The organism is Streptomyces sp. NPDC036822 (genome assembly GCF_055609145.1).
Genome location: NZ_JBVJPY010000001.1, coordinates 722,134 through 834,980 on the forward strand (window position 1 = coordinate 722,134; position 112,847 = coordinate 834,980).

103 protein-coding genes and 2 tRNA genes (2 of these 105 only partly in view) are annotated in these 112,847 nt (G+C 72.0%); 39 read left to right on the forward strand and 66 right to left on the reverse strand.

Translation table 11 applies throughout. From position 1 onward, the window contains the following. The 3 genes from ACZ68P_RS03355 to ACZ68P_RS03365 all read left to right on the forward strand — a co-directional run. Positions 1-57 carry the 3' portion of a hypothetical protein gene (locus ACZ68P_RS03355; protein ID WP_471001819.1) on the forward strand. It extends 360 nt beyond the left edge of the window, so 57 of the gene's 417 nt are visible here — the last part of the coding sequence; its start codon lies beyond the left edge, outside the window; it ends in the stop codon at positions 55-57. 411 nt (positions 58-468) lie between these two features. Next, positions 469-975 (forward strand): hypothetical protein, encoded by a 507-nt coding sequence (locus tag ACZ68P_RS03360; RefSeq protein WP_365719296.1) that lies wholly within the window; start codon positions 469-471, stop codon positions 973-975. 143 nt (positions 976-1,118) lie between these two features. Then, positions 1,119-1,748 (forward strand): class F sortase, encoded by a 630-nt coding sequence (locus ACZ68P_RS03365; RefSeq protein WP_471001824.1) that lies wholly within the window; start codon positions 1,119-1,121, stop codon positions 1,746-1,748. A gap of 43 nt (positions 1,749-1,791) precedes the next feature. Here the strand turns inward: ACZ68P_RS03365 and ACZ68P_RS03370 are convergent, their stop codons facing one another. Then, the gene (locus tag ACZ68P_RS03370) at positions 1,792-2,571 is read right to left on the reverse strand and encodes a sulfite exporter TauE/SafE family protein (protein ID WP_471001827.1); all 780 of its coding nucleotides are present in this window, start codon (positions 2,569-2,571) and stop codon (positions 1,792-1,794) included. Positions 2,572-2,919: 348 nt separating this feature from the next. On the opposite strand from ACZ68P_RS03370, the gene ACZ68P_RS03375 reads away from it, so the two are divergent. The 5 genes from ACZ68P_RS03375 to ACZ68P_RS03395 all read left to right on the forward strand — a co-directional run bounded on the left by ACZ68P_RS03375 (position 2,920) and on the right by ACZ68P_RS03395 (position 8,599). Beyond that, complete coding sequence (locus ACZ68P_RS03375) at positions 2,920-4,179, forward strand: NAD(P)/FAD-dependent oxidoreductase (protein ID WP_471001830.1); 1,260 nt, start codon at positions 2,920-2,922, stop codon at positions 4,177-4,179. Between the two features lies 1 nt (position 4,180). Continuing rightward, entirely contained in the window at positions 4,181-6,718 is a 2,538-nt protein-coding gene (gene nirB / locus ACZ68P_RS03380; protein WP_471001835.1) for a nitrite reductase large subunit NirB, read from the forward strand. Positions 6,719-6,723: 5 nt separating this feature from the next. Then, positions 6,724-7,056 (forward strand): nitrite reductase small subunit NirD, encoded by a 333-nt coding sequence (nirD, locus tag ACZ68P_RS03385; RefSeq protein WP_365719306.1) that lies wholly within the window; start codon positions 6,724-6,726, stop codon positions 7,054-7,056. A 106-nt stretch (positions 7,057-7,162) separates the two neighbouring features. After that, a complete protein-coding gene (locus ACZ68P_RS03390) occupies positions 7,163-7,747 on the forward strand; it encodes a TetR/AcrR family transcriptional regulator (protein ID WP_471001838.1) in 585 nt (194 codons plus the stop codon). A gap of 90 nt (positions 7,748-7,837) precedes the next feature. Continuing rightward, positions 7,838-8,599: an SDR family NAD(P)-dependent oxidoreductase gene (locus ACZ68P_RS03395; protein WP_471001841.1), complete on the forward strand. Its 762-nt coding sequence runs from the start codon at positions 7,838-7,840 to the stop codon at positions 8,597-8,599. Between the two features lie 16 nt (positions 8,600-8,615). Here ACZ68P_RS03395 and ACZ68P_RS03400 read toward each other — a convergent pair whose 3' ends face one another. After that, complete coding sequence (locus ACZ68P_RS03400) at positions 8,616-9,011, reverse strand: VOC family protein (RefSeq protein ID WP_471001845.1); 396 nt, start codon at positions 9,009-9,011, stop codon at positions 8,616-8,618. A 337-nt stretch (positions 9,012-9,348) separates the two neighbouring features. Between ACZ68P_RS03400 and ACZ68P_RS03405 the strand changes: the two genes are divergently transcribed. Continuing rightward, positions 9,349-10,509, forward strand: a complete 1,161-nt coding sequence (locus ACZ68P_RS03405) for a PhoX family protein (RefSeq protein WP_471001847.1) — start codon at positions 9,349-9,351, stop codon at positions 10,507-10,509. Positions 10,510-10,545: 36 nt separating this feature from the next. Here the strand turns inward: ACZ68P_RS03405 and ACZ68P_RS03410 are convergent, their stop codons facing one another. The 4 genes from ACZ68P_RS03410 to ACZ68P_RS03425 form a co-directional block, all read right to left on the reverse strand. After that, positions 10,546-11,568: an ArsR/SmtB family transcription factor gene (locus tag ACZ68P_RS03410; RefSeq protein ID WP_471001850.1), complete on the reverse strand. Its 1,023-nt coding sequence runs from the start codon at positions 11,566-11,568 to the stop codon at positions 10,546-10,548. A 542-nt stretch (positions 11,569-12,110) separates the two neighbouring features. Next, positions 12,111-14,822 (reverse strand): pyruvate, phosphate dikinase, encoded by a 2,712-nt coding sequence (gene ppdK / locus ACZ68P_RS03415; protein ID WP_471001853.1) that lies wholly within the window; start codon positions 14,820-14,822, stop codon positions 12,111-12,113. 419 nt (positions 14,823-15,241) lie between these two features. Continuing rightward, entirely contained in the window at positions 15,242-16,378 is a 1,137-nt protein-coding gene (gene dusB / locus ACZ68P_RS03420) for a tRNA dihydrouridine synthase DusB (protein WP_471001856.1), read from the reverse strand. Between the two features lie 242 nt (positions 16,379-16,620). Further along, positions 16,621-16,848, reverse strand: coding sequence for a DUF6243 family protein (locus ACZ68P_RS03425; RefSeq protein WP_471001859.1), 228 nt, complete (start codon positions 16,846-16,848; stop codon positions 16,621-16,623). A gap of 255 nt (positions 16,849-17,103) precedes the next feature. Between ACZ68P_RS03425 and ACZ68P_RS03430 the strand changes: the two genes are divergently transcribed. Next, entirely contained in the window at positions 17,104-18,138 is a 1,035-nt protein-coding gene (locus ACZ68P_RS03430) for an aldo/keto reductase (protein ID WP_471001863.1), read from the forward strand. A gap of 32 nt (positions 18,139-18,170) precedes the next feature. Continuing rightward, positions 18,171-18,755 carry a TetR/AcrR family transcriptional regulator gene (locus ACZ68P_RS03435; RefSeq protein ID WP_471001866.1) on the forward strand — a complete coding sequence of 195 codons (585 nt, stop codon included), beginning with the start codon at positions 18,171-18,173 and terminating at the stop codon, positions 18,753-18,755. A 122-nt stretch (positions 18,756-18,877) separates the two neighbouring features. On the opposite strand, the gene ACZ68P_RS03440 is transcribed toward ACZ68P_RS03435, so the two are convergent. After that, complete coding sequence (locus ACZ68P_RS03440) at positions 18,878-20,260, reverse strand: glycine--tRNA ligase (protein ID WP_365719328.1); 1,383 nt, start codon at positions 20,258-20,260, stop codon at positions 18,878-18,880. A 176-nt stretch (positions 20,261-20,436) separates the two neighbouring features. Between ACZ68P_RS03440 and ACZ68P_RS03445 the strand changes: the two genes are divergently transcribed. The 4 genes from ACZ68P_RS03445 to ACZ68P_RS03460 are packed head-to-tail and all read left to right on the forward strand — an operon-like array spanning position 20,437 to position 23,603. Further along, positions 20,437-21,441, forward strand: coding sequence for a metal ABC transporter substrate-binding protein (locus tag ACZ68P_RS03445; protein ID WP_471001871.1), 1,005 nt, complete (start codon positions 20,437-20,439; stop codon positions 21,439-21,441). Positions 21,442-21,470: 29 nt separating this feature from the next. Beyond that, complete coding sequence (locus ACZ68P_RS03450; protein WP_471001874.1) at positions 21,471-22,235, forward strand: metal ABC transporter ATP-binding protein; 765 nt, start codon at positions 21,471-21,473, stop codon at positions 22,233-22,235. A 16-nt stretch (positions 22,236-22,251) separates the two neighbouring features. After that, positions 22,252-23,145, forward strand: coding sequence for a metal ABC transporter permease (locus tag ACZ68P_RS03455; protein ID WP_471001877.1), 894 nt, complete (start codon positions 22,252-22,254; stop codon positions 23,143-23,145). A 47-nt stretch (positions 23,146-23,192) separates the two neighbouring features. After that, entirely contained in the window at positions 23,193-23,603 is a 411-nt protein-coding gene (locus ACZ68P_RS03460; protein ID WP_365719334.1) for a Fur family transcriptional regulator, read from the forward strand. A gap of 74 nt (positions 23,604-23,677) precedes the next feature. Here ACZ68P_RS03460 and ACZ68P_RS03465 read toward each other — a convergent pair whose 3' ends face one another. The 3 genes from ACZ68P_RS03465 to ACZ68P_RS03475 all read right to left on the reverse strand — a co-directional run bounded on the left by ACZ68P_RS03465 (position 23,678) and on the right by ACZ68P_RS03475 (position 25,548). Further along, complete coding sequence (locus tag ACZ68P_RS03465) at positions 23,678-24,502, reverse strand: isoprenyl transferase (RefSeq protein WP_471002436.1); 825 nt, start codon at positions 24,500-24,502, stop codon at positions 23,678-23,680. A 19-nt stretch (positions 24,503-24,521) separates the two neighbouring features. Beyond that, positions 24,522-25,271 (reverse strand): DNA repair protein RecO, encoded by a 750-nt coding sequence (gene recO, locus ACZ68P_RS03470; protein ID WP_365719336.1) that lies wholly within the window; start codon positions 25,269-25,271, stop codon positions 24,522-24,524. Positions 25,272-25,332: 61 nt separating this feature from the next. Further along, entirely contained in the window at positions 25,333-25,548 is a 216-nt protein-coding gene (locus ACZ68P_RS03475) for a hypothetical protein (RefSeq protein ID WP_471001881.1), read from the reverse strand. Between the two features lie 374 nt (positions 25,549-25,922). On the opposite strand from ACZ68P_RS03475, the gene ACZ68P_RS03480 reads away from it, so the two are divergent. Both ACZ68P_RS03480 and ACZ68P_RS03485 read left to right on the forward strand, forming a co-directional pair. Then, complete coding sequence (locus tag ACZ68P_RS03480) at positions 25,923-27,302, forward strand: FAD-dependent oxidoreductase (protein ID WP_471001885.1); 1,380 nt, start codon at positions 25,923-25,925, stop codon at positions 27,300-27,302. 200 nt (positions 27,303-27,502) lie between these two features. After that, positions 27,503-29,191, forward strand: coding sequence for a LuxR family transcriptional regulator (locus ACZ68P_RS03485; RefSeq protein ID WP_471001888.1), 1,689 nt, complete (start codon positions 27,503-27,505; stop codon positions 29,189-29,191). A 26-nt stretch (positions 29,192-29,217) separates the two neighbouring features. On the opposite strand, the gene ACZ68P_RS03490 is transcribed toward ACZ68P_RS03485, so the two are convergent. Together ACZ68P_RS03490 and leuA are read right to left on the reverse strand one after the other, a co-directional pair. Further along, positions 29,218-29,910, reverse strand: a complete 693-nt coding sequence (locus ACZ68P_RS03490) for a TerB family tellurite resistance protein (RefSeq protein ID WP_471001891.1) — start codon at positions 29,908-29,910, stop codon at positions 29,218-29,220. 287 nt (positions 29,911-30,197) lie between these two features. Further along, positions 30,198-31,955, reverse strand: a complete 1,758-nt coding sequence (gene leuA / locus ACZ68P_RS03495) for a 2-isopropylmalate synthase (protein ID WP_471001894.1) — start codon at positions 31,953-31,955, stop codon at positions 30,198-30,200. Between the two features lie 324 nt (positions 31,956-32,279). Between leuA and ACZ68P_RS03500 the strand changes: the two genes are divergently transcribed. After that, positions 32,280-33,374, forward strand: coding sequence for a M4 family metallopeptidase (locus tag ACZ68P_RS03500; protein ID WP_471001897.1), 1,095 nt, complete (start codon positions 32,280-32,282; stop codon positions 33,372-33,374). An 87-nt stretch (positions 33,375-33,461) separates the two neighbouring features. Further along, positions 33,462-33,725: a protealysin inhibitor emfourin gene (locus ACZ68P_RS03505; protein ID WP_471001902.1), complete on the forward strand. Its 264-nt coding sequence runs from the start codon at positions 33,462-33,464 to the stop codon at positions 33,723-33,725. Between the two features lie 37 nt (positions 33,726-33,762). Here ACZ68P_RS03505 and era read toward each other — a convergent pair whose 3' ends face one another. From era to ACZ68P_RS03530, 5 genes are all read right to left on the reverse strand, one after another. After that, the gene (gene era, locus ACZ68P_RS03510; protein ID WP_471001907.1) at positions 33,763-34,713 is read right to left on the reverse strand and encodes a GTPase Era; all 951 of its coding nucleotides are present in this window, start codon (positions 34,711-34,713) and stop codon (positions 33,763-33,765) included. A 21-nt stretch (positions 34,714-34,734) separates the two neighbouring features. Then, positions 34,735-34,887 carry a hypothetical protein gene (locus ACZ68P_RS03515; protein ID WP_471001910.1) on the reverse strand — a complete coding sequence of 51 codons (153 nt, stop codon included), beginning with the start codon at positions 34,885-34,887 and terminating at the stop codon, positions 34,735-34,737. 376 nt (positions 34,888-35,263) lie between these two features. Continuing rightward, entirely contained in the window at positions 35,264-35,626 is a 363-nt protein-coding gene (locus tag ACZ68P_RS03520; RefSeq protein WP_471001913.1) for a cytidine deaminase, read from the reverse strand. 27 nt (positions 35,627-35,653) lie between these two features. Then, complete coding sequence (locus ACZ68P_RS03525) at positions 35,654-36,376, reverse strand: hypothetical protein (RefSeq protein WP_471001916.1); 723 nt, start codon at positions 36,374-36,376, stop codon at positions 35,654-35,656. A 164-nt stretch (positions 36,377-36,540) separates the two neighbouring features. Then, positions 36,541-37,362 carry a helix-turn-helix transcriptional regulator gene (locus ACZ68P_RS03530; RefSeq protein WP_471002439.1) on the reverse strand — a complete coding sequence of 274 codons (822 nt, stop codon included), beginning with the start codon at positions 37,360-37,362 and terminating at the stop codon, positions 36,541-36,543. A 157-nt stretch (positions 37,363-37,519) separates the two neighbouring features. Here ACZ68P_RS03530 and ACZ68P_RS03535 point away from each other — a divergent pair, with 157 nt between their 5' ends. Beyond that, positions 37,520-38,923: an MFS transporter gene (locus ACZ68P_RS03535; RefSeq protein ID WP_471001919.1), complete on the forward strand. Its 1,404-nt coding sequence runs from the start codon at positions 37,520-37,522 to the stop codon at positions 38,921-38,923. A gap of 16 nt (positions 38,924-38,939) precedes the next feature. On the opposite strand, the gene ACZ68P_RS03540 is transcribed toward ACZ68P_RS03535, so the two are convergent. The 5 genes from ACZ68P_RS03540 to ACZ68P_RS03560 form a co-directional block, all read right to left on the reverse strand. Beyond that, on the reverse strand, positions 38,940-39,293 hold the full coding sequence (locus tag ACZ68P_RS03540) for an MmcQ/YjbR family DNA-binding protein (protein ID WP_365719358.1): 354 nt from the start codon (positions 39,291-39,293) through the stop codon (positions 38,940-38,942). Beyond that, a complete protein-coding gene (locus tag ACZ68P_RS03545; protein WP_471001922.1) occupies positions 39,290-40,576 on the reverse strand; it encodes a hemolysin family protein in 1,287 nt (428 codons plus the stop codon). The genes ACZ68P_RS03540 and ACZ68P_RS03545 overlap by 4 nt, the downstream gene beginning before the upstream one ends. 16 nt (positions 40,577-40,592) lie before the next feature. Further along, entirely contained in the window at positions 40,593-41,090 is a 498-nt protein-coding gene (gene ybeY, locus ACZ68P_RS03550; RefSeq protein WP_471001926.1) for an rRNA maturation RNase YbeY, read from the reverse strand. 12 nt (positions 41,091-41,102) lie between these two features. Continuing rightward, positions 41,103-42,125, reverse strand: a complete 1,023-nt coding sequence (locus tag ACZ68P_RS03555) for a PhoH family protein (RefSeq protein ID WP_471001929.1) — start codon at positions 42,123-42,125, stop codon at positions 41,103-41,105. 221 nt (positions 42,126-42,346) lie between these two features. Next, the gene (locus tag ACZ68P_RS03560) at positions 42,347-43,459 is read right to left on the reverse strand and encodes a PfkB family carbohydrate kinase (RefSeq protein WP_471001932.1); all 1,113 of its coding nucleotides are present in this window, start codon (positions 43,457-43,459) and stop codon (positions 42,347-42,349) included. 248 nt (positions 43,460-43,707) lie between these two features. On the opposite strand from ACZ68P_RS03560, the gene ACZ68P_RS03565 reads away from it, so the two are divergent. Both ACZ68P_RS03565 and ACZ68P_RS03570 read left to right on the forward strand, forming a co-directional pair. Beyond that, positions 43,708-45,045 carry an MFS transporter gene (locus ACZ68P_RS03565; protein WP_471001935.1) on the forward strand — a complete coding sequence of 446 codons (1,338 nt, stop codon included), beginning with the start codon at positions 43,708-43,710 and terminating at the stop codon, positions 45,043-45,045. Positions 45,046-45,193: 148 nt separating this feature from the next. Further along, positions 45,194-45,532 (forward strand): hypothetical protein, encoded by a 339-nt coding sequence (locus tag ACZ68P_RS03570; RefSeq protein ID WP_471001938.1) that lies wholly within the window; start codon positions 45,194-45,196, stop codon positions 45,530-45,532. Between the two features lie 59 nt (positions 45,533-45,591). Here ACZ68P_RS03570 and ACZ68P_RS03575 read toward each other — a convergent pair whose 3' ends face one another. From ACZ68P_RS03575 to hrcA, 10 genes are all read right to left on the reverse strand, one after another. Beyond that, a complete protein-coding gene (locus ACZ68P_RS03575; protein WP_471001942.1) occupies positions 45,592-46,305 on the reverse strand; it encodes a DUF4232 domain-containing protein in 714 nt (237 codons plus the stop codon). Between the two features lie 285 nt (positions 46,306-46,590). Beyond that, a complete protein-coding gene (locus tag ACZ68P_RS03580) occupies positions 46,591-47,595 on the reverse strand; it encodes an adenosine deaminase (protein ID WP_471001945.1) in 1,005 nt (334 codons plus the stop codon). Positions 47,596-47,599: 4 nt separating this feature from the next. Continuing rightward, positions 47,600-48,502 carry a ribonuclease Z gene (locus ACZ68P_RS03585; protein ID WP_471001948.1) on the reverse strand — a complete coding sequence of 301 codons (903 nt, stop codon included), beginning with the start codon at positions 48,500-48,502 and terminating at the stop codon, positions 47,600-47,602. Between the two features lie 10 nt (positions 48,503-48,512). Continuing rightward, positions 48,513-48,872 (reverse strand): histidine triad nucleotide-binding protein, encoded by a 360-nt coding sequence (locus tag ACZ68P_RS03590; protein ID WP_471001951.1) that lies wholly within the window; start codon positions 48,870-48,872, stop codon positions 48,513-48,515. A gap of 141 nt (positions 48,873-49,013) precedes the next feature. Next, positions 49,014-50,105, reverse strand: a complete 1,092-nt coding sequence (locus ACZ68P_RS03595) for a tetratricopeptide repeat protein (RefSeq protein WP_471001954.1) — start codon at positions 50,103-50,105, stop codon at positions 49,014-49,016. Continuing rightward, positions 50,102-51,490: an ATP-binding protein gene (locus tag ACZ68P_RS03600; protein ID WP_471001957.1), complete on the reverse strand. Its 1,389-nt coding sequence runs from the start codon at positions 51,488-51,490 to the stop codon at positions 50,102-50,104. The genes ACZ68P_RS03595 and ACZ68P_RS03600 overlap by 4 nt, the downstream gene beginning before the upstream one ends. A gap of 249 nt (positions 51,491-51,739) precedes the next feature. After that, complete coding sequence (locus ACZ68P_RS03605; RefSeq protein WP_471001959.1) at positions 51,740-52,483, reverse strand: 16S rRNA (uracil(1498)-N(3))-methyltransferase; 744 nt, start codon at positions 52,481-52,483, stop codon at positions 51,740-51,742. A gap of 1 nt (position 52,484) precedes the next feature. After that, positions 52,485-53,558, reverse strand: a complete 1,074-nt coding sequence (locus ACZ68P_RS03610; protein WP_471001962.1) for a nitronate monooxygenase — start codon at positions 53,556-53,558, stop codon at positions 52,485-52,487. A 131-nt stretch (positions 53,559-53,689) separates the two neighbouring features. Next, complete coding sequence (dnaJ, locus tag ACZ68P_RS03615; protein WP_471001965.1) at positions 53,690-54,829, reverse strand: molecular chaperone DnaJ; 1,140 nt, start codon at positions 54,827-54,829, stop codon at positions 53,690-53,692. After that, a complete protein-coding gene (gene hrcA, locus ACZ68P_RS03620; RefSeq protein ID WP_361434985.1) occupies positions 54,830-55,849 on the reverse strand; it encodes a heat-inducible transcriptional repressor HrcA in 1,020 nt (339 codons plus the stop codon). It abuts the gene before it with no gap. 251 nt (positions 55,850-56,100) lie between these two features. Between hrcA and ACZ68P_RS03625 the strand changes: the two genes are divergently transcribed. After that, positions 56,101-56,820, forward strand: coding sequence for an MBL fold metallo-hydrolase (locus ACZ68P_RS03625; protein WP_471001968.1), 720 nt, complete (start codon positions 56,101-56,103; stop codon positions 56,818-56,820). A gap of 10 nt (positions 56,821-56,830) precedes the next feature. Continuing rightward, positions 56,831-57,634, forward strand: a complete 804-nt coding sequence (locus tag ACZ68P_RS03630; protein WP_471001971.1) for a DUF3097 domain-containing protein — start codon at positions 56,831-56,833, stop codon at positions 57,632-57,634. 69 nt (positions 57,635-57,703) lie between these two features. On the opposite strand, the gene hemW is transcribed toward ACZ68P_RS03630, so the two are convergent. The 3 genes from hemW to lepA form a co-directional block, all read right to left on the reverse strand. Continuing rightward, positions 57,704-58,936: a radical SAM family heme chaperone HemW gene (gene hemW, locus ACZ68P_RS03635; RefSeq protein ID WP_471001974.1), complete on the reverse strand. Its 1,233-nt coding sequence runs from the start codon at positions 58,934-58,936 to the stop codon at positions 57,704-57,706. A gap of 150 nt (positions 58,937-59,086) precedes the next feature. Beyond that, entirely contained in the window at positions 59,087-60,961 is a 1,875-nt protein-coding gene (locus tag ACZ68P_RS03640) for an AMP-dependent synthetase/ligase (protein WP_471001977.1), read from the reverse strand. Positions 60,962-61,253: 292 nt separating this feature from the next. Further along, positions 61,254-63,125 (reverse strand): translation elongation factor 4, encoded by a 1,872-nt coding sequence (lepA, locus tag ACZ68P_RS03645; protein ID WP_471001980.1) that lies wholly within the window; start codon positions 63,123-63,125, stop codon positions 61,254-61,256. 185 nt (positions 63,126-63,310) lie between these two features. Here lepA and rpsT point away from each other — a divergent pair, with 185 nt between their 5' ends. After that, positions 63,311-63,577, forward strand: coding sequence for a 30S ribosomal protein S20 (gene rpsT, locus ACZ68P_RS03650; protein ID WP_137989361.1), 267 nt, complete (start codon positions 63,311-63,313; stop codon positions 63,575-63,577). 373 nt (positions 63,578-63,950) lie between these two features. Here the strand turns inward: rpsT and holA are convergent, their stop codons facing one another. Continuing rightward, on the reverse strand, positions 63,951-64,937 hold the full coding sequence (gene holA / locus ACZ68P_RS03655; RefSeq protein WP_471001984.1) for a DNA polymerase III subunit delta: 987 nt from the start codon (positions 64,935-64,937) through the stop codon (positions 63,951-63,953). 71 nt (positions 64,938-65,008) lie between these two features. On the opposite strand from holA, the gene ACZ68P_RS03660 reads away from it, so the two are divergent. Next, a complete protein-coding gene (locus tag ACZ68P_RS03660; RefSeq protein ID WP_471001986.1) occupies positions 65,009-65,251 on the forward strand; it encodes a hypothetical protein in 243 nt (80 codons plus the stop codon). A 69-nt stretch (positions 65,252-65,320) separates the two neighbouring features. Here ACZ68P_RS03660 and ACZ68P_RS03665 read toward each other — a convergent pair whose 3' ends face one another. From ACZ68P_RS03665 to leuS, 8 genes are all read right to left on the reverse strand, one after another. Further along, positions 65,321-66,193, reverse strand: coding sequence for an arylamine N-acetyltransferase family protein (locus ACZ68P_RS03665; protein ID WP_471001989.1), 873 nt, complete (start codon positions 66,191-66,193; stop codon positions 65,321-65,323). A gap of 41 nt (positions 66,194-66,234) precedes the next feature. Further along, on the reverse strand, positions 66,235-67,497 hold the full coding sequence (locus ACZ68P_RS03670; RefSeq protein WP_471001993.1) for an MFS transporter: 1,263 nt from the start codon (positions 67,495-67,497) through the stop codon (positions 66,235-66,237). 109 nt (positions 67,498-67,606) lie between these two features. Beyond that, positions 67,607-68,284 carry a winged helix-turn-helix domain-containing protein gene (locus tag ACZ68P_RS03675; RefSeq protein ID WP_471001997.1) on the reverse strand — a complete coding sequence of 226 codons (678 nt, stop codon included), beginning with the start codon at positions 68,282-68,284 and terminating at the stop codon, positions 67,607-67,609. Positions 68,285-68,332: 48 nt separating this feature from the next. Further along, a complete protein-coding gene (locus tag ACZ68P_RS03680) occupies positions 68,333-70,873 on the reverse strand; it encodes a ComEC/Rec2 family competence protein (protein WP_471002002.1) in 2,541 nt (846 codons plus the stop codon). Beyond that, positions 70,870-71,616, reverse strand: a complete 747-nt coding sequence (locus tag ACZ68P_RS03685) for a ComEA family DNA-binding protein (RefSeq protein ID WP_471002004.1) — start codon at positions 71,614-71,616, stop codon at positions 70,870-70,872. The genes ACZ68P_RS03680 and ACZ68P_RS03685 overlap by 4 nt, the downstream gene beginning before the upstream one ends. A 542-nt stretch (positions 71,617-72,158) precedes the next feature. Next, positions 72,159-73,004, reverse strand: a complete 846-nt coding sequence (locus tag ACZ68P_RS03690; RefSeq protein WP_471002007.1) for a DegV family protein — start codon at positions 73,002-73,004, stop codon at positions 72,159-72,161. A gap of 65 nt (positions 73,005-73,069) precedes the next feature. Next, positions 73,070-73,864 carry a hypothetical protein gene (locus tag ACZ68P_RS03695; protein ID WP_471002009.1) on the reverse strand — a complete coding sequence of 265 codons (795 nt, stop codon included), beginning with the start codon at positions 73,862-73,864 and terminating at the stop codon, positions 73,070-73,072. Between the two features lie 270 nt (positions 73,865-74,134). After that, the gene (gene leuS / locus ACZ68P_RS03700) at positions 74,135-76,999 is read right to left on the reverse strand and encodes a leucine--tRNA ligase (protein WP_471002011.1); all 2,865 of its coding nucleotides are present in this window, start codon (positions 76,997-76,999) and stop codon (positions 74,135-74,137) included. A 482-nt stretch (positions 77,000-77,481) separates the two neighbouring features. Here leuS and ACZ68P_RS03705 point away from each other — a divergent pair, with 482 nt between their 5' ends. Both ACZ68P_RS03705 and ACZ68P_RS03710 read left to right on the forward strand, forming a co-directional pair. After that, complete coding sequence (locus ACZ68P_RS03705) at positions 77,482-78,729, forward strand: hypothetical protein (protein WP_471002014.1); 1,248 nt, start codon at positions 77,482-77,484, stop codon at positions 78,727-78,729. Continuing rightward, positions 78,726-80,303, forward strand: a complete 1,578-nt coding sequence (locus ACZ68P_RS03710) for an NADH-ubiquinone oxidoreductase-F iron-sulfur binding region domain-containing protein (protein ID WP_471002017.1) — start codon at positions 78,726-78,728, stop codon at positions 80,301-80,303. The genes ACZ68P_RS03705 and ACZ68P_RS03710 overlap by 4 nt, the downstream gene beginning before the upstream one ends. A 240-nt stretch (positions 80,304-80,543) precedes the next feature. Here the strand turns inward: ACZ68P_RS03710 and ACZ68P_RS03715 are convergent. Continuing rightward, a tRNA-Ala gene (locus tag ACZ68P_RS03715) sits at positions 80,544-80,616 on the reverse strand. Between the two features lie 121 nt (positions 80,617-80,737). Between ACZ68P_RS03715 and ACZ68P_RS03720 the strand changes: the two genes are divergently transcribed. Next, positions 80,738-81,955: a glycosyltransferase 87 family protein gene (locus tag ACZ68P_RS03720; RefSeq protein ID WP_471002020.1), complete on the forward strand. Its 1,218-nt coding sequence runs from the start codon at positions 80,738-80,740 to the stop codon at positions 81,953-81,955. On the opposite strand, the gene ACZ68P_RS03725 is transcribed toward ACZ68P_RS03720, so the two are convergent. From ACZ68P_RS03725 to ACZ68P_RS03760, 8 genes are all read right to left on the reverse strand, one after another. After that, entirely contained in the window at positions 81,924-82,157 is a 234-nt protein-coding gene (locus tag ACZ68P_RS03725) for a hypothetical protein (protein WP_137989347.1), read from the reverse strand. The two genes, ACZ68P_RS03720 and ACZ68P_RS03725, sit on opposite strands and share 32 nt — an antisense overlap. A gap of 3 nt (positions 82,158-82,160) precedes the next feature. Further along, positions 82,161-82,373, reverse strand: coding sequence for a hypothetical protein (locus tag ACZ68P_RS03730; protein WP_471002023.1), 213 nt, complete (start codon positions 82,371-82,373; stop codon positions 82,161-82,163). 209 nt (positions 82,374-82,582) lie between these two features. Next, a tRNA-Ala gene (locus ACZ68P_RS03735) sits at positions 82,583-82,655 on the reverse strand. Between the two features lie 96 nt (positions 82,656-82,751). Beyond that, complete coding sequence (locus ACZ68P_RS03740) at positions 82,752-83,405, reverse strand: histidine phosphatase family protein (RefSeq protein ID WP_471002442.1); 654 nt, start codon at positions 83,403-83,405, stop codon at positions 82,752-82,754. Further along, complete coding sequence (gene rsfS, locus ACZ68P_RS03745; RefSeq protein ID WP_365719428.1) at positions 83,402-83,839, reverse strand: ribosome silencing factor; 438 nt, start codon at positions 83,837-83,839, stop codon at positions 83,402-83,404. The genes ACZ68P_RS03740 and rsfS overlap by 4 nt, the downstream gene beginning before the upstream one ends. A 102-nt stretch (positions 83,840-83,941) precedes the next feature. Beyond that, positions 83,942-85,723, reverse strand: coding sequence for an LCP family protein (locus tag ACZ68P_RS03750; protein WP_471002026.1), 1,782 nt, complete (start codon positions 85,721-85,723; stop codon positions 83,942-83,944). A 19-nt stretch (positions 85,724-85,742) separates the two neighbouring features. Further along, positions 85,743-86,363, reverse strand: a complete 621-nt coding sequence (gene nadD, locus ACZ68P_RS03755; RefSeq protein ID WP_471002029.1) for a nicotinate-nucleotide adenylyltransferase — start codon at positions 86,361-86,363, stop codon at positions 85,743-85,745. Between the two features lie 78 nt (positions 86,364-86,441). Then, complete coding sequence (locus ACZ68P_RS03760) at positions 86,442-86,603, reverse strand: hypothetical protein (RefSeq protein ID WP_391142595.1); 162 nt, start codon at positions 86,601-86,603, stop codon at positions 86,442-86,444. A gap of 207 nt (positions 86,604-86,810) precedes the next feature. Between ACZ68P_RS03760 and ACZ68P_RS03765 the strand changes: the two genes are divergently transcribed. Further along, positions 86,811-87,941, forward strand: a complete 1,131-nt coding sequence (locus tag ACZ68P_RS03765) for a M48 family metallopeptidase (RefSeq protein WP_471002032.1) — start codon at positions 86,811-86,813, stop codon at positions 87,939-87,941. 327 nt (positions 87,942-88,268) lie between these two features. On the opposite strand, the gene ACZ68P_RS03770 is transcribed toward ACZ68P_RS03765, so the two are convergent. The 8 genes from ACZ68P_RS03770 to rfbA form a co-directional block, all read right to left on the reverse strand. After that, positions 88,269-89,354 (reverse strand): SCO2583 family membrane protein, encoded by a 1,086-nt coding sequence (locus ACZ68P_RS03770; RefSeq protein WP_471002035.1) that lies wholly within the window; start codon positions 89,352-89,354, stop codon positions 88,269-88,271. An 86-nt stretch (positions 89,355-89,440) separates the two neighbouring features. After that, on the reverse strand, positions 89,441-90,037 hold the full coding sequence (locus ACZ68P_RS03775; RefSeq protein ID WP_471002038.1) for an SCO2584 family spore wall biosynthesis protein: 597 nt from the start codon (positions 90,035-90,037) through the stop codon (positions 89,441-89,443). Between the two features lie 136 nt (positions 90,038-90,173). Beyond that, positions 90,174-91,457 (reverse strand): glutamate-5-semialdehyde dehydrogenase, encoded by a 1,284-nt coding sequence (locus tag ACZ68P_RS03780; RefSeq protein ID WP_471002041.1) that lies wholly within the window; start codon positions 91,455-91,457, stop codon positions 90,174-90,176. A gap of 87 nt (positions 91,458-91,544) precedes the next feature. Then, positions 91,545-92,042: a hypothetical protein gene (locus tag ACZ68P_RS03785; RefSeq protein ID WP_471002044.1), complete on the reverse strand. Its 498-nt coding sequence runs from the start codon at positions 92,040-92,042 to the stop codon at positions 91,545-91,547. A 179-nt stretch (positions 92,043-92,221) separates the two neighbouring features. Then, positions 92,222-93,328: a glutamate 5-kinase gene (proB, locus tag ACZ68P_RS03790; RefSeq protein ID WP_365719471.1), complete on the reverse strand. Its 1,107-nt coding sequence runs from the start codon at positions 93,326-93,328 to the stop codon at positions 92,222-92,224. 176 nt (positions 93,329-93,504) lie between these two features. Beyond that, a complete protein-coding gene (gene galE / locus ACZ68P_RS03795; protein WP_471002046.1) occupies positions 93,505-94,482 on the reverse strand; it encodes a UDP-glucose 4-epimerase GalE in 978 nt (325 codons plus the stop codon). A gap of 94 nt (positions 94,483-94,576) precedes the next feature. Continuing rightward, positions 94,577-95,185: a dTDP-4-dehydrorhamnose 3,5-epimerase gene (gene rfbC / locus ACZ68P_RS03800; protein WP_471002049.1), complete on the reverse strand. Its 609-nt coding sequence runs from the start codon at positions 95,183-95,185 to the stop codon at positions 94,577-94,579. Positions 95,186-95,242: 57 nt separating this feature from the next. Beyond that, a complete protein-coding gene (rfbA, locus tag ACZ68P_RS03805) occupies positions 95,243-96,112 on the reverse strand; it encodes a glucose-1-phosphate thymidylyltransferase RfbA (protein ID WP_471002052.1) in 870 nt (289 codons plus the stop codon). A 103-nt stretch (positions 96,113-96,215) separates the two neighbouring features. On the opposite strand from rfbA, the gene rfbB reads away from it, so the two are divergent. From rfbB to ACZ68P_RS03850, 9 genes are all read left to right on the forward strand, one after another. Then, entirely contained in the window at positions 96,216-97,205 is a 990-nt protein-coding gene (rfbB, locus tag ACZ68P_RS03810) for a dTDP-glucose 4,6-dehydratase (RefSeq protein WP_365719451.1), read from the forward strand. Next, complete coding sequence (rfbD, locus tag ACZ68P_RS03815) at positions 97,202-98,086, forward strand: dTDP-4-dehydrorhamnose reductase (RefSeq protein ID WP_471002055.1); 885 nt, start codon at positions 97,202-97,204, stop codon at positions 98,084-98,086. The genes rfbB and rfbD overlap by 4 nt, the downstream gene beginning before the upstream one ends. After that, entirely contained in the window at positions 98,083-99,351 is a 1,269-nt protein-coding gene (locus tag ACZ68P_RS03820) for a lipopolysaccharide biosynthesis protein (RefSeq protein ID WP_471002057.1), read from the forward strand. Before rfbD ends, ACZ68P_RS03820 begins: the two co-directional genes overlap by 4 nt. Positions 99,352-99,505: 154 nt before the next feature. Continuing rightward, positions 99,506-99,904 (forward strand): DUF2304 domain-containing protein, encoded by a 399-nt coding sequence (locus tag ACZ68P_RS03825; RefSeq protein ID WP_365719457.1) that lies wholly within the window; start codon positions 99,506-99,508, stop codon positions 99,902-99,904. Beyond that, positions 99,901-100,632, forward strand: coding sequence for a glycosyltransferase family 2 protein (locus ACZ68P_RS03830; protein ID WP_471002060.1), 732 nt, complete (start codon positions 99,901-99,903; stop codon positions 100,630-100,632). Before ACZ68P_RS03825 ends, ACZ68P_RS03830 begins: the two co-directional genes overlap by 4 nt. Positions 100,633-100,637: 5 nt before the next feature. Beyond that, on the forward strand, positions 100,638-101,534 hold the full coding sequence (locus ACZ68P_RS03835; protein WP_471002063.1) for a glycosyltransferase family 2 protein: 897 nt from the start codon (positions 100,638-100,640) through the stop codon (positions 101,532-101,534). Positions 101,535-101,596: 62 nt separating this feature from the next. After that, positions 101,597-103,831 carry a bifunctional glycosyltransferase/CDP-glycerol:glycerophosphate glycerophosphotransferase gene (locus ACZ68P_RS03840; protein ID WP_471002066.1) on the forward strand — a complete coding sequence of 745 codons (2,235 nt, stop codon included), beginning with the start codon at positions 101,597-101,599 and terminating at the stop codon, positions 103,829-103,831. Between the two features lie 71 nt (positions 103,832-103,902). Next, a complete protein-coding gene (locus ACZ68P_RS03845) occupies positions 103,903-107,487 on the forward strand; it encodes a bifunctional glycosyltransferase/CDP-glycerol:glycerophosphate glycerophosphotransferase (RefSeq protein WP_471002069.1) in 3,585 nt (1,194 codons plus the stop codon). Between the two features lie 20 nt (positions 107,488-107,507). Continuing rightward, the gene (locus ACZ68P_RS03850) at positions 107,508-109,019 is read left to right on the forward strand and encodes a DUF6020 family protein (protein ID WP_471002071.1); all 1,512 of its coding nucleotides are present in this window, start codon (positions 107,508-107,510) and stop codon (positions 109,017-109,019) included. 118 nt (positions 109,020-109,137) lie between these two features. Here ACZ68P_RS03850 and obgE read toward each other — a convergent pair whose 3' ends face one another. From obgE to ACZ68P_RS03875, 5 genes are all read right to left on the reverse strand, one after another. Beyond that, complete coding sequence (gene obgE, locus ACZ68P_RS03855; RefSeq protein ID WP_471002074.1) at positions 109,138-110,577, reverse strand: GTPase ObgE; 1,440 nt, start codon at positions 110,575-110,577, stop codon at positions 109,138-109,140. Positions 110,578-110,706: 129 nt separating this feature from the next. Continuing rightward, a complete protein-coding gene (gene rpmA / locus ACZ68P_RS03860) occupies positions 110,707-110,961 on the reverse strand; it encodes a 50S ribosomal protein L27 (RefSeq protein WP_109498837.1) in 255 nt (84 codons plus the stop codon). Positions 110,962-110,975: 14 nt separating this feature from the next. Further along, on the reverse strand, positions 110,976-111,296 hold the full coding sequence (gene rplU, locus ACZ68P_RS03865) for a 50S ribosomal protein L21 (protein ID WP_015033583.1): 321 nt from the start codon (positions 111,294-111,296) through the stop codon (positions 110,976-110,978). A gap of 253 nt (positions 111,297-111,549) precedes the next feature. Next, entirely contained in the window at positions 111,550-112,461 is a 912-nt protein-coding gene (gene galU, locus ACZ68P_RS03870) for a UTP--glucose-1-phosphate uridylyltransferase GalU (protein WP_365720877.1), read from the reverse strand. 93 nt (positions 112,462-112,554) lie between these two features. After that, positions 112,555-112,847: part of an Rne/Rng family ribonuclease coding region (locus tag ACZ68P_RS03875; RefSeq protein WP_471002077.1), annotated on the reverse strand (this coding region is incomplete at its 5' end). Its footprint extends 3,353 nt past the window's final position; the window shows 293 of its 3,646 annotated nt.

The following is a 112,847-nucleotide window of genomic DNA, read 5'->3' on the forward strand; positions in this document are numbered from 1 at the left end:
GTGGGGGCGCAGGAGTGGGCCCGGGCGGCGATCGAGGGCCTGACCGGCCTGGTCTGAACCGGGCCGGGGTCCGAAGCGGGCAGGGGTCCGCAGCGTGCCGGGTCCGAAGCGGCTTGCCGATGGGGGGCCTGGTCCGAAGCGGCCTGCCGGCGGGGCCTGGTCCCGGTGGGGGCCTGCCCCCGGAGCGGCCTCGTCCCGAACGGACGGCCGGGTCCGAAGCGGCCGGGCCCGACGGCACGACTGCCCCCGCCCTGGACTCACCCGTTCGGCGCGCGTCGCCGGCAGCCACCTCAGCACTGGCCCTGACCTGCGCAAACAAGGCCGGGGCAAGCCGACACACCGCACCGGACAGCGTAATTCTGACCCTCCATCAGCAGGCGCGTGGCGCGCCGCGGCTCTTATCTCGGACAAGAGGAGACGGCTCGCAACGGCCGCTCGGAAGACCGCTCGCGCGCCACGGAGGACCCCATGCGCACCACTGCCCGCCTGCTCACCGGTACCGCGTTGTCGGTCGTCGCGATCGGCGCCTTCGCCGCACCGGCCGCGTACGCCGGGGACTACCACACCCTTGAGGTGTACCCGTCCTCCGCGACGCCGGGCACGACCATCACCGTCAACACCCTCGCGTGCGGCCACAAGGGGCACGGCATCGGCGACGCGCAGTCCCTCGGGGCGGGCGACTTCCAGCTGAACCCGAGCACGCACAAGGAAGTCGTGGTCGGCCAGTTCACGGTCCCGCAGCACACCCAGCCGGGTACCTACGGCATCAGTGTCGCCTGCGACAACGGCAAGACGGCCCGCGGTGACCTCGTCGTCAAGCACCGCGGCCCGAGCGGGCACGTCCAGACCGGCGTCGGCGGCAGCGTGGGCCCCGACACCGCCCAGGTCACGGCGGGCGCGGCGGTGCTGGCCGCGACCGCCGTCGGCGGTACCTGGCTCCTGCGTCGCCGGGCGAGCGGCGCGCAGGGCCGTTAGCCGTACCGCACGTCCTGCCCCCGTCGCGCGCCCGCATACGGCCCGGCGGGGGCAGGGCCACATCCGGACGACGACACCGACGACACCGACGGCGACGCGCGCGACAGCGCCGCCCCGGGAGCCGAGAAGGGAGACCGAACACCGTGAGCAACAGGAGCAAGGGCTGGGGCATCGCGGTCGCCGCGTGCGTCGGCGTCTGGCTCGTCCAGAACGGGTCGGAGAACGTCACCCCGCCCGTCCCCTCCGCCGCCCAGGCGTTCGCCGCGGGCCCCAACGAGCACACCGACGCAGCCGCCGACCCCCTGCCGCCCTCGGCCCCGGTCCGGCTGCGCATCCCCGAGATCGACGTCGACACGCCGATGACCCGGCTCGGCCTGGACCCGAAGGGCTCGCTCGAGGTGCCGCCGGCGAGCGACCGCAACCTCGCCGGCTGGTACGAGGACGGCACCACGCCCGGCGCCAAGGGCACCGCGATCGTCGCCGGCCATGTCGACAACGCCCAGGGACCGGCCGTCTTCTACGCCCTGGGCGCGCTCCGGAAGGGCAACCGCGTCGAGGTCGACCGCGAGGACGGGCGTACCGCCGTCTTCACGGTCGACGCCATCGAGGTCTACGACAACAAGGACTTCCCGGACCGGAAGGTCTACGGCGAGCGGGACCGGGCCGAGCTGCGGCTGATCACCTGTGGCGGCGGCTTCTCCGAGAAGTCCGGCTACCAGGGGAACGTGGTCGCCTTCGGGCACCTCATCGGGGTGCGCGGGACGGCCTCATGACCCGGTGACCGGGCGGCCTCGCGGCCGCGGTGACCGGGGGGCCTCATGACCACTGGTCGAAGGCGAGCTTCGCGACCAGGGAGAGCACGACGACGAGCAGCACCCCGCGGACGAACTCGGCGCCCTTGCGCAGGGCCATCCGCGCCCCGATCATCCCGCCCGCCAGGTTGAACACGGCCATGATCGCGGCCAGCTGCCACAGAACCGTGCCCTGGTAGGCGAACATCGCGAGCGCCCCGGCGTTGGTGCAGACGTTGACGATCTTGGCGGTGGCGGAGGCGGTCACCAGGTCCAGATGGAGTACGGCGGTGAGCGCAAGGACGAGGAAGGTGCCGGTCCCGGGACCGAAGAGGCCGTCGTAGAAGCCGATCCCGCCGCCGACCAGCACGATCGCGGTGACGACCCTGGCCCGGCCGACGGGCGCCTCGCTCCCGCCCTGGGTGCCGAAGGACGGCCGCAGCATCACGAACGCGGCCACGGCGAGCAGGACGACCATGATGACCGGGCGCAGCACGTCGCTGCTGATCCCGGCGGCGAAGAAGGCACCGCCCATGGACCCGGCGAGGGCCGCGAGCCCGATGCGTACGGCGGTCTTCACCTGCACCGGGGCCTTGCGGACGTACGTGACGGCGGCGCCGGAGGTACCGACGATGGCGACGGCCTTGTTGGTGCCGAGGATGTGGGCGGCGGGCACGTGCGGGAGCCCGAGCAGCAGCGCGGGCAGCAGGAGCAGCCCTCCTCCTCCGACCACGGCGTCGATCCAGCCGGCCACGAGGGCGGCGGCGCAGAGCAGCAGAAGCGTGGTCAGGGATATGTCAGGCATGATCCCGAGCCTAGGGAGGGGATGGTTGGCCCGTCCATCGATCCCGGGAGCCCTGAGCTACATCTGAGGTTGCCGCCCACCGGCCACCGCCCGCCGTCTGCCGCCCGCCGCCCGGAAACGGCCCGCCAGCGGCGCACCCGCCCCGGAGGAGCGGCCCGCGAGCCGGTGAGGGTGATCGCCGGTATACGGGAGATCAGCGGCGCGGAGCCGCCGAGGCTCACACCGCCGCCCGCACGCCCGTGAGAGGCGCGCGCCTCACAGCGCGCTCCTCGGCAGGCTGAGATCAGCGTTCCGTACGGGAAACAGTCGGGATGCCGACGGGTAACACCGGCCCCGCACTCTCGTGTCATGAGTACACGGATCGTGGTGGTCGGCGGCGGAACGGCGGGCGCCCGGCTCGCCCAGCGCCTGCCGGTCACCCTCCTCGGCGAAGAGCCGCACGCCCCCTACAACAGGGTGCTGCTCGCGGACGTCCTCGCCGGGCGGTACGCGCCGGAGGTGATCGCGCTGCCCGCTCCGCAGGAGCCGGTGCGGCGCGGTGTGCGGGCGGTGCGGATCGACCGCGCCGCCCGGATCGTGGAGTGCGAGGACGGGACGGCGGTCGGCTACGACCGGCTGGTCCTGGCGACCGGCTCCAACCCGGTGCTGCCCCCGCTGCGCGGACTGCGCGGCTCGCGGCTGCCGTCGGGCGTCCACCCGTTCCGTACGCTCGACGACTGCCTGGAGCTGCGCGCGCTGGTGCGTCCCGGGATCCGCGCGGTCGTCATCGGCGGCGGACTCCTCGGAGTCTCGGCCGCCCGCGCGTTGGCCGCTCTGGGCGCCGAGGTCGTGCTGACCCAGCAGGGCGAGCGCCTGATGGAGCGGCAGCTGGACGAGCAGGCGTCGGTGCTGCTGCGGGAGCACGTGGAGTCCCTCGGGGTGGAAGTGCACACCGAGTGCCGCGTCAGCGGGCTGCGCCAGGCGGACGGCGCGGTGACGGCCGTCGAACTCGCCGACGGTTTCGTGCTCGACGCCCAGGTCGTGGTGCTGGCCTGCGGGGTCAGGCCGCGTATCGGCCTGGCCCGGGACGCGGGCCTCGAGGTCCGCACCGGCATCGTCGTGGACGACGAGCTGAGGACCTCCGACCCGTTCATCCACGCCATCGGTGACTGCTCCGAGCACGACGGCCGGGTCTACGGCCTGGCGGGCCCGGCCCTGGAGCAGGCGGACGCCCTGGCAGGCGTCCTGCTCTCCACCACCACGGCCGATGCCTCCGACGCGGCCCGCACGGCGTCCGTGCCGTCGGCACCCGCCCCCGCCGGACAGGGCGCCCCGGCCCCCTACACCGGCACCCGGGCGCTGACCCGCCTCACCCTCGGCGGTGCCGAGTCGCTCGATCTCGCCGCCTTCGGCGACGCCACCCCCCGGCCGGGCGACGACGTCGTCCAGCTGACCGACGCCACCCGCCGCGCCTACCGCAAGGTCGTCGTCCGCGGAGACCGCCTGGTCGGCGGCGTGCTGCTCGGCGATCTCGCCGCGGTCGGTGCGCTCGCCCGGGCCTGGGAGGGCGACGAAGCCCTTCCGCCCGCTCCCCTGCTCCACCTGCTCACCCACGACGGAGGCTCCTGAGATGTCGACCATGCCCGCGCACACCCCCACTGTCGTCCTGGTCGGCCACGGAATGGTCGGCCAGCGCTTCCTGGAGGCACTGGCGGACCAGGGCGTCACCGAGCGCGCCCGGATCGTGGTGCTCTGCGAGGAGCCCCGCCCCGCCTACGACCGCGTCCAGCTGTCCTCGTACTTCAGCGGCCGCACCCCCGACGACCTCTCGATGGTCGAGGACGGCTTCATGGAGAAGCACGGCATCGAGCTGTACGTCGGCGACCCCGCCGAGGCGATCGACCGCGAGGCCCGTACGGTCACCGCCCGCTCCGGGCAGGTCTTCCCGTACGACACGCTGGTCCTGGCCACCGGCTCGTACCCCTTCGTGCCTCCCGTCCCCGGCAAGGACGCCCGCGGCTGTTTCGTCTACCGGACGATCGAGGACCTGCTCGCCATCGAGGAGTACGCGAAGACCTCGACGACCGGCGCGGTCGTCGGCGGCGGTCTGCTGGGCCTGGAGGCGGCCGGCGCGCTCAAGGGTCTCGGAATCGACACCCACGTCGTGGAGTTCGCGCCGCGGCTGATGCCGGTGCAGGTCGACGAGGGCGGTGGCGCGGCGCTGCTGCGCACGATCGAGCAGATGGGGCTGAGCGTCCACACGGGCACTGGCACCCAGGAGGTCGTGACCGAGGACGGCGTGGTCACCGGGATGCGCCTGTCGGACGGCTCCGAAGTGGCCGTCGACATGGTGGTCTTCTCCGCCGGTGTCCGGCCCCGGGACCAGCTGGCCCGCGACTGCGGCCTCACCGTCGGCGAGCGCGGGGGCATCGCGGTCGACGAGCAGTGCCGGACCTCCGACCCCGCCGTCTTCGCGATCGGCGAGTGCGCGCTGGCCTCGGACGGCCGGGTGTACGGCCTGGTGGCGCCCGGTTACGAGATGGCGCTGACGGCCGCGGCGACGATCGCCACCGCCGAGGAGCGGTCCTTCACCGGGGCGGACATGTCGACGAAGCTGAAGCTGCTCGGCGTGGACGTGGCGTCCTTCGGCGACGCGCACGGCACGGCCGAGGGCTGCCTCGACGTCGTGTACTCCGACTCCCGCTCCGGGGTCTACAAGAAGCTCGTGATCGACCAGGAGGGCAGGCTGCTCGGCGGTGTGCTGGTCGGTGACGCCGACTCGTACGGCATGCTGCGGCCGCTCACCGGCTCCGTGCCGCCCGTCTCCCCCGAGCAGCTGGTGCTTCCGGCGGGCGCCGGTGCCCCGGTCGCGCTCGGCCCGTCCGCGCTGCCGGACGACGCCGTCATCTGCTCCTGCCACAACGTCACCAAGCACGCGATCACCCAGTGCTCGACGCTGCCCGAGGTCAAGAAGTGCACCAAGGCAGGTACGGGCTGCGGCAGCTGCGTCAAGCTGATCGGCCAGCTGCTGCCGTCGGCCACCGACAAGGGGCTGTGCGGCTGCTTCTCGTACACCCGCAGCGAGCTGTACGAGATCACCCGCACGCTGCGGCTGACGTCCTTCGCCGAACTCCTCGACTCGCACGGCCGGCCCGAGGCGCGCGGCGGTGAGGGCTGCGAGGTCTGCAAGCCGACCGTCGGCTCGATCCTCGCCAGCCTGGCCCCGGCGCTCGAACTGGGCGGCTACATCCTCGACGGCGAGCAGGCCGCCCTCCAGGACACCAACGACCACTTCCTGGCCAACATGCAGCGCAACGGCTCCTACTCCGTCGTGCCGCGCATCCCGGGCGGCGAGATCACCCCGGAGAAGCTGATCGTGATCGGCGAGGTGGCCCGCGACTTCGGGCTCTACACCAAGCTCACCGGCGGTCAGCGGATCGACCTGTTCGGTGCCCGGGTCGACCAGCTGCCGGCGATCTGGACCCGGCTCGTCGACGCCGGCTTCGAGTCGGGCCACGCCTACGGCAAGTCGCTGCGCACGGTGAAGTCCTGCGTCGGACAGACCTGGTGCCGTTACGGCGTGCAGGACTCGGTGAAGATGGCGATCCAGCTGGAGCTGCGCTACCGCGGCCTGCGCTCCCCGCACAAGCTGAAGTCGGCGGTCTCCGGCTGCGCCCGCGAGTGCGCGGAGGCCCAGTCGAAGGACTTCGGCATCATCGCCACGGCCAACGGCTGGAACCTGTACGTGGGCGGCAACGGCGGCGCGACCCCGCGTCACGCGGACCTGCTGGCCAAGGACCTCTCGGACGCCGAACTGGTGCGGCTGATCGACCGCTTCCTGATGTTCTACATCCGGACGGCCGACCGCCTGGAGCGCACCTCGACCTGGCTGGAGCGGCTGGAGGGCGGGCTCGCCCACCTGAAGGACGTGGTGGTGCACGACTCGCTGGGGCTGTGCGACGAGCTGGAGGCGCTGATGGCGGCGCACGTCGATGACTACCAGGACGAGTGGGCGCAGACGCTGGACGACCCGGACAGGCTGCGCCGCTTCGTCTCCTTCGTCAACGCGCCGGACGCGCCGGACCCCTCGGTCAAGTTCGTCCCGGAGCGCGACCAGATCAAGCCGGACCTGACGGTCCTCACCATCGGATCTCTGGAAAGGGTCTGAAGCAGATGAAGCTCGAACTCTCCCACGACGTGGCGGCGGACGCGTGGACCGCGATCTGCGACGAGTCCCGGCTGACGCCGGGCCGGGGCGTGGCGGCGCTGCTGCCGGACGGCCGGCAGGCGGCGCTCTTCAAGGACCGCTCGGGCCGCGCGTACGCGATCGACAACCGCGATCCCTTCACCGGCGCGCAGGTGCTGTCCCGCGGGCTGCTGGGGTCGGCGGGCGGGCGGCCCTTCGTGGCCTCGCCGCTGCTGAAGCAGCGCTTCGACCTGGAGACGGGCCGGTGCCTGGACGACGACGAGGTGACGGTGACGGTGTATCCGGTCCGCACGATCTGACGCGCTCCGGACGGTCCGACGGTCTCCGCACAACGGGGTGCGGGGCCCGGAGGCCGGCCGGAGACGTTGTTGACCGATCGTTCCAGATTGATCTAGGGTCGCGATCGTGGCCAGGACCAAGGAATTCGATCCGGACGCCGCGCTCCACGCAGCGCTCGAGCTGTTCTGGGAGCGCGGTTACGAGGCGACGTCGATGTCACACCTCGTGGAGCACCTGGGGATCGGCCGCGCCAGCATCTACGCCACCTTCGGCAACAAGCACCAGTTGTACATGAAGGCGATGGACCGCTACCTCGCGACGCGGGACCCGCTGATGACCGAGGAGCTGTCCCAGCCGGGGCCGGCGCTGCCCGCCGTGCGCACGCTGGTGCGGCGGTTCGCCGCCGAGGCGGGGGCGGACGGGACCCGGACGCACGGGTGTTTCCTCACCAACTCGGCGGCCGAGCTGGGCGCGCGCGACGACACCGTGGCGCGCCGGGTGGAGCTGAGCTGGGAGCAGATGGAGACCCTGCTGCACGCCTCGCTCACCCGGGCACGCGCCCAGGGCGAGCTGCCCGCGGACCGCGATCCGCGGGCGCTGGCCCGGATGCTCCTGGTCCTGATGCAGGGCATCCGCCTGGTCGGCAAGGCCTCGTCGGACCCGGCGAGGGTCCGGGACGCGGCGGAGCAGGCACTGGCACTGCTGGACTGAGAACGGAAGAGGAGGGCGCCCCGCGGCGCCCCTTTTTTCGGACCGAATACTGGAACGTACGGTCAAGAAAAACCTGGGAGTCGATACCGCATGCCCGCACGCTTCACGCACAAGACCGTCCTCGTCACCGGCGCCGGCACCGGCCTGGGGCGGGGCATCGCGCTCGCCTTCGCCGCCGAGGGCGCGAGGGTGGTCGTCTCCGGCCGCCGCGCCGCCCCCCTGGACGAGACCGTGTCCCTGATCGAGGCGGCCGGCGGCACCGCGGCCGCCGTCACCGCCGACGTGTCCCGGGCCGAGGACGCCCGCGCGCTGGTGGCCCGGACCGTCGAGATCTTCGGTGGCCTCGACGTCGCGGTGAACAACGCCGGGATCTTCCGGGGCGGGCACGCGGCCGCCGACTTCCCGCTGGACGACTGGCGGGCCCTGCTCGACGTCAACGTCACCGGCGTCCTGCACGCGCTCCAGGCCGAGGTCGCCCACATGCGGGCCCACGGCGGGGGCGCCGTCGTCAACATCTCGTCCAACCTCGGCGCGCACGTCCGCATCCCGGGCGTCTTCGGCTACCAGGTCTCCAAGGCGGCCGTCTCCGCGCTCACCCGCGCAGCAGCCCTCGACCACATCGCCGACGGCGTCCGGATCAACGCCGTCAGCCCCGGCCCTTCGGAGTCCACGATGTCGCTGCTGCCGGGCGAGACCGAGGGCGAGCGGGAGGTCCGGATGAAGGACCAGTCGCCGCTCGGCCGCATCTCGTCCGCCGCGGAGGTCGCGGCCGCGGTGCTCTATCTCGCCTCGGAGGACGCCGGCTCGGTCGTGGGTGCGGACCTGGTGATCGACGGCGGCGTCTCCGCCTGACGCCCCGGGCGGGATCTCAGCCCTCGATTGCGTCCATCCAGGCCAGCTCCCAGTGGTGGCCGTCCGGGTCCGTGAAGGACCGGCCGTACATGAAGCCGTGGTCCTGGGCCTCCGCCGCCGGAGAGCCGCCGCTCGCCAGGGCCGTGTCGGCGAGCCGGTCGACCTCCTCCCGGCTGTCCGCGCTGAGCGCGAGCAGCACCTCGGAGGTCTTCGAGGCGTCCGCGATCTCCTTGCCGGGCGCGGTGAAGTCCTTGAAGCGGGGCTCGGTCATCAGCATCGCGAAGATCGTGTCGCTGATGACCAGACACGCGGTGTTCTCGTCGCTGAACTGCGGGTTGAAGGAGTAGCCGAGCTTGCTCCAGAAGCTCTTCGAGGTGTCGAGGTCCTTCACCGGCAGGTTCACGAAGATCATCTGGGCCTGGCGGTCTCTCCTCTGTGCGGCAGGTGCGTCGCGCGCTCCGTTGCGGCGCTTTCACGAGGTAAGACGTCGGGGGCGGGCGGAACTCATCGCCGCTCCGAAGATTTTCCCGGAGATTTTTTGCGGGGCCCGGCAGAACGCCCCGCCCCCGTCGGGTCCGGGCCGGGCCGCCGCCCGCGCGCCCGTCACGCAGAGCCATCAGGCACCCGCCGCTTCCCCTTCACCGGGTGTTGCTGCACAGTCAATGCGGCACCTCTAGCTTCCGGAAGCGCGCGACCCCGCCGCCGACCGGGCGGCGGGGCGGTCATCACCACCCCCTCTGGAGTGAGACGTGGAGCGACGCAGTTTCCTGCGTGGAGCGGTCATCGGCACGTCGGCCGCCGCCTTCGGCGGCACCCTCATGCGCGGGGCCGCCTACGCGGCCCCCGCCCAGCCCGGCGCCGGTCCCTACGGGGCCCTGGGCGCCGCCGACGCCAACGGCATCCAGCTGCCCAGCGGTTTCACCAGCCGGGTGATCGCCCGGTCCGGCCAGAAGGTCGGCGGCACGGCGTACACCTGGCACAACGCCCCGGACGGCGGCGCCTGTTTCGCCGACGGCTCGGGCTGGATCTACGTCTCCAACTCGGAGATCAATCCCGGCGGCGGCGCGGGCGCGGTGAAGTTCGACTCCGCGGGCTCCGTCGTCGGCGCCTACCGCATCCTCTCCAACACCCGCACCAACTGCGCGGGCGGCAAGACCCCCTGGAACACCTGGCTCTCCTGTGAGGAGGTCAGCCTCGGATACGTCTACGAGACCGATCCGTACGGCGTGAACGCGGCCGTACGCCGGGACGCGATGGGCCGCTTCAAGCACGAGGCCGCCGCGGCCGACCCGGTCCGCAAGGTGATCTACCTGACCGAGGACGAGACCAGCGGCTGCTTCTACCGGTTCATCCCCACCACCTGGGGCAACCTCTCCTCCGGGACGCTCCAGGTCATGGTCGCCGGAACCGCCACCTCCGGCTCCTTCACCTGGCAGAACGTCCCGGACCCGGACGGTTCGCCGACCGTGACGCGCAGCCAGGTCGCCGCCTCGAAGAAGTTCAACGGCGGCGAGGGCTGCCACTACGCCAACGACACCGTCTGGTTCACCACCAAGGGCGACAACCGCCTCTGGCAGCTCAACCTCACCAACAACACCTACGAGCTGGCCTACGACGACTCGCTGGTGTCCGGCGGCGGCGCCCCGCTCACGGGTGTCGACAACGTCACCGGCTCCTCCTCCGGCGACCTGTTCATCGCCGAGGACGGCGGCAACATGGAGATCTGCATCATCACCCCGGACGACGTCGTCGCCCCCTTCCTGCGGATCAACGGCCAGTCCGGCTCCGAGATCACCGGACCGGCCTTCTCCCCCGATGGCAGGCGGCTGTACTTCTCCAGCCAGCGGGGCACGACCGGCAGCTCCTCCGGAGGCATCACCTACGAGGTGACGGGCCCGTTCCGCGCCTGACGCCCGTGAGGTGGCGGGCCGTTGCGCCGTTGAGCCTCACGACGTGACGGGCCCGTTCCGCACGTAGCACCGTTCCTCCGCGCGCCGTTGGGCGCTGCCCAGCAGGGCGGCGCCCAACGGCGTCAGCGTGTGCAGGACGGCGTTGCCGTGGCGCAGGGTGGAGACGAGTCCCGCCTCCCGCAGCACGCCCGCGTGCTGGCTCGCGGAGGCCAGCGACACCCCTGCCCTGCGGGCCAGTTCGCTGGTGGTGCCGCCGTCGCCGATGGCGTGCAGGACGGCGGAGCGGGTGTTGCCCACCAGCTTCGCCAGCGAGGAGCCGCCCGGCGCGCGCACCGTCGGGGCCTCGCAGTGCGTGACCGGGTAGACGAGCACCGGCGGCAGCGCGGGGTCGCGGAGCACCACCGGGGTGCCGCGGCAGAAGTACGAGGGCTGGAGCAGCAGCCCCCTGCCGTCGAGGTGGAGGTCGCGGTCGACGGGATAGTCGGCCTCCAGGACCGGCGAGCGCCAGCGGAGCATCGGCGGGAGGGAGGCGAGCAGTTCGTCGGCTCCACCGTCGAGCAGGGCGCGGCCGCGCACGGCGCGGTCGGCCTCGACGCGGGCGCGGACGTCGGGCCAGTACGGCTCGATGGCGGCCCGGTGGTAGCCGCGCAGGGCGCCGATGAGCCGGCTGAACGGTTCCGCGCCGCCTTCGGCGAGCGCGCGCAGCGAGTGCGGCACGGTCCGGCCGCCGGCGCGGTCGGCACCAAGCAGCGACAGTTCGGTGTGCAGCCGGGCGGCCGGGGTCGCACGGACCGCCTCCAGGCCCTCGTCGAGGCCGCTGACGCCCTCGGCGGGGGTCAGGAAGTCGGGGAAGTAACCGCGACTGGGGATGAGGGCGGCGAGCAGTCGCGTCTCACCGTTGAGCCGTGTGCGGGTTTCCGAGCGCCATTCTCCGTAGACGACGGGCCCACGCCGGTCCCTTAAACGGTGAAAACTGAGAATCGTTTCCCATAGAACGTCCGGCCGGGCTGCCATGCGCACCCCCGCCAAGTCGTTTCCTGTGAAATGAATCCGGAGCATCGAACCCCCACCTGTGCACTCGCAACCACCCCCTTCAATGAGTATGCACAGCATCACTGCACGTTACCAGGGTGTTTCAGCCACACTTGAAAAGCATCGCGGAGGACGGGGGCAAACCGAAAAGCTGTGCGTGTCGGGCAGGAAACCTTCAGGACCGAGGTGACGTGACGAAGACCGTGGGGGGCTTCGCACGTCCGGCGGCGGTCGGCGAGGTTGCGGCTCACCTGCCTGGCACGGGTAAACGGGCGCGGCCACCGGGTGGGGATCCGGTGGCCGCGCCCAGCTCGTTCTTTGCGGTACCAATCGTGAAAAGGTTCAACGGCGAATAATCCAACCGCGCGTAATTGAACAGGAACTCACATCCTGCCCAACACCCGGGTGCGGGACGAACCGGCACTATGCGCGCGGACGAAATACGACGGGGCGGACACCTCCGCACAAGGTGTCCGCCCCGTCTCTCTTGCGACCCGGAGCCGCCGCCCGCCGGTGAGGGTGGTGTTGACCGACGGCGGCTCCGGTGGCCTTTGCTACTGAACGGGAGTTCAGCGGCTGTCGCTGCCGCTCGACTGCGCCGCCGCGCGGCCGGCCTCCAGGCGCGCCACCGGGATCCGGAACGGCGAGCAGGAGACGTAGTCGAGGCCCACCTCGTGGAAGAAGTGCACCGACTCCGGGTCGCCGCCGTGCTCGCCGCAGACGCCGAGCTTGAGGTCCGGGCGGGTGGCCCGGCCGGCCTCCACCGCGCTGCGCACGAGGGCGCCGACGCCGTCCTTGTCGATGGTCTCGAACGGCGAGACACCGAAGATGCCCTTCTCCAGGTACGCGGTGAAGAAGCTGGCCTCCACGTCGTCGCGGGAGAAGCCCCACACCGTCTGGGTGAGGTCGTTCGTGCCGAAGGAGAAGAACTCGGCGGCCTCGGCGATCTGGCCGGCGGTCAGCGCGGCACGGGGCAGCTCGATCATGGTGCCGAGCGCGAGCTTCAGCTCGACGCCGGTCTGCGCCTGGACCTCGGCGATGACGCCCTCGGCCTCCTCGCGGACGATCTCCAGCTCCTGGACGGTGCCGACGAGCGGGATCATGATCTCGGCGCGCGGGTCGCCCTTGGCGTCGATCCGCTGGGCCGCGGCCTCGGCGATCGCCCGGACCTGCATGGCGAAGAGGCCGGGGATGACCAGGCCGAGGCGGACACCGCGCAGACCCAGCATCGGGTTCTGCTCGTGCAGCCGGTGCACGGCCTGGAGAAGGCGCAGGTCGTTCTCGTTCGCGTCCTTGCGGGACTCGGCGAGGGCGACGCGGACCGACAGCTCGGTGATGTCGGGGAGGAACTCGTGCAGCGGCGGGTCGAGCAGCCGGACCGTGACGGGCAGGCCGTCCATGGCCTCGAACAGCTCGATGAAGTCCTGCTTCTGCTGCGGCAGGAGGGCGTTCAGGGCCTCCGTGCGCTCCTCGTCCGTGTCGGCGAGGATCAGCTTCTCGACCATCTCGCGGCGCTCGCCGAGGAACATGTGCTCGGTGCGGCACAGGCCGATGCCCTGGGCGCCGAAGCGGCGGGCCCGCAGGGCGTCCTCGGCGTTGTCGGCGTTGGCGCGGACCCGCAGCCGGCGGACGCGGTCCGCGTAGGCCATGATCCGGTGCACGGCGGAGACCAGCTCGTCGGCGTCGTCCGCGCCGGCGTGCATGCGGCCCTCGAAGTACTCGACGACCGGCGAGGGTACGACCGGTACCTCGCCGAGGTACACCTTGCCGGTGGAGCCGTCGATGGAGACGACGTCGCCCTCCTCGACGACCTGCCCGCCGGAGGTGGTCATCCGGCGGCGCTTGGTGTCGACCTCGAGCTCCTCGGCCCCGCAGACACAGGTCTTGCCCATGCCGCGGGCGACGACGGCGGCGTGCGACGTCTTGCCGCCGCGCGAGGTCAGGATGCCCTCGGCGGCGATCATGCCGTCCAGGTCGTCCGGGTTGGTCTCACGGCGGATCAGGATGACCTTCTCGCCGGAGCGGGACCACTTGACGGCCGTGTACGAGTCGAAGACGGCCTTGCCGACGGCCGCGCCCGGCGAGGCGGCGATGCCGCGCCCGATCTGCTCGACCTTGGTGTTCTCGTCGAACTTGGGGAACATCAGCTGGGCGAGCTGGGCGCCGTTGACGCGCTGGAGCGCCTCGGCCTCGTCGATCAGGCCCTGGTCCACGAGCTGGGTGGCGATCCGGAAGGCGGCACCGGCGGTGCGCTTGCCGACGCGGGTCTGCAGCATCCACAGCTGACCGCGCTCGATCGTGAACTCGATGTCGCAGAGGTCCTTGTAGTGGGTCTCCAGCGTCTCCATGATCTGCATCAGCTGGTCGTACGACTTCTTGTCGATCGACTCGAGTTCGGCGAGCGGCACGGTGTTGCGGATACCCGCGACGACGTCCTCGCCCTGCGCGTTCTGCAGGTAGTCGCCGTAGACGCCCTGGTGGCCGGAGGCGGGGTCGCGGGTGAAGGCGACGCCGGTGCCGGAGTCCGGGCCGAGGTTGCCGAAGACCATCGAGCAGACGTTCACGGCGGTGCCGAGGTCGTGCGGGATGCGCTCCTGGCGACGGTAGAGCTTGGCGCGGTCGGTGTTCCAGGAGTTGAAGACGGCCTCGATGGCGAGGTCCATCTGCTCGCGCGGGTCCTGGGGGAACTCGCGGCCGGCCTCGGCCTTCACGATCTTCTTGAACTGCTTGACGAGCTTCTTCAGGTCGGCGGCGTCGAGGTCGGTGTCGACGGTGACCTTCTTGGCGGCCTTGGCCTCGTCGAGCGCGTCCTCGAAGAGCTCGCCCTCGACGTCGAGGACGGTCTTGCCGAACATCTGGATGAGGCGGCGGTACGAGTCCCAGGCGAAGCGCTCGTCCCCGGCCTGGGCGGCGAGACCGGCGACGGACTCGTCCGACAGGCCGATGTTGAGGACCGTGTCCATCATGCCGGGCATCGAGAACTTGGCGCCCGAGCGTACGGAGACGAGCAGCGGGTCGTCGGCCTGGCCGAGCTTCTTGCCCATCTTCTGCTCGAGAGCGTCGAGGTGCGCGCTCACCTCGTCGCGGAGCTCGACCGGCTCGGAGCCGCTGTCGAGGTAGACCTTGCACGCCTCGGTGGTGATCGTGAAGCCGGGAGGTACCGGCAGGCCGAGGTTGGTCATCTCGGCCAGGTTCGCGCCCTTACCGCCGAGGAGGTCCTTCAGGTCCCTGTTGCCCTCGGTGAAGTCGTACACGAACTTCTGATCTTTGTTTTCCGACACGGGTCTCGACTCCTCGACGACTCGGTGGCTGCCCTGACGGCGAGGAACATACCCAGATCGAAGGCTTCTGGGGAGGTACGCCTAGCGGTCATCAGGGCTTAACCACCCGTCCGCCACCAGATCGAAAGTAACCGAGGGGTAGCTTCCGCTTTCAGGCTCCGAAGCCCACTTGACTCATTCCTGAGCTTACGCGCTCAGGCGAGCGCATGGGCGGGCATTTGCGTTCACCTTCTGAACGCAAGAGGGGTGGCACCCAGTGCCACCCCTCCAGGAGTCCAACGCCTCGTAATCCGCTCATCTGAGCACACCCCCTATCAAGGGTGGTGAGGATCACGCCGCGAAATCGGCTTGTTTCCCATCATCCGGACGGGACGAGGGCCGTTCGTGGACAGCTCCGGATCGCGCGCTCCGCACCCGTGTCAGCCCCCTGACGTGTCGAGTTCCGCCTCTTCGCCGACGCCCGCGCAGTCGTAGGGGTCCTTCAGCCAGCCGTCCGGAAGCACCACCCGGTTGTTGCCCGACGTGCGCCCCCGGGGGCCGTCGGCACCCACCGGCCAGGGCTGGTCCAGGTCCAGCTCGCTCAACTGAGCGCTCAGCTCCTCCAGGGACGAGGTGATCGCCAGTTTCTTGCGCATCTCGGACCCGACGGAGAAGCCCTTGAGGTACCAGGCCACGTGCTTGCGGAAGTCGATGACCCCGCGCGACTCGTCCCCGAGCCACTCGCCGAGCAGCCGCGCGTGCCGGACCATCGCGTCCGCGACCTCCCGCAGCCCCGGCTGGGCGTAGGAGCCCCTGCCCTCGAAGCCGGCGACGAGATCGGCGAAGAGCCACGGCCGGCCCAGGCAGCCGCGTCCCACGACCACACCGTCGCAGCCGGTCTCGCGCATCATCCGCAGCGCGTCGTCGGCCGACCAGATGTCGCCGTTGCCGAGCACCGGGATCTCCGGCACGTGCTCCTTGAGGCGCGCGATCGCGTCCCAGTCCGCCGTGCCGCCGTAGTGCTGGGCCGCCGTCCGCCCGTGCAGGGCGATCGCCGTGACGCCCTCCTCCACGGCGATGCGCCCGGCGTCGAGATAGGTGATGTGGTCGTCGTCGATGCCCTTGCGCATCTTCATCGTGACCGGCAGGTCGCCCGCGTTCGACACGGCCTCGTGCAGGATCGCGCGCAGCAGCGGCCGCTTGTACGGGAGGGCCGAGCCGCCGCCCTTGCGCGTGACCTTGGGCACCGGGCAGCCGAAGTTCAGGTCGATGTGGTCGGCCAGGTCCTCGTCCACGATCATCCGCACGGCCTTGCCGACCGTCACCGGGTCGACGCCGTACAGCTGTATGGAGCGCGGCTTCTCGCTGTCGTCGAAGCGGATGAGCTGCATCGTCTTCTCGTTGCGCTCGACCAGCGCCCGCGTCGTGATCATCTCGCTGACGAACAGCCCCTTGCCGCCGCTGAACTCGCGGCAGAGGGTGCGAAAGGGGGCGTTGGTGATGCCGGCCATCGGGGCGAGCACCACCGGCGGCTGCACGATGTGCGGCCCGATGGCGAGAGGGGAGAACGCGGTCATGGAGCCATTGTCCCGCACCGCCGGAGCCTTCCGTCCGTGGAGGGCCAGGCCGCTACCTACCCGGATGGCACAGGGTGCCTCCCGCACGCCGACGCCGCCACGCGCCCTCGGCGCCCTTCACCCCTCGACGGTGGGCGCACGGGCGCGGCGAGGCGCCCGTGAGGTCCGGGCGCCCCGGAGGGGGCCGCGCACGAGGGCCCGGGTCGCCTGCGCGACCCGGGCCCTCGACGTCCTGCCTGTTCCTACTTCTCGCCGCCCGTGGCGCCTTCGGCGCTCTCCGCGGCTTCGCCGCTCCCGGTGCTCTCCGCACCCAGCGCGCGCTCGCGCATCTTCCTCAGCAGCTCCTGCTTGTGGTCGACCGCCGCCTTGCGGTCGGCGCTGCTGTTCTGGACGGCGCCCTGCTGGTCGGCGCGGGACAGCTTCTTGCGCTGCCCGCCGACGCCGAGGAGGTTGTTGCGGCCCTTGGACATGGGGTTCTCCCATCAGTGAGGAATGCGGTGGTCGATCGGCCGGAGCCGCGCGGGGGTCGCGCCCGCGGCGCTCTCACTCGTAGATCTGGAAGAACGAAGACATGCCGAAGACGCTACCTCCCCGCCGTAGGGGGGTCACACCGTTTTTCCTCTCCACAGGACGAATGACAAACATTGAAATCTGTCAGCCGTCATGCCATGGTTGTCATGCGTCACTCCCCCGACGCTTCGCCCCCCTCTTCCGAGGAGACCTCCATGTCCTCCGCCCGCACCCTCCCCGCCCGCGCCCTCGGCGCCACCGGCCCCCACGTCTCCGCCCTCGGCCTCGGCTGCATGGGCATGTCCGCGCTGTACGGCGAGAGCGACCGCGCCGAGTCGATCGCCACCCTGCACGCCGCACTCGACGCGGGCGTCACGCTCCTGGACACCGGCGACTTCTACGGCATGGGGCACAACGAACTGCTGATCAACGAAGCCCTGCGGACAGCCCCCGCCGCCGCCCGCGAGAGGGCGCTGACCAGCGTGAAGTTCGGCGCTCTGCGCACGGTCGAGGGCGGCTTCACCGGCTATGACGGCCGCCCGGCCGCGGTGCGGAACTTCGCCGCGTATTCCCTCCAGCGTCTGGGCACGGACCACATCGACATCTACCGCATCGCCCGCGTCGACCCCGACGTGCCGATCGAGGAGACCGTGGGCGCCATCGCCGACCTGGTCGAGGCCGGCCACGTGCGGCACATCGGCCTTTCCGAGGTCGGCGCGGACACGCTGCGCCGGGCGGCGGCGGTCGCCCCGATCGCCGACCTCCAGATCGAGTACTCCCTGCTCTCCCGCTCCATCGAGGAGAAGATCCTCCCGACCGCCCGCGAGCTCGGCATCGGCATCACGGCGTACGGCGTCCTCTCGCGCGGTCTGATCAGCGGCCACTTCCCACGCGACCGCGAGCTGGCGCCGAGCGACTTCCGCGGGATGAGCCCGCGCTTCCAGGGCGACAACCTCCACCGGAACCTGGACCTGGTGGACCGGCTGCGGGCCGTCGCCGAGGCCAAGGGCGTCACGGTCGCGCAGACCGCGATCGCCTGGGTCCTCGCCCAGGGCCCGCGGCACGGCGCCGACATCGTCCCGCTGATCGGCGCCCGCCGCCGGGACCGCCTCGCAGAGGCGCTCGGCGCCCTGGACGTGACGCTGGACGCCGCCGACCTCGCCGCGATCGAGCAGGCCGTCCCGGCGGGCGCCGCGGCCGGCGAGCGCTATCCGGCGGCCCAGATGGCCCACCTGGACAGCGAACACTGATTCGCTCGGTGGCTGACAGGTACTGTCATTCCATGCCCACCGAGACCCTGACCGCCGAGCGCATCCTCGAAGTCACCGAGGAGGTGCTGCGGCGCTACGGCCCGGCGAAGGCCACGGTCGTCGACGTGGCCCGGGCCCTCGGCGTCAGCCACGGCAGCGTCTACCGCCACTTCCGTACGAAGGCGGCGCTGCGGGAGGCGGTGACGGGACGCTGGCTCTCCCGGACCGAGGCCGCCCTCGCGGACGTGGTCGCCGCCCCGGACCGCCAGGCGCCCGAGAAGCTGCGGGCCTGGCTCGCCACTCTCTTCGAGGCCAAGCGGCACAAGGCGGGCGACGACCCGGAGCTCTTCGCCACCTATCGGGTGCTGCTCGGCGAGAACAGCGGTGTGATCGAGGAGCACGTGAGCGCGCTGGTCGGACAGGTCCGCCACATCGTCGAGGAGGGCGCCCGCGAGGCGGAGTTCACCACCCCCGACCCCGAGGCCACGGCGCGCGCCGTCTTCGACGCGACCGCCCGCTTCCACGACCCTGCCTACGCCCCGGAGTGGCGCCGCCCCACGATCGACGCCGAGTTCGACGCGGTGGTGGACCTGCTGCTGCGCGGCCTGCACGCATAGGTCCCCGGCGGTCCCGCCGGGACGGCGCGGCGCGCGGGCCTGCCGCACGGTCGTGACGCATGCCGAGAGGCCCCCGGTTCCAGCTAGGAACCGGGGGCCTCTCGGTAGGGGCGGTGCGGTCGTCAGCAGCCGAGGAGGCGGCTGCCGAGGTAGCCCTGGATCTGGTCCAGGGAGACGCGCTCCTGCTTCATGGTGTCGCGCTCGCGCACGGTCACCGCGTTGTCGTCCAGGGTGTCGAAGTCGACGGTGACGCAGAACGGCGTACCGATCTCGTCCTGGCGGCGGTAGCGGCGGCCGATGGCGCCGGCGTCGTCGAACTCGATGTTCCAGTTCTGCCGCAGGTCGGCGGCGAGGCCCTTGGCCTTCGGCGACAGCTGCGCGTTACGGGACAGCGGAAGCACGGCGACCTTGACCGGCGCGAGGCGCGGGTCGAGGCGCATCACGGTGCGCTTCTCCATGACGCCCTTGGCGTTCGGGGCCTCGTCCTCGTTGTACGCGTCGAGCAGGAAGGCCAGCATGGCGCGGCCGACACCGGCGGCGGGCTCGATGACGTACGGCGTCCAGCGCTCCTGGGTCTCCTGGTCGAAGTAGATGAGCTCGTTGCCGGAGGCCTTCGAGTGCGCCTTCAGGTCGTAGTCGGTGCGGTTGGCGACACCCTCGAGCTCGCCCCACTCGCTGCCGCCGAACTGGAAGCGGTACTCGATGTCGGCGGTGCGCTTGGAGTAGTGGGAGAGCTTCTCCTGCGGGTGCTCGAACCAGCGCATGTTCTCCTCACGCATGCCCAGGCTCGTGTACCAGTTCCAGCGCTGCTCCATCCAGTACTCGTGCCACTGCTCGTCCTCGCCCGGCTTGACGAAGAACTCCATCTCCATCTGCTCGAACTCGCGGGTGCGGAAGATGAAGTTGCCCGGAGTGATCTCGTTCCGGAAGGACTTGCCCATCTGCGCGATGCCGAACGGCGGCTTCTTGCGCGAGGTCTGCTGCACCTGGCCGAAGTTGGTGAAGATGCCCTGCGCGGTCTCGGGGCGCAGGTAGGCGACCGAACCGGAGTCCTGGGTGGGACCGAGGTGGGTGGAGAGCAGACCCGAGAACTGCTTGGGCTCGGTGAAGGTGCCCTTGTTGCCACAGTTGGGGCAGTTGAGGTCCTTGAGGCCGTTCTCGGGGAGACGGCCGTGCTTCTCCTCGTACGCCTCCTCCAGGTGGTCGGCGCGGTAGCGCTTGTGACAGGAGGTGCACTCGGTCAGCGGGTCCGTGAAGGTGGCGACGTGGCCGGACGCCTCCCAGACCTCGGTGGCCAGGATCACCGACGAGTCGATACCGACGACGTCCTCGCGCGCGGTGACCATGTAACGCCACCACTGACGCTTGATGTTCTCCTTCAGCTCGACACCCAGCGGTCCGTAGTCCCAGGCGGCCTTCTGGCCGCCGTAGATCTCACTGCACGGGTAGACGAAGCCACGGCGCTTGCTCAGGCTGACGATGGTGTCGATCTTGTCGGCGGCCACGGTGCTCTCTTCATTACGACGACGAAGTGCGAATGCCTCAGATTACCGGCGCCGCCACCCCCCGTATCAAATCGGTTCGGCCCCCGAGCCCGCCCGGGACCGCCCGGGCCGGCCGTGGGCGGGACCACAGGAAGCACAATTGACAATCGTTTCCAGTTTTGTTGAAAATGAGTGTCATGAACGTACGTCGCCTGATACCCACCACCGCCGTCGCCGGAGCCGTCACCCTCGGCCTCCTCACTCTTTCCGCCTGCGCCGGAAACTCCGGCGCCGCCGACAAGGCGAGCGACGGCAAGCTGAGCGTGGTGACGTCGTTCTACCCCATGCAGTACCTGGCCGAGCAGATAGGCGGCGACCACGTCTCCGTCGACACGCTCACCAAGCCGGGCGTCGAGCCGCACGACCTGGAGCTGAAGCCGAGGCAGATCGGCGAGCTCGGCGAGGCCGACTACATCCTCTACCTCAAGGGCGTCCAGCCCGCCGTCGACGAGGCGATCAAGCAGGTCGGCGTGAAGCACACCGTCGACGCCGCCACCCTCACCACGCTCGAGGAGCACGGCACCGAGGCCGGTCACGACCACGCCGGCGAGACCGCCGAGGAGCACTCCGCCCACGAGGGCGAGGCGCACGCCGACGAGCACGGCCACGAGTCCGAGGCCGGCGCCGACCCGCACATCTGGCTCGACCCCGTGAAGTACGCCGAGGTCGCCAAGGGTGTCGGCGCCTCCCTGCAGAAGGCCGACCCGGACCACGCCGCCGACTACAAGAAGAACACCGACGCCCTGGTGAAGAAGCTCGGCGACCTGGACACGGCGTTCGAGACCGGCCTGAAGAACGCCACCACCCGGACCTTCATCACCACGCACTCCGCCTTCGGCTACCTCGCCGAGCGCTACGGCCTGGAGCAGGAGGGCATCACCGGCATCGACCCCGAGTCCGAGCCGAGCCCCGCCCGGATCAAGGAGCTCCAGGAGATCGCGAAGAAGGACAAGGTCACCACCGTCTTCTTCGAGACCCTCGCCAGCGACAAGACCGCCAAGACCCTCGCGTCCGACACCGGACTGAAGACGGACGTCCTGGACCCCCTGGAGGGAATCACGGACACGTCCAAGGGCGATGACTACATCGAGGTCATGCGGTCCAACCTCGCCGCGCTGAAGACGGCGCTCGGCGCCAAGTGACACCCACGTACGCATCGGAGGCACGAGCCATGGGCATGGATCCCGTCATTTCCGTCCGCGGAGCCACGGCCGCCCTCGGCTCGCGCCCCGTCCTGCGTGGCATCGACCTCGGCGTGCACCGCGGCGAGGTCGTCGCGCTGCTCGGCGCCAACGGCTCGGGCAAGTCGACGGCCGTCCGTGCGGTCATCGGCCAGGTCCCGCTGACCGGCGGGTCCATATCCCTGTTCGGTACGGAGCAGAAGCGGTTCCGCGACTGGGCCCGCGTCGGATACGTACCGCAGCGCACCACCGCCGCCAGCGGTGTGCCCGCCACGATCCGGGAGGTCGTCTCCTCCGGCCGGCTCTCCCGCCGCAGGCTCGGCTGGCCGGCCAAGGCCGACCGGGCCGCCATCGAGCGGGCCATCGAGCTGGTCGGCCTGGCCGACCGCGCCAAGGACTCGGTGAGCGCCCTCTCCGGCGGCCAGCACCAGCGGGTCCTGATCGCCCGCGCGCTCGCCTCCGAGCCCGAGCTGCTGATCATGGACGAGCCGATGGCCGGGGTCGACCTCGCCAGCCAGGAGATCCTCGCCCGGACCCTGCGCGAGCAGGTCGCCGAGGGCACCTCCGTGCTCCTCGTCCTGCACGAGCTGGGCCCGCTGGAGCCGCTGATCGACCGGGCCGTGGTGCTCCGCGACGGCTGTGTGGTGCACGACGGCCCGCCGCCGCAGGCCGTGGGACAGCACGCCCTGCCCGGCCACGACCACGTCCATCCGCACGCGGCCGACGAGCCGCTCCGCACGGGTCTGCTGACCTGAGGAAGCTGACCTGATCATGGAATTCCTCGAACCCGCCTTCATGCAGCGGGCGCTCCTCGCGGCCGTCCTCGTCGGCATCACCGCCCCCGCCGTCGGCATCTACCTCGTCCAGCGGCGCCAGGCGCTGATGGGCGACGGCATCGGCCATGTCGCCATGACCGGCGTCGGCCTCGGCTTCCTGCTGAACTCCAGCCCCGTGTGGATGGCGACCCTGGTCGCCGTCGCCGGTTCGGTGGCGATGGAGCTGATCAGGGCGTACGGCAGGACCCGCGGCGACCTCGCGCTCGCCCTGCTCTTCTACGGCGGCATGGCGGGCGGCGTCCTGCTGATCAACCTCTCGCCGACCGGCTCCAACGCCAACCTCAACTCGTACCTCTTCGGTTCGCTGTCCACCGTCTCCACCGAGGATGTCACCGCGATCAGCGTCCTGGCGGCGTTCGTGGTCCTGGTCACGGTCGGTCTGCGCCGACAGCTCTTCGCGGTCAGCCAGGACGAGGAGTTCGCCCGCGTCACCGGCCTCCCGGTCCGGGCGCTGAACCTGCTCGTCGCGATCACCGCCGCCGTGACCGTCACGGTCGCGATGCGGGTGGTCGGCCTGCTGCTGGTCAGCGCGCTCATGGTGGTCCCGGTCGCGGCGGCCCAGCAGCTCTCGCGCTCCTTCCGTACGACGTTCGTGCTCGCGGTCGTCATCGGCACCGGCGTCACGCTGGGCGGCACCGTCACGTCGTACTACCAGGACGTGCCGCCGGGTGCGACGATCGTGCTGCTCGCGATCGCGGTCTTCATCGCCCTCACCCTCCTCGCGACACCCCTGGCCAGGCGCCGGGCCCGGGCCGCCGAAGCGGCTTCGGCGGAGTGCGACATGGCGGTTCCGGTCACCCGCAGGCCGACGGACGACGTCACGCTGTAGCGGCCTGGCAGAATGACGGGGGCAACGAAGACAACAAGGAGGCCCCTGTGGCGACGGCAGGACCCCCCGTACGCGGTCGCTCGACCAAGCAGCGGGCCGCTGTGTCGGCCGCACTGAACGAGGTCGACGAGTTCCGCAGCGCCCAGGAGCTGCACGACATGCTCAAGCACCGCGGTGACTCGGTCGGCCTGACCACGGTCTACCGCACGCTCCAGTCCCTCGCGGACGCGGGCGAGGTCGACGCGCTGCGCACCAGCGAGGGCGAGACCGTCTACCGCCGCTGCTCGACGGGCGACCACCACCATCATCTGGTGTGCCGGATGTGCGGCAAGGCGGTCGAGGTCGAGGGCCCGGCGGTGGAGCAGTGGGCGGAGACGATCGCGTCCCAGCACGGCTTCGTGAACGTGGCCCACACGGTCGAGATCTTCGGCACCTGCGCGGAGTGCGCGGCGAAGTGACGTGACACCCGGCTCATGACGAGGGCCCGCACCGGATGTTCCGGTGCGGGCCCTCGCCGTGTGCGGTCAGCCGGTCACGACTTGTCGAGGACGGCCATGTCCTCCGCCGAGACCCCGCCGAAGCGGCGGTCGCGCGAGGCGTACTCGACGCACGCCCGCCACAGGTCGCGGCGGTCGAAGTCCGGCCACAGCACGTCCTGGAAGACCATCTCCGCGTAACTGCTCTGCCAGATGAGGTAGTTCGAGGTGCGCTGCTCGCCGCTGGGGCGCAGGAAGAGGTCCACGTCCGGCATGTCCGGGTAGTAGAGGTACTTCTGGAAGGTCTTCTCGTTGACCTTCGAGGGGTCCAGCTTCCCCGCCGCCACGTCCCGCGCGATGGCCTGCGCCGCGTCCGCGACCTCCGCTCGGCCGCCGTAGTTCACGCAGAAGTACAGCGTCATGGCGTCGTTGCCGACGGTCTGCTCCTGGGCGACCTGGAGTTCCTGGACGACCGACTTCCACATCTTCGGCATCCGGCCGACCCAGCGGATGCGGATGCCGAGCTCGTCCATCTCGTCCCGCCGGCGGCGGATGACGTCGCGGTTGAAGTTCATCAGGAAGCGGACCTCCTCGGGGGAGCGCTTCCAGTTCTCGGTGGAGAAGGCGTAGAGGGAGAGGTTCTTGACGCCCATCTCCAGGCATCCCTTGAGCACGTCCAGGACGACGCCCTCGCCGACCTTGTGGCCCTCGGTGCGGGGCAGGCCGCGCTCCTGGGCCCAGCGGCCGTTTCCGTCCATCACGCAGGCCACGTGGTTGGGCACCAGCTCGGCGGGGAGCTTCGGCGGGGTCGCGCCGGACGGGTGCCGCTCGGGGACCTTGTACTCCCGGCGCTGCCGTCCGAGGATTCCGCGTCGTGCGATGGCCATGGCGATGAATCTCCTAGCTCTTCTCTACATACCGCAGGGAGCGCAGGCCGCGCTCCAGGTGCCAGTGGAGATAGGCGGACACCAGCCCGCTGCCCTCCCTGACGTGACGCGGCTCGCACGCGTCCGCCGTCGCCCAGTCGCCGGTGAGCAGCGCGCTGAGCAGGCCGATGGCCTCCGGAGAGGGTACGACGCTTCCCGGCACCCGGCAGTCGCCGCATATGACGCCGCCGGCCGCGACCGAGAAGAACCGGTTGGGGCCGTGGATGCCGCATTTCGCGCAGTCCTCGAAGCTGGGCGCGTAGCCGTTGACCGCGAGCGAGCGCAGCAGGAACGCGTCCAGGATGAGATGGGGCGCGTGCTCGCCACGGGAGAGGGTCCGCAGGCCCCCGACGAGCAGCAGGTACTGCTGGACGGCCGGCTCGCCCTCGTTGTCGGTGAACCGCTCCGCCGTCTCCAGCATCGCCGTCCCGGCGGTGTACCGGGCGTAGTCGGTGACGATCCCGCCGCCGTACGGCGCGATGGTCTCGCTCTGCGTGCACAGCGGCAGCCCGCGCCCGACGAGGTCGCTCCCGCGCGCGAAGAACTGCACGTCCACGTGCGAGAACGGCTCCAGCCTCGCCCCGAACTTCGACTTCGTCCGCCGCACCCCGCGCGCCACGGCGCGGACGCGGCCGTGGCCGCGCGTGAGGATCGTGATGATGCGGTCCGCTTCGCCCAGCTTCTGGGTGCGCAGCACGATGCCGTCGTCGCGGAACAGACTCATGCGCCCATTCTCGCGTACGGATACGACACCCCGGGCCGGTCCGGTGCCGGGACCGCGGCCGTCAGGGGACCTCGCCCCGGCTCCGGGCGTTGGCGTAGGCCGTCGCGGCGCGCAGGCGCTCCGCCGCGGTGGCCACCCGCACCCCGTCCGGCTCCGCCTCCCACTCCCGCCCGCCGCCGAGCGGTCTCAGCCGGAGGTACGGGCCTTCGTGCCCCATGACAGTGCCGACCTTCCCGGTGCGGATGTCGACGGCGTACGAGCCGATGGGCAGTGTCACGGCCGTCCCCCTTCCCGTGGCGGTACGGCGGCCACCCTGCCCGCCGTCTCCACCGTGCGTTCTCCGGCCTCTTCCCGAAGCTCTCCTACGGCCCCGGTCCGTGGCCGCTCGTGTTCTTCCTTCACCCCCGCGTCCTTCTCCGAATCGCTTTCCCGTTTACCGCATCCGGGGCGGTGCCACCTCCCTAGAATCGGCAGATGCGGAGGTCCCGGGACCGCACCGACGGGATCTCCAGCCTCCGCTTTGAGAAGTCATAAGTTCGCCTTATGAGGTCATAGACAGGGGGCGGGTACCGGTTCTCGCGAGCGAGTAATTAGGGTGACCTAAGTGACGGCAGTCCTCGCCGTCACGTCGCTTGCGAAGGGAACCCAGACATGCCCCGCCCTCTCCGGGTCGCGATCGTCGGCGCCGGCCCCGCCGGGATCTACGCCGCCGATGCGCTGCTGAAGTCCGAGGCCGCCGCCGAGCCGGGCGTGTCGATCGACATCTTCGAGCGGATGCCGGCTCCCTTCGGTCTCATCCGCTACGGCGTCGCCCCCGACCACCCCCGCATCAAGGGCATCATCACCGCCCTGCACCAGGTGCTCGACAAGCCGCAGGTCCGCCTCTTCGGCAACATCGACTACGGCACCGACGTCCACCTGGACGACCTGCGCGCCTTCTACGACGCCGTGGTCTTCTCGACGGGCGCCATGGCCGACCGCGAGCTGCGCATACCCGGCGTCGAGCTCGACGGGTCCTACGGCGCCGCCGACTTCGCCTCCTGGTACGACGGGCACCCCGACGTGCCGCGCACCTGGCCGCTGCACGCCGAGAAGGTCGCCGTGCTGGGCGTCGGCAACGTGGCCCTCGACATCGCGCGCATCCTCGCCAAGACCGCGGAGGAGCTGCTGCCGACCGAGATCCCGCCGAACGTCCACGAGGGCCTCAAGGCGAACAAGGCGGTCGAGGTCCACGTCTTCGGCCGCCGTGGCCCCGCGCAGGCGAAGTTCAGCCCCATGGAGCTGCGCGAGCTGGACCACTCCCCCACCATCGAGGTCATCGTCAACCCCGAGGACATCGACTACGACGAGGGCTCGATCGCGGAGCGCCGCAAGAACAAGCAGACCGACATGGTCGCCAAGACCCTGGAGAACTGGGCGATCCGCGACATCGGCGACCGCCCGCACAAGCTCTTCCTGCACTTCTTCGAGTCGCCGGTCGAGATCCTCGGCGAGGACGGCACGGTCGTCGGCCTGCGCACCGAGCGCACCGAGCTGGACGGCACCGGCAACGTCAAGGGCACCGGCGCGACCACCGACTGGGACGTCCAGGCCGTCTACCGCGCCGTCGGCTACCTCTCCGACGAGCTGCCCAAGCTCCCCTGGGACGCCGTCTCCGGCACCGTGCCGGACGAGGGCGGCCGGGTCATCGAGGAGGGCGGCGCGCCCATGCCGTCGACGTACGTCACCGGCTGGATCCGTCGCGGCCCCGTCGGCCTCATCGGCCACACCAAGGGCGACGCCAACGAGACGGTCGCGAACCTCCTCGACGACTTCGCGAACGGCCGGCTCCTCACGCCCGAGAACCCGGAGACGGACGCGGTCGTCGCCTTCCTGGAGGGCAAGGGCCTCACGTACACCACGTGGGAGGGCTGGTACGCCCTCGACGCCGCCGAGAAGGCGCTCGGCGAGGCCGAGGGCCGCGAGCGCGTGAAGATCGTCGAGCGTGAGGACATGCTCCGCGCGAGCGACGCGGTCACCCCGCGGCGGTAGCGGCACCCACGCCGTTCGCCCGGACCGGGCCCGACTCGAGGCAATCGCTCACGAATCGGGCCCGTTCCCGTGCGCCCGGCCTCCCCCGCGATCCGGGGTTTTCCGCGATCTCCGTCTCCTTCAGGCCCCTCCCCCGGGGAGCGGGGGCGCGGCCGGGCACGCGCTCCTACCCTGGAGAGGCGGAAGGGAAGTGAGCGGCGATGGCCGTCCCCGTCGGAGAGGCACCGGTCCTGGAGCGGGCGCGGGACGCGGGGGCCCGGGAGTCCTGGGCCGAGGCGTACGCGCTGCTGCGCGAGGCCGACCTGCATCCGTCCGCCGCCCTGGACCCCGGCGACCTGGACGTCCTCGCCGACGCGGCCTGGTGGACGGGGCACGTCGACGGGTCGATCGCCGCCCGGCTGCGGGCCCAGGCCGGGTACGCGGCGGCCGGTGACCACCGCGGGGCGGGGCGCGCCGCCTGGTGGCTGTCCTTCGAGTACCGCCGTCTGGGCCGGCCCGCTGCCGCCGCCGGCTGGCTGCACCGGGCACGGCACCAACTGGAGCACGCGCCGGACAGCCCCGAGCAGTGCTATCTGGCCTGGAGCGACGCGCAGGAGGCGCAGGAGCACCACGACCTCGGCGCCGCGCTCGCCGCGGCGCTGCGCATGGACCGGGTCGCCCGCCGCTCCGGCGACCCGGACCTGATCGCCCTGGGCCGCCAGGCGCTGGCGGCCGTCCTGCTGGCGAGCGGCCGCCGGTCGCGCGGCCTGGCGCTCCTGGACGACGTGATGGGTCCGGTGACGGCGGGCGAGCTGAGCGCGATGACCACCGGCAGGCTCTACTCGCTCGTCCTGACCCGCTGCCTGGAGGCGGCGGACCTCGGCCGCGCGGTGGCCTGGACGGACGCGGCGATGGCGTGGTGCGAGACACCGTGGTCAGGCCGCCGCCGGGACGCGGCGGCCCGGAGGGACGAGCCCCGCACGACACCCGCGCCGACCGGTCCGCCAGGAGCCGGCAGACCCCCGGCCGCACCGGACGGGGCACGGGCCGGCGGGGCGCGCCCCGCGGGCCCGGGTCCGACGCCGGTCGGCCCGGCGGGCCGGGACGCCGGGGTCGAGGGTCTTCGTACGGGGTTTCCCACCGGTGCGTGGCACGGCACCGGCAACCCGTTCCGGGGCCTCTGCCGGATCCACCGGGTCGAGGTGCTCGATCTGCTGGGGATGTGGACGCTCGCCGAGGCCGAGGCCGCGCGGGTCTGCACCGAGGTGCTCCCGGACGGCCTGGAGGCGGCCGCGGCGGCCCACTATGCGGCCGGGGAGATCCGGCGCCGGCAGGGGCGGCTCGACGAGGCCGTCCGGTCGTACTCCCACGCCCACGCGCTGGGCCGCGTCCCGCAGCCGGGCCTCGCGCTGCTGCGGCTCGCCCAGGGCCGGACGGACGCCGCCGTGGCCGGGCTGCGGCCGGCGCTCCTGCGTCGGAGCGACCCGCCGCACGATCTGCTGGGCCGGGCCCGACTGCTCGCCGCGCGGACGGAGGTGGCGCTGGCGGTCGGGGACGTGGACGGCGCGGCGCGGGCCGTGGCGGAGCTGAAGGGGTTCGCCGGTGACGCGCCCCTCCTGGACGCCGTGGCCGGCACCGCTCGGGGCGCCCTGGCACTGGCCCGGCACGAGCCGGCACGGCGGCCGCTGCGCCGGGCCCTCGCGGGCTGGCGGGAGCTGAGGGTGCCGTACGAGGCGGCGCGGGTATGGCTGCTGCTCGCCGCCGCCGAGCGGGCCGCGGGCGACGAGGGCGCCGCCCTGCGCGCGCTGACGGCCGCACGGACGACGTTCGAGGAGCTGGGCGCCCTGCCGGACGCCGCACGGGCGACGACGGCCCTCTCCCCGGGCGGGCGGCCCGGGGCGGTGGTCTAGGGCGGTGGTCTAGCGAGGTCCCCGCGTCAGAGCAGGGTCCTCGCGGTGGCCAGCAGGCGGGCGGTGTCGTCGGCGCACAGGGCCAGCGCGTTGCCGACGGTGCACAGGACGTCCCGCTCGGCCGGGCTGTACGCCCCGTCGGCGAGGGCGATCCGGGCTCCCTGGAGCAGGATCGTCTCGCGCCCGGAGGCCGCCAGGTGCGGGGTGAGCGGTTCCAGGGCCTCGTGCAGCTCGATCGCGAGGGCGGCGCCGCCCTCGCCCACGTCGGGGAGGAAGCGGCCGGTGTCGGCGGCCAGCGCCTCGACGAGGTCGGTCAGCTGGGTGGCGGTGCACTCGTCGAACCCGGCGGCGCGCACCGCCGTGACCGCGGTGTCCACCGCCGTACGGGAGGAGGTGCCACCCGCGGCCAGGACGGCGAGGGCGACGGTGTGCACGGCGTCCCGCAGCATCGCGGAGAAGCGGCTCGTCGTCGGGTGGTCGAGCACCTCCGTACCGAAGTGGGTGTGGCAGGCGGCGCACTCGACGACCGGCCCGGCGTACCCGCGGGGCAGGACCGGCACTCCCAGGACGGCGAACCGGCGACGGCCGGTGCGTCGTCGGTAGTTGCGGTCGCCGCCGCACTCCTCGCAGAAGAACTCGCCGTCCCCGACGGTGTTCCAGGAAGTACGAATGCCGCAGACGCCCACTTTGCGACCACGTGACTCTCGGGCAGACCGCACGTCGCACCTCCCTTAACGACACGGCAACACTGCCGACGTGGGCGTGATGTTAGCCACATCCGTGATGTGACGTCAGCACCTCGGCGGCAGATCGCCGCCGACATGGCCGAGACGCACCACGGGCTCCGCCCGCCCCGAGGAGGCGTGCGGACCCCGAAACAGGCGGCTCCACCGACGGCTTCCCGGCCACCCGCCCGGCCTCCGGGCCGGTCGGGACGGCCGGGACGGGGTGCGACGCGAAAAACCCTTGGCCGGAATCGATCGGTGGGCCGATGCCCGTACGAGGGTCAGCGCGCGGCGCGGTTGACGGCCGAGATGACCGCCTTCAGGGAGGCGCGGGTGGTGTTGGCGTCGATGCCGATGCCCCACAGGACCTTGCCGTCGATGGCGCACTCGATGTACGAGGCGGCCTGCGCGGAGGCGCCCTCGCTCATCGTGTGCTCCTGGTAGTCCAGCAGCCGGGCGTCCACGCCGATCGACTGCAGGGCGGCGAAGAAGGCCGAGATCGGGCCGTTGCCGGAGCCGCTCAGGACGGTCTCGGCGCCGTCCACGACCGCCTCGACGGTCAGGGTGTCGGTGCCGTCCGTGTCGGAGGTGGTCTGGCCGGAGCGCAGCTGGATGCGGCCCCAGGCGTTGTCCGGGTTCGGCAGGTACTCGTCCTGGAAGACCGACCAGATCGCGGCCGGGGTGATCTCGCCGCCCTCGGTGTCCGTCTTCTGCTGGATGATCTTCGAGAACTCGATCTGCATCCGGCGCGGCAGGTCCAGCTTGTGGTCGTTCTTCAGGACGTACGCGATGCCGCCCTTGCCGGACTGCGAGTTGACCCGGATCACGGCCTCGTAGGAGCGGCCGACGTCCTTGGGGTCGATGGGCAGGTAGGGAACGGCCCACTCGATGTCGTCGACCGTCTTGCCCGCGGCGGCCGCGTCGGCCTCCATGGCGTCGAAGCCCTTCTTGATGGCGTCCTGGTGGGAGCCGGAGAAGGCGGTGTAGACCAGGTCGCCCGCGTAGGGGTGGCGCGGGTGGACCTCCATCTGGTTGCAGTACTCGGACGTGCGGCGGATCTCGTCGATCTGCGAGAAGTCGATCTGCGGGTCCACGCCCTGCGAGAACAGGTTCATGCCCAGGGTCACCAGGTCGACGTTGCCGGTGCGCTCGCCCTGGCCGAACAGGCAGCCCTCGATGCGGTCGGCGCCGGCCATGATCGCCAGTTCGGCGGCCGCCACCGCCGTACCGCGGTCGTTGTGGGGGTGCACGGACAGACAGATGTACTCGCGGCGCGTCAGGTTCCGCGACATCCACTCGAACCGGTCCGCGTGCGTGGACGGCGTCGAACGCTCCACGGTGGCGGGCAGGTTCAGGATGATCTCGCGGCCCTCCTCGGGCTGCCAGACGTCGCAGACCGCCTCGCAGACCTCCAGGGCGAAGTCCAGCTCGGTGTCGGTGAAGATCTCCGGGCTGTACTGGTAGCCGAAGATCGTCTCGTCGCCCAGCAGCTTGTCGGCGTACTCCATGACCAGGCGCGTGCCGTCGACGGCGATCTGCTTGATCTGCTCCTTCGAGCCGCGGAAGACGACCCGGCGAAAGGTGGGCGCGGTGGCGTTGTACAGGTGGACGGTGGCGCGCTTGGCGCCGACCAGTGACTCCACGGTCCGCTCGATCAGGTCCTCGCGGGCCTGGGTCAGGACGGAGATGGTCACGTCGTCCGGGATCGCGCCCTCTTCGATGATGGAGCGCACGAAGGCGAAGTCGGTCTCGCCGGAGGACGGGAAGCCGACCTCGATCTCCTTGTAGCCCATGCGTACCAGCAGGTCGAACATCTCGCGCTTGCGGGCCGGGGACATCGGGTCGATCAGGGCCTGGTTGCCATCGCGCAGGTCCGTGGACAGCCAGCGGGGGGCCTGGGTGATCCGCCGCTCGGGCCAGGTGCGGTCGGGGATGTGCACGGCTTCGTACTGGCCGTACTTGTGGATCGGCATCCCGGACGGCTTCTGCATACGGGTGGCGTTGGTGACGGGCGTGGGGCGGCCAACGGGCTGGGACATCGCGTAGGGCTCCTCGGGTCCAGCGGGAGTGGGGGTCCCCCCTGCTTCTGAGAGCTCGGGGGAGGCCGACTGTTCTGAACGCAACACCAGGTCCCGCGGGGAGGGGGTCGGCCTACGACTACAGGCCCTCGCCGCGGCAGCTAAGGAGAAGCAGCCCGAAACGCATGATGTGCCGCAGCCTAGCTCAGGACGGTGGAGGCGGACGTCCCGTTTCAGTATGCGGGACGGTCGGGGCGTCAAGCCCAAAGAGTGACCATCATCCCATTTCGCCAATCATCGTCTCAGCTCGTGACAGTGGGGTCACGGAGTGCGACATTGCCTGGCATGACCTCCCCCGCGCGCATCCACGCGCAGCACCGCCCCGTCTTCTGCTCGATCGTGCCTCCGCACCTTCTGGAGAAGCTGGCCCGCAGCGAGAACCCGGCGGTCGCGGCCACCGCCCGCCACACCCTGATGGCGGACGCCCGCCACCGGACCGGCCGCGGACTCACCGCCTCCCTCACCACCACGACGCCCACCGCGCCCGCCGAACCCGCCTCCCGAGCGGCCGAGGCCCGCCCGCGGCGCACCGTGTTCGACGCGCGGCGCCGGACCGCGCTGCCGGGCGTGGAGGTGCGGGGCGAGGGGGACGAGGCGACCGCCGACGCCACGGTCAACCGCGCCTACGCCGGGCTCGGCGCCACCTTCGGTCTCTTCCTCGACGCCTTCGGCCGGGACTCGATGGACGGCGCCGGCCTGCCGCTCCGGGCGACGGTCCACTACGACGAGAACTACGGCAACGCGTTCTGGAACGGCGAGCAGATGGTCTTCGGGGACGGGGACGACGAGATCTTCCTCGACTTCACCCTTCCCGTGGACGTCATCGGCCACGAACTGACCCACGGCTTCACGCAGTACACCGCCAATCTGGAGTACTTCGGCCAGTCCGGCGCGCTCAACGAGTCGGTCTCGGACGTCTTCGGCTCGCTGGTCAAGCAGTACACGCTCGACCAGAGCGCCACGGAGGCCGACTGGCTGATCGGGGCGGGGCTGTTCCACCCGGACGTCCAGGGAACCGCGCTGCGCTCGATGAAGGCGCCGGGCACGGCGTACGACGACGACGTCCTCGGCAAGGACCCGCAGCCGGGCCACATGGACGACTACGTCCGCACCAGCCAGGACAACGGCGGGGTGCACATCAACTCCGGCATCCCCAACCACGCCTTCTACCTGACGGCCGTGGAGCTCGGCGGCCACGCCTGGGAGCGGCCGGGGCAGATCTGGTACGACGTGATGACAAGCGCGTCGCTCACCCCCGAGACGCGGTTCACCGAGTTCGCGCGGGCCACGGCGAAGGCGGCGAAGGCGAGGTACGGCGACGGGCCGGAGATCCAGGCCGTCCTGAAGGCGTGGGCGGCCGTGGGCGTCCCGACGGACTGACGCCCGGACGGGGCGGGGCTGCCGTCCCGGCGGCTGACGTCCGTCGGACGGGCCGGGAGGCGGCGGACGGGCTGGTAGACAGGACGCATGCGGATTCGAGTGCGGCGCACCGGCGGCTTCGCCGGCATCGAGCGTTCGGCCGAGGTGGACACCTCGGCCCTGTCCGACGCCGTGGAGTGGCACACCCTGGCCGTCACGGTCCTCCAGGAGGGCGCGGACGACGGCCGGGGGGTGCCGGACGGCTTCTCGTACGAGATCACGATCGACGGCGAGACGGTCCGCTGCGGGGACCCCCGGGTGACCGAGGCGCAGCGGGCCCTGATCAGGAGGGTCCTGAAGGAGGGCGCCTGACACCCTCCCGCCCCGCTCCTTCTCGCGCCGGGGCTTCCTAGAAGCCGAGCTTGCGCAGCTGCTTCGGGTCCCGCTGCCAGTCCTTGGCGACCTTGACGTGGAGGTCGAGGAAGACCGGCGTCCCGAGCAGCGCCTCGATGTGCTTGCGGGACTTCATGCCGACCTCCTTCAGCCGACTGCCCTTCGGGCCGATGATGATGCCCTTCTGGCTGGGACGCTCGATGTAGACGTTGGCGTGGATGTCGAGCAGCGGACGGTCCGCCGGGCGGTTCTCGCGCGGGATCATCTCCTCGACCACCACGGCGATCGAGTGCGGCAGCTCGTCGCGCACGCCTTCGAGCGCGGCCTCGCGGATCAGCTCCGCGACCATCACCTGCTCCGGCTCGTCCGTGAGGTCGCCCTCCGGGTAGAGCGGCGGGGATTCGGGCAGCAGCGGGATCAGCAGGTCGGCGACAAGCTGGACCTGCTGGTCGCCGACGGCGGAGACCGGGACGATCTCCTGCCACTCGAAGCCCAGCTCCTTGGAGAGCTGGTCGATGGCGATGAGCTGCTCGGCGAGGGTCTTGGAGTCGACCAGGTCGGTCTTGGTGACGATCGCGACCTTCGGGGTCTTCTTGATCCCGGCCAGCTCCTTGGCGATGAAGCGGTCGCCGGGGCCGAGCTTCTGGTCGGCGGGCAGGCAGAAGCCGATCACGTCGACCTCCGCCCACGTCGTGCGCACGACGTCGTTCAGGCGTTCCCCGAGGAGCGTGCGCGGCTTGTGCAGGCCCGGCGTGTCCACCAGGATCAGCTGCGCCTCGGGGCGGTGCACGATGCCGCGGACGGTGTGCCGGGTGGTCTGGGGCCGGTTGGAGGTGATCGCCACCTTCTGGCCGACCAGAGCGTTCGTGAGAGTGGACTTGCCCGCGTTGGGGCGGCCTACGAAGCAGGCGAAGCCGGCCCGGTGGACGGCTTCGGTTTCTGGGTTACGAGCGCTCATGGAGGCCATTCTCCCCGATGCGGGACCTCGTCACGTACGCGGAGCCCGTCGGCGTCGCAGCCGCAGGCCGATCAGCGCCGCCGCTCCCCCGGCGAGGACGGTCGCCGCGGCGAGCCACGGCAGCGCCAGGAAGGGTACGCGCGCCGTCTCCCGTACGTCCTTCGCCGTGGCCGTCAGGGTCACGTCACCCCAGTCGAACCGCGGTGATCCCCTCCACCGCTCCGTCAGGCGGATCTTCTGCCGGGGCAGCAGCTCGGCGGGGATCCCCGCGAGGTCGCGGTCGAGGAGGGTGCGGCCGATTAGGCCCTCGGCGCGCAGGACGACCTTCGGGTCGAGGGTGACGTTGCCCCGGTTGTGCAGGGAGAATTGTCCGGTGATTCCTCGCCGGCGCGCGAAAAGGGGCCCGGTGTGACGCCGGGCCCCTGCGGCGCGTCGTCGCCGCCGGTGAGCCTTGTGGCCCCGGAAGCTCGTCCGCAGCCGTCCGCGAGTCCTTCGGGCCGGTCCGTCGGGTCGGCCCTCCGGGCAGTCCTTCGGGTCGACACGTCGGGGCCCTGCGGCCTCAGCCGGCCGTGACCGCCACGCGCAGCTGCCCGTCCGGACCGGCGAGCAGGACCGGGGTCTCGGGCCCGCCGAGGTCCCGTACCGCCGCGCGGTCCGCGTCGGAGGCGGCGTCGGCGTTCGAGACGACGGCGGCGGCCTCCAGCGACCGGGCCCCGCTGGCCACGGCCATGGCGACCGCGGTCTGCAACGCGCTCAGCTTGAGCGACTCCAGGGCCACGGTCCCCGCCACGTAGGTGCGGCCGGTCTCGTCTCGTACCGCCGCGCCCTCCGGCACACCGTTGCGGGCGCGGGCGCTGCGCGCCAGCGTGATGATCTTGAGGTCCTCGGCGCCGAGATCGCCGTGCTCGCGGTTGAGTGTCATGCCCCGAGGATAGGCCGGGGCACGGGGTCAGCTCTGGGCGCCCTTGACGAACTTGTCGGTGGCGACCTTGGCGAGCGCGTCGAAGTCCTTCTTCCCCGCGGCGTCGGCGAGGTGCAGGAAGCGCATCACACCGGCGCCCTGGCGAACGAGGACGATGTTCGGCTCGATCGTGATGCCGGGCGCGACCTCCGTCGACATCTGCAGGGCGAGCGCCTCCTCGGCCCCCTGCGGGGCGGTGATCTTCTTGACGGCCACCTTCATCTTGCTGCCGTCGACGTCGGCGGTGAAGGTGGGGCAGGCGTCCAGAGCGGTGCCCAGCTTCTTGATGTAGTCCGCGGCGCCGGCATCCGCGAAGGTCACGACCTCTTCGGAGATCTCGGAGTCGTTGTTGCCCACGGCGAAGTCGGCGCTCGCACCCTTCGTGGCGCCGGCGATGTCGCCGCCCAGCATGGGGGCGAGCGGCTCGCACTCGGGCTTGTCGACCTTGTAGACGGCCGAGGACTCCTCGTGCTTGGTGGTCTTCCAGCCCGACGGCAGGTCCTTCAACTCCAGGACCGCGGCCTTCATCTGCGCGGACGTCAGCGGCGAGGCGGCCGCCGGGGCAGCCGACGTGGTCTGCTCGGCGGGCTTGTCGGCGGCCTTGTCCTTGCCGCCGTCCTTGCCGCCGTCCGAGCCGCCGCACGCGGCGACCAGGGAGAGCGCGGAGACGGTGAGAGCGGCCGCCAGGCCGTGGCGGATGCGAGTGCGCATGGTGAACGGAACCCCTAGTGGGTGCGAGTGAGTTGGGAGAAACCGGCACCGATGGGAGGGGGAGCGGCCGGATCTTGAGGAGGATATACGCCGACTGTGACGGTCCCGTGAGCAGGTACCGCCCCCCGGCCCTCCCGGATAGCGGCCGCCCCGGACCGCTCCGTTCAGCCCGCCACCGGGAACATCGCCCCGCGCCGGCCCTCCGGGGAGACCAGCCACTCCAGCTTCGCCTCCGTGTCCGCCTCCGCCAGCGGGGTGTGCATCACGATCACCAGGTCAGGCCGGGCCGGGACCCTGAGCTGGGTGGACTCGACGACCAGGGTGCCGACCAGCGGGTGTTCCAGCTCCTTGCGGACCTGGCCGCCCGGCATGACGTCCCGCCGCTCCCACAGCGCGGCGAACTCCGGGCTCGCCTCCCGGGCCTCCTCGATCACCGCGCGGAAGCCGTCGTCCTCCGGGCGGTCCGAACAGGCGGCCCGGTACTGGGCGACGACCCGGGGAGCGAGTTGGGCCCAACTGTTCACCCGGGACCGGTAGAGCGGGTCGGTGAAGAAGGCGACGAGGCAGTTCTGGGAGCTCTCCGGCCGCATGCCGAGCACGATCGCCGCGGCGTCGTTGTACATCACCGTGTTCCAGTAGGCGTCCATGATGTGCGCCGGGAACGGCATCCACGCGTCGATGAGCCGCTTCAGCCCCTGGCAGATGTCCCGGGCCGCCGGGTCCACCTCCGGGGCGGGCGGGTTGAGCGAGGCCAGGACGTACAGGTGGCGGCGCTCGGCCGGGCTGAGCCGCAGGACCCGGGCGACGGAGTCGAGGACCTGCGGGGAGACGGTGATGTCCCGGCCCTGTTCGAGCCACTGGTACCAGGAGACGCCCACCCCCGCCAGGACGGCGACCTCCTCGCGGCGCAGACCGGGCGTGCGACGCCGGGCACCACCCTCCGGAAGACCCGCTTCCGCCGGGCTGACCCGAGCCCGACGGCTCATCAGGAACCCGCGCAGTTCGGCGAGTCGCCGCGCCTTTGCGTCGGTCCTCTCCACCGCAGTGGCCACGTCTGCTTCCTCCCCCGGGATGCCTGGTGGTACGGCCAACAGGATAAGTTCCCGCTCCCCGGCGTTGTTCCCGTGCGCCGAAGGTGAGGACATGGCAACCCTGACCTCTCCCCCGACCTCTGCGGCCGGACCCACCGCTCCCCCGGTCCTGACCAGCCGCTCCCGGCTCATCCTCTTCGTCCTGTGCGCCGCCCAGTTCATGGTGGCGCTCGACTTCTCCGTCCTGAACGTGGCGCTGCCGGTGCTCGGCGCGGACCTCGGCCTCGGGCACTCGGCCCTCCAGTGGGCGGTCACCGCCTTCGCCCTGCCCGCGGGAGGGTTCCTGCTGCTCTTCGGGCGGATCGGCGACCTCCACGGGCGCCGGAGGCTGTTCCTCGGCGGCCTGGTGCTCTTCGGAGCGGCGTCGCTGCTCGCCACCTTCGCCTGGGGGCCGGGCTCCTTCCTCACGGCCCGCGCTCTGCAGGGGCTGGGAGCGGCGGCGATCGTCCCGGCCGGCATGTCGCTGCTGACGACCACCTTCCCCGAAGGGCCGCTGCGGGACCGGGCGCTCGGCATCTCCGGCACCCTGCTCTCCCTGGGCTTCACCGTGGGCATGCTCCTCGGCGGGGTCATGACCGACACGCTCGGCTGGCGCTCCACGATGGCGTTGCTCGCGCTCTTCGCCGTGGTGGTGCTGCCGCTCGCGACGGTCCTGCTGCCGGAGTCGCGCAACCCCGAGCGGCCGCGCCTCGACGTGCCGGGCGCGGTGACCGTCACCGGCGGCCTGTTCGCCCTGATCTACGCCCTGTCGACGGCGGCCGAGCGCGGTTTCGGCGGGGTGGACGTCGTGGCCGCCCTGGTCGTGGGCGTGCTGCTGCTCGTGGTCTTCGCGGTGGTCGAGTCGCGGCACCCCGCTCCGCTGGTCTCGCTGGCGATGCTGGGGCGTAGGACGGTCGCCTTCGGCAATCTCGGCGGTCTGATCACCTTCTCGATGATGTCGACCGTCGTCTTCGTCCTGACGCTCCACCTCCAGGAGACGCTGGGGCTCTCCGCCTTCGCCACCGGGCTGGTCTTCGGCGTGCAGGGCGCGCTGTCGGTCCTGGCCGGCACCCTCGCCCCGAAGGTGATCGGCCGGCTCGGCGCCCGCCGCACCCTGGTCGCCTCCCTCGCCGGGCAGGGCCTGCTCACGGCGGCGCTCCTCGGCGTCGGCGCCACGTCGGGCGTGGTCCTGGCGACCGTCGCGGTCTCGCTGGCGTCCATGTGCCACCTCGGTGCGATCATCTCGTACGGCCTGACCGTCACCTCCGGCGTCCCCGACTCCGAGCAGGGCCTGGCCACCGGTCTGGTGACGACGACCCAGCAGGTCGGCCTCACCGTCGGCATCCCGCTGCTCGGGGTCCTCGCGACCACCGGAGGGGACCTCTACGGCGGTGTCCGCACCGTCCTGGCCGTCGACGCGGCGGTCGTCCTGGTGACGGCCCTGGTGGTGGCCGCGGGCCTGCGCAAGCGCGGCTAGGGCCGGCCCGGTGTTCTCAGGGGCGGTCCAGGCGGAGGCGTACCGCCTTGGGGAGGCCGGCGACCACCAGGTCGTAGGAGTCCTCGATGAGCTCCCGGACCATGCGGTCCGGGAGTCCGCCGACGGTCACCGTGTTCCAGTGCCGCTTGTTCATGTGGTAGCCGGGGGCGACGGCCGGGTGCTCCTCCCGGAGGCGTTCCGCCTCCTCCGGTTCGCACTTGAGATTGATCCGGAGCGGCTCCGCGTCCAGCGCCGAGAGCGCGAACATCTTTCCGGCGACCTTGAAGACGGAGGTCTCCGGGGTGAAGGGGAACTCCTCCGTCGCGTCGTTGAAGTCCAGGCAGAAGGCGCGCAGCTCGTCGGGGGTCACTCCGGCGTCCCCTCCGGTTCCACCAGGACGGTGACGATCTTGTTCCGGCGGCCGGCGGGGGACTCGGCCGTCAGCCGCAGCGAGCGCCCGTCCGGCAGCTTCACGGCCGCCTTGGCACCGGCGATCGGCACCCGGCCCAGCGCCTTGGCGAGGAGGCCGCCGACGGTCTCCACGTCCTCGTCGTCGTACTCGTCGGCGCCGAGGCCGTACAGCTCGCCGAGGTCGCCGATGTCGAGGCGGGCCGTGACGCGGTAACGCTCGTCGCCCAGCTCCTCGACCGGCGGCAGCTCACGGTCGTACTCGTCGGTGATCTCGCCGACGATCTCCTCCAGGATGTCCTCGATGGTGACGATCCCGGCCGTGCCGCCGTACTCGTCGATGACGACGGCGACGTGGTTGCGCTCCTGCTGCATCTCCCGCAGCAGGTCGCCGGCGTTCTTGGTGTCGGGGACGAACGCGGCCGCCCGCATCGCCGTCGAGACCAGGTCGGCCTCGGCGTCCCGGTTGATGTGCGTCTTGCGGACCAGGTCCTTCAGATACACGATGCCGACGATGTCGTCCTCGTTCTCGCCGGTGACGGGGATGCGGGAGAAGCCGGAGCGCAGGGCCAGCGTGAGGGCCTGGCGGACGGTCTTGAACCGCTCGATGCAGATCAGGTCGGTCCGCGGCACCATCACCTCGCGGACGAGCGTGTCGCCGAGCTCGAACACGGAGTGCACCATACGGCGCTCGTCGTCCTCGATCAGCGACTCCTGCTCGGCGAGGTCGACCATGGCCCGCAGCTCCGCCTCGGAGGCGAAGGGGCCCTTGCGGAACCCCTTGCCGGGGGTGAGGGCGTTGCCGATGAGGATGAGGAGCTGCGGGATCGGGCCCATGATCCTGGCCAGCGGCAGCAGGACGTACGCGGCGGCTGTCGCCGTGTTCAGCGGGTGCTGGCGGCCGATGGTGCGGGGCGAGACGCCGACGGCGACGTACGAGACGAGGACCATCACCCCTATGGCGATGAGCAGCGCCTCCCAGGTGCGGGAGAACTCCTCCAGGCAGGCGTACGTGACGAGGACGCCGGCCGCCATCTCGCAGGAGACGCGGACGAGCAGCGCGACGTTGAGGTAGCGCGTGGGGTCGGCGGCGACTTCGGTGAGCTTGTCGGCGCCGCGCCGCCCGGACCGTACGGCCTCGGCGGCGCGGAAGCTGGAGACGCGGGCGATCCCGGCCTCGGCGCAGGCGGCGAGCCAGGCGACGATGACCAGGGCGACCGCGCCGAGGATCAGCGATGCGTTCATCGGGTGCCGCGCGCCGTCAGGAGACGGTCGGGGCGGGGGACGGGCCGGTGTGGCCCTTCTCCGCGCGCCAGCCGTCGACGATGGCCGCCTGCAGGCCGAACATCTCGGCCTTCTCGTCGGGCTCCTCGTGGTCGTAGCCGAGGAGGTGCAGCACGCCGTGGACGGTCAGCAGCTGGAGCTCCTCGTCCATGGAGTGCCGGGTCGGCGCCTCCTCGCCCTGCTTCTTGGCGACCTCGGGGCAGAGCACGATGTCGCCGAGGAGCCCCTGCGGGGGCTCCTCGGTGTCCTTCGACGGCGGGCGCAGCTCGTCCATCGGGAAGGACATGACGTCCGTCGGGCCGGGGAGGTCCATCCACTGGATGTGCAGCTGCTCCATGGCCTCTTCGTCCACGACGATCACCGAGAGCTCGGAGAGCGGGTGGATGCGCATCCGGGCGAGGGCGTAGCGGGCGATGTCGAGGATCGCCTGCTCGTCGACCTCGGTTCCGGACTCGTTGTTGACGTCGATCGACATGGTGCGGCTGGTCTACTTCCCGTTGCGGCTGTCGTACTGCTCGTACGCGTCGACGATACGGCCGACGAGCTTGTGCCGTACGACATCGTGGGACGTGAGCCGGGAGAAGTGGACGTCGTCCAGGCCTTCCAGGATCTCCTGGACCTGGCGCAGACCGCTCTTGGTGCCGCCGGGCAGGTCGACCTGGGTGATGTCGCCGGTGATGACGATCTTCGAGTCGAAGCCGAGCCTCGTCAGGAACATCTTCATCTGCTCGGGGCTGGTGTTCTGCGCCTCGTCGAGGATGATGAACGCGTCGTTGAGCGTGCGACCGCGCATGTACGCCAGCGGGGCGACCTCGATCGTGCCCGCGGCCATCAGCTTCGGGATCGAGTCGGGGTCGAGCATGTCGTGCAGCGCGTCGTACAGCGGCCGCAGATACGGGTCGATCTTCTCGTAGAGCGTGCCCGGCAGGAAGCCGAGACGTTCGCCCGCCTCGACCGCCGGCCGGGTCAGGATGATCCGGGTGACCTGCTTGGACTGCAGGGCCTGGACCGCCTTGGCCATGGCCAGGTACGTCTTGCCGGTGCCGGCCGGGCCGATGCCGAAGACGACCGTGTGCTTGTCGATGGCGTCGACATAGCGCTTCTGGTTGAGGGTCTTGGGGCGGATGGTGCGTCCGCGGCTGGAGAGGATGTTCTGCGTGAGCACCTCGGCCGGGGTCTCCTGGCCTGCCTCCGTCTTGCCGTTCTCGCTCGCCCTGAGCATGGCGATCGAGCGTTCCACTGCGTCCTCCGTCATCGGCTGCCCGGTGCGGAGCACCAGCATCATCTCGTCGAACAGGCGCTGGATCAGCGCGACTTCCGCCGCCTCGCCGACCGCGCTGACCTGGTTGCCCCGGACGTGGATGTCCGTCTTGGGGAAGGCCTTCTCGATCACGCGCAGAAGTGCGTCACCGGAGCCGAGGACGGTCACCATCGGATGCTTGGCGGGGACGGTGAAGTGGGCGCGGGTCTCGCCCGGTGCGCCATTGCGGGCTGTGGGTGTCTGAGTCATGGGCCGGCACTGTGGCCTGCACATACCTCCCGTTGCAGGGTTCTCGCCGCTCGACAACCTCTGGACACCAAGCCTACGACTTGGCGGTGACAAGTCCGAAGTCTTTTCCACAGGCCGTGCGACCGGCGCCTGGGCGGGCCCGGCGCGGGCACGGGTCAGGCGCGGCGGGGCCAGGCGCAGACGCGGACCCCGGCGCGGCGGGGGCCTGGCGGGGCGCGGGTTCAGGAGCCGCGGCGGAAGCCGATCGTGGGGACCGCCCGGCGCAGGGGCCAGGGCCGGGAGGCGGCCGGGAGCAGCCGTTCCAGGAAGGCGTAGCGGCCACGCAGGGCCTCGGGGTCCTGGCAGGCGTGGCCCTGGACGTGCTGCCACCAGGCGGCGACCTCGCCCCAGCCGGGGGCGGAGAGCGAGCCGCCGAACTCCTGGACCGACAGGGCGGCCGTCAGGCCGGCGAAGGCCAGCCGGTCCGCGAGCGTCCAGCCGGCGAGCGTTCCGGTGACGAAGCCGGCCACGAAGACGTCCCCGGCGCCGGTGGGGTCGAGGGCGGAGACCTGGATGGCCGGGACCTCGGCGGTCTCGCCGGTGGCCCCGTCGACCGCGTAGGCACCCTCGGCACCCAGCGTGACCACGGCGTAACGGACCTTGTCGGCGAGCGCCCGGGCGGCGGCCCGCGGGCAGTCGGTGCGGGTGTAGCGCATCGCCTCCTGGGCGTTGGGCAGGAACGCCTCGCAGTGCTCCAGGTCGGTCAGCCCGTCGAGGTTCCAGCGGCCGGTCTCGTCCCAGCCGACGTCGGCGAAGACCTTGGCCCCGCCGCGGGCGGCCTGGGCGACCCACTCCTCGGCGCGCCCCGGGACGAGGGAGGCGACGGCGGCGCGCGCGTGGGGCGGATAGGCGGGCAGGGCGCCGTCCAGCGGCGGGGCCTCGTGGCCGTGGGAGACCATCGTGCGCTCGTCCTCGTACGCCATGGAGACGGTGACCGGGGAGTGCCAGCCGGGGACGGTGCGGGAGAGCGAGAGGTCGATGCCCTCGCCCTGCTCCAGGGCGTCCCAGCAGTACTCGCCGTAGTGGTCGTCACCGAAGGCCGCGGCGAGCGAGGTGCGCAGGCCGAGCCGGGCGAGCGCGGTGGCCATGTTGGCGACCCCGCCGGGGCTGGAGCCCATGCCCCGGGCCCAGGACTCGGTGCCGCGCACGGGGGCGCTGTCCAGGCCGGTGAAGATGATGTCGAGGAAGACGGTGCCGGTGAGGAAGACGTCGCAGTCCGGGTCGGTGGCTTCCCGCAGGCGCACCAACGGGTCGACCCCGGCGTCGTGTTGCTGGTCTCCCCTTGGTGTGGTCACGGCGGCTCCCCGGTCGTGGTGCGGATCACCTCAGTGTGCCTGATGGGGGTGGGGTGGCGGAGGTTGACAGAGCCAGGAAGCGGGCGCTTCTACCCGTAGGAACCGACACCAAACACATTGTGTCTCAGATCACACATCGGGAGAGTGGTCCCGGCTTCTCCCCGGCCTCGGTCACTTGGTTACATAGTTCCGCGATCCCGTGCAACACCGGGCGCTCCACCCCCTCTTCTTCCTCTTCTGGAACGCCCATGTTGTCGCGCCCGCGCGCCCTGGGGCCTCTCGTCGCCCTGTTCACGGCCGGTTACCTCGCCCCGTACCTCCTGCCGACCGTCGTCGGCCGGCTCTCCGCCGGCCTCGGCCTCACCCCCGCCCAGGCGGGTCTGGTGGGGTCGGTCCTCCTGCTCGCATCCGCGTCCGCCGGTTTCACGCTCGCCGCGCGCGTGGAACGGATCGGCCCGCGCCGTGCGGCGCGGATCGGCCTGCTGGCCATGGGCGTCGGCTACGGCACGGCCGCGCTGAGCGCGAGCGTCCCTCTCGTCGTCGGTGGCGCGGTCGTCGGCGGCTTCGGCTCCGGTACGGCGACGGCGGTGGCCGCGACCGGGATCGCCGCACGACGGGACCCGCACCGCGCCTCGACGCTGGGCCTCCTGTCGGTCTCGGCGACGGCGGGCGCGCTCTACCTGACGCTGCCGCACCTCGGCGGCGGTCACGCGCTGCCCTTCGCCTCCATCGCCCTGGCGGCGCTGCTGGTCTGGCCGCTGACGGCGGGTCTGGCGGCTGGGCCACGGCGGGGCGGTGCGCGCAGGGCGGTGACGGTGACCGATCCGGTCTCCGCCCCGCTGCCCCACCGGCGCTCGGGCATGGTGCTGGCCGCCGGGATCGTCCTGTGGTCGATGGCGCAGAACGCGCTGTGGGGCGTGAGCGGCCGGATCGGGCTGACCCAGGCCGGACTGAGCGAGGTCACCGTCGGTGCCGTCTTCGCCGTGGCGCTCGGTGCCGGTCTGCTCGGGGTCACCGCGGCCGGCGCGCTCGGCGCGCGCCTCGGCCGGGCCGTGCCGATCGGGGCCGGTACGGCGGTCATCGCCTGCTGCGTCCTGCTGAGTTCGGCGGCGGGGAGCCTGCCCGCCTTCGCGACCGGCGAGGTCCTGTGGAACCTCTTCTACCCGGTGGTCCTTTCCTACCTGCTAGGCCTGGCCGCCTCCCTGGACCCGCGCGGCCGGTGGGCGGTGCTGGTCGGCTCCGCGTCCTCGCTGGGCGTGGCCTGCGGGCCGGTCGTCGGCAGTGTCCTGTCGGAGGCGGCCGGGTACCCCGGCATGGGCCTCGTGCTGTGCGTCGTGCTCCTCCTGGTCGCGGCCCCGATGACGGCCGTCGCCCTGCACACCTCGGGCCGGCCGCTGGTGCCGGGCTCCGTCCGCCGCCGCGGCGGCGCCCCGGCGGCGGTGGTCGCGGGCACCACGAGCGCCTCCACCGGCCTGCTGCCCCAGATCGGCGCCCCGGAGCAGGAGATCGCGGAGCTGCCCGTGCCGACCGCCCGCCGGGCCGTCCAGCGCTCCTTCCGCCTGGCCCGCCCCGACGACCGGGGATAGCGGCGGCCCGCTCGACACCGCGGCCCCGGGCCCTTTGTGTGACGAGATGGGATAGGGGTCATCCGGGTGGTGAACGGGACGTACCGCAACCGCAGCGCGCCGTCCCGTACTCCTCCAGGTCAGTCGCACGACACCTGAGGAGGCACTCATGAACGGGCTCCAGACCTTCCCCATGGCCCCGACCGCGCTCTCGGACCTCGACCCCTACCGCTTCCCCGCCGCCCTCACCCACGAGGGTCCCGAGGACCCCCGGACGGTCCTCGGGATCATGGGGCACGGTGACCGCCCGCTGCCGGCGCCCGCCCCCGCGAGCCGCCTGCCGATGCCGCTGGAGCCGGAGGACCGCCGCCGCCTGGACCTGCACGCGGCGCTCACCACGGCGGGCGTCGCGCCGCTGCCGGGGGACCTGGCGGCCATCGAGGCGCTGTGCCGGCTCGACGACGCGACCCACACCGCGCTCCAGCGGTGGATCACCCACGTCCTGTGAGCCGCCGCCCGCAGCCCTCCGGCCCGGGGGGGCGCTCCACCGTGGCACGGGGCTACGGATCAGAACTCGTCCGCACCGTCACGCAGCTGCGGCGTCCAGTAGCCGGTCAGCCACTTCGCCGGGTCGACGGCGATGCCCGCCGCGCCGGGCGCCCGCACCGCGATCACCTCGTGGCTTCCCTGGAGCGTGACGGAGAAGTCCGTCACCGGCTCGTTGTACTCGTCGACGCCGCCGTCCGACAGCTTCACCCGGGCGTAGGCGGGGGCGCCGGCCGTCAGGAGGACGGGGGCGGCGGGCTTGCTCTTGGCGACCGCCGGCACGTTCTGGCGGTGGCTCTCCAGGAACTGGATCTCCGGGAAGCCGTTCAGCCGGCAGGTCTGGCGCGAGGTGTTCCGCGCCGTCAGGACGAGGTGGGTGTGGGGCGGTCCGTCCTCCAGCGCGGCGCTGAGGGTGACGTCCTGGGGCGTGCAGACGCGGGTCGTGGCGGCCCGGCCGCCGGTGGCCTTCCCGGCACCGGTCCCCCGCACGGCACCGGTGTTCTTGCCGGTGGTGGCGCCGCCGTCCGTCGTCTCGCTGCCGCCCGCCGCGGGCGCCGAGGCGGAGGCCGAGGCGGCCGGTACGGGGTCGCCCGCCACGGAGGCGGTGGAGCCGGCCGGGGCCGAGCCCGCCGCCTTCGGCGCGGAACCGTCCCCTCCACAGGCGGTGAGCGTCAGGGTGAGGACGGCGCCGGCCGCGGTGGCGAGGACGGCGGTGCGGTTACGGAACGTACGCATGGGTGTTCCCCCGTAGGTGATGGCGTGGATCTGTCCGACGCGGCGCCGGGTGATCCGGCGGCGCTGGACACCACCGTGCCCGGCGGACGGGCGCCGCCGCCATGCTTCCCCGCCGACGCGGGACGCGGGAACGTTCCACCCCCACTGACCTGTGGAAACGATCGTTCCTGGAACGCCGGGACGGGACGGCCGACTCGCCGCCCCGTCCCTGTCCTGCGTCGTGGCGCCCGCCGGTCCACGCCGCCCGCCGGCCCGGCGCTCCGGGTCGCGTGCGGGTTTCCGCTGCTACTCCGCGTCGAAGTCGTACGCCTCGACCTCCGCGAGGTACCGCTGCCTGCGGGCCTCGTCGTCGTCGAGGAACGACGCCTCGAAGGAGTTGCGGGCCAGCGTCCGCAGCTGGTCGCGGCTCAGATCCAGCGCGCCGCGCACCGCGGCGAACGTGTCGCCGACGTAGCCGCCGAAGTACGCCGGGTCGTCGGAGTTGACCGTCACCTTCAGGCCCGCCGCCATCATCGAGGCCAGCGGGTGGTCCTCCAGGACGTCGATCGCCCTCAGCCGTACGTTCGACAGCGGGCACAGCGTCAGCGGGACCCGCTCGCGGACGAGCCGCTCCACCAGCTCGTGATCCTCCATCGCGCGCAGCCCGTGGTCGACGCGCTCCACGCCGAGGAGGTCCAGCGCCTCGCGGATGTAGGCCGGCGGCCCTTCCTCGCCCGCGTGGGCGACCTTGCGCAGTCCCAGCGCCTCCGCCGCCGCGTAGACCTCGCGGAACTTCGACGGCGGGTGGCCGACCTCGGCCGAGTCGAGGCCCACACCGGTGATCCGGTGCAGGTACGGCTTCGCCGCCTCCAGGGTCGCCATCGCCGACTCGGCGGACTCGTCGCGCAGGAAACACATGATCAGCCGGGTGGAGACGCCGTGCCGCTCCTCCGCGCCGTCCAGCGCCGCCGCCAGGCCCTCCACGACCGTTCCGATGCCCACGCCGCGTGCCGTGTGCGCCTGCGGGTCGAAGAAGATCTCGGCGTGCCGGACTCCCTGGGCCGCGGCCCGCGCCAGATAGGCGTCGGCGAGCTCGGTGAAGTCCTCGGCCGTGCGCAGGACGGCCATCAGCTCGTAGTACAGGTCGAGGAAGGACTGCAGGTCGTCGAAGAGGTACGCCTTGCGCAGGTCCTCGGTGCCGGCGTACGGCAGGGTGACGCCGTTGCGGGCGGCGAGCGCGAAGGCCAGCTCCGGTTCGAGGGTGCCCTCGATGTGGAGGTGCAGTTCGGCCTTGGGGAGGGGGAGGGGCATGGATCTATCTTTTCGGTAGGGGGACCCTCATGAGGTCCTGGGCGATGCTCAGCTCCCCCTCGAACCCGGCCGCTCGCGCCTGGCGTTCGAACTCCGCCGGGTCGTCGTAGCGCTGCGAGAAGTGGGTCAGCACGAGATGCCGTACCCCCGCCTCGCGCGCCACCTCGGCGGCCTGTCCGGCCGTCAGATGGCCGTGATCGGTGGCGAGCCTGACGTCCTCGTCGAGGAAGGTCGACTCGATGACGAGCATGTCGGCGCCTTCCGCGAGCACCCGCACACCGTCGCACAGCCGGGTGTCCATGACGAACGCGAACCGCTGCCCGCGCCGCACCTCGCTGACCTCGTCGAGCGTGACCCCGTCGAGGACGCCCTCGCGCTGGAGCCGGCCGACGTCCGGGCCCCTGATCCCGTGCTCGGCGAGCTTCGCCGGAAGGATGCGGCGCCCGTCGGGCTCGGTCAGCCGGTAGCCGTACGACTCGACGGGGTGCGAGAGGCGGTACGCGTCGAGGGTGTACGTGTCGGTGACGACGAGGGGGCCGTCGGCGGCGACCGGGGCCTCGGCCAGCTTCACGGTCTCGCGGTAGGCCGTGGCGTACCGCAGCCGCTCGAAGAAGCGCTGCCCGCTCGCCGGGTAGTGCGCGGCGACCGGATGCGGGACCTGGTCGAGGTTGATCCGCTGGATCACCCCGGCCAGGCCGAGCGAGTGGTCGCCGTGGAAGTGCGTGACACAGATCCGGTCGATGTCGTGGGCCGCGACGCCGGCCCGCAGCATCTGGCGCTGGGTGCCCTCGCCGGGATCGAAGAGGATGCCCTGGCCGTCCCAGCGCAGCAGATAGCCGTTGTGGTTGCGGTGCCGGGTGGGGACCTGGCTGGCCGTGCCGAGGACGACCAGTTCACGTACGGACACGACCGGTCCCTTATCCGGGGGGCCAGTTGAGCCCGCGGCCGCCGAGCACGTGCGCGTGGGCGTGGAAGACGGTCTGGCCCGCGCCCGCACCGGTGTTGAAGACGATCCGGAAGCCGCTGCCGTCGACCTTCTCCTGCGCGGCGATCTCCCCTGCCTCGCGCAGCACGTCGGCGGCCACGGTCGGCTCGGCGGCCGCGAGGGAGGCGGCGTCGGGGTGGTGGAGTCGCGGGATGACGAGCACGTGCGTGGGCGCCTGGGGGTTGATGTCCCGGAAGGCGACGGTCGTCTCCGTCTCCCGGACGATCGTCGCCGGGACCTCCCCGTTCGCGATCTTGCAGAACAGACAGTCGCTCTGTGGCTCTCCGGCCATGGCCCGGGCCTCCTCGCCTCCGATGATCAGTACCTCGGCATCGTATCGGCCGCACCGGGGGCGGGGGCCCTGGGCGCGGCACCACGGCTGCCGGAGAGGCGGAGGTCTCGGGCGTGCGGCACCACCGCCGCCCGAGGGGCCTCAGGGCTTGGGCGCGCGGCGCTGGAGCGCGGCGCGGCTCACCCAGTAGGTGATCACCACGACCCAGAAGAGCGGGAAGCCGAGCGCCCCGACGGCCGGCACGTCCGCCGTCCACAGCGCCATCGTCAGCACCGAGTGCAGCGCGAGCAGCCCGACGGCGACGCCCATCGCGACCACCGGCCGGCAGTTGCGCGCGACCAGGAGGAGCGGGCGGCGCAGCCGGGGCGAGACGCGTCGGGCCATCCACAGCGCCCAGCCGCCCCAGCCGCCGACGATCACGGCCGCGCCCACCAGGAGCGGGACGAGGGCCTCCCCCGCGCTTGCCCCGGGGTCGACGGCCGACGATCCGACGGCCGACGCGACGAAGCCGAGGAGAGCGACCCAGCGGGCACCCGCGACGGTGCCCCAGGCCATGGTCTCCAGGTTGTACCGGGCCTGCCGGTCGTTCAGGTCGAGGGCCGCGGACTCGACGAAGCCCTCGGCGGCCTTCGTCCAGGCCCCGGGCCGCAGCCAGCGGCGGCGCAGATGGAGCAGGGAGAGGTTGTTGTGCGCCTCGCTGCTCTCCGGGTTCAGCCGGAGCGCCGTCTCGTAGGCCCGCTGGGCGAGCCGGTGGTCGCCGACGCGGTGGGCGGTGAGCCCGACCAGGAAGTGCGCGTCGCTCTCCTCCGGCGCGAGGGCGACGGCGGCACGGGCGGCCTGGTACGCCTCCAGCTTCCGCTCGGCGCGCACGGACCGGTCGAGGACGCTGCCGAGGGCGTAGTGGCTGCCCCAGTACTGGGGAGCCAGCTCCACGGAGCGCCTGGCCGACCACTCGGCCTCCTCGTACCGCTTGAGCGCGAGCAGGACGTGGGTGCGCATGAGCCAGCCGCCGAGCGCGTCGGGCTCGGCGCGCAGGGCCTGTTCGACGGAGGCGAGGGACTCTTCCTCGCGGCCCAGGCGGTGCTGGCAGCGGGCGAGCAGCACGAGCGCGGTGGCGTCCTCCGGGTCGGTCGCCAGGTGCCGCGCGGCGTGGGCGGCGGCCTGCTCGTACCGGCCGGTGTCGTAGAGGGCGTCGGCGCGCCGGAGCTCCTGGCTCGTGCCGGGCGCGCTCACAGCTTGCGCTTCTTCTTGAGGTAGGCGACCAGGTCGTCGTACATGCCGCCGTCGTTGGCGAACATGGCGACGTTGCGGGCGGCGGCGAACCAGGACTCGCTGGACGGTTTGATCTGGCGGGCCGCGCCCAGCAGGTCCTTCATGCCGATCATGCGGACGGTGCCGGTACGGGCGGAGTCCAGGAGCGCGGACTCGGCCGCCGTCTCGCAGAGATGGGCGAGGTCGGCGCCGGAGAAGTCCTCGGTGACCTTGACGAGCTTGCCCAGGTCGACGGATTCGATGGGGCGCTCGCGCAGGTGGTAGCGGAGGATCGCCTCGCGGGCCGGGGCGTCGGGCGGCAGCACGAGCAGGGTCCGGTCGAGCCGGCCGGGGCGGCGCAGCGCGAGGTCCACGTCCCAGGGCACGTTGGTGGCGGCGAGCACGAAGACGCCGTCGTTGCCCGGACCGCTGTCGACGCCGTCGAGTTCGGTGAGGAGCTGGTTGACGACGTTGCGCAGGCCGCTGTGGTGCGTACGGGAGCGCTTGGCGCCGAGGGCGTCCAGCTCGTCGAGGAAGACGACGCAGGGGGCCTGGCGGCGGGCGGTCTCGAAGATGTCGTGGACGTTCTTCTCGGACGTGCCGATGTACATGTCGAGGATGTCGGAGAGCGAGATCGACATGAAGCTCGCGCCGAGTTCGCCCGCGACGGCGCGGGCGATGAAGGTCTTGCCGCAGCCGGGCGGTCCGTAGAGGAGGAGACCGCCGCGCAGCGACTTGCCGTACAGCCTGCGCAGTTCGGGGTTGCGCATGGGGGCGAGGAAGGCGGCCTCCAGGCGGTCCTTGACCTGCTGCATGCCGCCGACGTCGGCGAGGCGTACGGATCCGGGGGCGTCGACGTCCCAGGCGGACGCGTCCCCGGGGTCGCCGCTGCCGTCGGCGGTCAGCGGCCGCTCCACCCCGGCGTCCGCACCGGCGTCGTCGTCCTCGGCATCGTCGGCGTCGCTCCCGGCTCGGCTCTCGACGAACCGGGGGCCGACGACGTCGCCGATCTCCCGCTCGGCGGCGGCCCAGTCGAAGGGGGCGGGAGCCGCGTCGGGGGCGGGTGCCGCGTCGGAGGCGGCGCCCGAAGCCTCCTGGTCCGGGGCCGGGAGGTCCGCGGCCGGGGAGGGGGCCGGCGGTGCGGGGTCCGGAGCCGCCGTCGGCAGGCCCATCGCGCGGGCCATCAGGGCGCGGGCGGCCTCGTCACCGGGCGCGTGCTGGAGCGCCACGGCCGCCTCCGTGACGGCCTCGTCGTTGCGGCCCTCGGCGAGGAGGAGTTCGGCGACGTGCAGCCGCAGGGGAACGTCGTCGGGGGCGGCGGCGACCGCGGCGCGCAGACTACGGATCAGAGGGGATTCGTCGGCCATGCGTGCAGCCTAAGGAGCGCACCGCCCTCCGCGTCCACCGGGTCGGGAAGGCCGGTGGACGCGGGCCGGTACGCGACCGCTCTGCTCCCGTGCGCCGGCACACGCACGACGACTCGCGACGACCGATCGACTCCCACCCGCCGGCACGCGCGCGGCGGTTCGCGGCGAACGGGGCCCGGCGCTCCCCCCGGCACGCGCACGACGACTCGCGGCGGACGGGGCCCCGGCGCTCCCCCCGGCACGCGCGCCTCAGGACCAGCGGCCGGTGCGTCCCAGCAGGAGGGCCGTCGCCGCCGTGCCGGCGGTGGAGGTGCGCAGGACGCTGTGGCCCAGACGGTACGGCTTGGCTCCCGCCTCCTCGAAGAGCGCCAGCTCCTCCGGGGAGACGCCCCCTTCGGGCCCGACGACCAGCACGATCTCCCCGTCCGCCGGAAGCGGGGCGTCGGCGAGCGCTCCGCTGGGATGGGCGCGGTCCTCGTGCAGGACGGCCGCGAAGTCCGCCCGCGCCAGGAGGGCCGCCACCTGCTTGCCGGTCATGGCGTCGGCGACCTCGGGGAAGCGGGTACGGCGGGACTGCTTCCCCGCCTCGCGGGCGGTGGCCCGCCACTTGGCCAGGGCCTTGAGCCCCCGCTCCCCCTTCCACTGCGTGATGCAGCGGGACGCGGCCCACGGCACGATCGCGTCGACACCGGTCTCCGTCATGATCTCGACGGCGAGTTCGCCCCGGTCGCCCTTGGGCAGGGCCTGGACGACGGTGATCCGGGGGGTCGGCTCCGGGTCCTGGTGCGTGGCCGTGACCTCGACGGTCAGCCGGTCCTTGTCCTCGGCGGCGGTCACCGCGCACGCCGCCCAGGCTCCGCGCCCGTCCGTGAGGACGATCTCCTCGCCCGCGCGCAGGCGCTTCACGGAGACGGCGTGGCGGCCCTCGGGGCCGTCGAGCACGAAGGCGCCGGGGACGGGGACGGCGTCGACGACGAAGACGGGGGCGGTCATGTCACACGTTCCTCTGTGCGGGCGCGGTGAGCGCGATGTCGATCTCGGCGGCCAGTACCTCCACGAGCTGGCCGGCCGGGAGTTCACGGGCGAGACGGTGGCCCTGGCCGGCCCACAGGGCCATGCCCTGCGCGTCGCCGGCGGTGGCGGCGGCCTTGCGCAGAGGGGCGGTGAGGTGGTGGACCTCGGGGTAACCGGCGGGTGCGTACGGTCCGTGCTCGCGTACGAAGCGGTTGACGAGCCCGCGCGCCGGCCGGCCCGAGAAGGCCCGGGTCAGTTCGGTGCGGGCGAAGAGCGGATGGGTCATGGCCTGCTTGTGCAGGGGGTGCGCGCCCGACTCCGGGCAGACGAGGAAGGCGGTGCCGAGCTGGGCGGCGTCCGCGCCCGCGGCGAGCACGGCGGCGATCTGCGCCCCGCGCATGAGCCCGCCGGCCGCGATGATCGGCAGTTGCACGGCCTCCTTGACCAGCGTGACCAGCGCCAGGAGCCCGGTCCCGGCGTCGGCCTCCGGGTCGTCGCGGTGGGTTCCCTGGTGCCCGCCCGCCTCGACGCCCTGGACGCAGACGGCGTCGGCGCCGGCCCGCTGGGCGGCCTGGGCCTCCTCGGCGGAGGTGACGGTGACCACGGTGAACGTACCGACGCGGGCGAAGGCGTCGAGGGTTTCGCCGCCGGGGCAGCCGAAGGTGAAGGAGACGACGGGGACCGGGTCCTCCAGGAGGATGGCCAGCTTCGCGTCGTACGCGTCGTCGCGCCCGCTGTCGGCGTCGCCGAGGGCGGTCTCGTACCAGGTGGCCTCACCGGCGAGCTGGTGGCGGTACATCTCGACGGCGGCGGGATCAGCGTGCTGGCCGCTCTGCGGCATGAAGAGGTTGACGCCGAAGGGCTGGCCGGTGAGCCCGCGCACCTGCTTGATCTCCTGGTACAGGCCGCCCGCGGTCTTGTAGCCGGCGGCCAGGAAGCCGAGCCCTCCGGCCTCGCACACGGCTCCGACCAGCTGCGGACACGAGGCGCCACCCGCCATGGGGGCCTGCACGATCGGGTAGCGGGACAGATCGTTCAGTGCGGTCGTGGACATGCGGGCATCGTGTCACGAGCGGGCTCGGAGACCGAAACGACGGAGGGCGCCGTCCGCGGTGTGCAAACGGCGCCCTCCGGTGGGCCGGGGCCGGGTCCGTGCCGTGGCCTGCGACGTTTTCCGGCTACTTCCTAGCGGCCGTTGAACGCGTCCTTCAGGCGCGAGAACAGCCCCTGCTGCCCCGGCTGGAACTGCCCGGTCGGGCGCTCCTCGCCGCGCAGCTTGGCCAGTTCGCGCAGCAGGCGCTCCTGCTCCGGGTCCAGCTTCGACGGCGTCATGACCTCGACGTGCACGATCAGGTCGCCGCGCCCGCCACCGCGCAGGTGCGTGATGCCGCGCCCGTGCAGCGGGATCGACTGCCCGGACTGCGTGCCCGGGCGGATGTCGACCTCCTCGATGCCGTCGAGCGTCTGCAGCGGCACCTTCGTGCCGAGCGCGCCCGCCGTCATCGGGATCGTGACCGTGCAGTGCAGGTCGTCACCGCGCCGCTGGAAGGTCTCGTGCGGGACCTCGTGGATCTCGACGTACAGGTCACCGGCCGGGCCGCCGCCGGGGCCGACCTCGCCCTCGCCGGCCAGCTGGATGCGGGTGCCGTTGTCGACACCGGCCGGGATCTTCACCGTCAGCGTGCGACGGGAGCGGACCCGCCCGTCGCCCGCGCACTCCGGGCAGGGGGTCGGGACGACCGTTCCGAAGCCCTGGCACTGGGGGCACGGCCGCGAGGTCATGACCTGGCCCAGGAAGGAACGGGTCACCTGGGACACCTCACCGCGGCCGCGGCACATGTCACAGGTCTGCGCGGAGGTGCCGGGCGCGGCGCCCTCGCCGGAGCAGGTCGTACAGACGACCGCCGTGTCGACCTGGATGTCCTTGGTCGTACCGAAGGCGGCCTCGTTGAGGTCGATCTCCAGACGGATCATGGCGTCCTGGCCGCGGCGGGTGCGCGAGCGCGGTCCGCGCTGCGACGCCGTGCCGAAGAACGCGTCCATGATGTCGGAGAAGTTCCCGAAGCCGCCCTGGCCGAAGCCGCCGGCTCCACCGCCACCGCCCGAGGCGGACAGCGGGTCGCCGCCGAGGTCGTAGACCTGCTTCTTCTGCGGGTCCGACAACACCTCGTAGGCGGCGTTGATCTCCTTGAAGCGCTCCTGCGTCTTCGGATCGGGATTGACATCCGGGTGCAGCTCGCGAGCGAGCCGACGGAATGCCTTCTTGATCTCGTCCTGGGACGCGTCGCGGCGCACGCCGAGTACGGCGTAGTAGTCCGTGGCCACTTACGACTCCGCCAGGATCTGTCCGACGTAACGTGCCACTGCGCGTACCGCTCCCATCGTTCCGGGGTAGTCCATGCGGGTCGGTCCGACCACGCCGAGTTTGGCGACTGCCTCGTCGCCCGAACCGTAGCCGACCGCGACGACGGACGTGGAGGTGAGCCCCTCGTGGGCGTTCTCGTGCCCGATCCGTACGGTCATGCCCGAGTCCTTGGCCTCGCCGAGCAGCTTGAGGAGCACGACCTGCTCCTCGAGTGCTTCCAGCACCGGCCTGATCGTCAGGGGGAAGTCGTGCCCGAAGCGGGTGAGATTGGCGGTGCCGCCGATCATCAGCCGTTCCTCGTGCTCTTCCACCAGGGTTTCCAGCAGGGTCGCGAGCACCGTCGAGACCGTGCCCCGGTCCTCCGTCTCCTCGAAGGACTCCGGGAGATCCTGCACCAGCTGCGGCACGTCCGCGAAACGGCGGCCGACGACCCGGCTGTTGAGCCGGGCCCGCAGATCCGCCAGCGAGGTCTCGCCGAACGGCGCCGGGCAGTCGATCACCCGCTGCTCGACCCGGCCGGTGTCCGTGATCAGGACCAGCATCAGGCGGGCGGGAGCCAGCGAGAGCAGCTCCACGTGCCGGACGGTCGAACGGGTCAGCGACGGGTACTGCACGACGGCGACCTGGCGGGTCAGCTGCGCGAGCAGGCGGACCGTGCGGCCCACGACGTCGTCGAGGTCCACGGCGCCGTCGAGGAAGTTGTGGATGGCGCGCCGCTCGGGCGTCGACAGCGGCTTGACGCCGGCCAGCCGGTCGACGAAGAGGCGGTAGCCCTTGTCGGTCGGGATGCGGCCGGCGCTGGTGTGGGGCTGGGCGATGTAGCCCTCGTCCTCCAGGACGGCCATGTCGTTGCGCACCGTGGCGGGTGACACGCCGAGCTTGTGGCGCTCCGTGAGCGCCTTGGAGCCCACCGGCTCCTCCGTCCCGACATAGTCCTGGACGATGGCGCGCAGCACCTCGAGTCTGCGTTCGCTGAGCATGTCGCACACCTCCAGCTGTCGATCCGGTTGCTCCGTGTTTGGCACTCGCCCTGTTCGAGTGCCAGGAAACCCCCGGCAAGTGTACGGCGGCGGGCGTCACTCCAGGCAAGGAGGCCGTGCCCGAGCCGCCTCGTGGCCACCGCGTGGCCGTGCCGTGGCCGTGCCGTGGTCCCGCCGTGGCCGACCCGTGGCCGCGCTGTGGCCGCCACCCGGCCGCCCCGTGGCTCCGTCGTAGCGGATAGCGTCGCCGTATGGACGTCGGTTGGGAAGAGTTCGGCTGGGAGCGGCTCGCGGACGGGGTGGGGCGGCGGCGGCTGCCCGGCTGGGACGCCACGGTGGGTCTGGTGCTCGGCACGAGGTCGGTCCTCTTGTACGACACGGGTTCCACGCTCCGGGAGGGCGGGGAGCTGCGGTGTCAGGTGGAGAGCATGACCGGCCGCAAGGTGACGCACATCGCACTGAGCCACCCTCACTTCGATCATGTTTTCGGCACCGCGGCGTTCTCGGGGGCGGAGGTCTTCGGGGCGGTGGGCGTCGACGACCTGCTGCGGCGGGAACGGCAGGCGCTGCGGGCGGACGCGGTGCACCACGGGGTCGACGAGGCGGCGGCGACGGAGGCGGCCGACACCCTGGTGGCGCCGCGCCACACGGTGTCCGGGGAGTGGACGCTGGACCTGGGCGGCCGGCAGGTGCTGCTGGCCAACGTGGGTCCCGGTCACTCGGGGCACGATCTGGTGCTCCTCGTCCCCGGCGTCCCGGAGATCGTGTTCTGCGGCGACCTGGTGGAGGAGTCCGGCGAGCCGCAGGCCGGGCCGGACGCCATCGGCTCGCAGTGGCCGGCGGCGCTCGACCGGCTGCTGCGGCTGGGCGGGGAGGACGCCGTGTACGTCCCGGGGCACGGGGCAGTCGTGGACGCGGCGTTCGTGCGGACGCAGCGCAATGAGCTGGCACGGCGCTTCGGAGTGTCATAACGTCGCGCGAATGCGGAGCTACAACCCCGATCTCACGCCCCCGTGGAAGAAGCCGGCCCCCGTACCGGAGGTGCCGGCGGACGTCGACCTCGTCGTGGAGGAGGTGTCGACGGGCTTCTGCGGGGCGGTGATCCGCTGCGAGGCGGGCACGGTGACCCTGGAGGACCGCTTCGGCAAGCACCGGGTCTTCCCGATGGAACCGCGTGGCTTCCTCCTCGAGGGCCGCGTGGTCACTCTCGTCCGGCCCGCCGCGGGCGCGCCGGTCCGGCCCGCCCGTACGGCCTCAGGTTCGATCGCGGTGCCGGGCGCCCGGGCCCGGGTCGCGCGCGCCGGGCGCATCTACGTGGAGGGCCGCCACGACGCCGAACTGGTGGAGCGGGTGTGGGGCGACGACCTGCGCATCGAGGGCGTGGTCGTGGAGTACCTGGAGGGCGTCGACGACCTTCCCGCCATCGTCGCCGACTTCGGACCGGCGCCGGACGCCCGGCTCGGCGTCCTGGTGGACCACCTGGTCGAGGGCTCGAAGGAGTCCCGTATCGCGGCCCGCGTGTCGTCGCCGGACGTCCTGGTCGTCGGCCACCCGTACATCGACGTGTGGGAGGCGGTGAAGCCGTCCTCCGTCGGCATCCCGGCCTGGCCGGTGGTCCCCAGGGGCCAGGACTGGAAGACGGGCGTGTGCCGCGCCCTCGGCTGGCCGGAGAACACGGGCGCGGCCTGGCAGCACATCCTGTCGAAGGTCCGCTCGTACAAGGACCTGGAACCGGCGCTGCTCGGCAGGGTCGAGGAACTGATCGACTTCGTGACGGCGCCGTAGCCCGCTTCAGGGCGACGGGGGGCGCCGGTCCGCCCCGCCGGGCGGACCGGGCCGGCGGACGCTCCTCCCCTAGTCCACCAGGTCCCGCACCACCGCGTCCGCGAGGAGACGGCCCCGGAGGGTGAGGACCGCGCGGCCGGCGGCGTAGGGCTCGGCGGCGAGGAGGCCGTCGGCCAGTGCCTTGCGGGCCGCGGCGAGCCCCGCCGGCCGCAGGAGCGCGAGCTCGACGCCCTCCCGGAGGCGCAGCTCCAGGAGGACCCGCTCCACGCGCCGGTCCTCCGCCGACAGGATCTCGCGCCCCGCCCCCGGGGAGCGTCCCTCCGCCAGCGCAGCGGCGTACGCGCCCGGGTGCTTGACGTTCCACCACCGCACACCGCCCACGTGGCTGTGCGCGCCCGGCCCCGCGCCCCACCAGTCGGCGCCGCGCCAGTACAGCTCGTTGTGCAGGCAGCGCCCGGCCTCGGACGTGGCCCAGTTCGAGACCTCGTACCACGCGAAGCCGGCCTCGGCGAAGACGGCGTCCGCGATCAGATAACGGTCCGCGTGCACGTCGTCGTCGGTCATCGGCACCTCTCCGCGCCGGATCCGCCGCGCCAGCTGCGTGCCCTCCTCCACGATCAGCGCGTAGGCGCTGACGTGGTCGGGGCCGGCGCCGATCGCCGCGTCGAGCGAGGCCCGCCAGTCGTCGTCGGTCTCGCCCGGCGTGCCGTAGATCAGATCGAGGTTGACGTGCTCGAAGCCGGCGGCCCGCGCCTCCGCGACGCACGCCTCGGGGCGTCCGGGCGTGTGCGTCCGGTCCAGGACCTTCAGGACGTGCTGCCGCGCGCTCTGCATCCCGAAGGAGACGCGGTTGAACCCGCCCTCGCGCAGCTCCGCCAGATACGCCGGGTCCACCGATTCCGGGTTCGCCTCGGTCGTCACCTCGGCGTCGTCGGCGAGCCCGAACTCGTCCCGGATCGCGCCCAGCATCCGCACGAGGTCCGCGGCGGCGAGCAGCGTCGGCGTCCCGCCGCCCACGAAGACGGTCCGCACCGGCCGGGGGTCGTCGCCGAGCACCTTCCGGGCGAGCCTGATCTCCTCGACGACCTGCTCGGCGTAGTTGTCACGGGAGGCGAGCACGCCCCCGCTGCCGCGCAGCTCGCTCGCGGTGTAGGTGTTGAAGTCGCAGTACCCGCAGCGCGTCGCGCAGTAGGGCACGTGCAGATAGAACCCGAGGGGCCGCTCGGCCGCCCCTTCCAGGGCGTGCGCGGGCAGCGCCCCGGTCTCGGGCATGGGCTCACCATCGGGCAGTACGGAAGGCATGGACCCATTGTCCCGTACCGCCCGAGGTGGACCGTCGGCCTGTGGACGACCGGGCTCCTGTGGAGAACCCGGTCACCCCGGAGACTGGCCCCGGCTCCGCGGCCCCGGCCCCACGCGGGCCAGGCCCCACGCGAATCAGGCCCGCGCGGGTCAGGCCTCGCGCGACCCCGCGTACATGTCCTCGATGAGGTGCTGGTACGTGCGCTCCACCACGGGCCGCTTCATCTTCAGGCTCGGCGTGAGTTCGCCGTGCTCGACGTCGAGGTCGCGCGGCAGGAGACGGAACTTCTTGATCGTCTGCCAGCGCTGCAGGCCCTCGTTGAGGCGGTCGACGTAGCCCTGGACCAGCTTCTCGGTCTCGGGAGCGGCGACGACCTCCGCGTAGGACTTGCCGCCGAGGCCCTGCTCAGCCGCCCAGCCGAGGATGGCGGGCTCGTCGAGGGCGATGAGCGCGCTGCAGTAGTTGCGGTCGGCACCGAGGACCACGATGTTGGAGACGAACGGGCAGACGGCCTTGAACTGGCCCTCGACCTCGGTCGGCGCGATGTACTTTCCGCCCGACGTCTTGAACAGGTCCTTCTTGCGGTCGGTGATCCGCAGGTAGCCGTCGGCCGACAGCTCGCCGATGTCGCCGGTGTGGAACCAGCCGTCCGGCTCCAGGACCTCGGCCGTCTTCTCCGGCAGGCCGTGGTAGCCCTCCATGATGCCGGGGCCGCGCAGCAGGATCTCGCCGTCGTCGGCGATGCGGACCTCGCAGCCGGGCAGCGGCTTGCCGACCGTGCCGGTGCGGTACGCCTCGCCGGGGTTGACGAAGCTCGCCGCGCTGGACTCGGTGAGGCCGTACCCCTCCAGGATGTGGATGCCGGCGCCGGAGAAGAAGTAGCCGATCTCGGGCGCCAGGGCGACCGATCCGGAGACCGCGGCGCGGAGCCGGCCGCCGAACGCCTCGCGCAGCTTCTTGTAGACCAGCGCGTCGGCGATCTTGTGCTGGGTGGCGAGCCCGAAGGGGGCGGAGGCGGTGCCGGTGCGGCGGAAGTTGTCCTGGGTGACCTTGGCGTACTCGCGGGCGACGCCGGCGGCCCACTGGAAGATCTTGTACTTGGCGCCACCGCCCTCGCGCGCCTTGGCGGCGACCCCGTTGTAGACCTTCTCGAAGATGCGGGGCACGGCGGCCATGTACGTCGGCTGGACGACCGGCAGGTTCACGATGATCTTGTCGATGCGGCCGTCGACGGCGGTGACGTGTCCGACCTCGATCTGTCCGGAGGTCAGCACCTTGCCGAAGACGTGCGCGAGCGGCAGCCACAGGTACTGGACGTCGTCCTTGGTGACCAGGCCGGTCGACGCGATGGCCTTGGCCATGTACGACCAGTTGTCGTGCGGGAGGCGGACGCCCTTGGGGCGACCGGTGGTGCCCGAGGTGTAGATGAGGGTGGCGAGCTGGTCGGCGGTGATGGCCGCGACGCGCTCCTTGACGGCCTCGGCGTGCTTCTCCAGGTACGCCTTCCCGCGCGTCTCCAGGTCGGCGAGGGTCAGGACCCAGTCGTCGGTCTCGACGCCGGTGGGGTCGATGACGACGACGTGGTGGAGGCCGGGCAGCTCGGCGCGGCGCTCACGGGCCTTGGCCACCTGGGCCGCGTCCTCGGCGATGAGGACCTTGGACTCGGAGTCGGCGAGGATGAACGCCGACTCCTCGGCGTTGGTCTGCGGGTACACGGTGGTGGTCGCGGCGCCCGCGCACATCACGCCGAGGTCGACCAGGATCCACTCCACCCGGGTGGCGGAGGCCAGCGCCACCCGCTCCTCCGACTGGATTCCGAGGTCGATCAGACCGGCGGCGATGGCGTAGACCCGCTCGGCGGCCTGCTCCCAGCTGAGCGACTTCCATTCGTCGGGACCCTGGCCGGAGGCGGCCGGGACCGGATAGCGATAGGCCTCCGCGTCGGGAGTCCGCGCCACGCGCTCAAGGAAGAGGGTCGCCACGGAGGGCGGCCGGTTCTCGATCTGGGTCAGTGTGTCGCTCACGACGTCCTCCGGGCGGCGGCGGTGCCTGCTGGTGGTGCGATCTGGCGGTGCGTATCTAACTGGCGAGTAACCTGCGATCCGGGATCAGAGTAGATGGCCGAAGTCCGGTGCGTAAGAGCCTGCGGGCCGCCGCTTGATACCCGGTTGATAACAGAACGAACGCCGAACGGGCCCCCGCACCATGCGTGCGGGGGCCCGTTCGGTGTATCCGTCAGCTAATCGTCCGATCGATCGGAGGTCCGATCGGGTGACCCGGCAGGCCGCCCCGGCCCGGGCGGGCTCGGCCGGCCGACTACTTCTTGGTCTTGCCGCCCGCGGAGTCGTCGCTCGACAGCACGGCGATGAAGGCCTCCTGCGGGACCTCCACCGAGCCGACCATCTTCATCCGCTTCTTGCCTTCCTTCTGCTTCTCCAGCAGCTTCCGCTTACGGGAGATGTCACCGCCGTAGCACTTGGCGAGGACGTCCTTGCGGATCGCGCGGATGGTCTCGCGGGCGATGACCCGGGAGCCGATGGCGGCCTGGATGGGCACCTCGAACGCCTGCCGCGGGATCAGCTCGCGCAGCTTGGCGACGAGCCGCACGCCGTACGCGTACGCCGCGTCCTTGTGGGTGACCGCCGAGAAGGCGTCCACCTTGTCGCCGTGCAGCAGGATGTCCACCTTGACCAGGCTGGAGGCCTGCTCGCCGGTGGGCTCGTAGTCGAGGGAGGCGTATCCGCGGGTCTTGGACTTCAGCTGGTCGAAGAAGTCGAAGACGATCTCGGCGAGGGGGAGGGTGTAGCGGATCTCCACCCGGTCCTCGGAGAGGTAGTCCATGCCCAGCAGCGTGCCGCGGCGGGTCTGGCACAGCTCCATGATCGCGCCGATGAACTCGCTCGGGGCGAGGATCGTGGCGCGTACGACCGGCTCGTACACGTCACTGATCTTGCCCTCGGGGAACTCGCTCGGGTTGGTGACCGTGTGCTCGCTGCCGTCCTCCATGACCACGCGGTAGACCACGTTGGGGGCGGTGGCGATCAGGTCGAGACCGAACTCGCGCTCCAGACGCTCCCGGATCACGTCCAGGTGGAGCAGACCGAGGAAGCCGACGCGGAAGCCGAAGCCGAGCGCGGCGGAGGTCTCCGGCTCGTAGACCAGCGCGGCGTCGTTGAGCTGGAGCTTGTCGAGGGCCTCGCGCAGGTCCGGGTACTCCGAGCCGTCCAGCGGGTAGAGCCCCGAGAAGACCATGGGCTTCGGGTCCTTGTACCCGCCGAGCGCCTCCGTGGCGCCCTTGTGCAGGGAGGTGATCGTGTCACCGACCTTGGACTGACGGACGTCCTTCACGCCGGTGATGATGTAGCCGACCTCGCCGACGCCGATGCCGTCGGCCGACGTCATCTCGGGGGACGAGACGCCGATCTCCAGGAGTTCGTGGGTGGCGCCGGTCGACATCATCTTGATGCGCTCGCGCTTGTTGAGCTGTCCGTCGACGACACGGACGTACGTCACGACACCGCGGTACGAGTCGTAGACCGAGTCGAAGATCATCGCGCGGGCGGGGGCGTCGGCGACACCGACGGGGGCCGGCACGTTCTGCACGACCCGGTCCAGGAGCGCCTCGACGCCCAGGCCCGTCTTGGCGGAGACCTTGAGCACGTCCTCGGGCTGGCAGCCGATGAGGTTGGCGAGCTCCTCGGAGAACTTCTCCGGCTGGGCGGCCGGCAGGTCGATCTTGTTCAGTACGGGGACGATGGTGAGGTCGTTCTCCATCGCCAGGTACAGGTTCGCGAGGGTCTGCGCCTCGATGCCCTGGGCCGCGTCCACGAGCAGGACCGTGCCCTCGCAGGCGGCGAGGGAGCGGGAGACCTCGTACGTGAAGTCGACGTGCCCGGGGGTGTCGATCATGTTGAGGATGTGGGTCCTGCCCTGACCCGCGCCCTCGGTGGGCGCCCAGGGAAGACGGACCGCCTGGGACTTGATGGTGATGCCGCGCTCGCGCTCGATGTCCATCCGGTCGAGGTACTGGGCGCGCATCTGCCGTTGGTCGACGACACCGGTCAGCTGGAGCATCCGGTCGGCAAGGGTCGACTTGCCGTGGTCGATGTGCGCGATGATGCAGAAGTTGCGGATCAGCGCCGGGTCGGTACGGCTCGGCTCGGGCACGTGGGTAGGAGTCGCGGGCACGCAGGGTCTCGTCTCGGGGCGATGTCGGATCGATACGTAGGCTCCATGGTCCCACGAGTGCGGTGCGGCGCTCGGTTTGGGCGGCACCGAGGGCGCCTGATACCGTGGACAGCTGTGTCTCGTACGCCCTCTCAGCTACGGGTCACACACTCAGAAACATCATCGAACCTGAAAAGGCTCTTTTCGTGGCGAACATCAAGTCCCAGATCAAGCGGAACAAGACGAACGAGAAGGCGCGCCTGCGCAACAAGGCCGTCAAGTCCTCGCTCAAGACCGCGATCCGCAAGGCCCGCGAGGCCGTCGCCGCGGGTGACGTCGAGAAGGCCGTCGTGGCTTCCCGCGCCGCCTCCCGCGCGCTCGACAAGGCTGTCTCGAAGGGTGTCATCCACAAGAACGCCGCCGCCAACAAGAAGTCGGCGCTGGCCACCAAGGTTGCCGCCCTGCAGGGCTGAGCTCTGATGTGACGCCGGACGGGACCCAGCGGGCCCTCTCTCCCGCTCCCAACCGGCACCCCGGACTCGTACGCGATACGCGTTCGCCACGCGTGTACGAGCCCACCCAGTCTTACGCCGAAGGCCCCGTCCCTCTCCTTCCCCAGGAGAGGGACGGGGCCTTCGCCGTACGCCGGACCGGCCGGCGGGGCCTGTGGCGGGCCGGCTGGACAGGCGGGACCTTCGCCGGACTGGCGGGCCGGCTGGACAGGCGGGACCTTCGCCGGACTGGCGGGCCGGCTGGACAGGCGGGACCTTCGCCGGACCGGCCGGACTCTCGCCGGACCGACCGGACCGGCAGAACCTTCAGCAGGCCGGCGGCCCCGGCTAGCGGCTAGCCGCGGAGTCTGGCCGCCCTCGCCACCGCGACGACCGCCTTCTCCAGGGCGTACTCCGGGTCGTCGCCGCCGCCCTTCACGCCCGCGTCCGCCTCGGCCACCGCGCGCAGGGCGAGCGAGACGCCGTCCGGCGTCCAGCCCCGCATCTGCTGGCGGACGCGGTCGATCTTCCAGGGCGGCATGCCCAGCTCCCTGGCCAGGTCCGCCGGCCGGCCTCCGCGTGCCGACGACAGCTTGCCGATCGCGCGGACGCCCTGGGCGAGCGCGCTGGTGATGAGGACCGCCGGGACTCCGGTCGAGAGCGACCAGCGCAGCGCTTCGAGCGCCTCCGCGGCCCGTCCCTCCACCGCCCGGTCGGCGACGTTGAACGAGGACGCCTCGGCCCGGCCCGTGTAGTACCGCCCGACGATCGCCTCGTCGATGGTGCCCTCCACGTCCGCGGTCAGCTGCGAGACAGCCGAGGCCAGCTCCCGCAGGTCGCTGCCGATGGAGTCGACCAGGGCCTGGCACGCCTCGGGCGTGGCCGAGCGCCCCAGCGCCCGGAACTCCTGCCGCACGAACGTCAGCCGCTCCGCAGGCTTCGTCGTCTTCGGGCAGGCCACCTCGCGGGCGCCCGCCTTGCGCGCCGCGTCGAGCAGGCCCTTGCCCTTGGCGCCGCCCGCGTGGAGCAGCACGATCGTGATCTCCTCGATCGGGGCGTCGATGTACGCCTTGACGTCCTTGATCGTGTCGGCGGAGAGGTCGTGGGCGTTGCGCACGATCAGGACCTTGCGCTCGGCGAAGAGCGACGGACTCGTCAGCTCCGCCAGCGTGCCGGGCTGGAGCTGGTCGCTGGTGAGGTCGCGTACGTCCGTGTCGGCGTCGGTGGCGCGGGCGGCCGCCACCACCTCCCGCACGGCTCGGTCGAGGAGCAGGTCCTCCTGGCCCACGGCGAGCGTCACGGGGGCGAGGAGGTCGTCGGTCGAATTCTTCCTGGGTGCCATCGCCTCCCAGCATCCCACGGGCCACCGACACCCCGGCCCGGGTGGCTGCGGCCGTACCGGAGAATGGCCCGGTGAGCGAACGACACGTACTCGTACTGCCGGACCGCGACGCCGCCGAGGAGGTCGCCGAGGAGCTGCCCGCCCGCTTCGGCGTCGCCGAGGAGCCGCAGCTCGTCAGGGACGCCCTCGCGGGTGAGGACGACGCGGAGGACGCCCAGTGGCTGGTCGTCGTGGAGGACCCGGAGAGCCGGCTGGACGCGGGGGCGCTCGACGCGCTCGCCGCGGAGTACGAGGGCTGGCTGGAAGCTCCGTAGCGCGGCGGGTGGCGGAGGTTTCTTCGGCTCGTGCCCCCGAAATCCTTGGGTCCGGCGCTCGGCCCAGCGTCAGGCCGTGGGGGCCGTCGGACCGCCGTCCGCCCGGCGGGGACGCTCCCCCAGGGGGCGGAGGACCGGCAACTCGGACAGCACGATGCCGAACAGATCGCGGTAGGCGGCGCGCACCTCGTCGTCACCGTCCAGCAGCCGCTCGGTGCGCCGGCCGTGCGCGCGGGTGACGAGCTTGTGGCCGCTGAGCGTGATCCGGCCCTCCTCGGTCAGCCGGGAGCAGACAAGTGAGCGCGTGAAGTGCGAGTCCGGTGAGGTGCGGTGGTACCAGGCGCCCGCCGTGAAGTCGGCCGCGACCCGCGGCCGCGGCTCCAGCCGGTACTGCGGCTTCCCGTCCCGCAGCACGTCCAGATCCCCTTCGTCCGTCTCCGTGATGCGGAACGTGCCGCCCGGATCCGCCTGGTCACCGCGCTCGTCCAGGGCCGTCGGGAAGTGGCTGTGGTCGCCGAAGCCGACGTCCGCGAGCCATCGCCCCTCCGGTGTCTCCACGACGACGCCCATGTGGTCGTACGGGATGCCGAGCCGGCCCTCGCCGTCGAAGCACCGCGCCTGGACGAGGGCGACCGGGAAGCCGAGCGCGCGGAGCAGGACGGCGAACGCGGTGTTGAGCTCGTAGCAGAAGCCGCCCCTGCGGGCGCCGACCACCTTGTCGAGCAGCGCCTTCTCCTCCAGGACGACGTCCTCGCCGAGGTGGAGGGAGAGGTTCTCGAAGGGGACGCTCCGCAGGTGCCGCAGATGCAGGTCGCGCAGGGCCGCCACGTCGGGCCGGGCCGGGCGCGCGGCGCCGATGCGCCGGAGGTAGGCGTCGACCGTCGCGGGGGAAGGCCAGGTGGTCGGGTCGGTCTGCGGGGCGGGTTCCGGGGCGGCGGTCATCCGTCCAGTCTGCCCGGGCGGACGCCGGGTGATCCAGGACCTCAGGCCACGGGGACGGCCTCCTCGGCCGGTGCGGGCAGGTCGCGGGTACGGGGCAGTGGTGACGGCAGCAGCCACAGGACGGCGAACACCGCTCCGACGGTCGCGACCCACAGCGTCGGACGCAGTCCGATCGCGGTGCCGAGGAAGCCGCCGGCGAGGGCGCCGAGCGGACGGAAGCCGTGGTTCAGCGTCCGGAACGCACCCATGACCCGGGCCCGGACGGCGTCGGGTATCAGCGCCATCTGGAAGGAACCGGCGGCGATGTCGACGATCACCACCCCGACGCAGGACAGGAACTCCGCGCCGAACAGCAGGGCGACGACCAGGGCGGTGGGCCCTTCGGCGAGGGGGATGAGCAACAGCGGCAGGGTGAAGCCGAGGAAGCCGCCCATGATCGACGGCCCGATGCCGAACCGCCGCACGACCGCCCCCGCACACGCGACGCCGATCAGCCCTCCCACGGCTCCGGCGCCCAGGACCGCGCCGAGCACGCCCGCGCTCAGGCCGAGTTCGGCCGTCGCGTACAGCACGAACAGGGTGTGGAACATGTAGTTGAAGAACTGGATCGTGCCGGAGGCCGCGAACAGGGCGCGCATGGAGGGGTTCCGCACGACCCAGCGCAGTCCCGCGGTGAAGTGCCCCTTCCCGACCGGCGCGGGCGGAGGTTCGACGGGGTCGATCCTGGCCAGGAAGCCCGCCGAGAGCAGGTAGGTGAGGGCGTCGGCGAGCAGCGCGAAGGGGGCGGTGAGGACCTGCACCAGCACGCCGCCGATGCCCGGGCCGGCCAGCCAGGCGGTGGAACGGCCGCCGTTGACCAGGGCTTGGGCCTGGACGTAGCGCTCGGTGGGGACGAGGGCCACGAACAGCGCGGCGTTGCATGCCTCGAACAGCACGCTCAGCGCCCCGACCCCGAACGCGACCGCGTAGAGCTGTCCGAGCGTGAGGGCGTCGAGCAGGTACGCGACGGGGAGCGTCACCAGGAGCGCCGCCCGTCCGAGGTCGGCGGCGATCATGGCGCGTCTCCGGCGTGCCTGCCGGTCGGCCCAGGCGCCGAGAGGCAGGTTGAGCAGGAGCGCGGGCAGCAGCTCGGCCGTCTTGAGCCAGCCCATCTCGGCGGCGTCGGCCCCCAGGACGAGCACCGCGGCGAGGGGGATCGCGATGAGCGATATCTGGTCCCCGACGAGCGAGACCGTCTGGCCCGTCCAGTACCGCCGGAAGGAGCGCTCTCGCAGGAGCGCCGGCACGCGGGCGGCGAGTCTCATCTCTCACTCCTCGTCAGGGGCGACCCGCTCGGCGGGCTCGGCGTCAGGGGCGGGCTCGGCGTCGGCTTGGGCGTCACCGGCGGCTTCACGGGTGGGGTCGGCGTCGGCGTCACGGGGCGGCGCGCTCGTCGGGGTCGACGGGGGCGACGGACCGGCCGGGGTCGACCGGGTCGACCGGGTCGAGCGCGTCGCCCCGTGCGGCGAGGGTCTCGCGGTCGAGGTAGGCGATCCGCAGCACGCTGACGGGCCTGGCCCCCTCCGGCCGGAGCGACGGGTCCGTCTCACGGTCCTCGTAGGGCCGCAACAGGTCGTCGACCCGCTCGCCCCACGCCGTCAGCTCGGCGGGCGTGAGGTAGACGAGGGAGTCGCCGAGCTGCTCGGCCTCCCGCCACTCCCGCGGCAGGCTCCGCCGGTCCTCCATGGCCTTCAGGACCCGCCCGAAGTACAGCTCGGCGACCGCGGCGCTGAGCGCGTCCGCCGCCTCCGCGACCGAGGCGTCCTCGCTGTCCCCCGGCCAGTCGGTGTACCGGGCCGTCGCCCGCCAGGGCTTCTCCCGCCCCCGGCCGCCCGGCGCCTCCTCCACGAGCCCGTACTTCGCGAGTATCCGCAGGTGGTACGAGCAACTGGCCACCGACTCCCCGGTCAGCTCGGCCGCCCGGGTGGCGGTGAACGGCCCGTCTGCCCGCAGCATCCCCACGAGCCGCATCCGCGTGGGATGCGCGTACGCCCGCAGGGCCCGGGGGTCCGTGAGGCTGATACTGCGCGGCTGTTCGTGCTTCTCCTCCATGATGTAAAGATAGCTTTAGAAAGCTTCCTTTACAAGGAGGAGCGCCGCTCATGAACCCTCTCCCCTCGGCAGGGCGCGCAGGGCCGAGCCCGGCCCCGACACCGCGATCGCGCCGTCCCGGTCCGTCCTGAGCACCCGCGCCCCGCCGGCCCGCAGAGCGTCGAGGGTCCGGGGCGAGGGGTGTCCGTACGGGTTGTCGCGCCCCGTGGACACCAGGGCCAGCCGGGGCCGGACCGCCCGCATCAGCCCGGGATCCTGGTGCGCCGAACCGTGATGGGCGACCTTGAGCACGTCCACCGGACGCAGAGCCGGGTAGGCCCGCGACAGGCCACGCTGGGCGGGAGGTTCGAGGTCTCCCAGGAGAAGCAGCGTCAGCCCTCCCGCCGTCCGCACGAGCAGGGTGACGCTGGCGTCGTTCGGCCCGGACTCCTTCGCCCCCACCGCGCCCGGCGCCGCCCGGGGCCACAGCACCTGCCACTCCAGCGTCCCCAGACGCCGTCGTTCCCCGGGCACGGCCCGGACGACCGGGACCCCGGCCGCGGCCGCCGTGCGCCGTACGAAGGCGGCCTGCCCCGGCGGATCGTCCAGCCCCGTCGTCTGGATCGCCCCGACGGCCCGCCCCCGCATCACCCCCGCCAGGCCGGCGACATGGTCCGCGTGGAAGTGCGTGAGGACGAGCAGCGGGATCCGGCGGATCCCGAGGTCACGCAGGCACCGGTCCACCAGCGCCGGATCGGGCCCGGCGTCCACCACGACGGCCGTCCCGCCGCCGCCCGCAAGGACGGTGGCGTCCCCCTGTCCGACCTGACACATCGCGAACGCCCAGTCCGGCGGCGGCCATCCCGTGACCAGCCGGGCCAGCGGCGCCGGCCGGACGACCACGACGAGCAGCAGGACGGCGCATCCGGCACCGATCCACCGCCGCCACGGCAGCTTCCGCGCGCCGAGCACCAGCAGCAGGCAGACGGCCGCCAGGAGCAGCCCGCCCGGCAGGCCTCCCGGCCAGGTCACCTCCGCGCCCGGCAGCGCCGCCCCGGCGCGGGCCACCGTGGCGATCCACTCGGCGGGCCAGGCCGCGACCCGGGCGACCAGCTCCGCGGCCGGCAGGGACACCGGTGCCAGCGCGAGGACGGCGAACCCGAGCACTGTCGCGGGTGCTACCGCCGGCTCCGCGAGGAGGTTGGCGGGGATCGCGACCAGGCTCACCCGGGCGGCGAAGACCGCCACCACCGGCGCGCACACCGCCTGGGCCGCCAGAGCGGCGGCCAGCGCCTCCGCCGCACGTCCCGGCACCCGGCGCCGCCGCAGGGCGTCGCTCCAGCGGGGCGCGATCGTGAGCAGCGCCCCGGTGGCGAGCACGGACAGCAGGAATCCGTAACTCCGGGCCAGCCACGGGTCGTACAGCACCAGCAGCAGCACCGCCGCGGCGAGCGCGGGAAGCAGCGATCGGCGCCGCCCCGTGCCGATGGCGAGCAGGGCGACCAGGCCGCAGGCCGCCGCCCGCAGCACGCTCGGATCGGGCCGGCAGACGATGACGAAGGCCAGGGTGAGTCCGCCCCCGAGCAGCGCCGTGGAGCGCAGCGGGATGCCGAGCCGCGGCGCGAGCCCTCCGCGCTCCGCGCGCAGGGCGCTGCCGGGGCGGCCGACCAGGAGCAGCAGCACGATCGTGAGGTTGGATCCCGAGACCGCCAGCAGATGGGTGAGGTCCGTGGCCTGGAAGGCGTCGCTCAGTTCGGGCTCGATCCGCGAGGTGTCCCCCACGACCAGGCCGGGCAGGAGCGCCCGCGCGTCCGGCCCGAGGCCCTCGGTGGCCCGTCGCAGTCCGGCCCGCAGCTTCCCCGCCGTGCGCTGCGGGGCGCTCGGCGGGCCCGTGATCCGTGGGGGGCCCGCCCCCTCGACCCGCAACACCGCCGCGAACGGCTCGCCCTGACGGGTCGTCGGAGCGAGACGGCCGTCGACCCGCAGCCGCGTGGAGGGCAGCAGCCGCAGCCACCGCTCCCGGCCCTCTCCCGCCGGCACGATCACCAGGACCGGCGTCCTGGTCCGGTGCGCCGACCCGTCGGGCCTCGCGATCCTGGCCACCTCGGCCCGCAGCACGACGGAGGCCGGGGCCGCGTGGTCGCCCCGGATCCGGGGCCGCGTGAGCCGCGCGTCGGAGGTGACCGCCAGCTCGGCGCTCACCCGGGCGTACTCCCCCGCGAGGGCGGGCACCGGCCCTCGCGTCAGGTCCGCCGCGTGCAGCCCGCCGGACGCGGCACCGGCCGCCGCGCAGAGCAGCGCCGCCGCCGTCGCGGTGGCTCTGAGCCGCCACGCCGCTTGGCGCCGGGCCCGGGTCGCCACCGGGAGGAGCAGGAGCGACGCTCCGGCGAGGCAGGCCAGCACCCCGCCCAGCGCCCACCATCCGGGGACACCGACCGCGACCGCGGCCGCTCCCCAGGCCGCCAACGCCGGTGGCACGAGCCGCAGATCGGCCGGCCCCTCGTCGCCCGGACCGCGCGGTTCACGGCCGCCGACGGGCCCGTCGGCGGCCGGACCGGGCGCGTGCCGAACCAGGGTGAGCGCACGCGCCCCCGTCCCCTGCCGGCTCACGGCCGGACCAGGGGTTCGAGATCCGCGAACCGGCGCTCACCGATGCCGTTGACCTCACGCAGCTCGGCGACGGACCGGAACCCGCCGTGTTCCACGCGGTGGTCGACGATGTGCCGGGCCAGGACCGGCCCGACGCCGGGCAGGGTGTCGAGCTGCTCCACCGTGGCCGTGTTGAGGCTCAGGGGCATCGCCCGCGTCCCGGCCACGGCGCCGCCGCCCGCACCGGCGCCGGCGAGGGAGCCGCTCACCGGTCCGCCGCCCGTCGCCGGCAGACCGACCACGACCTGTTCACCGTCCATGAGGACCCGGGCCCTGTTGAGACCGGTGACGTCCGTCCCCGGCCGGACTCCTCCGGCCGCGCGCAGGGCGTCCGCCACCCGAGATCCGCTCGGCAGGGTCAGCACCCCGGGCCTCAGCACCTTGCCGCCGACGTCGACCACCACCGCCGACGGCGGTGCCCCCGACGTCGGGGCGGGGAGCGCCGTGGCCGGAGGAGACGCCCCGCTCTCCGGCAGCGGCGCGGTCCGCACGAACTCGGGTGCGCGGACCGCCTCGGGCCGTCCCGCCCAGAAGTAGCGCCCTGCCAGCCCCGCGGCCACCAGCAGGACCACGGCCAGCGCGGCCAGCGCCCTCGGTTCGAGGCCGCACCTCGACTGCACCCACAGCGGCAGCCGTTCCCCGAGCGCGAGCGCCCACCGCTCCCGCCTCCGGGGTCCCGCTCGCTCCGGCCGCTCCGGCTCCACGGCCGGTGCGGCGACGACAGTGGAGGCAGGAGGATCGGCGGGGCCGGGATCCCCGGCGGGCGGGAAGAGGGCCTCGCCCCGCTCCCTGACGGCCGCGGCGGCCGCCGCGAGCGCGCGCCTTCTACGGACCCGCCGCGGGGAACGCCCGGGAGGCGAGCCGCGCCCGCCGCCACGGGACCGGCCGTCCGACCCGGGCGCCCGCCCGGGACCACTGGTCGCGGCCGAGGTCCTCGCGCGCGGCACCGCCGCCGGGGCCCGCTGCCCGGAAGGCACGGGTGCCGTGGCCGGCAAGGAGGAAGCGCGCGCTCCCGAGGAGGCCGAGGGCGCGGCAGGCGGGGGCGACGCGGACGGTACGGACGACGTCGGACGTGAGTCGGAAGGTGTGCGAAGAGCCATGGACAAGACGGTAGGCACGTCGACCGCAACCGGCCGAGACCTCTCTATTTCGGTGCAGAGAGGGCCAGTTGTGGATAACTCCGTCACTCACACGAGGGAAGGCTCACCGAGGGAAAGACCCGCCCGAGGAAGAGGACAGAGCACGGTCAGCGGGGCGAGACCACGACGGCCAGGAGCCCGGGCCCCGTGTGGGCGCCGATCACCGCTCCCACTTCGCTCACCTGCAAGGCCTCCACCCCGGTCATCCGCGCCCGCAGGCGGTCGGCCAGGACGGCGGCCCGCTCGGGCGCGGACAGGTGGTGCACGGCGACGTCCACCGGCCCGGTCCCCGCCCGCTCCACGGCGATCTCCTCGAGACGGGCGATCGCCTTCGACGCCGTGCGTACCTTCTCGCGCAGTTCGATCCGCCCGCCGTCGAGTTCGAGGAGGGGCTTCACCGCGAGCGCGGAGCCCAGCAACGCCTGGGCGGCTCCGATGCGCCCTCCCCTGCGGAGGTACTCCAGCGTGTCGACGTAGAAGAAGGCGGAGGTGCCCGAGGCTCGCTTCTCGGCCGCCGCGACGGCCTCGTCGAGCGAGCCGCCCGCCTCCACGACCTCGGCCGCCGCCAGCGCGCAGAACCCGAGCGCCATCCCGACCATGCGGGTGTCCACGACCCGTACGGGTACGGGAGCGTCCTTGGCCGCCAGGACGGCGGCGTCGTACGTACCGGAGAACTCGCCGGAGAGATGGAGCGAGACGATGCTCCCCGCGCCGGCCTCGGCCAGGGAGCGATAGGTGGCCGCGAAGACCTCGGGGCTCGGCCGCGAGGTGGTCACCGGCCGTCGCTTCTGGAGGGCCTGGGCCAGGGAGCGCGCCGAGATCTCGGTGCCTTCCTCAAGGGCCCGGTCACCGATGACGACCGTCAGCGGCACTGCTGTGATGCCGTGCCGCTCCATCGTCTGGGGTGGCAGGTAGGCCGTGGAATCGGTGACGATCGCGACATGCCGGGACATGAGCGGGAGGTTACCCGCCGAGACCGCCCCACGGCAGCCCGGCCCCCGCCCGGCGACCACTCGCGTCAGGTGGTGGTCTCCGGCCGCGCCGACTTCTCCCACGGATAGCCCGCCTGGCGCGGGTCGCGCCCGGTGATCGCGGGCGGAGCCTGACGGTCCCGTTCGCCGCCGTTCGCCCCGGTCGCGCCCTGCGTGCCGGACGCCTCGGGCTCCGCGTCGGATTCCGCGGGCCAGACCTGTTCCCGCGCGGCCTCCGGCTCCGCCGTACCCGCTTCGGGCCAGGAGAAGTCGGCCGCGTCGCGCCCCCGCGCGTCCGCGTCCGACCAGTGGCGCAGGGCCCCGGCCTCCACGTCGATCTGCGCGCTCAGCGAGGACAGGTCGTCCTCGGCGAACTTCTGCGCCCGGTCCCTGGCCGCCCAGCGCAGGGAGTCCGCCGACCTCGTGATCTGCTCGGTGCGCTGCCGCAGATCGGCGAGCTGGCCGGACACCCTCACCCGGTCCGGCTCCCGCTCCAGCCGCTTGAGCTCACCGTCCAGCTCCTGCCCGTGGGCGCTCAGCCGGTGGAAGAGGTCGAGGGTCTCCTTCAGCGAGGCGTCCTCCGCGACACCCGCTCGCAGGGCCTCCTGCGTGGCCCGCATCGACGTGCGCAGCGAAAGACGCAGCTGGGCCAGTTCGCCGGCGACGCCGACCTGGCCGAAGCTCTTGGCGCGCAGCGTCGTGTCCTCGACCGTGCGCCGGGCCTGTGTGATCGTGCGGTCGACGCCGCGCTTGGCGGCCTTGGCGACCTTCACCGTGGCGTACACCCCCAGCGCCACGAAGGCGAAGAAGAGCAGCGCCAGGATCACGATGACGGCTTCCATGTGCGCCCCTCCGGCGGTTTCGAGTCCTCGGCGGTCGAGTTCCCGCGGTTGTCGTTCCTCCACGGTAAACGGAAGGGGCAGGCCGAGGGTTCCATCGGAACCCCCAACCTGCCCGTAGGGGAAACCCCTCACACCTCGCCGGGTCGCGGCCTCGGCCTCCCGCCGGGGCCGCGACGGCGCTGTCCGGCCTGTCCTAGGCCGTGTCCGTCACGTCTCGTCCGGGTCGCGGCGCCCGCCCTCCGGGCGGACGCCGATACCTTCCGGATATCCCTAGGCGACGATGTTGACCAGCTTCGGCGCGCGCACGATCACCTTGCGGACCTGCGCCCCGCCCAGCGCCGCGACCACGTGCGCGTCGCCCAGTGCCAGCGCCTCCAGCTCCGCGTCGGTGATCGACGGGGAGACCTCCAGGCGCGCCTTGACCTTGCCCTTGATCTGGACGACGCAGGTCACCGTCTCGTCCACGACGTACGCCGGGTCGGCCGCCGGGAAGTCCTGGTGGACGACCGAGCCGGTGTGGCCCAGCTTGCGCCACAGCTCCTCGGCGATGTGCGGGGCCAGCGGGGCGACCAGCAGCACCAGTTGCTCGGCGACCGGCCGGGAGACCGCGCCGCCCGCCTTCGTCAGGTGGTTGTTCAGCTCGGTGACCTTGGCGATGGCGGTATTGAAGCGCATGGCCGCCATGTCCTGCGAGACGCCGTCGATGGCCTTGTGCAGGGCGCGCAGCGTGTCCTCGTCGGGCGCGGTGTCCACGACGGTGACCTCACCGGTCGACTCGTCGACGATGTTGCGCCACAGGCGCTGCAGCAGCCGGTACTGGCCGACCACCGCGCGCGTGTCCCACGGCCGGGAGACGTCCAGGGGGCCCATGGCCATCTCGTACAGGCGCAGCGTGTCGGCGCCGTACTCGGCGCAGATCTCGTCCGGGGTGACGGCGTTCTTCAGGGACTTGCCCATCTTGCCCAGGACGCGGCTGACCTTCTCGCCCTGGTACCAGAAGCCGCCGTCACGCTCCTCCACCTCGGCCGCCGGGACGGCGATCCCGCGCGCGTCGCGGTAGACGAAGGCCTGGATCATGCCCTGGTTGTAGAGCTTGTGGAACGGCTCGGCGGAGGAGACGTGGCCCAGGTCGAACAGCACCTTGGACCAGAACCGGGCGTACAGCAGGTGCAGTACGGCGTGCTCGGCGCCGCCGACGTACAGGTCGACGCCGCCGGTCGGCATGCCTTCGCGCGGGCCCATCCAGTACTGCTCGATGGCGGGGTCGACCAGCTTCTCGGAGTTGTTCGGGTCCAGGTAGCGCAGCTCGTACCAGCAGGAACCGGCCCAGTTGGGCATGGTGTTGGTCTCGCGGCGGTACTTCTTCGGCCCGTCGCCCAGGTCCAGGGTGACGTTGACCCAGTCCTCGTTGCGCGACAGCGGGGTCTCGGGCTGGGTGTCGGCGTCGTCCGGGTCGAAGGTGCGCGGGGAGTAGTCCTCGACCTCCGGCAGCTCCAGCGGCAGCATCGACTCGGGCAGCGAGTGCGCGACGCCGTCCTCGTCGTAGACGATCGGGAAGGGCTCGCCCCAGTAGCGCTGGCGGCTGAACAGCCAGTCCCGCAGACGGAAGTTGACGGTGCCTTCGCCGATGCCGCGGTCGGCCAGCCAGGCGGTGATCCTCGCCTTGGCGTCGACGACGCCCAGGCCGTCCAGGGAGATCTCGTCGTTCGCGGAGTTCACCAGCTTCGCCTCGTACGAGGAGAAGGCGTCGTCCCAGGTGGAGGGGTCGGTGCCGCGGTCGTCCGAGGGCTGGACGACGCAGCGCATCGGCAGCTCGAAGGCGCGGGCGAAGGCGAAGTCCCGGGAGTCGTGCGCCGGGACGGCCATGATCGCGCCGGTGCCGTAGCCCATCAGGACGTAGTCGGCGATGAAGACGGGGACGCGCTCGCCACTGACCGGGTTGATCGCGTACGCGCCGGTGAAGACGCCGGTCTTGTCCTTGGCCTCGGCCTGGCGCTCGACGTCGGACTTGGAGGCGGCCTGCTTGCGGTAGGCGTCGACGGCCTCGGCCGGCGTGGCGTGCCCGCCGGTCCACACGTCGTGGGTGTCCTCGGGCCAGGCGGCCGGGACGATCTTCTCGACCAGGTCGTGTTCCGGGGCCAGGACCATGTAGGTGGCGCCGAACAGGGTGTCCTGGCGGGTGGTGAAGACGGTGATGGCGCCGGCGTCGCCGACCCGGAAGTCGACACGGGCGCCCTCGGAGCGGCCGATCCAGTTGCGCTGCTGCAGCTTGATGGCCTCGGGCCAGTCCAGCGCGTCCAGGTCGTCCAGCAGACGGTCCGCGTAGGCGGTGATGCGCATGTTCCACTGGCGCAGCTTGGCCTTGAAGACGGGGAAGTTGCCGCGCTCGGAGCGGCCGTCGGCGGTGACCTCCTCGTTGGCCAGGACCGTGCCCAGGCCGGGGCACCAGTTGACGGGCGCGTCGGAGGCGTACGCCAGGCGGTACTCGCCCAGGACGTCGGAGCGCTCGGCGGGGCTCAGCTGGCTCCACGCGCGCGTGCCGGGGATGTCACGGGTGCCGTTCTCGAACTGCTCGACCAGCTCGGCGATCGGACGGGCCCTGCCCGCCTCCTCGTCGTACCAGGAGTTGAAGATCTGCAGGAAGATCCACTGGGTCCACTTGTAGTACTCCGGGTCGATCGTGGCGAACGACCGGCGCTTGTCGTGGCCCAGGCCCAGCCGGCGCAGCTGGACCTTCATGTTCTCCATGTTGGCCTCGGTGGACACGCGCGGGTGCGTGCCCGTCTGCACGGCGTACTGCTCCGCCGGCAGGCCGAAGGCGTCGAAGCCCAGGGTGTGCAGGACGTTGTGGCCGGTCATGCGCTGGTGGCGGGCGTAGACGTCCGTGGCGATGTAGCCCAGCGGGTGACCGACGTGCAGGCCCGCACCGGAGGGGTACGGGAACATGTCCATGATGAACTTCTTGGGCCGTGCGGCGGTCTCCGGGTCGCCCGCCAGGTCGCCGGAGGGGTTCGGCGCCTCGTAGGTGCCCTCGGCGTCCCAGAAGTCCTGCCAGCGTGCCTCGATGTCGGCGGCCATGGCCGCCGTATAACGATGCGGGGCCGCCGTCTCGGCAGCCGAATTCATCTCGCTCATGATCCCTGAAGCTCCATCGATCGTCTCTGCCCACTGCCACGCAATGCCACGAAATGAAAAATCCCCTCGCACAGGAGGGGACGCCGCGCCGATTCCGACCGGATCTTTCATCCGTCGGGACTGATCAGCGCGGCTCGCTAAGCAGAAGGCGTACGGCACGCATGGCGTCAGGGTACCGCAGGGCCCGAGCGGCCCGCACCGGCGTTCCACCCCCCGGGCCGGACCCCTCCGCACCTGCGTGTCCCCGCCCGCTCCGGCCCGAGCGGCGCGCACGGCGTCCGGGTTACTCCGCGTAACGACCCTATCCGGGGCAACCCCAGAGTCAGTTGTCCTCCGGGCGCCCCGTAAACGAGCAAACCCCCTACTGCCTGGTATGGAGCGACTTAGCATGCGGCAACGGGACCGCTTATCCGCACCATTCCGGAGTCGCCCCCATGAACCCTCATCGCAAGATCCGTACTTCTCCCGTCACGCGAACCGGTATGAGCCGGCCGGTTCGGGGCGGACTTTCGGTCGCGGCACTGGTGATCATTCCGCTGCTCGCCATAGGCGGCAGCGACGCTTTCCGCGCCGCGCTCGATTTCACCACCGGCGTGCTCTCGCTGGTCTCCCTGACGGCCTCGGTCGCCTGGGGCCTCATAGCCAGCGACCGCCTGCTGCTCTCCACCCGGCACCGCCTTCTCGCACAGGGCGTCCACCGGGCCACCGCCATCGCCTCCCTCGGCTTCCTGCTGCTGCACGGCACGGTCAAGGTCTCCCTGGGCCATGTCGAACCGATCGGGGCGCTGATCCCGTTCGGCCTCGGCGTCACCGGCGCGGCGGGACTCGTCGGCTTCGGCTCGCTCGCCGGACTGCTGATGGTGATCGCCGCCGCGACCGGCGCACTGCGGAGCACCCTGGCCGGCCGCGGCGGGTTCGCCGCCCGCTGGCGTCCGCTGCACATGCTGGCCTACCCCGCCTGGTGCTTCGCCCTGGTCCACGGCCTGTACGCGGGCCGGCAGGCGGCCACCTGGGTCGTCGTCATGTACTGCCTCGCGCTGGCGGCGGTCGCCGCCGCCGTCTCGCTGCGGCTGCTGCCCGCCCCCACGCAGCGCGAGCTCGCCGAACGGCTCGCCGCGCTCCTCGCCGCCGTGGAAGGACGTCGGCGCGGCTCCCGGAGCGGCGGGCAGCACGCGGCGTCCGGCCCGTCCGCCGCGGCCGCGTCGTCCGCCGCCTTCCCCGGCGGGCGGGACCGGGGCCCGGTCGAGGAGAGCCGTGACGAGCCTCCGACCCTGTCCGCCGAGTGGCTGGACCGCCCCGTCGCCCGCCCCCCGTTGAACGCACCGCTCCCCCCGCCCGTACCGCAGTTGTACGAGGCCGCGCCCGAGCTGTACGAGACGGCGCCACCGCGCTACGAGGCCACGCCGCCCCGGTACGAGGCGGCGGCCCCCGGGCCGGACGAGGGGGCGCAGGCGCCCCCGCGCGCGGGCGCCGGTTTCTCGGCCGCCTACCGCGTGGTCTCGCGCAGTCCCTTCCCCGCCCCGGGCGCACCCGCCCCCGACGCGTCCGGCCCCCCGCTGGCCGAGCGCGTCCCGATGACCGAGGAGCTTCCCGTCGTCCCCGATCTTCCGCCCCGCGACCCCTCTCCCCGCCCCGGCTACTGGCCCACGCCGTCGCCGCCGATGCCGACCTACGCGACCCCGCCGCCGGCGGGCGAGCCCTGGACGGCACCGGGAGGGGACCGCCTGTGAACGTTCCGCTTCCCGACGTCCCCGAGGTCCGCGTGGTCGGGCTGCCGCAGCTCACCCAGGGCTTCGACCTGGTCGAGCGGTTGAATCTCGGCATGCATCTGAAGGTGCACGGGCCGCTGGAGCCCATGGGCGGCGAGGTGCTGGCCCAGCTCGCGGACGACATATCCCTGAAGGGGCGCGGTGGCGCCGGTTTTCCCTTCGGCCGCAAGCTCAGAGCCGTCGGCCAGGCGGCGATCCGCCGCGGGGTGCGCCCTGTCGTGGTGGTCAACGGCAGTGAGGGGGAGCCGGCCTGCAGGAAGGACACGGTGCTCCTCAACCGGGCCCCGCACCTGATCCTGGACGGTGCCCTGCTGGCCGCGGAGGCCCTCGGCGCCCGGACCCTGATCGTCGCCGTGACGCGCAACTCCACGGAGATCTCCGTCCGGTCGGCGCTGGCCGAGCGAGGTCTCTCGGACCGCCGCGGACAGGCGCTGCGGGCGCGCGTCGTGCGGACGCCCGAGCGGATGGTCTCCGGTGAGGCGTCCGCGGTCATCCGCGCGGCCGGCGGCGGGCCGGCCCTGCCGCAGGGCCGCCGCGAGCGGGCGGCGGAGTCGGGGGTGGGCGGGCTGCCCACGCTGCTCTCCAACGCGGAGACGTTCGCGCAGCTGGCGATCGCCGGCCGGATCGGCCCCCGCCGCTTCGGCCACTCCGGTCTGGACACCGAGCCCGGCACCGTCCTGCTCACGATCTCGGGCGCGGTCGCGCGTCCCATGGTGGTCGAGGTCCCGACGGGCGTCCCGCTGCGGTACGTCCTGATGCTGGCCGGGGCCCCGCCGCTGCCGCAGGGCGTCCTCACGGGCGGGTACCACGGCAACTGGATCGACTCGACGGCCGTCCACAACGCCGTCGTCTCGCGCGCCTCGATGGCGGCCGTCGGCGGCGCCCTGGGCGCCGGGGCGATCCTGCCGATCGGCCCCGAGACCTGCCCGCTCGGCGAGTCGCTGCGCGTCGCGAACTGGCTGGCGGCGGAGACGGCCGGCCAGTGCGGCCCGTGCCGGCTCGGTCTGCCCGCGGCGGCGGGCGGCCTTTCGGACGTGTTGAACGGAGGCGGCCCGGCGGCGCTCGAGGCGCTGCGGGAGGTGACCCAGGCCGTGAAGGGGCGGGGGGCGTGCAAGCACCCGGACGGTTCGGCCCGCTTCTTCGCCTCGACGCTGTCGGCGTTCACGGACGACCTGGCGGCCCATGTCCTCGACGGGGGGTGCGGCCGGCCGACGATCGGGGTGCTGCCGCTGCCCGCTGCGGGCTACCAGGACGCGGAGGAGTCGATCCCGAGCGGCGAGAAGCTGGCCGTGGACTGGACGCTGTGTCAGGGCCACGGCCTGTGCGCGGACATCGTGCCGGAGCTGATCAGGCTGGGCCCGGACGGATACCCGGCGCTCGCCGACGCCTCCGTGCCGATGCATCTGCGGGGGCGTGCGCAGCGCGCCGTTCGCCGCTGTCCGGCGCTGGCGCTGCGGATCGAGGCGCCGCCCCGGGAACAGGCCGCGCTGCCGCCCGTGACGGGCCGCAAGGCCCTGGGCCCGGGCCGGGGCTGACGGCACGTCGGGGGGTGAGGCCGGGACCGGGGCCGACCTGCGGGCCCGGTCCGACCGCCCGGCCCGGGCGCGGCGGGCCGGGGGCCGCGTCTCCCGGCCCTCCCCCCTGCCCTTTGCCGCGTACGTCACATCCCTGCCGCGTACGTCTCGTCCCCGCGCCCGCCCCTGCCGCACGCCCGCCCCCTCGCGGGCACACGAAGAAGCGGGTCATCCTCTATCGGATGACCCGCTTCTCTTCTGTGGAGCTAAGGAGAATTGAACTCCTGACCTCCTGCATGCCATGCAGGCGCTCTACCAACTGAGCTATAGCCCCTTGCGTTCCGCCCCCGCTCCGGGTTTCCCCCGCGGCGACAGACAGAACATTAACCGGCCCCCCGGGGGATCGCCAAATCGTTTCCCGGGCGGTCCGACGGCGGCAGGTAAGGTCCCCCTCTGTGACCGTGTCCGCCCTCGCCCGAGCCCGCGCCCGCCAGTGGCCCCTCGCCACCGCGGCCGCGGTGTGCCTGATCTCCTTCGCCGCCTTCTGGGTGGCCCAGCGCCTCGCCCACGTGAACATGCTCGACGTGATGGTCTACCGGGCCGAGGGGGAGACGGTCCGCGCCGGTGGCGACCTCTACGCGATGCGCGCCACCTCGGCGAACCTCGCCATGACCTATCCGCCCGTCGCGGGGCTGCTGTTCGTCCCGCTGACACTGGTGAGCGTCCCTCTGATGCGGACGCTCACCACCGCCGGGAACCTGCTCCTCGTGATCGCGCTGGTCCAGCTCTCGCTCCAGCTGGTCCGCCCGGTCCAGGCACGCGAGGAGCTGTGGCGCAGGACCCTCTGGGTGGCCGCGGTCGTGGTCTGGTGCGAGCCGGTGTGGACGACGCTGCGGTACGGGCAGATCAACCTGCTGATCGCGGTCGCGGTCCTGTGGGACCTCACCCGGCGGACCGGTCACCGCTGGGCCGGCGTCGGCATCGGCCTCGCCACTGCGGTGAAGCTCACACCCGGACTCTTCGTCGTGCTCCTCCTCGTCACCGGTCTGCTCCTGTGGCGCCGCGAGAGGGGCTGGAACCCGTGGCTGCGCACGGCCGCCACGGCCACGGCGACGTTCCTCGCCGCGACCGCGGTCGGGGCGCTGGCGCTGCCGTCCGACTCGCGGCGCTTCTGGACTGGGACGCTCTTCGAGAGCGGCCGGGTCGGCTTCGCCGAGGAGACCGCCAACCAGTCCCTGCGCGGGGTCCTCGCCCGGCTGATGCACACCGACGACCCGGGGATGTGGTGGGCGGTCGTCGCCGCGGTCCTCGGCGGTGCGGCGATGGTGCTCGCGGTACGGGCGGCGCTGCGCCGGGACAAGGCGTCGGCCGTGGTGGTCTGCGCGGTCACGGCGCTGATGATCAGCCCGATCTCCTGGTCCCATCACTGGGTGTGGTGCGTACCGCTGCTGCTCCTCCTCGCGGAGCGGGTGCGACCGGTGTGGCCGGTCCTGGCGCCCGTGGCGCTCGTCTTCGCCTCGTTCGCGCTGTGGTGGGTGCCCCACGACCCGGGGCGGCCCGAGCTGGACCAGACGCCCGGCCAGATGGTGCTCTCCGCCGTCTATCCGCTGACGATGACGGCGCTGTTCGTGGGCTACGCCGTCAGGCGGTGGCGAAGGAGTAGAACCGCTTGAGGGTGCAGTGCTCGTCGAGGAGCCGGCCGTAGATCGGCTCACCCTCCAGCTCGCGGTAGGTCTCGATCGGGTCGCCCTTTATGATCAGCGCCCGCGCGCACTCCTCGCACCAGTACTGGTACTCGGTGTTGACGGGGTCCATGTCGCGCACGATGGGCGTACCGCTGCCGCACCAGTCGCACTTCCGCCTGTGGGCACCCATCACTCAGCTCCAGCTGTGGCCGCAGGACGTGCACACATAGGACACCCCGCCGCTGTCGCCGAGCACTTGGGCGACCTGCGCGGAACCGCACGAGGGACAGCCGAGCAGGGCCCCGGCGCCGCTGTGGTCGTCGACGGGTTCCGCGGCGCCGGCGGGGTCGTCGACGGGTTCCGTGACGCCATCGACCTCGGCATCCTCGGCACCGCTCGCGACCATCGCAACGCTCCCTCCCGTCCGGGCCGTCGTCCCCCTCCGGCCGTCCGATTCTGCCATGGCCGCGCAAGGGGGTCAGCGACTCCGCGGACTGGCCCCCTCGACGCCCCGAAGATCGTCGCGGCGGCCGGAGCGCCACGGAGACGGGCGGCGGGGGGTCGCGCCGGAAACGACGAATCCCGCCCCCTGGTGGGGACGGGATTCGGTGACTGTGGAGCTAAGGAGAATTGAACTCCTGACCTCCTGCATGCCATGCAGGCGCTCTACCAACTGAGCTATAGCCCCTCGTGTTCTTCGCGCTCCGCGCTGCGAACAAGAAGAACTTTAGCCTGTGACCTGCCGGAAAGTGAAATCCGGTCTCCGGCCGGTTCGGCGACCGGGTCAGTCGTCGTCGCCGAGGACCGGTTCGGGCAGCGTGCCGGCGTTGTGCTCCATGAGACGCCAGCCGCGGGCGCCCTCGCCGAGGACCGACCAGCAGCAGTTGGAGAGTCCGCCGAGGCTTTCCCAGTGCCGCGCCTCCAGGCCGAGGAGGCGGCCGATGGTGGTGCGGATCGTGCCGCCGTGGCTGACGACGACGAGCGTGCCGTCCACGGGCAGCTTGTCGACGTGTTCCAGGACGACCGGTGCGGCCCGGTCGGCCACCTCGGTCTCCAGCTCTCCGCCGCCCCGGCGCACGGGCTCGCCGCGCTTCCAGGCGGCGTACTGCTCGCCGTAGCGCGCCACGATCTCGTCGTGGGTCAGCCCCTGCCACTCCCCCGCGTACGTCTCGCGCAGGGCGGAGTCGTACGCGATCTCGTGGCCGGTCAGGGAGGCGAGCTCCCCCGCGGTGGCCGCCGCCCGCTTGAGGTCGGAGGCGATGATCGCGTCCGGCTTCAGCGAGGCGAGCAGACGGGCGGACCTGCGGGCCTGGGCGACCCCGTCCTGGGTCAGTTCGATGTCCGTGGAGCCCTGGAACCTGCGCTCCAGGTTCCAGGAGGTCTGGCCGTGGCGCCAGAGGACGATCCGGCGGCCCTTGCCGCCCTTGGTGCCGTTCAGCTCAGCTCACCGTCCGCTCCGTCGGCGCCGGTGAGGCGGGCGTGCTCCTCCGCCTTGCCGCGCGTCTTCAGCGCGTCCTCGGGCAGGGGCAGCTCGGGGCAGTCCTTCCACAGCCGCTCCAGGGCGTAGAAGACCCGCTCCTCGCTGTGCTGGACGTGGACGACGATGTCGACGTAGTCCAGCAGGATCCAGCGGGCGTCGCGGTCGCCCTCCCGGCGCACCGGCTTGGCGCCGAGCTCCTTGTTCAGGCGCTCCTCGATCTCGTCGACGATCGACTTGACCTGGCGGTCGTTGGGCGCGGAGGCGACGAGGAAGGCGTCGGTGATCGACAGCACATCACTGACGTCGTAGGCGATGATGTCGTGCGCGAGCCGGTCGGCCGCCGCCTGGGCGGCGGCGTTGACGAGCTCGATGGAGCGATCCGTGGCGGTCACAAGCAGGCTTTCGTCGGCGGTCAGAGACACCTCAAGGGTCTCACGTACCGCCGACAGCCCCGCATCCCCGGCGGCGGGCGGCCGGCCGGCCGCCCGCGCGGGTCATCCGCCCGCGCCGGGGATCTTGTAGTCCTCCCCCAGGACGACGGTGACCTCGGCGTTTCCGGCGGCCTTGTCCTTCTTCACCGCGCCGGCCGGGAGACCCAGGGTCTTGGCGACCTCGACCGCGGTCGCCTTCGCGGCGTCGTCGGCGTAGAGGACCTGCGACTTCTCGACGGTGCCGGTGGTGGAGCCGCCGGCGAAGGAGAAGCCTCCGTTGACCAGGACGATCCGGGCGGCCTCGGTGGCGCCGTCGTCGCCGGTGCCGTTGCGGAGGGCGACGCGGGCCGCCGCGCCCTGCTCGGGAGCGCTGACCTTTCCGCCGAGGATGTCCTTCACCACGCTGTCGGCGGCGCCCTCGCTCAGCGAGCCGTCCTGCTCCACCGGGAGCAGGGCCGTCTTGTGGTCGCCGACCTTGGCGTGCTCGGCCAGCTTGGCGAGCGAGGCGCCGAGGTCCTTCTCGGGCAGCGAGGGGTCGAGGATCTGGGCGAGCGTCTCGACGGTGACCGTGGCGGCCTTCGGGTCGTCGGAGATCTTCCGCAGCACCCCGTACATGACCTGGCCGAAGCGCTGCAGCTGCTTGGCCTCGGCCTCGCCGGGCGCGCGGTGGGTGGCGTAGGCGACGGCGGCGCGGCCGTTGAGTGTCTGGTTCTCGCCCTTGGCGACGAGCGGCGGGTCGCCCTTCTTCGCGGCGGGCACCTCGGCGTCGGTGGTGACCTCGATGTTGCTGACCAGCTCGACCAGGTTCTCCAGGTAGGGCGTGTCGAGCCGCCAGGTTCCGGTGATCCGGGCCCCGAGGAGGTTGCCGATCGCCTCGCGGGTGCCGCTGGAGCCGTCGTCCTCGACGGACTTCCCGAGGGTGGTCGTCGAGCTCTCGTCGTCGGCGATGGCGAGGGAGTTGGGGAGCAGGACGGTCGTGCCCTGTTTGGTCGTGGTGTTGTCCACCAGCAGGGCGGTGGAGGTGCCGCCGCCCTTGGTGTCGTGGAGGTGGACGACGATCGTGTCGCGCTTCTGCGGGCCGGTGGCGTCGTTCCGCGGCTGCCGGTCGCCGGAGGTGCCGGGGAGCTTGCCCGCGGACCAGAGGTAGCCGACACCGCCGACGGCGGCGAGGACGAGGACGACGACCAGGGCGACGAGCCGGTTCCGTCCGCGACGGCGGGCCTCCTCGCGACGCTCCGAACGGCTCTCGGTGAATTTCAGCCAGTCGATGACGTCCTCGGAGTCCTCGTCGGGCTCCTCGATGAACGAGAACTGCTCGGTGCGGTAGTCGCGCTCGTCGCCGTCACGGTCGTCGGCGGGCGCCGGGCGCTGGCCGGGGACGCCGGCGGGGGCGGCCACGGGGGCGGGCTCGGCCCGCACGGCCCACTGCTGCCCGATCTGCTGCTGTCCGGGATGCTGCTGCCGGGCCTGCTGCACGGGCTGGACGTACGGCTCCTGCCCGGTGTCGTAGGACTGCTGCCCGGTGTCATAGGACGGCGACTGCGGGTAGCCGTAACCCTGCCGGCCCTGGCCCTGCTGCGGCTGCTGCCCGTACGGGGGCTGCTGCGCGTACGGGTCGTACTGCTGCGGCACCGGCTGCCCGTAGGCGTCGTAGCCGTAGCCCGGCTGCTGCTGGACGGGCTGCTGGTGCTGGACGTGCTCCTGCTGCTGGGGCTGGGCGTACGGGTCGTACTGCTGCTCTGCCTGCGGCGGGGCCTGCTGGTACACCGGCTGCCCGTACGCGTCGTAGCCGATGATGCGCGGCTGCGGGTAGTACGGGTCGTACGGGTTCTGCTGATCGTTCACCGGGGCCCCTCTCCGAGGCTCACTCGCCGCGGTACAGCTGGCGCTTGTCGATGTAGCGCACGACACCGTCCGGCACCAGATACCAGACCGGGTCACCCTGTGCGACCCTCGCCCGGCAGTCGGTGGAGGAGATCGCGAGCGCGGGGATCTCGACCAGCGAGACCCCGCCCTTGGGCAGGCCGTCGTCGGTGAGGTCGTGGCCCGGGCGGGTGACGCCGATGAAGTGCGCGAGTGAGAACAGTTCCTCGGCGTCCCGCCAGGTGAGGATCTGCGACAGCGCGTCGGCCCCGGTGATGAAGAACAGGTCCGAGTCGCTGTTGAGGGAGCGCAGGTCCCGCAGCGTGTCGATGGTGTACGTCGGTCCGCCGCGGTCGATGTCGATCCGGCTGACCGAGAACTGCGGGTTGGACGCGGTGGCGATGACCGTCATCAGATAACGGTCCTCGGCCGCCGAGACGACCGCGTGACTCTTCTGCCACGGCTGCCCGGTCGGCACGAACACCACCTCGTCGAGGTGGAACAGGGCGGCCACCTCACTGGCGGCCACCAGGTGTCCGTGATGGATCGGGTCGAACGTCCCGCCCATCACGCCGAGTCGGCGCTTGCCGCGACTGCCAGTAGGCACTTCCTGCTCTCCCATGCGTGCAGAGCCTACTGGCACGGCGGCGAACGCCGGATCCGCGGGCCGGATCCCCGGCCCCGGCTCGGCCGGCGCGGATCAGCGGTCGCGGTTGAACCGGGTGGTGATCCAGAGCAGCAGCATGAGCGCACCGAACGCGCCGAAACCGGTGAGGTAGGGGCTGAGGCTTTCGTGGTTGCCGCCGTGCTCGGCGCCCTCGGCGAGCGTGACCAGGTTGGCGGCGGTGCTGTGGAGGCTCATCTTCGGCAGGACCTATCGATCGGGGATGGGAGCGGAGACTTCGCCCACATCGTATGCGGGCGGTCCGGGCACGCTCACGCCGACTCAGTCGTTGGCGCTGTTGTCGTCGGCCGCGGAATCCACAGGCTCGGGCACGGCATGACGACACCCCCTAGGCTGGGCGCCGTCAGGGGGACGAGCAAGGTCTCGTACGAACAGGGGGCATCCATGACAGAGAAGTCCGACAACCATGCCGGCGGCGTGCCGAGCAGGCAGCGCAAGCGCTTCCCCGGCATCTCCTCCCGCGCCTACGAACATCCGGCGGACCGCTCGGCGCTCGTCGCCCTGCGCAGGCTGACCGGCTTCGACACGGTCTTCAAGGCCCTCAGCGGGCTACTGCCGGAGCGCAGCCTGCGACTGCTCTACCTCTCCGACTCCGTGCGGGTGAGCGACGCCCAGTTCGCGCACCTCAACGACATGCTCAGGGACGCCTGTTACATCCTGGACCTGGAGAAGGTCCCGCCGATGTACGTCACCCAGGAGCCGAAGCCGAACGCGATGTGCATCGGCCTGGACGAGCCGATCATCGTGGTCACCACCGGGCTCGTGGAGCTGCTCGACGAGGAGGAGATGCGGGCCGTCGTGGGCCACGAGGTGGGCCACGCCCTCTCCGGGCACTCGGTGTACCGCACGATACTGCTGTTCCTCACCGGCCTGGCGCTGAAGGTGGCCTGGATCCCGCTGGGCAACGTCGCGATCATGGCGATCGTGACGGCGCTGCGGGAGTGGTTCCGCAAGTCGGAGCTGTCGGCGGACCGGGCGGGCCTGCTGGTCGGCCAGGACCTCCAGGCCTCGATGCGCGGCCTGATGAAGATCGCCGGCGGCAACCACCTGCACGAGATGAACGTGGACGCGTTCCTCGCCCAGGCGGACGAGTACGAGAAGGGCGGCGATCTGCGCGACTCCGTGCTGAAGATCCTGAACGTCCTGCCGCGCTCGCACCCCTTCACCACCGTCCGCGCCGCCGAGCTGAAGAAGTGGGCCGAGTCGCGTGACTACCAGCGGATCCTGGACGGGCACTACCCGCGGCGCTCGGAGGACAAGGACACCTCGGTGACCGACTCCTTCCGCGAGTCGGCAGGGCACTACGCCGAATCGGTGCGCACCAGCAAGGACCCGCTGATGAAGCTGGTCGGGGACATCGCCGGGGGCGCGGGCGACCTGGCGGGCGACCTGGGCGGGAAGCTGCGCAACCGCTTCGGCGGCGGCGCCTCGCGGGGCGACGGCCGGGACGACGCGGGTGACGGCGCCACGGACGGCGAGGGCGGCCCGGGCAAGCCCGACCCGAGCGCGGGCTGACGGGACGGTCGCGGCGGCCCTGGCACGGGGCCGCCGACCGGTCCTGACCCGGGCAGGGCGGCGGGCCCGTACCGAGGACGGGCGTCCGGCCCGTACCGAGGGCGGTCAGCGGGCCCGTGCCACGGCAGCCCGGCGGGCCCGTACCGTCCACGGGCGTCCGGCCCCTGCCACGGCAGCCCGGCGGCCCCGTACCGCGACCGGTCGGCGCTGACCGAGAACCCCTTGCCCCGGGCCGGGTGGCGCGCCAGGGCCGCCCCCGGGGCCGTCTGTGAGCCCCTCGAAGCCGAGCACGCCCCCGGAAGCCGGGGAGAGCCCTCGACGCCGCGGTCAGAGCGAGGGCTGGGCGCTCGGTGCCAGGGCTCCGCACAGCGACGCGGCGGCGGGCCGGCCCGTGGCGTAAGGGTCGGTGAGCGCCGGATCGCCGGAGGAGGGCGCCCGCTCGCCCGCGAGGAGCGGCCGCAGGGTCCCGTCGGCCTCGGCGCCGCCGGCGCAGGCCTGCGGGCCCGCCTGCACGACGCTGGTCAGCAGCTCGGCGCGGTGCATGCGCAGGTCTTCGCGGTCGAAGCGCAGCCGCAGCTCGCGATGGACCGTGAAGAGGGAGGCCGGGGCCGTCGGGCCGGCGCCGGAGGCGGCGGGCCGCAGGGCGTAGGTGACGGTGTGGTCGGCGGTCACCTCCAGCACGTCCGTGCTCGTCTCCGCGAAGCGGAGGGTGCCCTGGACGCGGGGCGTCGGGTCGGCCAGGACCACCGTCTCCGGGTCGAACCGCACCACCCAGCCGGAGACCGCGTGCCGGCCGTCGTCCCGCGACCGTGCGACGCTCTCGTCGAACTGCGCCAGCTGGTCCGGGTCGATGAGCAGCCTGGCCGGCCGCACGGTCGCCCCGGCGAGCACGTCCGGCTCCAGCGCGGAGGCCACGAGGTAGTCCTTCGCGATGCTCAGGGCGGTCAGGACCTGGCTCTCCGAGAAGTGGCTGGTCCGTCCGGTGACGGGGAAGGTGATGCCGGCGGCGCCGGTGGCGTGCTGCGCGGCCGGGCTGCGGGCGAGGAGCCGGGCGGGTTCGCCACCGGGCACGGCGCCCTGGGGAGCGAGGGGCACGACGGTGATCCGCAGCGGTTCGGCCCGCTGGTCGGCGGGCGGCATGTAGGGGTTGCGGACGCCGAGGTAGATGGCCGTTCCGAACGCCAGGAGGATCAGCAGCACCAGCATGACCGCCTGACGGGAGCCGTTCCCCGGCGCCCGGCCGGGGCGGCTGCGCACCGCCTGGGCGTGCTCGCCCATGCGTTCCTCGGCGGAGAACTCCTGAAGCCGGGCAGCACGGACGAACGACTCGTCGAAGACGACGGATCGGTACTCGTCCTCTCCACCGCCGGGGTCGGGTACCGGCCCCTCAGGCGGGTCACCATGCCCTGCCATACCTTCAGAGTAGGTCCGACGGGGCTTCCGTAAACGCCGGGAGAATCGCCGATCCCCCGGCTTCCCGGCGGCGGGCCCGTGCCCGGTCAGGGGGCGTGGGTGACGGCGGGCACCGGGGGAGGGGAGTACGCGGCGGAGGCGGAGGGCGCCGTGACGGCGGGAGGCACCGCCCGCGGCTTGTCGATGCCGGTGGTGGCCGGCGCCGGGACCTGGTCGTGGCGGTTGGCCGAAGCGCCGCGGTAGACGGCGGTGAAGGCGAGGGCGACCATACCGACGCCCATCACGAGGGCGAGCACCCAGGCGACCGGGCGGTGCCAGCGGGCGCTGCCGCGGTAGGGGCGCAGGGCGCCGCCGTGGGGTCCGTACGGGCCGAGGTCATCGGGGTCGTCGGGATCCCAGTCCTCGGCGCGGCGCACGGCGTAGGGGTCGTCGGGGTCGTAGTCGTCCCCGCGCCGCTCGTCCGGGGGGCCGCCCGCCCTGGCCCGGGCGGCTTCGGCCTCCGCGCGCGCCTGGGCGGCCGCGAGCAGCCGCTCCACGGCGGTCGGTTCGTGGACGGGGGCGGCCCTGACGAAGTCCTCGTCGAAGACCACGGTGGCGTCGTCCTCGTCCGCGCCCTCGCGGTGGTCTGCGTCCTCGGGGTCCACGCCGTCCGGGAACGGCTTGCCCCCCACGTCGTCCGGCACGTTTTTCAGAGTAGACCCGAGACGTCCCTTTGGGCAGGGAGTATGCGAAGCGTCCCCCGCCGTCCGGCCGACGGGGCGCCCCCGTGCGGCCCTCGCCCGGCGCCGCGAGGGCGGCGCCGAACGGGGGAATCGGGGGTTACCGCGTGTGACCGTCGCCGGTGACGATGTACTTCGTCGAGGTCAGTTCCGGCAGGCCCATCGGGCCGCGGGCGTGCAGCTTCTGCGTCGAGATGCCGATCTCCGCGCCGAAGCCGAACTGGCCACCGTCGGTGAAACGGGTGGAGGCGTTGACGGTGACCGTGGTCGAGTCGACCAGCTGGGTGAAGCGGCGGGCGGCGGCCTGCGAGGTGGTGACGATCGCCTCGGTGTGACCGGAGGACCACAGGCGGATGTGGGAGACGGCCGCGTCCAGCGAGTCGACGACGGCGGCGGCGATGTCGTACGAGAGGTACTCGGTCTCCCAGTCCTCGGTGGTCGCCGGGACGACGGTCGCCTTGGAGCCCTCGGCGTGGGCGAGGACCCGCTCGTCGGCGTGCACGGTGACACCGGCCTCGGCCAGGGCGGCCAGCGCCCGCGGCAGGAAGTCCTCCGCGATGTCCTGGTGGACGAGGAGCGTCTCGGCGGCGTTGCAGACGCTGACCCGCTGGGCCTTCGAGTTGATCAGGATGTCCACGGCCATGTCGAGGTCGGCCTGGGCGTCGACGTAGACGTGGCAGTTGCCGGTGCCCGTCTCGATGACGGGGACGGTGGACTCCTCGACGACCGTACGGATGAGGGAGGCGCCGCCGCGCGGGATCAGGACGTCGACCAGACCGCGGGCCCGCATCAGCTCCCGTACCGAATCGCGGGACTCGCCGGGCACGAGCTGGATCGCGTCGGCGGGCAGCCCGGCGCCGCCGACGGCGTCGCGCAGGACCCTCACGAGGGCGGTGTTCGAGGAGTACGCGGAGGACGAGCCGCGCAGCAGGACGGCGTTGCCGGACTTCAGGCAGAGGGCGGCCGCGTCCACGGTGACGTTCGGGCGGGCTTCGTAGATGATGCCGACGACGCCGAGCGGGACGCGGACCTGGCGCAGGTCGATGCCGTTGGGCAGCGTCGAGCCGCGCACGACCTCGCCGACCGGGTCGGGCAGCGCCGCCACGTCGCGGACGTCGGCGGCGATGGCCCGTACGCGCTCGGGGGTGAGGGTGAGCCGGTCGATGACGGACTCGCTGGTGCCGGCCTCGCGGGCGCGGGCGACGTCCTCGGCGTTGGCCTCGACGATCTCGGCGGTGCGGACCTCGAGCGCGTCCGCGATCGCCAGCAGGGCGTCGTCCTTCGCCGCGCGCGGAAGTGGCGCGATTTCGGCGGCGGCGGAGCGGGCCCGGTAGGCGGCCTGGGCGACCGGGGACAGATTGTCGAGGGGCGTGAGCGAGGTCATGCCCGCAGGGTACTGGCACCTCTGCGGACATCCCTCACGATTCCCGACCTCATCCCGCACTCCGAGACACGTGTCTCGAAACCCCCGTCAGTAGGGGTGCACTCCCACCGGGGCGGCCGGGGGCGGGCCGTAGCCTTCGGCGATCCGCTGGTGGTAGGTCTCACGGTCGATGACCTCCAGGCCGACGATCTCCCAGGGCGGCAGCTTCGCGCTCTGCCGGTGCTCGCCCCACAGCCGCAGCGCGACCGCGGCCGCGTCGTGCAGGTCACGGGCCTCTTCCCAGTAGCGGATCTCCGCGTGATCGTTGGCGTAGCGACTGGTCAGGAGGAAGGGGTGGTCGTGCGCCAGCTGTTCCAGGCCCCGGCGGACCTCCTTCAGCGGGGCCTCGGCACCCGAGACGCTGAGCGTGATGTGCCAGAGCTTGGACACCTCCCGCTCCTCGCCGCGTGTCTCGCGGGTCCTCTTCTCCGGTGCCTGGGCCTCGGTCCCGTTCTCCTCCACGTCGAAGTCGGCTCCGGCCTCGACACTCGTCAGGGCGCGTTCGGCCGTCCCGCGGGGCACTGCCCCTGGGCGCGCTCGTCTCACCGGCGGCCTCCTGTTGTGATGCGTGTGGTGCTGTACCCCGCCTTGTCTTGCCCCCGAGACAAAGTTGACCAGCCCGGGGGCGTACGTGGGGCGGTTTTGGTGAAGGTCTCCACGGGATGACCGGACTTTCGGCCGTTTCGTCGCGGGATCCCCACAGCTTTCGGAGCGGACGGTTCCGGTCAGGGCCGGACGACCACCAGGTCGTCGCGGTGCACGACCTCCCGCTCGTACTCCGGCCCGAGTTCCCTGGCGAGTTCGTGGGTGGACCGGCCGAGCATGCGGGGCATCTCCTTGGCGTCGAAGTTGACCAGGCCGCGGGCGACGGGCCGCCCGGCGGTGTCCCGCAGCTCCACCGGGTCGCCGGCCACGAACTCCCCTTCGACGGCGGCGACCCCGGCGGCCAGGAGGGACTTCTTCCCGTCGACGACGGCGCGTACGGCTCCGTCGTCCAGGGTCAGGGAGCCCTGCGGGGTGGAGGCGTGGGCGAGCCAGAGGAGCCGGTCGGCGGAGCGGCGGCCGGTGCGGTGGAAGTACGTCCCGGTGTCGCGGCCGCTCAGGGCGTCGGCGGCGCGGCTCGCCGAGGTCAGGACGACCGGGATCCCGGCGGCGGCCGCGATCCGGGCCGCCTCGACCTTGGTGACCATGCCGCCGGTTCCGACGCCCGCCTTGCCGGCCGAGCCGATCTCGACGTGCGCGATGTCCGAGGGTCCGGTGACCTCGGCGATCCGTGAGGTGCCGGGCTTGGCCGGGTCGCCGTCGTAGAGCCCGTCGACGTCCGAGAGGAGCACCAGCAGGTCGGCACGGACGAGATGGGCGACGAGGGCCGCGAGCCGGTCGTTGTCGCCGAAGCGGATCTCGTCCGTGGCGACGGTGTCGTTCTCGTTGACGACCGGCAGGGCGCCCATGGCGAGGAGCTGGTCCAGGGTCCGGTAGGCGTTGCGGTAGTGCGCGCGGCGGCTGGTGTCGTCGGTGGTGAGGAGCACCTGGCCGACGCGGACGCCGTAGCGGGCGAAGGAGGCGGTGTAACGGGCGACGAGGAGTCCCTGGCCGACGCTGGCCGCGGCCTGCTGGCGGGCGAGGTCCTTCGGGCGGCGGGTGAGGCCGAGCGGGGCGAGGCCGGCGGCGATGGCTCCGGAGGAGACGAGCACGACCTCCCGCTCACCGCCGCTGCGGACCTTGGCGAGGACGTCGACGAGGGCGTCCACGCGGTCGGCGTCGAGGCCGCCGGACGCGGTGGTCAGGGAGGACGAACCGACCTTGACGACGACCCTGCGGGCTTCCGTCACGTACTGCCTTGCCACTGTCACCTGCGTCGTCCTCACTCGTCTTCGCCCCACCGCGCCGCGCACGTCCCGCCGCGTACCGGGGGCTCGGTCCGCCTCCGGGCCCGCACGCGCGCGGGCTCACCCGACGTACCGCGGCCGCCTGGCAATCTACGCGAGCGGCGACCGCGCCCGCCCGGCTATTCCGCTGGGTGGACGCGGCCCTCCCAGGCCGAGGCGATCATGGAGCGGACGTCATGGCGGGCCTTCCAGCCCAGCTCGGCGCCGATCCGCTCGGCGGAGGCGACGACCTTGGCCGGGTCTCCGGGGCGGCGGTCGACGATCTCGGGTGTCGCGTCGAGACCGGTGATCTCGCCGATGAGGTCGATCATCTCCCGTACCGAGACGCCCTCGCCGCTGCCGATGTTGAAGGTCAGGTCGCCGCCCTGGCCGGCCTCCGCGCGCTCGTCGAGCCGCCGGGCCACGGCGAGGTGGGCGTCGGCGATGTCGGCGACGTGGATGTAGTCGCGGACGCACGTGCCGTCGGGCGTCTCGTAGTCGTCGCCGAAGATCCGGGGCGGCAGCCCGGCGGCGAGCCGCTCGAAGACCATCGGTACGAGATTGAAGACGCCGGTGTCGGCGAGGGCGGGCGCGCCGGCGCCGGCGACGTTGAAGTAGCGCAGACAGGCGGTGGACATGCCGTGGGCGCGGCCCGTGGCGCGGACCAGCCACTCGCCGGCCAGCTTGGTCTCGCCGTACGGGCTCAGCGGCAGGCACGGCGTCTCCTCGGTGACGAGGTCGACGTCGGGCGTGCCGTAGACGGAGGCCGAGGAGGAGAAGACGAAGGCGCGGACTCCGGCGTCGACGGCGGCCGACAGCAGGACCTGAAGGCCCGTCACGTTCTCCTCGTAGTAGAAGAGGGGACGCTCGACGGACTCGCCGACGGCCTTCTTCGCGGCGAGGTGGACGATGCCGTGGACACCGTGCTCGCGCAGGACGCGGTCGAGGAAGGGGCGGTCGAGGACGGTGCCCCGCTCCAGCGGCACGCCGTCGGGGACCCGGGCGGCGTCGCCGCCGCTGAGATCGTCCACGACGACGACCCGCTCGCCCGCCTCGGTCATGGACGCGATGACATGGGAACCGATGTAACCGGCGCCGCCGGTGATGAGCCAGGTCATCCGGGCAGCCTAACCCGTACGCGAACGGCCCGGCGGCCCCTCGCGGGGCTGCCGGGCCGTCACCGTACGGCTGTACGACCGGTCGTGCGCCGGTTCAGTCGCCGGGGGTGGCGAGCGAGCGGCGGAACGCCAGGCAGTCGTCGTAGACCGGCAGGATGCCCGCCTCGCGCGCCTCGGCGAGCGTGGGCCCCTGCGCGTCCTTGGGGGACAGCTCGGGCTCGCCGGTCACCGGCCACTCGATGCCGATCGCCGGGTCGAGGGGGTACACGGTCCGCTCGCGCTCGGGGGCGTACCCCTCGGAGCAGAGGTAGGCGACGGTCGCGTCGTCCGTGAGCGCGCAGAAGCCGTGGCCGAGGCCCTCGGAGAGGTAGACGGCGTTGCGCTCCTGCTCGTCGAGGCGCACGGCCTCCCACTGACCGAAGGTCGGCGAGCCGACCCGCACGTCGACGATGACGTCGAGCACGGCACCGCGCACGCAGGTCACGTACTTGGCCTGGCCGGGCGGGACGTCGGCGAAGTGGATGCCGCGCAGGACGCCGGCCGCCGAGACCGACATGTTGGCCTGCTTCAGACCGAGCGGGTGGCCGACGGCCTCGGCGAGCCGGTCCGCCTTGTACCACTCGAGGAAGAGCCCACGGGCGTCGCCGTGCTGCTGCGGTACGAATTCCCAGGCACCCTCGATGCCAAGGGGATTGACCTTCATTGCGGAGTCCTTATATCGGTGCGATATCAGTGCGGTGACGCCTCGAATACGGAGCGGCTATGCCTCGTACTTGAGAAGATTCAGCAGATAGTCGCCGTAACCGCTCTTGGTCAGCGGCTCCGCGAGGGCGCGCAGCTGATCGTCGTCGATGAATCCGGCCCGCCAGGCGGCCTCTTCGAGGCAGCCGATCTTCATGCCCTGGCGCTCCTCGACGACGCGCACGTACTCGGACGCCTGGACGAGGGACTGGAAGGTTCCGGTGTCCAGCCAGACGGTGCCCCGGTCGAGGACGGAGACCTGGAGCTCCTCGCGCTCGAGGTAGTACTTGTTGACGTCCGTGATCTCCAGCTCGCCCCGGGCGCTCGGCTTGAGGCCCTTGGCGACCTCCACGACACGGCTGTCGTAGAAGTAGAGGCCGGGGACGGCGTAGCGGGACTTCGGGTTCGCGGGCTTCTCCTCGATGGAGCGGGCACGGCCCTGCTCGTCGAAGTCGACCACGCCGTAGGCGGTGGGGTCGGAGACGGCGTGGGCGAAGACCACACCGCCTTCGGGCCGCTGGAAGTCGGCCAGCTGCCGGCCGAGGCCGACGCCGTGGAAGATGTTGTCGCCGAGGATGAGCGCGACGGGCTCGTCGCCGATGAACTCCTCGCCGATGACGAACGCCTCGGCGATGCCGGCCGGGCGCTCCTGCGTGGCGAACTGGATGTTCAGACCCCAGTCCGAACCGTCGCCGAGCAGCCGCTCGAACTGCGGGCGCTCCTCGGGGCCGGTGATGACCAGGATGTCCCGCAGGCCGGCCATCACGAGGGTCGACAGCGGGTAGTAGATCATCGGCTTGTCGAAGACCGGCATCAGCTGCTTCGACACGGCACGGGTGATCGGCCAGAGCCGGGAGCCGGTACCACCGGCAAGCAAAATTCCACGCATGGTCCCGCAGCCTACGACAGCCCCGGGGTCCCCGCCGCCACCGCACCGGTGACACCGGCCACTGAACAGGAGACGACGGGGAGACCATAGAATGGCGCCCCTTATGAAGATTCTCGTCACCGGCGGCGCCGGCTTCATCGGTTCTCAATTCGTGCGGGCACTCCTTCTCGGAGAACTGCCCTCGGGCGAAAACGCCCATGTCACGGTCCTGGACAACCTGACCTATTCGGGCAATGAGGCGAACCTCCTGCCGGTGGCCGACAAGGCGGGTTACACCTTCGTCCACGGCGACATCCGCGACCCCGGAGTCGTCGACGACGTGATGCGCGGCCAGGACGCCGTCGTGCACTTCGCTGCCGAGTCCCACGTGGACCGCTCGATCATGGACTCCTCCCCGTTCGTCACCACGAACGTGCTGGGTACGCAGGTCCTCCTGGACGCCGCCAAACGTCACGGCGTCGGGCGTTTCGTGCACGTCTCCACGGACGAGGTCTACGGCTCCATCGCCGAGGGCTCCTGGACGGAGGACTGGCCGCTCGCGCCGAACTCCCCGTACTCGGCCTCCAAGGCCGGCTCGGACCTGCTGGCGCTCTCGTACCACCGCACGCACGGCATGGACGTCGTCGTCACGCGCTGCTCCAACAACTACGGGCAGTACCACTTCCCCGAGAAGATGATCCCGCTGTTCACCACGAACCTGCTGGACGGGAAGAAGGTGCCGCTGTACGGCGAGGGCCTGAACATCCGTGACTGGCTGCACGTCTCCGATCACTGCCGGGGCATCGAGATGGTGCTGCGCGGCGGCCGGGCGGGTGAGGTGTACCACATCGGCGGCGGCACCGAGGTGACCAACAAGGAGCTCACCGGCATGCTCCTGGACGCCTGCGGCGCCGGCTGGGACATGGTCGAGCACGTCGCCGACCGCAAGGGTCACGACCTGCGCTACTCCCTGTCGATCGCCAAGATCCGCGACGAGCTCGGCTACACCCCCCTCGTCACCTTCGAGCAGGGCCTGGCCGACACCGTCGCCTGGTACCGCGAGAACCGCTCCTGGTGGGAGCCGCTCAAGGCGAAGGCGGCGCTGTCCGCATGACGCGCTGGCTGATCACGGGCGCGGCCGGGATGCTCGGCCGCGACCTGACCGAGGTCCTGCGGGAGAGCGGGGCGGAGTCCGTCACGGCGCTCACCCGGCATGAGCTGGACATCACCGACCCGGAGGCGGTCCGCACGGCCGTCGCCGGGCACGACGTCGTGGTCAACGCGGCGGCCTGGACCGACGTCGACGGCGCCGAGGCCGACGAGGCGGCGGCGACCCGGATCAACGGCGAGGGCGTCCGCGTCCTCGCCGGGGCCTGCGCCGAACAGGGCGCCGTCCTGCTCCAGGTCTCCACGGACTACGTCTTCCCGGGCGACGCCGACCGGCCGTACGAGCACGACGCCCCGACCGCGCCGGTGAACGCCTACGGCCGGAGCAAGCTGGCCGGCGAGGTCGCCGTCGCCGAGCTGCTGCCCGAGCGCGGCTACGTGGTGCGCACGGCGTGGCTGTACGGCGCGCACGGCCGCAACTTCGTCTCCACCATGCTCGGGCTCGCCCAGTCGCGCGAGAGCGTCGACGTCGTCGACGACCAGCGCGGCCAGCCGACCTGGACCCTCGCGCTCGCCCGTCAGCTGCGGGACCTGGGCGAGGCGGCGGTGGCGGGCAAGGCCCCGGCCGGCGTCTACCACGGCACGGCGACGGACACGGCGACCTGGTTCGACCTGGCGCGGGCCGCCTTCGAGCTGACCGGCCTGGACCCGGAGCGGGTGCGGCCGACCACCTCGGAGAAGTTCGTACGGCCGGCGCGCCGTCCCTCGTACAGCGTCCTGGCGCACGAGCGGTGGGCCGAGGCGGGCGTCGCCGCGCAGCCGCACTGGCGCGACCAGCTCGCCGAGGCGCTGCGGTCGACGGCCCTCGGCGGACGGCCGAGCGTGTGAGCCTGCTGGACCGCATCACCACGGCGCTCCCCCAGGGCACGGCCTTCGTCGGAGCGGGCACCGCCGTCCTCGGCGTCGCGAGCTACGTCCACCTCGCCGCGGCGGGCCACACGCTCGCCGTGGACGACATGGCGAGCTTCTCCGTCCTGTGGACGGTGGTCTTCTCCATCGGGCTGGGCCTGTTCTTCCCGGTCGAGCAGGAGATCACCCGGGTCGTCGCCTCGCGCGTCGTGGCCGGGGACGGGGCGCTGCCGGTGCTGCGCCGGGGCGCCGCGCTGTCCTTCGGGCTGCTCGCCGTGGTCCTCGTGCCGCTGGCGCTGTTCGGGCGGCGGCTCGCGGACCTCTTCTTCCACGGCGACATCGGCCTGGTGTACGCCCTGGGCGGGGCCTTCGCCGCGCTGGCCTTCGCGCACGTCACCCGTGGCGTGCTGGCGGGGCTCGGCCGGTTCCGGGCGTACGGCGTCCAGCTCGGTCTGGACGGCGGTCTGCGGATCGTGATGTCGCTGGCGCTGGCGCTGGCGGGTGTCCGGTCGGTCTTCGCCTTCGCGGCGGTGCTGACGGTGGCCCCGCTGATCGCGGTGCTCGTCACGCTCCGGCCGGTGTTCCAGGGGGCCCGTCCGGGCTCGGCGGCGCACTGGCGTGAGCTGATCGAACACCTGGGGCTGCTGGTCGGTTCGACGCTGCTCGCCCAGCTGCTGGTCAACATCGCGGTGATCAGTACGAAGCTGATCGCGACGGACGACAACGCGCTGGTCACCGCGCTCCTCGCGGCGCTGGTGCTCGCCCGGGTCCCGCTCTTCGTCTTCGGCGCGTTCCAGGTGTCGCTGCTGGCGGGGCTCTCCTCGGCGGCCGCCGAGGGCGACACGCAGGGTTACCGGCGGCTGCTCCTGCGGGCGGCGGCGATCACGGCCGGTCTGGGCGTGGCCGGCGGGCTCTGCGCGGTGGCGCTCGGGCCGCTGATGCTGCCCGTCCTCTTCGGTGCGCCGGACGTCCTCGGACCGCTGGACTTCGCGTGGCTCTCGATCGGCACGACGCTGTACATGCTGGCCATGGTGCTGGGGCAGGCACTGCTCACGAGCGGCGGCGCGCGGCAGCAGCTGATGGCGTGGATCGTGGGGACGGTCGTCCTGGTGGCGGTCACTCTCAGTCCGCTCGAACTGCGCACGAGGGTCGAGATCGCCTACGCCGCGGGGTCGCTCGCGGTCGTCACCAGCATGATTCTCGCCCTCCGCTCTCGTGTAGGCTACCGTTCGGTGCACTCATAGGAATGATCACCATTCCCTCACTCTCCGTAACCATCGCGGCGGACAGTGGACTGCAATTCAAGCGGCTCATTTCTCCCAGCCGCTCAGCCCGGAAGAGTAGACAGGCCCTTTCCATGAGTCGTCCGATACACCGGAGTCCGGCATGAAGTTGTGGATGCTGACTTCGGTCACCGGAGTCATTCTGGTCGCGTGCATCGTCGAGCTGCTGCGTCGGCGCAAGCTCAAGGAGAAGTACGCGTTCCTCTGGGTGATCACCGGCCTGGTGATCATCCCGCTCGGCTTCTTCCCGTCACTGCTCGACTCCGTCGCCCGCGCCGTGGGCGTCGCGTCGGGTGTCAGTCTCATCCTGTTCCTGAGCGTGGCGTTCCTGTTCATCGTCTGTCTCCAGCTCAGCTGGGAGGTCGGCCACCTCGAGGAGGAGGGCCGGACGCTGTCGGAGGAGGTCGCGCTGTTGCGACTGGACGTACGGGAACTGCGGTCGCAGGCCGCGGCCGCCCAGGAGGCGTCGGCCGCGGAGATGGCCGACTCGGGTGAGCAGGGGGCCGGCAAGTGATCGACGGCAAGCGCGTACTGATCATCATGCCCGCGTGGAACGAGGCCGACGGCGTCGCCGACGTCGTCAAGGAGGTCCACACCACGCTTCCGGGCGTCGACGTCCTCGTCGTGGACGACGGCTCCGCCGACAACACGTCCGCCGTGGCCCGTGACGCCGGCGCGACCGTGCTGACCCTGCCGTACAACCTCGGTGTCGGCGGCGCAATGCGCGCGGGCTACCGCTACGCGCACGACCGCGGCTACGACGTCGCCATCCAGGTCGACGCCGACGGCCAGCACGACCCGCGCAACGTTCCGGAGCTGCTGGAGCGCCTGGGCCGGTCCGACCTGGTCATCGGCGCGCGCTTCGCCGGCACGGGAGAGTACGAGACCCGCGGCCCGCGCAAGTGGGCGATGCTCGTCCTCGCGTTCTGGCTCTCGCGCATGGCCAAGTCGAAGCTCACCGACGTGACCTCCGGCTTCCGCGCCTGCAACCGCGACCTCATCGACGTGTTCGCGCACTGGTACCCCGTCGAGTACCTCGGCGACACGGTGGAGAGCACCATCGCCGTGGTCCGGGCCGGCTACCGCATCGAGCAGGTCCCGGTCGCCATGCGTCCCCGCGCGACCGGCACGCCCAGCCAGTCCCCCTGGAAGGCCACGCTCTACCTCGGCCGCATCGGCATGATCCTGCTGCTGGCGCTGAGCCGCCGCTCCGCCCTCGGCCCCGCGCACAAGGGCAGGTGACCGCTGTGGAGACGCTCGACATCATGCTGCCGCACTACGGCGACACCGGTCTGCTCCAGGCCGCCGTCCGCAGCGTGCTCGACCAGACCGACAAGGACTGGCGGCTGACCGTCGTCGACGACGGCCGCGAGGAGGGCGTCCCCGAGTGGTTCGCCTCCCTCGGCGACAGCCGGGTGCGCTACGAGCGCAACGAGCGCAACCTCGGCATCACCAAGAACTTCCGCAAGTGCGTGGAGCTGGTGGAGTCCACCCACTTCACCATGCTCGGCAGCGACGACCTGCTGATGCCCGTCTACGTGGCCACGATCCGCGCGGCCGTGGCCGCCGTCCCCGACGCGGCGATCTACCAGCCGGGCGTCGAGGTCATCGACGAGCACGGCAACCCCTCGACCACGCTCGGCGACGAGGTCAAGCGGCGGCTGTACGCGCCGAAGAACAACGGGAACCGCCTGGTCCTCTCCGGGGAGCCGCTCGCCGCCAACCTGCTCGGCGGCAACTGGCTGTACTTCCCCTCGATCGCCTGGCGCGCCGACATCGTCAAGGAGATCAGCTTCCGCGAGGACCTCTCGGTCATCCAGGACCTCGCGCTGATCATCGAGCTGATCCGGCGCGGCGAGAAGCTGGTGGTGGACCCGGCGACGGCGTTCCGCTACCGCCGCCACTCCGGCAGCCTCTCCTCCGCCGAGGCCATGACCGGCGCCCGCTTCGGCGAGGCCGTACGGTTCTTCAACGAGGTCGCCGACGACCTCGACCGGCACGGCTGGCCGAAGGCCGCGAAGGCCGCCCGCCGGCACCTGTCCATGCGTCTGCACGCGCTGACGCTGCTTCCCGGAGCCCTGCGGCAGCGCCAGTCGGCGGCGGTCCGCCGCCTGCTCGGCTACGCCCTGACCTCCACTCCGTGATCGTCCTCCCGGGGCGGCCGGACGCGGTCCGGCCGCCCCGCTGAACCTCCTCTGGTAGCCACATGACTCCTACGCAAGCAGCAGATCGGCCCGCCGTACCCCGGTTCAGCATCATCGTGCCGGCGTACGGCGTCGAGGCGTTTCTGCGCGACTGCCTCGACTCCGTGCTGAGCCAGTCCTTCGGGGACTTCGAGGTCATCGCCGTCAACGACGCCTCGCCCGACGCCTGCGGCGAGATCATGGACGAGTACGCCGCGCTGGACTCGCGGGTCGTCGCGGTCCAGCTCGCCGCCAACGTCGGCCTGGGCCGCGCCCGCAACGCCGGAATGGCCCGCGCCCGGGGCACGTACCTGCTCTTCCTGGACAGCGACGACACCATGCTGCCCGGCGCCCTGCAGGCGATCGCCCGGCGCCTGGAGGACACCGAGGACCCCGACCTGCTGGTCTTCGACTACTCCCGCACCCACTGGGACGGCCGGATCACCCCCAACGCGAAGGCCGCGGTCCTCGCCGAGAGCCCCCGGGGCGCCTTCACGCTGGACGAGAAGCCCGAGCTCCTCGGCCTGCTCCAGGTCGCCTGGAACAAGGCGTACCGCCGCGAGTTCGTGGAGCGCTGGGGCTTCGAGTACCCCACGGGCTACTACGAGGACACCCCCTGGACCTACCCGGTCATGGTGGCCGCCGAGCGGATCGCCGTCCTCCCCCGGGTCTGCGTCCACTACCGCCAGCGGCGCCAGGGCAGCATCCTGCACAGCAGGAGCCGCAAGCACTTCGACGTCTTCGACCAGTACGAGCTGGTGTTCGCCTTCCTGGCCGAGCACCCGCAGTTCGAGCGCTGGCACGGCGCCCTCTTCGAGCGCATGCTGACGCACCTCCGGGTGATCGAGCGCTCCCCCGGCCGGCTCCCGGACGACGCCCGCGAGGAGTTCCGCACCCGCTGCCTGGCCGCCGAGCGCGCCCACCGCCCCGCCGGATACACACCGCCGCAGGGCTCGACGTCCACGGCCCGCAAGGTCGCCACCCGGCTGCCCGTGCCGCTGCGCAAGGCCGCCCGCGGCGCCTACCGGTCGGCCCGCAAGCTGCGCAAGGCCCCGCGCAAGCTGCGCAAGCCGTTGCGCACGGCCGTCCTGGCCGGCTACTACCGCGCCCAGCGCATGCTGCCGGTCCAGAACGACGTCGCCGTCTTCGCCGCGTACTGGAACACCGACTACGCCTGCAACCCGGCGGCGGTCCACCAGAAGCTCCTCGAACTGGCCCCCAAGGTCAGGACGACCTGGATCCTGAAGCCCGGCGCGCGCAACACCCCGCCGCCCGGCACGAACGTCGTCCACCCCGGCTCCTTCGCCTTCTGGCGCGCGATGGCCCGGGGCAAGTACTTCGTGAACAACGTGAACTTCCCCACTCGCGTCGTCAAGCGGCCGGGCCAGATCCACGTGCAGACGCACCACGGCACCCCGCTGAAGCGCATGGGCGTGGACCTGGCCGACTACCCCGTGGCCCAGGGCGACCTCGACATGAAGTCGCTGATGCGGCGGGTCGACCGCTGGGACTACAGCATCTCGGCGAACAGCTTCACCACCGCGATCTGGGACCGCGCCTACCCCGCCGAGTACACCCCGCTGGACTACGGCTACCCGCGCAACGACGTCCTCGTGAACGCCACCGAGAAGGACCGGGCGAAGGCCCGCGAGAAGGTCGGCGTGCCCGCCGGCTCGACGGTCGTGCTCTACGCGCCGACCCACCGCGACTACCACGCCGGCCCCCGCCCGATGCTGGACCTGGAGCGCTTCGCCCACCAGCTCGGCGAGGGCTACACCGTCCTGTCGCGCGCCCACTACTTCCACCTGGAAGCACCCGCGGACGGCGGCGCGGCCGGCCACGGCATCGTCGACGTCAGCGGCTACCCCTCGGTCGAGGAGCTGTACCTCGCGGCCGACTGCCTGCTGACGGACTACTCCTCGCTGATGTTCGACTACGCGCACCTGGACCGGCCCATCGTGGTCTTCGCCAACGACTGGGAGGTCTACCGCGCCACCCGCGGCACCTACTTCGACATCCACGTCGAATCTCCGGGCCCCGTGGTGGAAACCGAGGAGGACCTGCTCGACGTCTTCCTCTCCGGACGCTGGTCGGACGAGGCGTCCGCCAAGGCGCGGGCGGAGTTCCGCAGACGTTTCTGTGAGTTCGACGACGGTTTCGCCGCGGAGCGTGTGGTGCGAAAGGTCTTCCTGAACCAGGAGAATGTACCGCCGGTGGCGCTCCCCACGGAGCGCCCGAGCCCTCCCGCACGAGGCTAGAGCTACCGTGTCCGGCGAGCCCGGCCGCCGCCGTCACGAACGAACACCTTGAGGAAAGGCGCAGTACCCCCATGCCTCCCCGCCTGTCAGTAGTCGTTCCCGTTTACAACGTGGAGCTCTTTCTCGACGAGTGTCTGCAGTCGCTCGTCGACCAGACGTTCACCGACTGGGAAGCCATCGTCGTCGATGACGGTTCCTCCGATGGCAGCCTCGCGATCGCACGACGCTGGGCGGCGAAGGACGCGCGTTTCCGTGTGGTCGAGCAGGAGAACAAGGGGCTGGGCCCCGCCCGGAACACCGGTGTCGCGCATCTCACCGCCGGCACCGAGTTCCTCGCGTTCGTCGACAGCGACGACATCGTCCTGCCGGACGCCTACGAGCGCTGCATCGCCAGCCTGGAGAAGAGCGGCTCCGACTTCGTCAGCGGAAACGTGAACCTCCTCAAGGCCGGCGAGGTCCTTCCCTCGCCGCTCCACGAGAAGCGCCTGGGCACGGACCGCACGCGGACGCACATCACCCGTGACAAGGCCCTCGTCTACGACCGCACCGCCTGGAACAAGGTCTTCCGCCGGTCGTTCTGGGACCGTCACGCGTTCGAGTTCCCCGGCATCCTCTACGAGGACGCCCCGGTCACCCTTCCGGCTCACTTCCGGGCCTCCTCCGTGGACGTGCTCGGCGCCCCCATCTACCTGTGGCGCCAGCGGACCGGCGGCGCCCCGTCGATCACCCAGCGCCGCACCGAGCCGGTCAACGTCCGCGACCGGATCCGCTCGTGCGACTCCGTGAGCCGCTTCCTGGCCTCCCAGCCCGGCGAGACGTACGCGGAGCACAAGCGCTGGTACGACGAGATCTTCGTCAGCGACGAGCTGCCCCTGTTCATGGGCGTCCTCGACGAGGCGGGTGACGAGTTCCGCACGCTGTTCATGTCCGGGGCCGCCGACTTCCTCAGCCGGGTCGACCCGCGGATCATGCCGCGGCTGACCGTCTCGCTGCGGCTGAAGTGCCACCTGATCTCCGAAGGCCGCCTGGAGGAGCTCCTCGACCTCCTCGCCTTCGAGCGCGAGACCGGCCGCGCGGTCCCCGTGACCCGCCAGGGTCTGCGCCACTTCGCCGACTACCCGGTCATCGACCGGGCCAAGGGCGACGTCCCGCGCCAGGTCCTCCGCGTCGACTCCGACTTCTCGGCCCGCGCCCGCGTCGAAGAGGTCATCTGGCGCGACGGCCGGCTGCACATCGACGGCCACGCCTACATCCGCAACCTCTCGGCCGAGAAGCCCCGGCCGGCGCTGCGCGTCCTCATGCTGCGCGAGACCGGCAGCCGCCGCACCGTGCTCGTCCGCCCCAGCCGCACCCAGGCGCCCAAGGCCACCCAGACCTCGGGCCAGTCGCTGCACAACTACGACTGGTCGGGCTTCGCCCTCGACCTCGACCCGGGCAAGCTCAAGGCACGCGGCGGCTGGCGCGACGGTGTCTGGCGGCTGACCGTCGCCACCGTGCAGCAGGGCGTGGTACGCCGTACGCGCCTCAAGGCCGGCGAGAGCGGCAACGCCGAGAGCCCGGCCCAGTACTGGGTGGAGGACGACGTCCGGGTCGTGCCGTACGTCGTCGACAGCCACCTCTACGTCCGCGTCGACCGGGTGCGCGCCCGGCTGAGCGCCCACCGCGCCGTGGACGGCGCGATCGAGCTGACCGGTGTCCTCGGCCACGAGGCCGCGGCGGCCGGCACCGCCGCCACGCTGCGCCTGACGCACGCGACCTCCGGCACCAAGCGGGAGTACCCGGTCACCCGGACGGCCGCGGCCTCGGGCGCCCAGGAGTTCTCCGTACGGGTCCCGCTCGCCGACCTGGACGTCGAGGGACGCGACTCGGAGAACCCCGAGGTCACCGACAAGTGGTCGGCCGAGCTGGTCCTCGCCGGAGGCCGGAAGTTCCCGGTCGCGGTGGACGACAAGCACGGCGACCTGGGCCGCCAGCACCCGGTCACCGCGGACGCCACCGCCCCCTGGGGCACCCGGGCCGTCGCCGTGACCAACGACGGTGTCGGCCGTCTGGTGCTGCGCACCCAGCCGGTCCAGCCCATGGTCGGCACCGTCACCGTCACCCCCGAGGGCCGGATCGTCCTGGAGGGCTCCGTGCCCGCCACCGTGGACGAGCCGGTCGAGCTGGTGCTGCGCCACAGCCGCCACGCGGAGGAGCACGCCCACCCGGTCACCGTCGAGGACGGCGTGTTCCGGGCCGACTTCCTGCCCGTCCCCACCGGGATCACCGAGGTCCCGCTGCGCCAGGGCCGCTGGTACCTCTTCGCCCGCACCGCCGAGAGCCGCTTCGAGGTACCCCTCCGGGTCGTTCCGGCCTCCCTGCCCCAGCTGCCGGTCGGCTTCACCGTCCGCGGCCGGGACTACACCCTCACGCACCGCTTCTACGACCGGCTGCTCGTCGAGGCCGCCCCCGACCTCGGCACGGAGGAGTTCGGCTGGTACCGCCAGCGCGAGCTGCGGACCAAGCTGTACGCCGAGGCGCGCACCGCGCCCCTGCGGGACACCGTGCTCTACGCGTCCTTCTCCGGCCGCCAGTACTCCGACTCGCCGCGCGCGGTCTACGAGGAGCTGCTGCGCCAGGGCTCGGACCTGGAGCACGTGTGGGTCGTGGAGGACCGCCGGGCCCACATCCCGGAGGGCGTCAAGGTCATCCGCCGGTGGAGCCGCGAGTGGTACGAGGCCCTGGGCCGCAGCCGCTTCATCGTCACCAACACCCACCTGCCGCACTGGATCAGGCGCCGCGACGGCCAGGTGATCGTGCAGACGTGGCACGGCACCCCGCTCAAGCGGATCGGTCACGACATCGACAGCGTGCAGTTCGCCGACCGCAAGTACCTCTCCAAGGTCGCCGAGGAGACGCCGAGCTGGAGCTTCCTCGTCTCCCCCAACCGTTTCTCGACGCCCATCATGAAGCGGGCGTTCCGGTACGACGGGGAGATCCTGGAGTCCGGCTACCCGCGCAACGACGTCCTGCTGTCCGACAAGACGGAGGACGTGACGCGCGCCGTGCGCGAGCGGATCGGTCTGCCCGAGGGCAAGAAGGTCGTGCTGTACGCGCCGACCTGGCGGGACGACCAGTTCTACCAGGCGGGCAACTACAAGTTCGATCTGCGCCTGGACGTCGAGAAGGCCGCCGCGCGACTGGGCGAGGACCACGTCCTGCTGGTCCGCAAGCACTCGAACATCGTCGACGCCGTCCCCGGCGCGGGCGACGGCTTCGTCTACGACGTCTCCAGCTACCCCGACATCGCCGAACTGTTCCTGATCACCGACGTGCTGATCACGGACTACTCCTCCCTGATGTTCGACTTCGCGAACACGGGACGGCCGATGCTCTTCTTCACGTACGACCTCGAGTACTACCGGGACCAGCTCCGCGGCTTCTACTTCGACTTCGAGAAGCGTGCTCCCGGCCCGCTGCTCCAGACCTCCGACGAACTCATCGAGGCCCTGGCCGACATCGAGCGCATCAGCGCCGGATACACCGAGGCATACGGTGAGTTCCGGGACGTCTTCTGCGACCTCGACGACGGCCACGCCTCCGAGCGCGTGATCCGACGGATGCTGGAACTGGCGTACCCCGACCGAACGTCCACCGATCCCGCGGAGAAGCGTTGAGACTGCCGACCATTCCCTACGTGAGCGAGCGGCTGGAACGGATCCCGGCTCAGCGGCGGCTGCCCCTCGCGGTGTACGCCGTCACCCAGGTCGTCTTCCTGGTCTGGTGGGCGGCCTTCTACCCGGGCGGGATGAGCTACGACTCCATCTCGTACGTCTGGCACGTCACCACCGGCCACTGGATGTCGAACCACTCGGTGGCCTACGACGGCCTGGTGTGGCTCTCGCTCCAGATCACCGGTGACCTCGCCGCGCTCACCTTCCTGCAGACCGTGGCGATGGCCGCGTCCCTCGCCTATGTGACGGTGACGCTGCGCCAGTTCGGCGTACGGGGCAAGTGGAGTGCGACGGCCGCGATCGCGTGCGCGGTGCTGCCCTCCATCGGCGCCTTCACCGTGTTCGTGTGGAAGGACGTGCCCTTCGCCATCGGCGGGATCCTCGCCTTCGGCGCGGCCGGCCGCCTCGCGGCACGGCGCATGCGGGGCGAACAGTCCGTCCGGGACAAGGCGTTCCGCAACGAGATCGCGGTCCTCTTCCTCGGCTTCGTGTGCATGGGGATCTTCCGGAACAACGGCCTGCTCGTCGCCGTCATCGCCGTTCCGGTGCTGCTGCTCGTCCTGCCGAAGATGCGGCGCTGGCTGCTGTTCGCGACCGTCGTGCCGGTGCTCATCGCGGCGGTCCTCAACACCGTGATCTACCCGGCCATGGGGGTGCAGACGCCCACCAAGGACCAGGTGTACGCGATGAACTACGCGGACATCGCTGTGGTCTACGGCAAGGTCCCGCAGACCTTCACCAAGGCCGACAAGGAGCTGATGGCGAAGGTCGCTCCGATGGACCACTGGAGCGGGCGCGCGGCGAACTGCTACAACGCCGACTGGGCGATGCAGAAGCCGATGAACCGCAAGGCGGCGGCGAGGCTCAACAGCGAGCTGATCGACCTGTGGGTGCGGACCATGAAGCGCACGCCGGACCAGATGATCGCGGCGCGCCTGTGCCGCTCGCACATCGCCTGGTCCCCGTTCCCCGGGCCGCGGGAGATGATGGGCCACACGCTGATCAGCCCGCCGGCGGTGCCGAAGAACCTCTTCGGCTGGGCGGACTGGAACGAAGACATGAAGGACAGCCCGTACCGCCCGCTGCTCAAGATCCGTCCGCTGTCGGAGACGCTGAACGACGCGGCGTACTTCACGTGGATGGCCAGCAAGACGCCGCAGCTCCAGTGGCTGCTGTTCCGGGGTGCGATCTGGTGCTACGCGGCGTACGCGGTCGTGCTGGCGTTCTCCCGCCGCAACCGGACCTGGACGCCGCTCGCGCTCATCGCGATCCCGCTGGCGCTGCAGCTGACGGTGGTGGCCGCGAACCCGGCCCCGCTGGCCCGCTACATGTTCGCGCCGATGTTCATCGGCATCCTGACGCTCCCGCTGATCGGCGCGAAGCCCCGCTTCGGCAAGCAGGGCACGCGGAAGCCGTCGGCGTCGGAGCCGAAGCCCCAGCACGACCCGGAGCCCGAACCCGAACGGGTCCACTGACGGTTCCATGACGACGAGGGGCCCGGCCGGTGACGGCCGGGCCCCTCGTCGTTCCCGGGGACGTAAACGGCGCCGCGCCGGACTCCGACGGAGTCCGGCGCGGCGCCGTTCGGCCCGGCTAGAAGGGGTCGAACTCGTCGAACTCCCGCTGTGCCTCATCCCGCTCGGCGTCCTTGTCGCGGCGGCGCTGGGCGGCCGGTCGCGGGGCCTCCAGGCGGTGGTCCTCGCCTCGGCGGCCGAGCATCTCGGCACCGGCCATCATCGTGGGCTCCCAGTCGAAGACGACCGCGTTCTCCTCGGAGCCGATCGCGACGCCGTCGCCCGCGCGGGCGCCCGCCTTCATCAGCGCGTCCTCGACACCGAGGCGGTTGAGGCGGTCGGCCAGGTAGCCGACGGCCTCGTCGTTGTTGAAGTCGGTCTGGCGGACCCAGCGCTCCGGCTTCTCGCCGCGCACCCGGTACACGTCCTCTTCCTCCTCGTACGTGACCGTGAAGCCGGTGTCGTCGACCGCCTTCGGGCGGATGACGATGCGGGTCGCCTCCTCCTTCGGCTTGGCCGCGCGCGCCTTGGCCACGATCTCGGCCAGGGCGAAGGACAGCTCCTTCAGACCCGTGCGCGCCACGGCGGACGCTTCGTAGACCTTGTAGCCGCGGGCCTCCAGGTCCGGGCGGATCATGTCCGCGAGGTCCTGGCCGTCCGGGATGTCGATCTTGTTGAGGACGACGAGCCGCGGCCGGTCGTCGAGCCCGCCGTACTGCTTCAGCTCCTCCTCGATGACGTCGAGGTCGGAGACGGGGTCGCGGTCCGACTCCAGCGTCGCCGTGTCCAGGACGTGCACCAGCACCGAGCAGCGCTCGACGTGGCGCAGGAACTCGAGACCCAGTCCGCGGCCCTGGCTGGCGCCCGGGATCAGACCCGGCACGTCGGCGATCGTGTAGACGGTCGAGCCGGCGGTGACCACGCCCAGGTTCGGGACCAGCGTGGTGAAGGGGTAGTCCGCGATCTTCGGCTTGGCGGCCGACAGGACGGAGATGAGCGACGACTTGCCGGCGCTCGGGTAGCCCACCAGGGCCACGTCGGCGACGGTCTTCAGCTCCAGGACGATGTCGCCCAGGTCGCCGGGCTCGCCGAGCAGCGCGAAGCCGGGGGCCTTGCGGCGCGCCGACGCGAGCGCCGCGTTGCCGAGGCCGCCGCGGCCGCCCTGGGCGGCCACGAACGTGGTGCCCTCGCCGACCAGGTCCGCGAGGACGTTGCCCTGCTTGTCGAGGACGACGGTGCCGTCGGGCACGGTCAGGACGAGGTCCTGGCCGTCCTTGCCGGAGCGGTTGCCGCCCTCACCGGGCTTGCCGTTGGTCGCCTTGCGGTGGGGCGAGTGGTGGTACTCGAGGAGCGTGGTGACGGACTGGTCGACGACCAGGATCACGTCGCCGCCACGGCCGCCGTTGCCGCCGTCGGGGCCGCCGAGCGGCTTGAACTTCTCCCGGTGAACGGAGGCGCAGCCGTGGCCTCCGTTACCCGCGGCGACGTGCAGCTCGACGCGGTCCACGAAGGTGGTCATGGGTGTGCCTCCATTGATGGGGGTCCCGGCCGAACGCCGGGGAAGTACGGAATGTCTCTACGTCAACACGCGAAAGGCGGACCCGCTTCCCCGTACGGGAAGTGAGGTCCGCCTCCGCAAAAGAACCGATCAGGCGACCGGAACGATGTTCACGACCTTGCGGCCACGGTGGGTGCCGAACTGCACCGCACCGGCGTTGAGCGCGAACAGCGTGTCGTCGCCGCCGCGGCCGACGCCCGAGCCCGGGTGGAAGTGGGTGCCACGCTGGCGGACCAGGATCTCACCGGCGCTGACGACCTGACCGCCGAAGCGCTTCACGCCGAGCCGCTGAGCATTGGAGTCGCGACCGTTCCGAGTGGACGATGCGCCCTTCTTGTGTGCCATCTCTCCTCAGTCCCTTACTTCGCAGCCGCGGGGATGCCGGTGACCTTGATCGCCGTGTACTGCTGGCGGTGGCCCTGGCGACGGCGGTAACCGGTCTTGTTCTTGTAGCGAAGGATGTCGATCTTCGCGCCCTTGTGGTGGTCCACGACCTCGGCCGTGACCTTGATGCCGGCCAGGACCCACGGGTCGCTGGTCACGGCGTCGCCGTCGACAACGAGCAGGGTCGAGAGCTCGACCGTGTCGCCAACCTTGGCAGTGGAAATCTTGTCAACCTCAACGATGTCGCCGACAGCAACCTTGTGCTGGCGACCACCGCTGCGCACGATGGCGTACACGCGGATCTCTCTCTCACTCGGGAACGGACCCCTGATGCCAGCCGCTCACACGGGCCGGGGCCCGCGGTGATCCGGAAATGGACGAGCGGCCTCTCCCGGCTGACCGGGAGGAGGGTGCTCAGGGGAGTGGCGCGCCATACGACACGCCGACGGTCAAGGTTACGGGCCCGTGCCGCAAGGGGTCAAATTCGGCGGTCCGGCCCGCTTCGGCCACGCGTCACGCCGCGGTGACGCGCCACGGCGTGGCCGTCGGTCACGCTTCGGCGGTCTCCTCGACGAAGGCGCGCAGCCAGGTGCGGAACTCGGGGCCGAGGTCCTCGCGCTCGCAGGCGAGCCGCACGATCGCCCGCAGGTAGTCCCCGCGGTCGCCCGTGTCGTAACGGCGCCCCTTGAACACCACACCGTGCACGGGCCCGCCCACGGCCTCGTCGCGCGCCAGGGTCTCCAGGGCGTCGGTCAGCTGGATCTCGCCGCCACGGCCGGGCTCGGTCTCGCCGAGGACGCCGAAGACGGCCGGGTCCAGGACGTAGCGGCCGATCACGGCGTAGCTGCTCGGCGCATCGGCCGGGTCCGGCTTCTCCACGAGACCGGTGACGCGGACGACGTCGGCGTCCTCGGTCGGCTCGACGGCGGCGCAGCCGTAGAGGTGGATCTGGGCCGGGTCCACCTCCATCAGCGCGATCACGCTGCCGCCGCGCTGGGTGAGGACCTCCAGCATCCGGGCGAGCAGGGGGTCGCGGGGGTCGATCAGGTCGTCGCCCAGGAGGACGGCGAAGGGCTCGTCCCCCACGTGCGGGGCGGCGCAGAGCACGGCGTGCCCGAGGCCGCGCGGGTCGCCCTGCCGGACGTAGTGCATGGTGGCGAGCTCGCTCGACTCCTGCACCTTCGCCAGCCGCTCCTCGTCGCCCTTGCGGGTGAGGGCGGACTCCAGCTCGTGGTTCCGGTCGAAGTGGTCCTCGAGGGGGCGCTTGTTGCGTCCCGTGACCATCAGAACGTCGGCCAGACCCGCTGACACCGCCTCCTCGACCACGTACTGGATGGCCGGCTTGTCGACGACGGGCAGCATCTCCTTGGGAGTCGCCTTCGTCGCGGGCAAGAACCGCGTGCCCAGACCGGCTGCAGGGATGACGGCCTTGCGGACGCGCGTGGTGGGGATGTTGTTCATCGGGCTGGTTCCTGTTTTCCGAATCGTGTCAAAGCCGTGTGGGCCGTCCTCGGGCGAGGACGGCCCACACGGGCCGGCTGCGTCGGTGCCCCGTCAGTCCTGCGCGGGGGCGGCGGTCTTCTTGGCAGCCGTCTTCTTGGCGGTCGTCGTCTTCTTGGCAGCCGTCTTCTTGGCCGTCGCCGTCTTCTTGGCGGCCGTCTTCTTGGCCGTCGTCGTCGTCTTCTTCGCGGTCTTGCGGGCCGTCTTCTTGGCCGGGGCGGCAGCCTCGGCCTCGACGTCGGCCTCGGCCGCCGGCTCGGACGCCTCACCCGCGGGTGCGGCGGCGGCCGGGGTCTCGACCACCACGACGGCGGCCTCCTCGGCGCCCGCCGGGGAACCGGCGGGAG

Excerpts from the sequence above, each read along its gene's own strand:
- ACZ68P_RS03580 (WP_471001945.1), bottom strand. The coding sequence starts at position 47,595 with ATGCCCCTCCCCCTCCCCAAGGCCGAACTGCACCTCCACATCGAGGGC.
- nirB (WP_471001835.1), top strand. The coding sequence starts at position 4,181 with ATGTCGACCATGCCCGCGCACACCCCCACTGTCGTCCTGGTCGGCCAC.
- rfbB (WP_365719451.1), top strand. The coding sequence starts at position 96,216 with ATGAAGATTCTCGTCACCGGCGGCGCCGGCTTCATCGGTTCTCAATTC.
- ACZ68P_RS03535 (WP_471001919.1), top strand. The coding sequence starts at position 37,520 with ATGGCAACCCTGACCTCTCCCCCGACCTCTGCGGCCGGACCCACCGCT.
- ACZ68P_RS03565 (WP_471001935.1), top strand. The coding sequence starts at position 43,708 with ATGTTGTCGCGCCCGCGCGCCCTGGGGCCTCTCGTCGCCCTGTTCACG.
- ACZ68P_RS03450 (WP_471001874.1), top strand. The coding sequence starts at position 21,471 with ATGGGCATGGATCCCGTCATTTCCGTCCGCGGAGCCACGGCCGCCCTC.
- era (WP_471001907.1), bottom strand. The coding sequence starts at position 34,713 with ATGGCCTCCATGAGCGCTCGTAACCCAGAAACCGAAGCCGTCCACCGG.
- ACZ68P_RS03840 (WP_471002066.1), top strand. The coding sequence starts at position 101,597 with ATGACTCCTACGCAAGCAGCAGATCGGCCCGCCGTACCCCGGTTCAGC.
- galU (WP_365720877.1), bottom strand. The coding sequence starts at position 112,461 with ATGAACAACATCCCCACCACGCGCGTCCGCAAGGCCGTCATCCCTGCA.
- nadD (WP_471002029.1), bottom strand. The coding sequence starts at position 86,363 with ATGGGAGAGCAGGAAGTGCCTACTGGCAGTCGCGGCAAGCGCCGACTC.
- ACZ68P_RS03760 (WP_391142595.1), bottom strand. The coding sequence starts at position 86,603 with ATGAGCCTCCACAGCACCGCCGCCAACCTGGTCACGCTCGCCGAGGGC.
- ACZ68P_RS03600 (WP_471001957.1), bottom strand. The coding sequence starts at position 51,490 with ATGGCCGACGAATCCCCTCTGATCCGTAGTCTGCGCGCCGCGGTCGCC.
- ACZ68P_RS03690 (WP_471002007.1), bottom strand. The coding sequence starts at position 73,004 with ATGTCCCGGCATGTCGCGATCGTCACCGATTCCACGGCCTACCTGCCA.
- ACZ68P_RS03610 (WP_471001962.1), bottom strand. The coding sequence starts at position 53,558 with ATGTCCACGACCGCACTGAACGATCTGTCCCGCTACCCGATCGTGCAG.
- ACZ68P_RS03845 (WP_471002069.1), top strand. The coding sequence starts at position 103,903 with ATGCCTCCCCGCCTGTCAGTAGTCGTTCCCGTTTACAACGTGGAGCTC.
- ACZ68P_RS03435 (WP_471001866.1), top strand. The coding sequence starts at position 18,171 with ATGCCCACCGAGACCCTGACCGCCGAGCGCATCCTCGAAGTCACCGAG.
- holA (WP_471001984.1), bottom strand. The coding sequence starts at position 64,937 with ATGGCACCCAGGAAGAATTCGACCGACGACCTCCTCGCCCCCGTGACG.
- nirD (WP_365719306.1), top strand. The coding sequence starts at position 6,724 with ATGAAGCTCGAACTCTCCCACGACGTGGCGGCGGACGCGTGGACCGCG.
- ACZ68P_RS03675 (WP_471001997.1), bottom strand. The coding sequence starts at position 68,284 with ATGGAGGAGAAGCACGAACAGCCGCGCAGTATCAGCCTCACGGACCCC.
- hrcA (WP_361434985.1), bottom strand. The coding sequence starts at position 55,849 with ATGCTCAGCGAACGCAGACTCGAGGTGCTGCGCGCCATCGTCCAGGAC.
- ACZ68P_RS03430 (WP_471001863.1), top strand. The coding sequence starts at position 17,104 with ATGTCCTCCGCCCGCACCCTCCCCGCCCGCGCCCTCGGCGCCACCGGC.
- rfbC (WP_471002049.1), bottom strand. The coding sequence starts at position 95,185 with ATGAAGGTCAATCCCCTTGGCATCGAGGGTGCCTGGGAATTCGTACCG.
- hemW (WP_471001974.1), bottom strand. The coding sequence starts at position 58,936 with ATGCCTTCCGTACTGCCCGATGGTGAGCCCATGCCCGAGACCGGGGCG.
- ACZ68P_RS03505 (WP_471001902.1), top strand. The coding sequence starts at position 33,462 with ATGCGGATTCGAGTGCGGCGCACCGGCGGCTTCGCCGGCATCGAGCGT.
- ACZ68P_RS03375 (WP_471001830.1), top strand. The coding sequence starts at position 2,920 with ATGAGTACACGGATCGTGGTGGTCGGCGGCGGAACGGCGGGCGCCCGG.
- ACZ68P_RS03525 (WP_471001916.1), bottom strand. The coding sequence starts at position 36,376 with ATGCGCACTCGCATCCGCCACGGCCTGGCGGCCGCTCTCACCGTCTCC.
- leuS (WP_471002011.1), bottom strand. The coding sequence starts at position 76,999 with ATGAGCGAGATGAATTCGGCTGCCGAGACGGCGGCCCCGCATCGTTAT.
- galE (WP_471002046.1), bottom strand. The coding sequence starts at position 94,482 with ATGACCTGGCTCATCACCGGCGGCGCCGGTTACATCGGTTCCCATGTC.
- ACZ68P_RS03665 (WP_471001989.1), bottom strand. The coding sequence starts at position 66,193 with ATGACCGCCGCCCCGGAACCCGCCCCGCAGACCGACCCGACCACCTGG.
- ACZ68P_RS03555 (WP_471001929.1), bottom strand. The coding sequence starts at position 42,125 with ATGACTCAGACACCCACAGCCCGCAATGGCGCACCGGGCGAGACCCGC.
- ACZ68P_RS03360 (WP_365719296.1), top strand. The coding sequence starts at position 469 with ATGCGCACCACTGCCCGCCTGCTCACCGGTACCGCGTTGTCGGTCGTC.
- ACZ68P_RS03520 (WP_471001913.1), bottom strand. The coding sequence starts at position 35,626 with ATGACACTCAACCGCGAGCACGGCGATCTCGGCGCCGAGGACCTCAAG.
- ACZ68P_RS03590 (WP_471001951.1), bottom strand. The coding sequence starts at position 48,872 with ATGGCCGGAGAGCCACAGAGCGACTGTCTGTTCTGCAAGATCGCGAAC.
- ACZ68P_RS03485 (WP_471001888.1), top strand. The coding sequence starts at position 27,503 with ATGGCCGTCCCCGTCGGAGAGGCACCGGTCCTGGAGCGGGCGCGGGAC.
- ACZ68P_RS03625 (WP_471001968.1), top strand. The coding sequence starts at position 56,101 with ATGGACGTCGGTTGGGAAGAGTTCGGCTGGGAGCGGCTCGCGGACGGG.
- ACZ68P_RS03575 (WP_471001942.1), bottom strand. The coding sequence starts at position 46,305 with ATGCGTACGTTCCGTAACCGCACCGCCGTCCTCGCCACCGCGGCCGGC.
- ACZ68P_RS03605 (WP_471001959.1), bottom strand. The coding sequence starts at position 52,483 with ATGACCGCCCCCGTCTTCGTCGTCGACGCCGTCCCCGTCCCCGGCGCC.
- ACZ68P_RS03670 (WP_471001993.1), bottom strand. The coding sequence starts at position 67,497 with ATGAGACTCGCCGCCCGCGTGCCGGCGCTCCTGCGAGAGCGCTCCTTC.
- rpmA (WP_109498837.1), bottom strand. The coding sequence starts at position 110,961 with ATGGCACACAAGAAGGGCGCATCGTCCACTCGGAACGGTCGCGACTCC.
- obgE (WP_471002074.1), bottom strand. The coding sequence starts at position 110,577 with ATGACCACCTTCGTGGACCGCGTCGAGCTGCACGTCGCCGCGGGTAAC.
- rfbD (WP_471002055.1), top strand. The coding sequence starts at position 97,202 with ATGACGCGCTGGCTGATCACGGGCGCGGCCGGGATGCTCGGCCGCGAC.
- ACZ68P_RS03730 (WP_471002023.1), bottom strand. The coding sequence starts at position 82,373 with ATGGTCGCGAGCGGTGCCGAGGATGCCGAGGTCGATGGCGTCACGGAA.
- ACZ68P_RS03530 (WP_471002439.1), bottom strand. The coding sequence starts at position 37,362 with ATGAGCCGTCGGGCTCGGGTCAGCCCGGCGGAAGCGGGTCTTCCGGAG.
- ACZ68P_RS03480 (WP_471001885.1), top strand. The coding sequence starts at position 25,923 with ATGCCCCGCCCTCTCCGGGTCGCGATCGTCGGCGCCGGCCCCGCCGGG.
- ACZ68P_RS03570 (WP_471001938.1), top strand. The coding sequence starts at position 45,194 with ATGAACGGGCTCCAGACCTTCCCCATGGCCCCGACCGCGCTCTCGGAC.
- ACZ68P_RS03765 (WP_471002032.1), top strand. The coding sequence starts at position 86,811 with ATGACAGAGAAGTCCGACAACCATGCCGGCGGCGTGCCGAGCAGGCAG.
- ACZ68P_RS03780 (WP_471002041.1), bottom strand. The coding sequence starts at position 91,457 with ATGACCTCGCTCACGCCCCTCGACAATCTGTCCCCGGTCGCCCAGGCC.
- ACZ68P_RS03545 (WP_471001922.1), bottom strand. The coding sequence starts at position 40,576 with ATGAACGCATCGCTGATCCTCGGCGCGGTCGCCCTGGTCATCGTCGCC.
- ACZ68P_RS03705 (WP_471002014.1), top strand. The coding sequence starts at position 77,482 with ATGAGCCGGCCGGTTCGGGGCGGACTTTCGGTCGCGGCACTGGTGATC.
- ACZ68P_RS03500 (WP_471001897.1), top strand. The coding sequence starts at position 32,280 with ATGACCTCCCCCGCGCGCATCCACGCGCAGCACCGCCCCGTCTTCTGC.
- ACZ68P_RS03395 (WP_471001841.1), top strand. The coding sequence starts at position 7,838 with ATGCCCGCACGCTTCACGCACAAGACCGTCCTCGTCACCGGCGCCGGC.
- ACZ68P_RS03630 (WP_471001971.1), top strand. The coding sequence starts at position 56,831 with ATGCGGAGCTACAACCCCGATCTCACGCCCCCGTGGAAGAAGCCGGCC.
- ACZ68P_RS03410 (WP_471001850.1), bottom strand. The coding sequence starts at position 11,568 with ATGCTCCGGATTCATTTCACAGGAAACGACTTGGCGGGGGTGCGCATG.
- ACZ68P_RS03825 (WP_365719457.1), top strand. The coding sequence starts at position 99,506 with ATGCTGACTTCGGTCACCGGAGTCATTCTGGTCGCGTGCATCGTCGAG.
- rfbA (WP_471002052.1), bottom strand. The coding sequence starts at position 96,112 with ATGCGTGGAATTTTGCTTGCCGGTGGTACCGGCTCCCGGCTCTGGCCG.
- ACZ68P_RS03695 (WP_471002009.1), bottom strand. The coding sequence starts at position 73,864 with ATGGAAGCCGTCATCGTGATCCTGGCGCTGCTCTTCTTCGCCTTCGTG.
- recO (WP_365719336.1), bottom strand. The coding sequence starts at position 25,271 with ATGAGTCTGTTCCGCGACGACGGCATCGTGCTGCGCACCCAGAAGCTG.
- ACZ68P_RS03445 (WP_471001871.1), top strand. The coding sequence starts at position 20,437 with ATGAACGTACGTCGCCTGATACCCACCACCGCCGTCGCCGGAGCCGTC.
- ACZ68P_RS03425 (WP_471001859.1), bottom strand. The coding sequence starts at position 16,848 with ATGTCCAAGGGCCGCAACAACCTCCTCGGCGTCGGCGGGCAGCGCAAG.
- ACZ68P_RS03455 (WP_471001877.1), top strand. The coding sequence starts at position 22,252 with ATGGAATTCCTCGAACCCGCCTTCATGCAGCGGGCGCTCCTCGCGGCC.
- ACZ68P_RS03370 (WP_471001827.1), bottom strand. The coding sequence starts at position 2,571 with ATGCCTGACATATCCCTGACCACGCTTCTGCTGCTCTGCGCCGCCGCC.
- ybeY (WP_471001926.1), bottom strand. The coding sequence starts at position 41,090 with ATGTCGATCGACGTCAACAACGAGTCCGGAACCGAGGTCGACGAGCAG.
- ACZ68P_RS03400 (WP_471001845.1), bottom strand. The coding sequence starts at position 9,011 with ATGATCTTCGTGAACCTGCCGGTGAAGGACCTCGACACCTCGAAGAGC.
- ACZ68P_RS03725 (WP_137989347.1), bottom strand. The coding sequence starts at position 82,157 with ATGGGTGCCCACAGGCGGAAGTGCGACTGGTGCGGCAGCGGTACGCCC.
- dusB (WP_471001856.1), bottom strand. The coding sequence starts at position 16,378 with ATGACCGCGTTCTCCCCTCTCGCCATCGGGCCGCACATCGTGCAGCCG.
- ACZ68P_RS03770 (WP_471002035.1), bottom strand. The coding sequence starts at position 89,354 with ATGGCAGGGCATGGTGACCCGCCTGAGGGGCCGGTACCCGACCCCGGC.
- leuA (WP_471001894.1), bottom strand. The coding sequence starts at position 31,955 with ATGTCCCAGCCCGTTGGCCGCCCCACGCCCGTCACCAACGCCACCCGT.